The organism is Clostridium sp. AF28-12, from assembly GCF_003435225.1.
GTDB lineage: Bacteria > Bacillota > Clostridia > Lachnospirales > Lachnospiraceae > Pilosibacter > Pilosibacter fragilis.
The window spans coordinates 1-115,343 of the sequence record NZ_QWGJ01000004.1 but is presented as its reverse complement, the minus strand read 5'-3'; the positions used below and the strand labels follow the sequence as shown (position 1 = coordinate 115,343).

The 115,343-nt window shown below is 49.7% G+C and carries 94 protein-coding genes, 1 tRNA gene, 1 other RNA gene, 1 pseudogene and 1 riboswitch (1 of these 98 running past the window's edge); of the genes and pseudogenes, 11 read left to right on the top strand and 86 right to left on the bottom strand.

What is annotated here, in order from left to right; translation table 11 throughout:
• From tig to DWY93_RS05180, 3 genes are all read right to left on the bottom strand, one after another.
• A protein-coding gene (gene tig / locus DWY93_RS05190) for a trigger factor (protein ID WP_117471852.1) crosses the window boundary here: on the bottom strand, nucleotides 1-567 show its start. The gene continues 723 nt to the left of window position 1, outside the view; 567 of the gene's 1,290 nt are visible here — the first part of the coding sequence; the start codon lies at nucleotides 565-567; the stop codon falls past the left edge of the window.
• Between the two features lie 395 nt (nucleotides 568-962).
• Nucleotides 963-1,511, bottom strand: coding sequence for a DJ-1 family glyoxalase III (locus DWY93_RS05185; RefSeq protein WP_117471851.1), 549 nt, complete (start codon nucleotides 1,509-1,511; stop codon nucleotides 963-965).
• A 52-nt stretch (nucleotides 1,512-1,563) separates the two neighbouring features.
• Nucleotides 1,564-2,856: a DUF975 family protein gene (locus DWY93_RS05180; protein WP_117471850.1), complete on the bottom strand. Its 1,293-nt coding sequence runs from the start codon at nucleotides 2,854-2,856 to the stop codon at nucleotides 1,564-1,566.
• Between the two features lie 239 nt (nucleotides 2,857-3,095).
• Here DWY93_RS05180 and DWY93_RS05175 point away from each other — a divergent pair, with 239 nt between their 5' ends.
• Entirely contained in the window at nucleotides 3,096-3,548 is a 453-nt protein-coding gene (locus DWY93_RS05175) for a CYTH domain-containing protein (RefSeq protein WP_117471849.1), read from the top strand.
• Between the two features lie 119 nt (nucleotides 3,549-3,667).
• On the opposite strand, the gene groL is transcribed toward DWY93_RS05175, so the two are convergent.
• Together groL and DWY93_RS05165 are read right to left on the bottom strand one after the other, a co-directional pair.
• Nucleotides 3,668-5,293: a chaperonin GroEL gene (gene groL / locus DWY93_RS05170; RefSeq protein WP_117471848.1), complete on the bottom strand. Its 1,626-nt coding sequence runs from the start codon at nucleotides 5,291-5,293 to the stop codon at nucleotides 3,668-3,670.
• A gap of 119 nt (nucleotides 5,294-5,412) precedes the next feature.
• Nucleotides 5,413-5,697 carry a co-chaperone GroES gene (locus DWY93_RS05165; protein WP_015554836.1) on the bottom strand — a complete coding sequence of 95 codons (285 nt, stop codon included), beginning with the start codon at nucleotides 5,695-5,697 and terminating at the stop codon, nucleotides 5,413-5,415.
• 414 nt (nucleotides 5,698-6,111) lie between these two features.
• Between DWY93_RS05165 and DWY93_RS05160 the strand changes: the two genes are divergently transcribed.
• Complete coding sequence (locus DWY93_RS05160; protein ID WP_117471847.1) at nucleotides 6,112-6,504, top strand: hypothetical protein; 393 nt, start codon at nucleotides 6,112-6,114, stop codon at nucleotides 6,502-6,504.
• Entirely contained in the window at nucleotides 6,501-7,268 is a 768-nt protein-coding gene (locus DWY93_RS05155) for an IclR family transcriptional regulator (RefSeq protein WP_015554838.1), read from the top strand. Before DWY93_RS05160 ends, DWY93_RS05155 begins: the two co-directional genes overlap by 4 nt.
• Nucleotides 7,269-7,475: 207 nt before the next feature.
• On the opposite strand, the gene DWY93_RS05150 is transcribed toward DWY93_RS05155, so the two are convergent.
• On the bottom strand, nucleotides 7,476-8,876 hold the full coding sequence (locus DWY93_RS05150; RefSeq protein WP_343220980.1) for a PLP-dependent aminotransferase family protein: 1,401 nt from the start codon (nucleotides 8,874-8,876) through the stop codon (nucleotides 7,476-7,478).
• A 48-nt stretch (nucleotides 8,877-8,924) separates the two neighbouring features.
• On the bottom strand, nucleotides 8,925-10,613 hold the full coding sequence (locus DWY93_RS05145; protein ID WP_117469837.1) for a glutamine--tRNA ligase/YqeY domain fusion protein: 1,689 nt from the start codon (nucleotides 10,611-10,613) through the stop codon (nucleotides 8,925-8,927).
• 341 nt (nucleotides 10,614-10,954) lie between these two features.
• Between DWY93_RS05145 and DWY93_RS05140 the strand changes: the two genes are divergently transcribed.
• Nucleotides 10,955-11,977 (top strand): sugar kinase, encoded by a 1,023-nt coding sequence (locus tag DWY93_RS05140; protein ID WP_015554840.1) that lies wholly within the window; start codon nucleotides 10,955-10,957, stop codon nucleotides 11,975-11,977.
• 215 nt (nucleotides 11,978-12,192) lie between these two features.
• Here the strand turns inward: DWY93_RS05140 and DWY93_RS05135 are convergent, their stop codons facing one another.
• The 12 genes from DWY93_RS05135 to DWY93_RS17100 all read right to left on the bottom strand — a co-directional run bounded on the left by DWY93_RS05135 (nucleotide 12,193) and on the right by DWY93_RS17100 (nucleotide 28,275).
• Nucleotides 12,193-14,055 (bottom strand): cadherin-like beta sandwich domain-containing protein, encoded by a 1,863-nt coding sequence (locus DWY93_RS05135; protein ID WP_117469838.1) that lies wholly within the window; start codon nucleotides 14,053-14,055, stop codon nucleotides 12,193-12,195.
• Between the two features lie 124 nt (nucleotides 14,056-14,179).
• Nucleotides 14,180-16,381, bottom strand: a complete 2,202-nt coding sequence (locus DWY93_RS05130) for an SH3 domain-containing protein (protein WP_181968495.1) — start codon at nucleotides 16,379-16,381, stop codon at nucleotides 14,180-14,182.
• A 289-nt stretch (nucleotides 16,382-16,670) separates the two neighbouring features.
• Entirely contained in the window at nucleotides 16,671-18,083 is a 1,413-nt protein-coding gene (locus DWY93_RS05125) for an oxaloacetate decarboxylase subunit alpha (protein ID WP_117469840.1), read from the bottom strand.
• 66 nt (nucleotides 18,084-18,149) lie between these two features.
• On the bottom strand, nucleotides 18,150-19,298 hold the full coding sequence (locus DWY93_RS05120) for a sodium ion-translocating decarboxylase subunit beta (RefSeq protein WP_117469841.1): 1,149 nt from the start codon (nucleotides 19,296-19,298) through the stop codon (nucleotides 18,150-18,152).
• A 38-nt stretch (nucleotides 19,299-19,336) separates the two neighbouring features.
• Nucleotides 19,337-19,738 (bottom strand): biotin/lipoyl-containing protein, encoded by a 402-nt coding sequence (locus DWY93_RS05115; RefSeq protein ID WP_117469842.1) that lies wholly within the window; start codon nucleotides 19,736-19,738, stop codon nucleotides 19,337-19,339.
• Between the two features lie 21 nt (nucleotides 19,739-19,759).
• Complete coding sequence (locus DWY93_RS05110) at nucleotides 19,760-20,554, bottom strand: OadG family transporter subunit (RefSeq protein WP_117469843.1); 795 nt, start codon at nucleotides 20,552-20,554, stop codon at nucleotides 19,760-19,762.
• Between the two features lie 17 nt (nucleotides 20,555-20,571).
• Nucleotides 20,572-22,002, bottom strand: coding sequence for a carboxyl transferase domain-containing protein (locus DWY93_RS05105; RefSeq protein WP_242990531.1), 1,431 nt, complete (start codon nucleotides 22,000-22,002; stop codon nucleotides 20,572-20,574).
• A 175-nt stretch (nucleotides 22,003-22,177) separates the two neighbouring features.
• Entirely contained in the window at nucleotides 22,178-23,080 is a 903-nt protein-coding gene (locus DWY93_RS05100; protein WP_117469845.1) for a YitT family protein, read from the bottom strand.
• Nucleotides 23,081-23,258: 178 nt separating this feature from the next.
• Entirely contained in the window at nucleotides 23,259-23,912 is a 654-nt protein-coding gene (gene fsa / locus DWY93_RS05095) for a fructose-6-phosphate aldolase (protein WP_117469846.1), read from the bottom strand.
• Nucleotides 23,913-24,129: 217 nt separating this feature from the next.
• Nucleotides 24,130-25,773, bottom strand: coding sequence for a DUF3298 and DUF4163 domain-containing protein (locus tag DWY93_RS05090; protein ID WP_117469847.1), 1,644 nt, complete (start codon nucleotides 25,771-25,773; stop codon nucleotides 24,130-24,132).
• A gap of 338 nt (nucleotides 25,774-26,111) precedes the next feature.
• Nucleotides 26,112-28,082 carry an oleate hydratase gene (locus tag DWY93_RS05085; protein ID WP_117469848.1) on the bottom strand — a complete coding sequence of 657 codons (1,971 nt, stop codon included), beginning with the start codon at nucleotides 28,080-28,082 and terminating at the stop codon, nucleotides 26,112-26,114.
• 22 nt (nucleotides 28,083-28,104) lie between these two features.
• Nucleotides 28,105-28,275 carry a hypothetical protein gene (locus tag DWY93_RS17100; protein ID WP_181968494.1) on the bottom strand — a complete coding sequence of 57 codons (171 nt, stop codon included), beginning with the start codon at nucleotides 28,273-28,275 and terminating at the stop codon, nucleotides 28,105-28,107.
• Nucleotides 28,276-28,472: 197 nt separating this feature from the next.
• Here DWY93_RS17100 and DWY93_RS05080 point away from each other — a divergent pair, with 197 nt between their 5' ends.
• A complete protein-coding gene (locus DWY93_RS05080) occupies nucleotides 28,473-29,687 on the top strand; it encodes a 6-phosphofructokinase (protein WP_252196285.1) in 1,215 nt (404 codons plus the stop codon).
• A 227-nt stretch (nucleotides 29,688-29,914) separates the two neighbouring features.
• Here DWY93_RS05080 and DWY93_RS05075 read toward each other — a convergent pair whose 3' ends face one another.
• The 10 genes from DWY93_RS05075 to recQ form a co-directional block, all read right to left on the bottom strand.
• Nucleotides 29,915-32,215: a SpoIID/LytB domain-containing protein gene (locus DWY93_RS05075; RefSeq protein WP_117469849.1), complete on the bottom strand. Its 2,301-nt coding sequence runs from the start codon at nucleotides 32,213-32,215 to the stop codon at nucleotides 29,915-29,917.
• Nucleotides 32,216-32,239: 24 nt separating this feature from the next.
• The gene (locus DWY93_RS05070; RefSeq protein ID WP_117469850.1) at nucleotides 32,240-33,559 is read right to left on the bottom strand and encodes an AI-2E family transporter; all 1,320 of its coding nucleotides are present in this window, start codon (nucleotides 33,557-33,559) and stop codon (nucleotides 32,240-32,242) included.
• Nucleotides 33,560-33,784: 225 nt separating this feature from the next.
• A non-coding RNA gene (gene ssrS, locus DWY93_RS05065) (6S RNA) lies at nucleotides 33,785-33,962 on the bottom strand.
• 195 nt (nucleotides 33,963-34,157) lie between these two features.
• Nucleotides 34,158-34,820, bottom strand: a complete 663-nt coding sequence (locus DWY93_RS05060; protein ID WP_117469851.1) for an HAD family hydrolase — start codon at nucleotides 34,818-34,820, stop codon at nucleotides 34,158-34,160.
• A gap of 269 nt (nucleotides 34,821-35,089) precedes the next feature.
• Nucleotides 35,090-36,031: a cell wall hydrolase gene (locus DWY93_RS05055; protein WP_117469852.1), complete on the bottom strand. Its 942-nt coding sequence runs from the start codon at nucleotides 36,029-36,031 to the stop codon at nucleotides 35,090-35,092.
• Between the two features lie 301 nt (nucleotides 36,032-36,332).
• Entirely contained in the window at nucleotides 36,333-36,833 is a 501-nt protein-coding gene (gene ybaK, locus DWY93_RS05050) for a Cys-tRNA(Pro) deacylase (protein ID WP_021906009.1), read from the bottom strand.
• 339 nt (nucleotides 36,834-37,172) lie between these two features.
• Nucleotides 37,173-37,967 carry an ABC transporter ATP-binding protein gene (locus tag DWY93_RS05045; RefSeq protein WP_117469853.1) on the bottom strand — a complete coding sequence of 265 codons (795 nt, stop codon included), beginning with the start codon at nucleotides 37,965-37,967 and terminating at the stop codon, nucleotides 37,173-37,175.
• Nucleotides 37,960-38,889: an ABC transporter permease gene (locus tag DWY93_RS05040; protein WP_117469854.1), complete on the bottom strand. Its 930-nt coding sequence runs from the start codon at nucleotides 38,887-38,889 to the stop codon at nucleotides 37,960-37,962. The genes DWY93_RS05045 and DWY93_RS05040 overlap by 8 nt, the downstream gene beginning before the upstream one ends.
• Nucleotides 38,890-38,981: 92 nt before the next feature.
• The gene (locus tag DWY93_RS05035) at nucleotides 38,982-40,019 is read right to left on the bottom strand and encodes an ABC transporter substrate-binding protein (RefSeq protein ID WP_117469855.1); all 1,038 of its coding nucleotides are present in this window, start codon (nucleotides 40,017-40,019) and stop codon (nucleotides 38,982-38,984) included.
• A gap of 216 nt (nucleotides 40,020-40,235) precedes the next feature.
• Nucleotides 40,236-42,104: a DNA helicase RecQ gene (recQ, locus tag DWY93_RS05030; protein ID WP_117469856.1), complete on the bottom strand. Its 1,869-nt coding sequence runs from the start codon at nucleotides 42,102-42,104 to the stop codon at nucleotides 40,236-40,238.
• Between the two features lie 480 nt (nucleotides 42,105-42,584).
• Here recQ and DWY93_RS05025 point away from each other — a divergent pair, with 480 nt between their 5' ends.
• Entirely contained in the window at nucleotides 42,585-43,169 is a 585-nt protein-coding gene (locus DWY93_RS05025) for a xanthine phosphoribosyltransferase (RefSeq protein WP_015554861.1), read from the top strand.
• A gap of 71 nt (nucleotides 43,170-43,240) precedes the next feature.
• On the opposite strand, the gene DWY93_RS05020 is transcribed toward DWY93_RS05025, so the two are convergent.
• From DWY93_RS05020 to DWY93_RS04960, 13 genes are all read right to left on the bottom strand, one after another.
• The gene (locus tag DWY93_RS05020) at nucleotides 43,241-44,587 is read right to left on the bottom strand and encodes a hemolysin family protein (RefSeq protein ID WP_117469857.1); all 1,347 of its coding nucleotides are present in this window, start codon (nucleotides 44,585-44,587) and stop codon (nucleotides 43,241-43,243) included.
• Between the two features lie 266 nt (nucleotides 44,588-44,853).
• On the bottom strand, nucleotides 44,854-45,204 hold the full coding sequence (locus DWY93_RS05015) for a type II toxin-antitoxin system PemK/MazF family toxin (protein ID WP_117469858.1): 351 nt from the start codon (nucleotides 45,202-45,204) through the stop codon (nucleotides 44,854-44,856).
• Nucleotides 45,205-45,380: 176 nt separating this feature from the next.
• Nucleotides 45,381-46,556 (bottom strand): alanine racemase, encoded by a 1,176-nt coding sequence (gene alr / locus DWY93_RS05010; protein ID WP_117469859.1) that lies wholly within the window; start codon nucleotides 46,554-46,556, stop codon nucleotides 45,381-45,383.
• Nucleotides 46,546-48,129, bottom strand: a complete 1,584-nt coding sequence (locus tag DWY93_RS05005) for an NAD(P)H-hydrate dehydratase (protein ID WP_117469860.1) — start codon at nucleotides 48,127-48,129, stop codon at nucleotides 46,546-46,548. Before DWY93_RS05005 ends, alr begins: the two co-directional genes overlap by 11 nt.
• On the bottom strand, nucleotides 48,126-48,494 hold the full coding sequence (acpS, locus tag DWY93_RS05000; protein WP_015554865.1) for a holo-ACP synthase: 369 nt from the start codon (nucleotides 48,492-48,494) through the stop codon (nucleotides 48,126-48,128). Before acpS ends, DWY93_RS05005 begins: the two co-directional genes overlap by 4 nt.
• Nucleotides 48,488-49,180, bottom strand: coding sequence for a redox-sensing transcriptional repressor Rex (locus DWY93_RS04995; protein WP_015554866.1), 693 nt, complete (start codon nucleotides 49,178-49,180; stop codon nucleotides 48,488-48,490). Before DWY93_RS04995 ends, acpS begins: the two co-directional genes overlap by 7 nt.
• Before the next feature lie 276 nt (nucleotides 49,181-49,456).
• A complete protein-coding gene (locus DWY93_RS04990; RefSeq protein ID WP_117469861.1) occupies nucleotides 49,457-51,436 on the bottom strand; it encodes an ABC-F family ATP-binding cassette domain-containing protein in 1,980 nt (659 codons plus the stop codon).
• Nucleotides 51,437-51,869: 433 nt separating this feature from the next.
• Nucleotides 51,870-53,240, bottom strand: coding sequence for an MATE family efflux transporter (locus DWY93_RS04985; RefSeq protein WP_242990530.1), 1,371 nt, complete (start codon nucleotides 53,238-53,240; stop codon nucleotides 51,870-51,872).
• Between the two features lie 398 nt (nucleotides 53,241-53,638).
• Nucleotides 53,639-54,532, bottom strand: coding sequence for a MetQ/NlpA family ABC transporter substrate-binding protein (locus DWY93_RS04980; protein WP_117469862.1), 894 nt, complete (start codon nucleotides 54,530-54,532; stop codon nucleotides 53,639-53,641).
• Between the two features lie 179 nt (nucleotides 54,533-54,711).
• Nucleotides 54,712-55,392, bottom strand: a complete 681-nt coding sequence (locus DWY93_RS04975) for a methionine ABC transporter permease (RefSeq protein WP_015554874.1) — start codon at nucleotides 55,390-55,392, stop codon at nucleotides 54,712-54,714.
• Complete coding sequence (locus tag DWY93_RS04970) at nucleotides 55,385-56,419, bottom strand: ATP-binding cassette domain-containing protein (RefSeq protein ID WP_117469863.1); 1,035 nt, start codon at nucleotides 56,417-56,419, stop codon at nucleotides 55,385-55,387. The genes DWY93_RS04975 and DWY93_RS04970 overlap by 8 nt, the downstream gene beginning before the upstream one ends.
• A gap of 328 nt (nucleotides 56,420-56,747) precedes the next feature.
• Nucleotides 56,748-57,593 (bottom strand): Mrp/NBP35 family ATP-binding protein, encoded by an 846-nt coding sequence (locus DWY93_RS04965; RefSeq protein ID WP_117469864.1) that lies wholly within the window; start codon nucleotides 57,591-57,593, stop codon nucleotides 56,748-56,750.
• A 114-nt stretch (nucleotides 57,594-57,707) separates the two neighbouring features.
• A complete protein-coding gene (locus tag DWY93_RS04960) occupies nucleotides 57,708-57,971 on the bottom strand; it encodes an HPr family phosphocarrier protein (RefSeq protein ID WP_015554876.1) in 264 nt (87 codons plus the stop codon).
• A 298-nt stretch (nucleotides 57,972-58,269) separates the two neighbouring features.
• Between DWY93_RS04960 and DWY93_RS04955 the strand changes: the two genes are divergently transcribed.
• Nucleotides 58,270-59,274: an MBL fold metallo-hydrolase gene (locus DWY93_RS04955; RefSeq protein ID WP_117469865.1), complete on the top strand. Its 1,005-nt coding sequence runs from the start codon at nucleotides 58,270-58,272 to the stop codon at nucleotides 59,272-59,274.
• Here DWY93_RS04955 and DWY93_RS04950 read toward each other — a convergent pair.
• The 11 genes from DWY93_RS04950 to DWY93_RS04900 form a co-directional block, all read right to left on the bottom strand.
• The gene (locus DWY93_RS04950; protein ID WP_015554877.1) at nucleotides 59,254-59,916 is read right to left on the bottom strand and encodes an epoxyqueuosine reductase QueH; all 663 of its coding nucleotides are present in this window, start codon (nucleotides 59,914-59,916) and stop codon (nucleotides 59,254-59,256) included. The two genes, DWY93_RS04955 and DWY93_RS04950, sit on opposite strands and share 21 nt — an antisense overlap.
• A gap of 230 nt (nucleotides 59,917-60,146) precedes the next feature.
• Nucleotides 60,147-61,271, bottom strand: a complete 1,125-nt coding sequence (gene rpoD, locus DWY93_RS04945) for an RNA polymerase sigma factor RpoD (RefSeq protein ID WP_021905985.1) — start codon at nucleotides 61,269-61,271, stop codon at nucleotides 60,147-60,149.
• A 168-nt stretch (nucleotides 61,272-61,439) separates the two neighbouring features.
• A complete protein-coding gene (locus DWY93_RS04940) occupies nucleotides 61,440-62,375 on the bottom strand; it encodes a YegS/Rv2252/BmrU family lipid kinase (RefSeq protein WP_343220730.1) in 936 nt (311 codons plus the stop codon).
• A 346-nt stretch (nucleotides 62,376-62,721) separates the two neighbouring features.
• Nucleotides 62,722-63,858, bottom strand: coding sequence for an A/G-specific adenine glycosylase (gene mutY / locus DWY93_RS04935; protein WP_242990529.1), 1,137 nt, complete (start codon nucleotides 63,856-63,858; stop codon nucleotides 62,722-62,724).
• Nucleotides 63,851-64,831 carry a biotin--[acetyl-CoA-carboxylase] ligase gene (locus tag DWY93_RS04930; protein WP_117469866.1) on the bottom strand — a complete coding sequence of 327 codons (981 nt, stop codon included), beginning with the start codon at nucleotides 64,829-64,831 and terminating at the stop codon, nucleotides 63,851-63,853. Before DWY93_RS04930 ends, mutY begins: the two co-directional genes overlap by 8 nt.
• A 4-nt stretch (nucleotides 64,832-64,835) precedes the next feature.
• Entirely contained in the window at nucleotides 64,836-65,144 is a 309-nt protein-coding gene (locus DWY93_RS04925) for a DUF6637 family protein (protein ID WP_015554881.1), read from the bottom strand.
• Between the two features lie 104 nt (nucleotides 65,145-65,248).
• Nucleotides 65,249-66,394: a patatin-like phospholipase family protein gene (locus DWY93_RS04920; RefSeq protein ID WP_117469867.1), complete on the bottom strand. Its 1,146-nt coding sequence runs from the start codon at nucleotides 66,392-66,394 to the stop codon at nucleotides 65,249-65,251.
• The gene (locus tag DWY93_RS04915) at nucleotides 66,378-67,313 is read right to left on the bottom strand and encodes an SPFH domain-containing protein (RefSeq protein ID WP_117469868.1); all 936 of its coding nucleotides are present in this window, start codon (nucleotides 67,311-67,313) and stop codon (nucleotides 66,378-66,380) included. The genes DWY93_RS04920 and DWY93_RS04915 overlap by 17 nt, the downstream gene beginning before the upstream one ends.
• 160 nt (nucleotides 67,314-67,473) lie before the next feature.
• Nucleotides 67,474-67,917: an NfeD family protein gene (locus DWY93_RS04910; RefSeq protein WP_117469869.1), complete on the bottom strand. Its 444-nt coding sequence runs from the start codon at nucleotides 67,915-67,917 to the stop codon at nucleotides 67,474-67,476.
• A 12-nt stretch (nucleotides 67,918-67,929) separates the two neighbouring features.
• Complete coding sequence (locus DWY93_RS04905; protein ID WP_015554884.1) at nucleotides 67,930-68,712, bottom strand: RNA methyltransferase; 783 nt, start codon at nucleotides 68,710-68,712, stop codon at nucleotides 67,930-67,932.
• Nucleotides 68,709-70,640 (bottom strand): NAD(+) synthase, encoded by a 1,932-nt coding sequence (locus DWY93_RS04900; protein WP_117469870.1) that lies wholly within the window; start codon nucleotides 70,638-70,640, stop codon nucleotides 68,709-68,711. Before DWY93_RS04900 ends, DWY93_RS04905 begins: the two co-directional genes overlap by 4 nt.
• Nucleotides 70,641-71,490: 850 nt before the next feature.
• Here DWY93_RS04900 and DWY93_RS04895 point away from each other — a divergent pair.
• Complete coding sequence (locus DWY93_RS04895; protein ID WP_117469871.1) at nucleotides 71,491-72,906, top strand: spore germination protein; 1,416 nt, start codon at nucleotides 71,491-71,493, stop codon at nucleotides 72,904-72,906.
• A 101-nt stretch (nucleotides 72,907-73,007) separates the two neighbouring features.
• On the opposite strand, the gene DWY93_RS04890 is transcribed toward DWY93_RS04895, so the two are convergent.
• The 17 genes from DWY93_RS04890 to DWY93_RS04810 form a co-directional block, all read right to left on the bottom strand.
• Nucleotides 73,008-74,561 (bottom strand): ABC-F family ATP-binding cassette domain-containing protein, encoded by a 1,554-nt coding sequence (locus DWY93_RS04890; RefSeq protein WP_117469872.1) that lies wholly within the window; start codon nucleotides 74,559-74,561, stop codon nucleotides 73,008-73,010.
• Nucleotides 74,562-74,762: 201 nt separating this feature from the next.
• On the bottom strand, nucleotides 74,763-75,662 hold the full coding sequence (locus DWY93_RS04885; protein ID WP_015554888.1) for an AEC family transporter: 900 nt from the start codon (nucleotides 75,660-75,662) through the stop codon (nucleotides 74,763-74,765).
• A gap of 114 nt (nucleotides 75,663-75,776) precedes the next feature.
• A complete protein-coding gene (guaB, locus tag DWY93_RS04880) occupies nucleotides 75,777-77,231 on the bottom strand; it encodes an IMP dehydrogenase (RefSeq protein WP_117469874.1) in 1,455 nt (484 codons plus the stop codon).
• Nucleotides 77,232-77,487: 256 nt separating this feature from the next.
• Entirely contained in the window at nucleotides 77,488-78,579 is a 1,092-nt protein-coding gene (locus tag DWY93_RS04875) for a histidinol-phosphate transaminase (RefSeq protein ID WP_117469875.1), read from the bottom strand.
• Nucleotides 78,576-79,811 (bottom strand): bifunctional adenosylcobinamide kinase/adenosylcobinamide-phosphate guanylyltransferase, encoded by a 1,236-nt coding sequence (locus tag DWY93_RS17095; protein WP_147325212.1) that lies wholly within the window; start codon nucleotides 79,809-79,811, stop codon nucleotides 78,576-78,578. The genes DWY93_RS04875 and DWY93_RS17095 overlap by 4 nt, the downstream gene beginning before the upstream one ends.
• Nucleotides 79,812-79,823: 12 nt before the next feature.
• Nucleotides 79,824-81,065: a cobalt-precorrin 5A hydrolase gene (locus DWY93_RS04865; protein WP_181968493.1), complete on the bottom strand. Its 1,242-nt coding sequence runs from the start codon at nucleotides 81,063-81,065 to the stop codon at nucleotides 79,824-79,826.
• Nucleotides 81,066-81,120: 55 nt separating this feature from the next.
• The gene (locus tag DWY93_RS04860) at nucleotides 81,121-81,351 is read right to left on the bottom strand and encodes a small, acid-soluble spore protein, alpha/beta type (RefSeq protein ID WP_021905969.1); all 231 of its coding nucleotides are present in this window, start codon (nucleotides 81,349-81,351) and stop codon (nucleotides 81,121-81,123) included.
• An 82-nt stretch (nucleotides 81,352-81,433) separates the two neighbouring features.
• On the bottom strand, nucleotides 81,434-82,183 hold the full coding sequence (locus DWY93_RS04855; RefSeq protein ID WP_117469878.1) for a hypothetical protein: 750 nt from the start codon (nucleotides 82,181-82,183) through the stop codon (nucleotides 81,434-81,436).
• A 450-nt stretch (nucleotides 82,184-82,633) separates the two neighbouring features.
• Nucleotides 82,634-83,713 (bottom strand): 30S ribosomal protein S1, encoded by a 1,080-nt coding sequence (gene rpsA / locus DWY93_RS04850; protein ID WP_117469879.1) that lies wholly within the window; start codon nucleotides 83,711-83,713, stop codon nucleotides 82,634-82,636.
• Nucleotides 83,701-84,546, bottom strand: a complete 846-nt coding sequence (gene ispH, locus DWY93_RS04845) for a 4-hydroxy-3-methylbut-2-enyl diphosphate reductase (protein WP_117469880.1) — start codon at nucleotides 84,544-84,546, stop codon at nucleotides 83,701-83,703. Before ispH ends, rpsA begins: the two co-directional genes overlap by 13 nt.
• Nucleotide 84,547: 1 nt before the next feature.
• Nucleotides 84,548-85,219 carry a (d)CMP kinase gene (cmk, locus tag DWY93_RS04840; RefSeq protein ID WP_117469881.1) on the bottom strand — a complete coding sequence of 224 codons (672 nt, stop codon included), beginning with the start codon at nucleotides 85,217-85,219 and terminating at the stop codon, nucleotides 84,548-84,550.
• Between the two features lie 102 nt (nucleotides 85,220-85,321).
• Complete coding sequence (locus DWY93_RS04835) at nucleotides 85,322-86,551, bottom strand: NAD(P)/FAD-dependent oxidoreductase (protein ID WP_117469882.1); 1,230 nt, start codon at nucleotides 86,549-86,551, stop codon at nucleotides 85,322-85,324.
• Nucleotides 86,548-88,029 (bottom strand): polyphosphate:AMP phosphotransferase, encoded by a 1,482-nt coding sequence (pap, locus tag DWY93_RS04830; protein WP_117469883.1) that lies wholly within the window; start codon nucleotides 88,027-88,029, stop codon nucleotides 86,548-86,550. The genes DWY93_RS04835 and pap overlap by 4 nt, the downstream gene beginning before the upstream one ends.
• Before the next feature lie 76 nt (nucleotides 88,030-88,105).
• On the bottom strand, nucleotides 88,106-88,480 hold the full coding sequence (locus tag DWY93_RS04825; protein ID WP_117469921.1) for a DUF3783 domain-containing protein: 375 nt from the start codon (nucleotides 88,478-88,480) through the stop codon (nucleotides 88,106-88,108).
• Nucleotides 88,481-88,639: 159 nt separating this feature from the next.
• Nucleotides 88,640-88,713 (bottom strand) — tRNA-Pro (locus DWY93_RS04820).
• Between the two features lie 145 nt (nucleotides 88,714-88,858).
• Nucleotides 88,859-90,475 (bottom strand): Na+/H+ antiporter NhaC family protein, encoded by a 1,617-nt coding sequence (locus DWY93_RS04815; protein WP_117469922.1) that lies wholly within the window; start codon nucleotides 90,473-90,475, stop codon nucleotides 88,859-88,861.
• Nucleotides 90,476-90,610: 135 nt separating this feature from the next.
• Nucleotides 90,611-91,339, bottom strand: coding sequence for a YebC/PmpR family DNA-binding transcriptional regulator (locus tag DWY93_RS04810; RefSeq protein ID WP_015554900.1), 729 nt, complete (start codon nucleotides 91,337-91,339; stop codon nucleotides 90,611-90,613).
• 377 nt (nucleotides 91,340-91,716) lie between these two features.
• Between DWY93_RS04810 and DWY93_RS17395 the strand changes: the two genes are divergently transcribed.
• Entirely contained in the window at nucleotides 91,717-93,645 is a 1,929-nt protein-coding gene (locus DWY93_RS17395; RefSeq protein WP_242990528.1) for a S9 family peptidase, read from the top strand.
• Between the two features lie 89 nt (nucleotides 93,646-93,734).
• Here the strand turns inward: DWY93_RS17395 and DWY93_RS04800 are convergent, their stop codons facing one another.
• From DWY93_RS04800 to DWY93_RS17380, 8 genes are all read right to left on the bottom strand, one after another.
• Nucleotides 93,735-94,505: a TraX family protein gene (locus DWY93_RS04800; protein ID WP_117469884.1), complete on the bottom strand. Its 771-nt coding sequence runs from the start codon at nucleotides 94,503-94,505 to the stop codon at nucleotides 93,735-93,737.
• Between the two features lie 149 nt (nucleotides 94,506-94,654).
• Nucleotides 94,655-95,653: a nucleotidyl transferase AbiEii/AbiGii toxin family protein gene (locus DWY93_RS04795; RefSeq protein WP_117469885.1), complete on the bottom strand. Its 999-nt coding sequence runs from the start codon at nucleotides 95,651-95,653 to the stop codon at nucleotides 94,655-94,657.
• On the bottom strand, nucleotides 95,650-96,264 hold the full coding sequence (locus DWY93_RS04790) for a DUF6088 family protein (protein WP_117469886.1): 615 nt from the start codon (nucleotides 96,262-96,264) through the stop codon (nucleotides 95,650-95,652). Before DWY93_RS04790 ends, DWY93_RS04795 begins: the two co-directional genes overlap by 4 nt.
• Before the next feature lie 299 nt (nucleotides 96,265-96,563).
• Nucleotides 96,564-97,430 carry a Sir2 silent information regulator family NAD-dependent deacetylase gene (locus DWY93_RS04785; protein ID WP_117469887.1) on the bottom strand — a complete coding sequence of 289 codons (867 nt, stop codon included), beginning with the start codon at nucleotides 97,428-97,430 and terminating at the stop codon, nucleotides 96,564-96,566.
• On the bottom strand, nucleotides 97,375-98,154 hold the full coding sequence (locus tag DWY93_RS04780) for a protein-ADP-ribose hydrolase (protein ID WP_117469888.1): 780 nt from the start codon (nucleotides 98,152-98,154) through the stop codon (nucleotides 97,375-97,377). The genes DWY93_RS04785 and DWY93_RS04780 overlap by 56 nt, the downstream gene beginning before the upstream one ends.
• Nucleotides 98,155-98,299: 145 nt before the next feature.
• The gene (locus DWY93_RS17385) at nucleotides 98,300-98,443 is read right to left on the bottom strand and encodes a hypothetical protein (RefSeq protein ID WP_242990526.1); all 144 of its coding nucleotides are present in this window, start codon (nucleotides 98,441-98,443) and stop codon (nucleotides 98,300-98,302) included.
• A gap of 69 nt (nucleotides 98,444-98,512) precedes the next feature.
• A riboswitch (FMN riboswitch) is annotated at nucleotides 98,513-98,628 on the bottom strand.
• An 18-nt stretch (nucleotides 98,629-98,646) separates the two neighbouring features.
• Complete coding sequence (locus DWY93_RS04770; protein ID WP_117469889.1) at nucleotides 98,647-99,042, bottom strand: pyridoxamine 5'-phosphate oxidase family protein; 396 nt, start codon at nucleotides 99,040-99,042, stop codon at nucleotides 98,647-98,649.
• A 112-nt stretch (nucleotides 99,043-99,154) separates the two neighbouring features.
• Complete coding sequence (locus tag DWY93_RS17380) at nucleotides 99,155-99,532, bottom strand: hypothetical protein (RefSeq protein WP_242990525.1); 378 nt, start codon at nucleotides 99,530-99,532, stop codon at nucleotides 99,155-99,157.
• Nucleotides 99,533-99,739: 207 nt separating this feature from the next.
• Between DWY93_RS17380 and DWY93_RS04760 the strand changes: the two genes are divergently transcribed.
• Both DWY93_RS04760 and DWY93_RS04755 read left to right on the top strand, forming a co-directional pair.
• Nucleotides 99,740-100,072 (top strand): helix-turn-helix domain-containing protein, encoded by a 333-nt coding sequence (locus DWY93_RS04760; protein ID WP_117469890.1) that lies wholly within the window; start codon nucleotides 99,740-99,742, stop codon nucleotides 100,070-100,072.
• A 30-nt stretch (nucleotides 100,073-100,102) separates the two neighbouring features.
• A pseudogene (locus DWY93_RS04755) lies at nucleotides 100,103-100,210 on the top strand (transposase); the annotation flags it as partial.
• 268 nt (nucleotides 100,211-100,478) lie between these two features.
• Here the strand turns inward: DWY93_RS04755 and DWY93_RS04750 are convergent.
• The 8 genes from DWY93_RS04750 to DWY93_RS04715 all read right to left on the bottom strand — a co-directional run bounded on the left by DWY93_RS04750 (nucleotide 100,479) and on the right by DWY93_RS04715 (nucleotide 115,056).
• On the bottom strand, nucleotides 100,479-100,676 hold the full coding sequence (locus DWY93_RS04750) for a hypothetical protein (protein WP_015554916.1): 198 nt from the start codon (nucleotides 100,674-100,676) through the stop codon (nucleotides 100,479-100,481).
• A 14-nt stretch (nucleotides 100,677-100,690) separates the two neighbouring features.
• Nucleotides 100,691-109,492, bottom strand: coding sequence for a hypothetical protein (locus tag DWY93_RS04745; RefSeq protein WP_117471846.1), 8,802 nt, complete (start codon nucleotides 109,490-109,492; stop codon nucleotides 100,691-100,693).
• Nucleotides 109,493-109,536: 44 nt separating this feature from the next.
• The gene (locus tag DWY93_RS17090) at nucleotides 109,537-109,695 is read right to left on the bottom strand and encodes a hypothetical protein (protein ID WP_181968492.1); all 159 of its coding nucleotides are present in this window, start codon (nucleotides 109,693-109,695) and stop codon (nucleotides 109,537-109,539) included.
• Between the two features lie 23 nt (nucleotides 109,696-109,718).
• Entirely contained in the window at nucleotides 109,719-110,507 is a 789-nt protein-coding gene (locus DWY93_RS04740; protein WP_181968491.1) for an EAL domain-containing protein, read from the bottom strand.
• Nucleotides 110,508-110,576: 69 nt separating this feature from the next.
• Entirely contained in the window at nucleotides 110,577-111,125 is a 549-nt protein-coding gene (gene lepB / locus DWY93_RS04735) for a signal peptidase I (protein ID WP_117469893.1), read from the bottom strand.
• Nucleotides 111,118-111,822, bottom strand: coding sequence for a hypothetical protein (locus DWY93_RS04730; protein ID WP_117469894.1), 705 nt, complete (start codon nucleotides 111,820-111,822; stop codon nucleotides 111,118-111,120). The genes lepB and DWY93_RS04730 overlap by 8 nt, the downstream gene beginning before the upstream one ends.
• Nucleotides 111,823-112,733: 911 nt before the next feature.
• On the bottom strand, nucleotides 112,734-113,573 hold the full coding sequence (locus tag DWY93_RS04720) for a tyrosine-type recombinase/integrase (protein WP_181968490.1): 840 nt from the start codon (nucleotides 113,571-113,573) through the stop codon (nucleotides 112,734-112,736).
• 202 nt (nucleotides 113,574-113,775) lie between these two features.
• Complete coding sequence (locus DWY93_RS04715) at nucleotides 113,776-115,056, bottom strand: glycosyl hydrolase family 65 protein (RefSeq protein ID WP_278286471.1); 1,281 nt, start codon at nucleotides 115,054-115,056, stop codon at nucleotides 113,776-113,778.
• Between the last annotated feature and the right edge of the window lie 287 nt (nucleotides 115,057-115,343).

Sequence of the window (115,343 nt, the reverse complement as noted above, 5' to 3'; positions counted from 1 at the left end):
AAGCGGATAGTCCTCAGCCTTGCCGCCCTCGAATCTCTTTCCGTCTACGGAACCGTCGAAGTCGATCGTTACCTGATCTCCATCCTCGATACCTCTGTCCTCAACAGTGATAAGGCGGGAGTTTTTCTCTCTTGCGCGCTTGATCTCTGTCTCGATATCTTCCTCTGTAACCTCAGATTTTGTCTTCTGGACTTCTACGCCCTTGTACTCGCCAAGAGTAACTTCCGGCTTAACAGCTACAACTGCTGTGTAAACGAAAGCTTTGCCTTCCTCGATCTCCTCAATGGAAATAGACGGACGGGAAACGATCTCAAGACCGCTCTCTTTTGCAGCGTCCGGATAGCTTGCGTCGATCACTTCATCAACAGCATCCTCGTAGAATACGCCAACGCCGTACATTTTTTTGATCATGTTGAACGGAGCTTTTCCTTTTCTGAAGCCCGGGATATTGAATTTACCCTTATTCTTATTATAGGAGTGCTGTACAGCCTCCTCAAACTTTTCTGCCGGCACTTCAATTGTAAGTTTTGCCGTATTCTTCTCTAAATTCTCCACCTGTACGCTCATTTTATGAGTTCCTCCTTAAATATATCGATAGCGGGGAATAGAAATTTCCCGCCCGTATAATCTCGTAACTGCCGCTTTTTGGCGTTACACGTTTTCCGGCATTATGACCGCCGCTCAGCGAAAAATCCGCCCGCAGGCATCACTTCTCCGTCACGCGCACATAGCACCGCTTGGAATTATAACATAAGACGTTTGAAAAGACCAGACCTAAATTGTAAAAATTCCAGAAAAACACAGGGGTTTTACGGTTTTCCTTAATTTTTTCCAGGCGCAGACTGCCGTATCTGCTGTTCCTGACATTCTTTCAGCGGCCTGCCGCGCCAAAAAGGAATGCCCTGGTGCACCGGGCATTCCAAAACTTTCTGATGAATACCTGTATTTACACAAACATACGGCTATTTTATGTATTGGATCGCTACCTTGATCCTTTCAGCCTCTTCTTCGCTGACCAGGAGTTTGATAAGCTCTAAACCAAGGTCGATTGCCCAGCCCATACCGCGCCCGGTGCTGATCAGGCGGTCTGTGATGATGCCGTCACCTCTGCAGTCCGCGCCCTCCATCTTCGTCTCAAAGCCCGGATAGCATGTGGCGCGGTGGCCTTTCACGAGGCCAAGCTCCCCTAAGATACTCGGTGCCGCGCAGATCGCAGCCAGGCGTTTTCCTGCTGTCGCATGGGCTTTTAACATCTCTGCAAGTCCCTCATGCGCCTTCAGATTGTTCGTTCCGGCAAGTCCGCCCGGAAGGAACAATACGTCAGCATCGTCCGTGATTTCCTCGAACAGGCTGTCCGCCTCGATCTTAAATCCATGGGAACCTGTCACCATCTTTCTTCCCATGATGGATACAAGCTTCACATCCACCTTTGCTCTTCTCAAGCAATCACACACAGCCAGGCACTCTACCTCTTCCATGCCGTCTGCCACAAACGCGTATACTTTTGCCATTTAAAACTTCTCACCTTTCTTTGCCAATCTGCCTCCGGAAGTTTTCCAGAGGTTACTGCTCGCTTTTCTCATCATCCGTATACGAATAAAATTTTCCATTCAGATAATATCCGCGTCCCGGTCCACCTTCCGATTTTTTCACATCCGTTCCGCGGTCATTTGCAGCGGCCTGCCCTGAAACAGACGGATTGATGGTCTGCTCCGGTCCGTTGTACTTATATGTCTCCTTCGGCACATCACTCCAGCTGTCCGGAGCGCTGTTCTGGTTCTGTCCATTTCCATTTCCATAGAAACCATAACCACCGTAATTTCCACTTTCACCGACATCTCTCACACTGTCCGGCTCCACATACTGACCACCGTAACGCGCGTTATTCTGTACAAACGGTTCCCCTCCGAATCCATTCAGGCGTCCCGAATATGGTCCGCGAAGCACTGCGTAAAGCTCCGCAAAGGTTGCATCCACATATGGCTGAACGAAGAAGGTTCCGATACCGCAGAGCAGGGTTCCTAAAAGCTGCCATCCCAGGAAGGAAAGGCCGAGTACAAAGGCGTTCCATTTCTGTCCATCCATCATCTCTTTCGAGAGTCTTAAAACTTCCATCGTCTTCATATCCGGGTTTTCAGCAAGAATATATGGAACCATCAGATAGCAGTACTGGAAATAAACAGAAACAAAAGCTCCTATCGTAGCGCATATCATTACTGCCCAAAATACACTACCGATCCATTCAACACCATTAAACAAGATCACAAGAAATCCCAACAGACTGGCCAGGATCACAACACTCTCTGTGATCAGTCCCCGAAGGAACTGGGTCCCCACAAGCTTTAAATATCCGTTGGAAAATCCCCAGAAAAGTTTTCCAATGCCCGCCGACTGTCCCGTCACGCGGCTCTCCATATAAAATCTGTTTCGTCCGATCTCAAACAATGGCTGTACAAAAATTCCGATCACGACGGAAATGATCACAATAACGATCACAGCCCCCGCAAAAAGCCGGTAAAACAGGTTGCTCGCAACCATAGATCCGGCATTTCCGGCTCCCGGTCCGTAGGCATCACCAAGTCCCGGGACAAGCTCGATCCCGCTGGCAAGACCACTCCCAGTATTTCCGCTAAGACTTCCATCTCCTCCCAGTTCGCCAGGGATGAGACTACTCTGATCGGTCTGACTGTTTCCTGATTCATTCTGCTCCAGATAACTTGTAATCCTCTGGGTATTCGCGTTCGATCCGCCAAATCCACTGAGGATCGCAAAGATCAGGCTCACAAGAAACGCCGCCCAGTAATAACGGCTCAGACACATTTTCGCTCTGTCTTTTAATTCTGCCCTTGTCCACATACGCTGTTCCTCCTTCTGTTTTCATCATCAAAGTATGACCAGTTGCCAGATATTTTTCTTTTTCCTGTTGCTGTTCGGGGATTTTTCATTCATAAACAGCAACTTTTCTTACAATGATTGTACCATATTTGCAAATAAAAGACCTTACTTTTTCCTTGCAATATGGTATGATTTATTACAATATGTTACTGTTCCCGCCTTGCGCAGGCAGCAGCCGAAAATCCAGAAAGGACATAATTATGGAAATCGAACGCAAATTTCTTGTCATGACCCCGCCTGAAAACTATGAGTCTTTCCCCTGTCATGAAATCGAACAGGCCTACCTCTGCACAGAGCCGGTAATCCGGGTACGTAAGGAGGATGATACCTGCTACCTCACCTACAAATCCAAAGGACTTCTCGCCAGAGAGGAATATAATCTCCCACTGACAAAAGAAGCCTACACCCATCTTCTCACAAAAGCTGACGGAAATATTCTCACAAAAAAGCGCTACCTGATCCCGGTTCCGGGTCGTGAGGATCTCACTGTGGAATTCGATGTCTTCGAGGGAAAATTCGCCGGTCTCATGCTTGCGGAGATCGAGTTTACCTGCGAGGAGGATGCCAGAGAATTCCCGCCTCTCTCCTGGTTCGACCGGGATGTAACCTGGTCCGGGGAATACCAGAACAGCAGGCTCTCAAAAATGCCCTGAACTGTTCGTATTTTTATATGACAGGGAATTTCCTGTTACATGAAAAAGGCCACCGACGGCTCACAGAACCGCCGATGGCTTTATTAATTTTCCTAAAATTTTGCAGTTTCGGAGATGGATTACATCATTCCGCCCATTCCGCCTGCACCTGCCGGCATTGCCGGAGTCTCTTCTTTGATGTTTGCAACAACAGACTCTGTTGTAAGAAGTGTGGAAGCAACGCTTGTTGCGTTCTGTAATGCACTTCTTGTAACCTTAGCCGGATCAAGGATACCCGCTTTGATCATATCAACAAAAATCTCATTGTAAGCATCGAAGCCCTGGCCAACCGAGAGCTCTTTAACTTTGTTAACGATCACAGCGCCCTCAAGGCCTGCGTTGGATACGATATGGAATAACGGAGCTTCAAGAGCCTTTAAGATGATCTTTCCGCCTGTCTTCTCGTCGCCTTCCATCTCATTTACAACGGCTGCAACCTTCTCTGCTGCGTGAACATAAGCAGAACCGCCGCCTGCGATGATACCTTCCTCGACAGCTGCCTTCGTAGCTGCAAGAGCATCTTCCATACGGAGCTTTGCTTCCTTCATCTCTGTTTCAGTAGCAGCACCTACGCGGATAACTGCAACGCCGCCAGCGAGTTTCGCAAGTCTCTCCTGAAGTTTCTCTCTGTCGAAATCGGACTTTGTCTCTTCGATCTGGCCCTTGATCTGGGCAACTCTGTCAGCGATCTCTTTCTTGTCGCCGAGACCGTCAACGATGATGGTGTTCTCTTTCTGAACCTTAACGGATTTTGCACGGCCAAGCTGCTCCATTGTAGCATCCTTGAGGTCAAGACCAAGCTCATCGGAGATCACAGTACCGCCTGTTAAGATCGCGATATCCTTTAACATCTCTTTTCTTCTGTCGCCGTAGCCCGGTGCCTTAACACCTACAACGCTGAATGTACCTCTTAACTTGTTGACGATAAGAGTTGTGAGAGCCTCACCCTCGATATCTTCAGCGATGATAAGAAGCTTTGCGCCTGTCTTTACGATCTGCTCAAGGAGCGGAAGGATATCGTTGATGTTAGCGATCTTCTTGTCTGTGATCAGGATATACGGATCGTCAAGAGTTGCCTCCATCTTCTCCATATCTGTGCACATATATGCGGAAATGTATCCACGGTCGAACTGCATACCTTCTACAAGGTCAAGCTCTGTCTTCATTGTCTTGGACTCTTCGATGGTGATAACGCCGTCGTTTGTAACCTTCTCCATTGCGTCTGCAACCATCTCACCGACCTCATCGCTTGCTGCAGAGATTGCTGCAACTCTTGCGATCTGGTCTTTGCTGCTGATCGGCTCGCTCATCTCTGCGATTGCTTTGACAGCCTCGTCTGTGGCTTTCTTCATACCCTTTCTTAATACGATCGGGTTAGCGCCTGCAGCCAGGTTCTTCATACCTTCGTTTACCATCGCCTGTGCGAGAACGGTAGCTGTTGTTGTACCATCACCGGCAACATCGTTTGTCTTTGTGGCAACCTCTTTTAAGAGCTGTGCGCCCATGTTCTCAAACGGGTCTTCTAACTCGATCTCTTTCGCGATGGTAACACCATCGTTTGTGATCAGCGGAGCGCCGAAGGATTTATCGAGAACAACGTTTCTTCCTTTCGGTCCGATCGTTACGCGGACAGTATCAGCAAGTTTATTTACACCAGCTTCAAGAGCTTTTCTGGCTTCAACGCCATATTTAATTTCCTTAGCCATGTTAAAATTCCTCCAATCAAGATTTCCTGTAACCATTTTCCGGTTACTTCGTTCTGAATTCTGAATTTCAGACCGCCCTGAGCGCTTCGCACACGCGGTCCCGGATATAATTTCTCCGATTATTCGATCACTGCAAGGATATCATTCTGCTTAACGATGATATAATCCTCTTCCTCTACCTTTACTTCTGTTCCGGAGTACTTGGAGTAGATTACCTTATCGCCCGGTTTTACCTGCATCTTGATCTCTTTGCCGTCAACAACTCCACCAGGACCAACAGCGATCACTTCTGCCTGCTGCGGTTTTTCCTTTGCCTGACCCGGAAGAACGATACCGGATTTTGTGGTCTCTTCTGCAACTAACTGTTTTAAAACAACTCTGTCAAATAATGGTACTAATTTCATTACTGACTCCTCCTTGTCATTTTACAAGCTCTTGCGACTATCCTGTAATTTCAGTCACAATTCTTTTTCATTTTTATCTTCTTCAGTCTGACTCAGGTCTTTTCCCTGACCCCTCGTCACAAGTCATGTTATAGCACATGTTGTTAGCACTGTCAAGTCACGAGTGCTAATTATTTTATAAAAAATTTGTGAACCTCTCTGCGGGTCTGCATGCCGCTGTGCTGTCTAGTTCCCGTTTTCTGGTGAAATCCGGCAATTTACTTGAATAATTTATACATTTTTTTAACTTTTTTCATAATTATGTCTTTCATTTTCCCTGGAATTCGATTATGATTATAAATAGCAGACTGGCGGCTGCAGGCGGAATCCTCAGATTTTCGGAACCGCGTAATGCAGCGGAAAGGAGAATAAACCATGTCAAAAAAGAAATCAGGCCTTCTTATCGCATTTGGCGCGATGCTCGGCGGCGCAGTTGCGGCCGGTATCTCCTACTATCTGAAATTAAAATCCTTCAACGATGAGCTGGACCAGGATTTTCATGAATACGAGGAAGAGGAGACCCCTTCTGAGGAAACAGAAGAAAAGACGGAACCTGCTCCAGAGAGAACTTATATTACAATCAATTCCGGAAAAGACACAAACGCTGCGGATGATTCCGTAAAAAAAGAAGAGACTAAAGATTCCGAAGAGACGGCATGTCCGGAACCCACAGACGAAAAAGACTCTGCAAAAGAGGAAAACGTACCGGAAGAAAAAACATCCTCCGTTGTAGTTGAGGACGATACGGAGGAAGGAAAAACCGAATGATACAAAGTCTTCTCCGCTCCATGGAGCTATTGGAAGTCCTGAAAGAAAAAAACCGCAATTTCTCAATCGCGGAACTGGCGGAGGCGATGGATCTGCCCCCGAGCACGGTTCACCGGATTCTGCAGACATTCTGTGAGAAGAAATATGTGATCCGCGACGACAGATCCCACACCTACCGTCTTGGCCCGGCGCTGATTCCTCTGGGAAAAGCCGCTGCAAGAGGGATCCGTCTCCAGGATGCCGCCCACGGTATCCTGGCACAGCTGGCAAAACAGACAAAAGAAGACGCATACCTCGTAATTCCAGTGGGAAATAAGGGACTTGTGATTGAAAAGGTAGATGGTCCGAGCCACTTAAAAGTTGTTGAAGAGTTCGGATATGAGATGTATATGCACTGCGGCGCGATCCGCAAGGTCCTCCTCGCATGGCAGACACCGGCCTTCATCGACGAATACTTCAAAAACATTATTCTCCACGATCAGGCTTTCCCTCATGTCCGCCCGGATGACCTGCGCGAGGAATTAAAAAAGATCCGCCAGGATGGCTACGCCATCACTCACGGAGAGTATGTCACCGACGCCCTTGGAATCGGGGCACCGGTCTTCAACTCCGACGGTGAACTCGCCGGTTCCATTGGAATCATCGCCCCGGAGATCCGGGTCGATACTCCGGAGTTTCTTGACACCCAGAAAGATCTCGTACAGTTCTACGCATCATCCCTCTCCGCTGATCTCGGATATGAGAAGCATGATGTGTTCCAGTAAACGGAATCAATCCTTGGGATACGCATTTTCGGATGCGTATCCCGTTTTTTTGCGCTTTGTTCCCATGCACGCCTGGTCACAAGCATATGCCCTGTCCCAATCTCTCCCCAGTGCAGCTGTCTGTAAAACCTAATCTTGACTTAAGTCCGAAAAAAGCTGGCGCGCGTCTTTGCATACCAGCTTTCTTCTATCCAATCCGCTTATTCTTTACTCAAGAGCTTTCCGTAAAAGGTCTACTCCTTTTCGGATTTCCTCCTCCGTGAGTCCTGCATATCCGAGAACGATCGTACTCATCTCCTTCGCCTGCGCTCTCTCCATATAGAACCCGGAAAGTCCGTAGACGCGGACCTTTTTTTCTGCTGCTTTTTCTAAAAGCTGCTGTTCCGGCTCCTTCTTCCTGTCTTTTAAGAGCACATGAAGTCCCGCGAATTCTCCTGTGATCTCAAACCGCTTTTCCAGCGGCTTTAATTCCCCTAAAAGCACGTCATGTTTTCCCTTATAGATCTCGCGCATCCTGTTCAGATGGCGCTCAAAATATCCGCCGGAAATAAATTTCGCCAGGATCCTCTGGTCGACCCTGGACACGGTGGAGGAATAAAATCTTCCTTTCGCCAGGTATACCGACAGCAGCGCCTCCGGCAGCACCATATATCCCACACGGATTGCCGGAGCAATGGCCTTCGAGAATGTTCCCATGTAAATGACACATCCGTTCTGGTCCATCCCCTGAAGTGCCGGGATCGGTTTTCCCTTGTAACGGAATTCACTGTCATAGTCATCCTCGATCAGGTATCTTCCGGGCTGCTCTCCCGCCCAGAAAAGGAGCTCCTGTCTTCTTCTCACCGGCATTACGGTTCCTGTCGGGAACTGGTGGGACGGCATCACATAGGCTGCCTGTACATCCTGCCCCTCAAGTTCCTTCACGCAGAATCCATTCTTATCGATCCCCACCGGCAGTACCTTATGTCCCACACCGGATAGCACCCGGTATGCCTGGCGGTAGGTGGGATTCTCCATGGCGATCACCGCGTCCCTTCCGATGATCTGGGAAAGCAGCATCAGAAGATATTCGTTTCCCGCGCCAATGATGATCTGGGAAACATCGCAGTTTACGCCGCGGGCTGCATGGAGATACTCCCGGATCGCCTCCCTGAGGATCAGATCTCCCTGGGGCTCTCCCTTCAAAAACAGCTCCCGGTCCTCTTCTTTTAAGACCGAGCGGCTGATCTTTCTCCAGGTCGCATAGGGAAATCCTTCCAGATCGATGCCTCTGGGAGAAAAATCGACTTCAAATTTTTCACGAAAAAGCTGCCCCCGGACACTTTCCTTTTCCATGCCCAAAGACAGCTCTTTTTTCTGATCCGGCCGGGCAGCAACAGACTGCGCCACCGGCGGAAAGATTCCGTCCAGTGACGCCGCAAAATAGCCTTTTCTCGGAACCGCCTCAAGGTAGCCCTCGGACACCAGCTGCTCGTAGGCGAGCTGCGTTGTGCTCCGGCTGACCTTCAGGCTCTTCGCAAGCTCCCTGGATGAAGGGAGCTGCTTTTCCGGCCTGATATTGCCCTTTCGGATCTCATCTTTGATATACTGATAGATCTGTTCGTACAAGGGTCTCCCCCCCTGTACGTTTAACGGTACGATCAATTCCATAAATCTTTATTTCGGAAGCTTGAAGGAGCTCTTTAAGGAAACGATACGGTTGTATACCGGCTGTCCTTCCTTGCTGTCCTTGCAGTCTACGCAGTAGTAACCGTTTCTCATGAACTGGAAGCTGTCGTATGGCTTAGCTGCCATGAGTTTTGGCTCTACATAGGCAGTTGTGATTGTCTTGGAGTTCGGATTTAAGTTCAAGGTTCCGTCAGCGTTCAGCTTGCCTTTTTCCTCATCAACGATATTCTCGTAGAGACGGCACTCTACTTTTCCGGCTGTCGGAGCGGATACCCAGTGGATCGTTCCTTTTACCTTTCTGCCGGTAAAGCCGGAACCGCTCTTTGTCTCCGGATCGTATGTGCAGTGGATCTCTGTCACATTTCCGTTCTCGTCCTTCTCGAAGCCTGTACATGTCACGAAGTATGCGCCCATGAGACGTACTTCGTTGCCCGGGAAGAGGCGGAAATACTTCTTCGGCGGATTCTCCATGAAGTCCTCACGCTCGATATAGAGTTCTCTGGAGAACGGAACCTCACGCTCGCCCATCTCCGGATTCTCAAGGTTATTCGGGATGCTCAACATCTCTGTCTGTCCTTCCGGATAGTTGTCAATGATCAGCTTTACCGGATCAAGGACAGCCATCATTCTCGGACGTTTTAACTTCAGATCCTCACGGATACAGTACTCCAGCATCGCGTAGTCTACGGAGCTGTTTGCCTTGGAAACGCCCACGAGTTCTACGAACATTCTCAGAGCTTCCGGTGTGTATCCTCTTCTTCTGAGGGCTGCGATCGTTACAAGACGCGGGTCATCCCAGCCGTCTACGATTCCATCCTCAACGAGCTTCTTAATATAACGCTTACCCGTTACCACGTTTGTCAGGTACATCTTCGCAAACTCGATCTGGCGCGGCGGGTTCTCGAACTCGCACTCTCTTACGACCCAGTCGTAGAGCGGTCTGTGATCCTCAAACTCCAGTGTACAGATCGAATGGGTAATGCGCTCAACCGCATCCTCGATCGGATGAGCGAAGTCGTACATCGGGTAGATGCACCACTTGTCACCGGTATTGTGGTGTGTCATGTGAGCAACACGGTAGATAACCGGATCACGCATGTTGATATTCGGAGATGCCATATCGATCTTCGCGCGGAGAACCTTCTCTCCGTCCTTGTACATGCCGTTCTTCATGTTCTCAAATAACTGGAGGTTTTCCTCGACAGAACGGTCACGGTACGGGCTGTTCTTACCAGGTGTTGTGAAGTCACCACGGTATTCCTTGATCTGATCAGCAGAGAGATCACAGACGAAAGCTTTTCCCTTTTTAATTAACTTTACAGCGCACTCGTACATCGTATCGAAGTAGTCGGAAGCAAAGAACAGTCTGTCCTCAAAGTCAGCTCCGAGCCACTTTACATCCTCCGTGATGGAGTGCACGAACTCCGTCTTCTCCTTCGTCGGGTTCGTATCATCAAAACGAAGATTGAACTTTCCGCCGTACTCTTTTGCGAGACCGGAGTTCAAGATGATCGATTTTGCATGTCCGATATGAAGGTAGCCGTTTGGCTCCGGTGGAAACCGGGTCTGGACATGGTCATATACTCCTTCCGCAAGATCTTTATCGATTTCCTGCTCGATAAAGTTTTTGGAAACTACTTCTTTTGTTTCCTCAGCCGGTGTCATATTCTCAGCCATATCAATTCCTCCATTTCGTTTTTCAATAACATGCCCGTACATCTTTCTTCTATTATTTTAACTCCTGCCATTTTCCAGCAGGACCAGATATCGAACTGTTATATATAATATTTAATACTATCACACTTTTCCGAAGAATTAAAGGGGAAATTTCACATGTTTTTCTCATGTTTCCATCAAATTGATTCCTGCATCTGCATTCCGGTCGGTTCTTTCAGTTTTCTTGAAAATTATAGGCAAAAAACACTGAAAATCCTTTGACGAATTCCGTTTCTGGGATTATACTGTGAATATAGTATGCTAAAAATTTCACAAAACATATAGAACCCGGAGGAAATGATATGGATAAGAATTCTTTCGATCTGATCACATTTGGCGAGATTATGCTGCGTCTCTCCCCGCCGCGTCATGCCCGCATCGTCGATGGCGATATTTTTGAAAAACGTGCCGGCGGAGCAGAACTCAACGTTGCTTCCGGCGTTGCCCTTTTGGGACTTCGTACCGGTATCGTTTCCAAGCTTCCGCAGAATGAGCTCGGAACTTTTATCAAGAACAGGATCCGTTTTGTCGGAGTATCCGATGACTATCTGGTCTACGATGATACGCCGGACGCAAGACTCGGTCTCTACTACTACGAGATGGGCGCCGCTCCGAGAAAGCCTACGATCGTGTATGACCGCCACCAGGCTTCCGTCACAAGGATCAAGATGAGCGAAATCCCGGAGGACATCTACCACTCCGCGAGAATGTTCCACACAAGCGGAATCTCTCTGGCTCTCTGCCAGAACATGCAGAATGTCGCTGTGGAGCTGATCCGAAGGTTCAAATCTGCCGGAGCTACGATCTCCTTCGACGTAAACTACCGTGCGAACTTATGGGGTGAGGAGGAAGCGAGAAAAACCATCGAGGAGATCCTTCCGTTAGTCGATGTTCTCTTCGTATCTGAGGAGACAAGCCGCCGCATGTTCAAGAAGACCGGTGACCTGAAGGATATCATGAAGAGCTATGCCACTGATTACGGCGTAAAGATCGTTGCCACCACCCAGCGCACGGTCATCAGTCCAAGAAAACACAACTTCACCTCCATCGTCTACGATGCCCGCTCCGATAAATTTTACACGGAAGCGCCGTACAACGATATCGATGTGATCGACCGCATCGGTTCCGGTGATGCCTATGTCGCCGGTGTTCTCTTCGGTCTCTTAAAATATGGAGATCCGGAAAAGGCCATGCAGTTCGGAAACGCCACATCCAGCGTCAAGAACACCGTTCCGGGCGACCTCCCGTCCTCTGACTTCAAGGAAATCGACCGGATCATCCATGAGCATCATTCCACAGGACCTGTCAGTGAGATGAACCGGTAATTACAAATTTGCTCCGTATGAGAGAAAAGGTCTGAGTTTCAGCAGAAATCAGACCTTTTTCTTTTTCATCCAAATTTTTCTTTTTAAATCGATCTGATATACCGTTCTGATGCCGCCGAAAAATTGTTGCCAATAGTTTGTTTCGAGTACGCGACAACCGAAAAATGCCGTGAGAAGATTGCTTTTACCTCTCACGGCATTTTTATTATACTCTTTTACAGATCCAGATCGATAAACTCGAAGTCATCGTCATCCTCGTTCCTCTTCTCAGCCGGTGCCGCTTTCGGCGCTGCCTTCGCGGCCTCCTTCGCGAGGTTCTTTGACAGATCTTTTTCCATATCCGCCACATTCTTTCTCACCGGTCTCTCCGGAGTGTCTGTTCTCTCTGGAACATTCTCTGTCCTCACAGCTTCCCGTCTCTTCGCTGCCGGCCGGCATGTCTCGGCTGCCTCCGGTCTTCTTCGCGGGATCTGGATTTCTTCCTCTTCCTCATCGAAAAGTTCTTCCCGGCGGGCAGCCGGTCTGGACGCAGTTCTTCTCTCCGGCGCTTTCGCGGACTTTCCAGTCTTCTGAGCCTTTTTCGGCTCAGACTTTCTGTTTTTCCGTCCACCCTCGTAGTCACCGTAATCGTCATCATATCCGTCACGGTCCGGATTCTTCGGTGCCTTCGGCTTTCTGAGTAAGAGAACGATAATGATGATCACTAAGAGAATACTGAGTGCAAAAAGTCCGATCACGAACATTCCGCGGATCTCGTAATCCTTAAGCAGACTGTTGTAATCCTCAGCAACCTTTAAGTACTTGCTTCGGGCATCCGCTGCGTCCGTATCCTGGAAATAACGCTGAAGTGTCATCTCTTTCTGATCGTATCGGTAGAAACCTTCCTCACCATTCTCGTTGCGTCCGTAAACGACACAGTACTCCGGTGCAGAATCTCCGCTGTCTTTCCAGATCCAGCCGTGGACTGTGTGATCTCCAATATCGATGGTGCACTCAGCAAAACCGTCCGGGAGCGCTGTTCCCTCCGGGATGCACTCAGGCGGAAGCACTACGACTGTCTTCTCTGCCATCTTCACGACTACATAAGCGGATAAAGCACCGGTCTCGCTGTTGTATACAAAGAAGTCCCCGTTGCCGGAATCATCTGTCATGTAAAGCAAGGTCATTCCAGAGTCATCTGTAGCTGCCTTTACAGTTCTGCCCTCATACTCGATCTCCGTCGCTGTAAATCCAGACGGAAGTTCAGAATCATCAAAGGTATCCGCAACAGTCCAGTTGCCGTCCTCACCGACGACTCCTGCGTTCGTCTCTGCGGAATCCGAGTCTGTCTCACCGGCGGAAGCTGCCGCGTCGTCAGACTTTGTGACAACAATGGTGTAGGTCTTTGTTGTCTCCCCATCCTCCGCTGTTACGGTACAGGTGATAGTGTTCTCTCCGTCCTGGAGATCATCATTTCCGCTGACAGCCACCTTCGCGCCGCCGTCCTTTGCCGGCGCACTGACCGTGATGGATGTCACATCACTGGGAACTGCAGCGGTATACTCGGTCACATCCGCGGCGAACGCAGGTTTTAAAGTACCCGGTGAGATCGTGAGGGACGCTAAGGACGCGTCCTTGGAAGAAGTATCCGCCGCATTGATCTTTACGGAAGAGCTTCCAATATGGTCGAGAGTCACTGCTTTGGAGTCGGCATCGTAAACTTCCTGGGATTTCACCGTGATAGAGGAAGTTCCAGCCTTTAAGGCATTAAATTTTAATGTAAAGCTGAACGTCTTCTGGTCCGCAGCCTCCGCAGAACCGATGACGCGGACAGATCCTGCTCCGCCATTGGAGTTCGTACCGCTGACAAATTCAAGGGCATCCGCATCATACTGAAGCATCACATCGGAGGAACCGAGTGCTGCGTCCGCGGCAATCTTCATCGTGACGGATATCTGGTCTCCCACCGAAGCGGTCGGGTCGGAAAACGAAAGTTTTCCGCTGGCCGCAAATGAAACCACCACGCCAGCCGGTAGCAGCATGACCATCAGCGCGAACGCCAACAGCCCCGCCGCCAGTTTTTTCATGTATTTATTCATATTTCTTTATCTCCTATTCCAGCTTTTTCCAGGCTGGGCATTATCTTGTTTTCATAATTTCCGCCTGTACTTCTAAGCATAGTCTTTCCAGAAATGGATCTTATTATGACCAGATATTCCCATATCAGTTACCGATCACAAGTTTTCCGCTGCCGGTCGCGCCCTCCGGATAAGAACCACTCGTTCCCGTCGATGACGTCACGAGCTTTCCAGACCCGGATGCGCCTTCCGGATAAGAGCTCTGTGATCCGGAATTTGTACTTCCAGGGCCGGTGGTTCCGGAACTGCTTCCGCTGTTCGATGTTCCGGTCGATCCGCCAGGTCCTACTGTAGATCCGGTCGTCGTAGAGCCCGAGGTCGAAGAACCTGTGGAGCTTCCTGTCGACGGGGAAACTACGGTGGTGCTGCCGTTTCCGTTTCTTTTCGCAATGGAAACCTGGTATGTGCGGACATCACCGTTCTCTGCCTTCACCTGAATCTTCACAATCGTCGTTCCGCTTCCAAGGCTGATCGATCCCGCTCCGCTGACTGCTGCCTTGGAGTCGATTGCCGTTGCACGGATATTTACAGAGGAAACAGAAGAGTCCACAACGAGATCATACTTCTCCGTATCTTTATTGAAGGTTGGTGTCAGGGAATATCCGTCGATGGTGATTCCTGACAGCTTGTTGTTCGGGCTTCCCGTTACGGTCGGCTTTGCGCAGGCAGTTTCCGGCATATTGTTGAATACCGGGATCTTGAACACGAGCGCCTGTTTCTTCATCTCATCCGTATAGGCTCTCGCGAGCTTCGCGCCCTCCCCGGCCGCGCCTTCCACGTTTGTCATATACTGATGCTTGTAAGGGCTGCTGCCCTGCACATTAAACTTCTTTAAATAGAAGGTATCCTGTCCATTTTTCAGGAAATTCTCACTGTAGTAGGTCGCGCCGCCGATGATGGACTTCTCGATAGAATTCCACGGTCTTCCGTAGCTTCCAGACTGGGACGCGTACCAGAGACCTCTCGTGATGGCTGACATGGAGCCGGAGGCGAAAGCGCCGATATTAAAGAAATTATAGTAACCTTCATAGCCTGAGGTCTTTCCTGAAATACTTCCAGATTTACCTATCCCCTGCTCCTGAAGGATCATAGCGCCAAGGACATACGGGTTGACGCCAGTCTGGGCCGCCGCCTTCATAATAATATCCACATAAGTCTGTCCCGTCGGTACCGGTGAAGTGTTTGACGCGCCGGTATTGTCATCGGTGATGGCAGACGCGTCCATTCCTGGACCATACTCTACCTCCGGGAGTGCCGTTGTATACATCTTTCTCTGGCTGATCGTGGAGCTCACCGTAGAACCCGGCCCCTCAAGGCTCACACCCTGATTTTCGCTGCCGGAGCTTATGTTGCCGCTTCCATAAGGACTTCCGCCGGACGTTCCAGAACTCATTCCCGGTCCGTAGTTTTCCCCCTGCTGCAGGGAGCCGGAAGCTTCAGTATTCGTTTTACTGTTTATGACTGCCGCTGTACCGGACCCCGAAGTCTCCTGGATACTCTGGGCTGCCGTCGTCTCCTCCGGCGTCTTTTCCAGAAATGTTCCCGTGATCAGGCTCGTAAGTCCCGCTCTCGTCTGGGTATTGCTGTCGAAGGCGTGATGCAGAAACTGGAATACATAGGTATCGTTTAGGAAATTTCTCGGATCCATATAGTAGGCGACAATGTCCTTGGATGCCGCCACCCAGGAAGAACCGTCGAATCCGGTCCAGGTGCTTGTATTCCAGTCGTAAGCGCCGTAGTCTGTGGATTTCCAGGATGAAATGCTCGCCTTCGATACCAGATTCGTTCCGACTGCTCCTTCCGCCTCCATCACATCGCCCCAGTTAAGCCCCGTCTTCTGGGCCTGGAAGACCCAGGTCGGATGTTCCGTGTGAAGGGTCCGCAGAGACGTCTTGTAGCTTTCCGGGAATCCCTGGCTGTTTAAATAGCTCTCAAAGTTCGCGTCATAGCTGTAGGATACCGGGAATTTGATATAGTCTGAACGGACATAGCCTCCCTGTGTCCCTGAACTGGAGGAAAACTGGATCTTATACCAGATCTTCCCGTCGGATCCCGTTGTCTCGGAAACCACTGTCACAGCAGCTCCGTAGGCAAGTTTTTTTACGATAGATCCCGTCGTCCCCGGTGTACTCCGCACATTCAGAGTCGTGGCATTTACTGTCGCCGAGCCTGTCGCCGCGTATACGGAAGACAGCCCGGATATCATCGTTCCGGTGTGAGCCGCACAATCTCCCAAAAGGACCGCCCCCAGCATCAGCGCCAGAAATCTTTTTTGTCTCTTTGTCATGTTTTTCTTCTCTCCCACTGCCGGTTTCGTGAAATTTTGCATAAAATCGACATCATATCCATTATAATGATAAAGGCACTTTTCTGTCAACCGCGCAGGAGAAACTTCACACAAATTCCAAATATTGCCGCATTTTCTTAATAAAAACTTAAAAAAGAAACTATAACCTGTAGAAGCTTCCACCGCCAGTTTCTTTCGAATGCATGACAGCACAAAAGCCCGGCATCTCCTCATGGAAACGCCGAGCCTCATGTTTTTTCGTCAATTACACTTCAGATTTACTGCAAAATTATACCGGGTAAGCTTTATTTGCTTTGTCTGCAGTCTTCTGGTCAACCTTCGTCTGCTGGGCTTCACGGTACTCGAAGAAGTCTTTTGCTACAGCCGGGAACAGAGCATAGGATAATACATCCTCATCCTGCTGCTTCCACTGTGCGCATTCCTTCTCGAATTTCGGTAACTGCGGCTCGATCAGATCTGCTGGACGACAGGTGATCGGAGTCGCATCGCCGATGATCTTCTTCTGGACTTCTTTGTTGAACGGTTTCACCGTCTTACCAAATTCACCCATCATGATCTTCTTGGACTCCTTCGGAACCATCTTATATCTCTCGCCGGCAAGAACGTTCATGACAGCCTGTGTGCCAACGATCTGGGAGGACGGAGTTACAAGCGGCGGCTCACCGAAGTCTTTTCTTACTCTCGGGATCTCCTCAAGCACTGCGCGGTACTTGTCTTCCTGGCCAGCTTCCTTTAACTGGGAAACAAGGTTGGAAAGCATTCCGCCCGGTACCTGATACTGGAGCGTCTTGATGTTTACACCGAGAACCTTCGGGTTCAGAAGGCCGCTCTTTAAAGCTTCCTCACGGATCGGTGTGAAGTAATCGGTGATCTCTGCAAGCAGATTCTGGTCATAGCCAGTATCATACTTGGTGCCGCGGAATGTCTCAACCATAACTTCAGTTGCCGGCTGGGATGTACCGAGAGCCAGCGGAGACATTGCGCAGTCAATGATATCGCAGCCTGCTTCCACAGCCTTTAAATATGTCATGGAAGCAACACCGGAGGTATAGTGCGTGTGCAGGTCGATCGGCAGCTTTGTACCCTGTTTTAATGCCGTAACAAGCTCAGTAGCCGCATACGGAGTTAACAGACCTGCCATATCCTTGATGCAGAGGGAATCAGCGCCCATGCTCTCGATCTCGGAAGCGATATTCTTCCAGTAATCAAGTGTATACGCATCGCCTAATGTATAGCAAAGGGCGATCTGGGCATGTCCGCCTTCCTTTTTTGTTGCCTTAACGGCAGTCTCAAGGTTTCTGATATCATTCAGGCAGTCAAAAATACGGATAATATCAATACCATTTGCGATGGATTTCTGTACAAAGTACTCAACCACATCATCTGCATAATGATTGTATCCAAGGATATTCTGACCACGGAACAGCATCTGGAGCTTCGTGTTCTTGAATCCAGCTCTCAGTTTTCTGAGTCTCTCCCACGGATCTTCCTTCAGGAAACGCAGGCAGGCATCAAAAGTAGCGCCGCCCCAGCATTCTACTGCGTGGTAGCCAACTTTATCCATTTTGTCAACGATCGGAAGCATCTGATCAGTCGTCATTCTTGTTGCAAGGAGAGACTGATGCGCATCACGAAGAACGGTCTCAACGATCTTAACCGGCTTTTTCTGAACTTCTGCCATTTTATTATCCTCCTACCGGGAGATCTGCCCGGGCAGACCTCCCTATATTAAAAGTTTCGGTTCCAATTAAACTCCGAAGATAGCCATGAAGGTACCTGCAGCAACTGCTGTACCGATAACGCCGGCTACGTTCGGTCCCATTGCGTGCATAAGAAGGAAGTTTGTCGGATCTGCCTCAGAACCAACCTTCTGGGATACACGGGCTGCCATCGGAACTGCGGATACTCCGGCAGAACCGATTAACGGATTAACCTTACCACCAGTTACCTTGCACATGAGCTTACCAAAGATAACGCCGGCTGCTGTACCGAACGCGAACGCGATAAGTCCAAGGATAACGATCTTGATAGTTGTAACTTTTAAGAATCTCTCAGCACTTGTTGTAGCGCCAACGGAAAGACCGAGAACGATTACAACGATGTACATAAGAGCGTTGGAAGCTGTCTCCTGTAACTGTTTAACAACGCCGGACTCACGGAAGAGGTTACCAACCATAAGCATACCAACGAGCGGAGCTGTTGTCGGAAGGATCATACAAACTACGATCGTAACGATAACCGGGAAGAGGATCTTCTCAAGTTTGGATACCGGACGAAGCTGTTCCATCTTGATCTTTCTCTCTTCTTCCGTTGTTAAGAGTTTCATGATCGGCGGCTGAATGATCGGAACGAGAGCCATGTAGGAGTAAGCTGCTACGGCGATCGGTCCCATGAACTCAGTCTGTCCAAGCGTACCTGCAAGAAAGATGGATGTTGGGCCATCAGCACCACCGATGATGGAGATCGCTGCGGCTGCCTTGTCATTGAAGCCCATGAAAATAGCCATAAAGTAAGCGGCGTAGATACCGAACTGTGCGGCAGCGCCTAAAAGGAAGCTCTTCGGGTTAGCGATCAGCGGACCGAAGTCTGTCATCGCGCCTACACCCATGAAGATCAGGGACGGAAGAATACTCCACTCATCCAGTAAATAGAAGTAGTGAAGAAGTCCTCCAACTCCGTTAGAAGAATCTTCAATGCTCAGCATAATATCCGGGTAGATATTTACAAGCAGCATACCAAAGGAAATCGGTACAAGAAGAAGCGGCTCAAATCCTTTTCCGATCGCAAGGTAAAGGAAGATACACGCAACTAAGATCATGATCAGGTTTCCTACGCTTAAATTCAGGAATGCTGTCTGCTGAAGAAGATTCAAAAGTGTATTTTGAATGTATTCCATGTTAATCCCTCCATGTGGAATCTGCAGTCAGCAGAAAATTAGTTTAATGTAGCGAGTGTAGCACCCGGCTCTACGGAATCACCAACAGCAACATTGATTGTTGCAACAGTGCCGTCCTGCGGCGCAACGATCTCGTTCTCCATCTTCATAGCTTCAAGGATCAGGAGAACCTGGCCTCTCTTAACAGCCTGACCTGCAGATGCCTTAACGCCAAGGATCTTACCCGGCATCGGAGCTGTAACTGCTACTGCGCCTGCTGCGCCAGCCGGAGCTGCCGGAGCTGCAGCCGGTGCCGGTGCTGCCTTCGGAGCTGCTGCCGGTGCCGGTGCTGCCTTCGGTGCCGGTGCTGCTGCCTTCGGTGTGGAAGCTGCGCCTGTGAAGCCCTCTTCTACTGTTACTTCATATACATTACCGTTTACTGTGATTGTATAATTTTTCATTGTGATTTCCTCCTGATAATATTAATTCCAGTTTCTGTTAGAAACACGTTTGATGGAGCGGACTACAAGTCCGTTGTCAACAGTCTCTTTTCCCTCGTAAGCTGCAATCGCTGCTGTAATCACGGAAACGAGCTCTGTGTCGTCGGTGAGGTTCTCCTCCTCAGCCGGTGCTGCTGCCGGTGCCGGAGCCGGAGCTGCCGGTGCTGCCTGCGGTGCTGCCGCCGGTGCCGGTGCTGCTGCAGCCTTCTTTGCCTTCATCTTTGCCTCAAATACGTTGATGTATTTGAACATGCTGATCAGCCAGCTGATGAAGATCAGGACTGCGAATACAACGCCCATACCCATTAAGGTATTCATTCCGGCTTTCGCCATCTTCTCGCCTGTTGTGTAAACCGGAGAGAAGGAAATTGTCTCAACCTTGTTGAGGTCCTCGTCTGCGATCAGAGTGAATTCCATCGCTCTCTTCTCGTAAACAGTGTTCATTCTTGCGACATAGCCGTCATCACTTTTTGTAACGACTGCTGTCTCGCTGGAAACGAACGCGCCAAGGTCATCCTTAATGGAATCCCAGGATTTTAACGCATTCTCCATAACAGTATCTTTGTTCTTTACGCTTGTTGCAAGGGCCTGTTCGATGGAAGCGTCATCCATCTGGTTGAACAGATCCAGGTACTGCTGGGAGCCGGACTGCATCGCCATTTCGATCTGCGGATCGATCGTTTCAGCGGTGTCAACGGCTGCAGAGCATCCTGCAAGCGCGAAGAGGCAAACTGCCATGCAGAGTGCAAGCCAGATTCTTCTAATTCTCTGTTTCATATTTCAGCCACCTCATATTAGATCGTTCCGTGCTTTTTGGACGGACGATCCTCTCTTTTTGTGAACAGCATCTCAAATGCAGCAGCTACACGCTGTCTTGTCTCGGAAGCCTCGATGATATCGTCTACATATCCTCTCTTTGCTGCCGCAAGTGCGCTTGCCTGCATCTCATTATACTGTGCTGCTTTTTCATTGATCAGGGCTGCCGCATTGTCAGCCTTTGTGATCTCGTCAGCATACATGATCTTCACAGCCGGTACTGCTTCCATGACACCGATCTTCGCGTTCTTCCATGCGTATACAATGTCAGAACCGATGGACTTGCTGTTCATGGTAAGACCTGCTGTTCCGTTTGCCTTGCCGACAACGACAGTTACCTTCGGAACGTCAGCGTTTGCGAATGCGTAGGTCAGGCGTGCTGCCGCCTTCGCGATCTTCTTCTCGTTGCATTTGCAGTTCTTGTAACCATCTACATTGACGAGTGTAAGTACCGGGATCTCGAAAGCGTTGCAGAAGTTTACAAATGCTACTGCTTTCTCACATCCTGCTGCGGTAAGGGCTGCGTCATAAGTAGCAGTCTTCTCGCCGTCTGTATAAACTTCGCTGCGATTTGCAACACAGCCAACGGTAGCTCCGTTTAAGCGGATAAATGCCGTTACCATCTCCGGTGCGTAGTCCTTCTTCATTTCCATGTAGAAGCTGTCATCAGAGATCATGGACAGTGCGATGGATGTATCGCCTGCGCAGTTCTCGATATCTGTGCAGATTCTGTTTAAGTCATCCTCACATTCGCTGTAAGACATGTCATCCTCGTTGTTAGCCGGAAGGATGGAAACAAGGTTTCTGATCTCTGTGAAAATTTCTTTCTCGGAGCCAGTCGCGCATACGTTTCCTGTCTCTTTTGCCTGATACTCAGCGCTGGAATTATCAGCATCGTTCTCAGCGATTACAAACGGAGCATTCACAAACATTTTTGCGTCCTGTTCCATAAATGTGAAATCAGCCATTTCAGATGCCACAGCCATTCCGCCGCCGCAGTTTCCAAACACAGCCTGGATCTGCGGGATCACACCGGATGCCATTGCCTGGCAGACATAAAGTTTGCCGAAGCCGTCCAGGGCATCCATGCTTTCCTGGAGTCTGAATCCTGCACAGTCAACCAGACCAACAATGGGTGCGCCCATTTTCATAGCCATACTATAGAGCTTCTCGATCTTCTCTGCGTGCATTTCGCCGATGGATCCGCCCATTACGGACGCGTCCTGGCTGTACACATAGACGAGAGCGCCATTGATAGTACCATAACCGGTAACAACACCATCTGCAGGGGTTTCCTGAGACTGCATGTTGTAATCAGTGCTTCTGGCAGTAATATAAGCACCAACCTCAACAAAGCTGTTGTCATCAAGCAATTCATGAATTCTGTTGATTGCCGACGTTTTTGTCATTTTGCTGTCCTCCATTATTCCTTAAATTGACGAAAATCAAATTTCTGCCTAGTGTAATAATAAACGGATTTGATGCAAAATTCAAGGAGTTTTTCCCCGCCTTAGCAACATTTTTATCCCTTTTCGTCAGAAAAATTTAAGAAACTTTTTTTCTAATGCCTGTCTCGTGATGCAGTTAATTTTTTAAACCTTCTGCTTGCAGATGACGTTTCATCTCAGTAAAGCCCCGCCCGCGGACTTCTCCGACCTGGTGAACCACCATGAATGCTTCCGGATCGATGTCCATCACGATGCGGTTTAATTTCTGAAGTTCCCTGCCGGAAACTACGGTGACGACGGCCATGGACGTCTTTCTTAAGTGCCCGCCCTCGATCTGGAATAATGTGGTTCCACGGTCAAGCTGTTCCTGCACTGCGATATTGATCTCCTCGTATTTCTCGCTGATGATCTTCGCCTGTACCTGCTTTTTGCCCATCATGAGCATCTTGTCCAAGATCACGGTGTAGACCATGACCATGATAATCCCGTAGAGGATCTTTTCCCGGTCGCGGAACAAAAGCTGGGATAAGAGGATCGCCACATCGAAAACGTACATGGACACAGATACCGGAACCTTAAAGCGTTTCTGCAGGACAAGCGGAGGGATGTCCATGCCGCCGGTGGAGGCACCGGAGCGGATCACGAACCCCAGAGCGAATCCGATCATGATCCCAGCAAAGATGGCACAGAGCATGGGATCCGTTGTGAATACGAAGTCTCCCGCCAGGGCGGTCAGGCGGTCAAGGATGAACGGGTAATAAAATGTCGCAAGCAGGGTCGTCGCCGCAAATTTTTTCCCCAACTCCAGCCAGCCGAGACCGAACATGGCGATATTGAAGACCGCCACGAAGCCGGAAAGAGGGATCCCGAAGAAATGCTGTGCCATAAGACCAAGTCCTGTGGTTCCCGCGGCGATCATGTCCAACGGCAGAATGAAGAGGACGACTCCCGCAGCGTAGACCGTGAGACCAAACAGGATAACCGCAGTCTGGATAACGACAGATGCCGCCTTGTTCTGTTTTGTTTCTGATGTTTCCATTTTTTTTTGTTTCCTTTCTCTTTATATTCTGTTTATTGTTGTTTGTATTGTTTATATATTTTATATTATTTAATTTTTTCCTTTGCAATTTTCCACGTTTTCTATTCTTTTCACTACCTCTTTATCACAGAAAAGCGCGCAAAAAAAGGACGCCCGGAGGCGTCCTCATGAATTTCCCTTATTTGCCGAAAACTGCTTCATAGTCTTTACGGAATTTCTCAATTCCCTGGTCAGTTAACGGGTGATGTGTCATCTGCTCGATTACTTTATACGGAACCGTCGCGATATCAGCGCCTGCAAGTGCACACTCTGTTACATGCATGGTGTGTCGTACGCTTGCCGCGATGATCTCTGTCTCGATATCATGGAGAGCGAAGATCTCTGCAACAGTGTCGATGAGATCGATACCTGGCTGGGAGATATCATCGAGACGTCCTACGAACGGGGACACATAAGCTGCGCCTGCTCTGGCTGCAAGAAGTGCCTGGTTGGCGGAGAAGATCAGGGTCACATTCACCTTGATGCCTTCGGAAGAAAGCACTTTTGTCGCCTTTAAGCCTTCCACCGTCATCGGGATCTTAACGACCATATTCGGGTGGATCTTCGCGATCTCGCGGCCCTCCGCGATCATTCCCTCCGCGTCAGTTGTTGTTGCCTTTACCTCACCGCTGATCGGTCCGTCTACGATAGAAGCGATCTCTTTTAAAGTCTCAACATAATCTTTTCCTTCTTTTGCGATCAGGGACGGATTTGTTGTAACTCCGCAGATCACTCCCATGTCATTTGCTTTGCGGATTTCATCCACATTGGCTGTATCAATGAAAAACTTCATTGGTTCCCCCTCCTGTATTTCAAATAATCGTAACTGCCTGGTATTTTCACAGCTACAAATCGTCATATAAGTCCATTTTAACATGAGGATATGTTTTGTCAATGCATTTCGACGTTTTTCCCGGATTCCGCCCATTCCTGAATGCGTGTTCGCGAAAAGTTGCAGATTACAGCAGGCGAGCGCGTTCGGTGTGGAAATTCACCATGACACATTCTTTTTATCCAGCATACGGGATAAATTCAAAACAATCCTCTTCATACACCCCGTCGATCTCGAATCCCCAGCCTTTATCCGACTTTCCCACCGCCAGACGGCATCTGCGTCCATCGGAAAGCTCCATGTCCACAAAACTTTCCAGATCCGTTGCCCGGACATAATACTTTGTTCCGGCAGGAAGCTTTTCCTCTTTCCCGCTGCCATCCGCGTCGAAGACTGTCACCGGAAGCTCCCTCGTGGATACCAGCGCCGCCTCATCCTCCTTTGAATCGCAGACATTGACTTTTGTATACACATCATTCTCTGCCACCGGCATCCCGCTCTCACCCACATGGAATTTCCGGTAAGCGTCATATGTTCCCAGGGCATCCACTCTGCGGGTAAGGTAAAATCCATCCGGATCATTTAACAGGGCGCCATGAGGACTGTCATTCGATGTACCAACATGGCAGATCTCTTCTCCCTTCAGGTCAAAGACTTCCATGGTCCTCCAGTCATTCTCACTCTGGATCTCCGTGTAGAGATATGGGTGCCCGTCATCTGTCATGACGATCCAGCCGTACTGGGGCTGTCCATAGAGTTCCATCGTGAATTCTTTCTTCTTTCCACCCTGTTCCCGCTCGATCGTGATATTTCTCGCGTCATACCCGTCTGCGGCATCATCAAAATGATAACTCACAGAAGTATCGTTTTCCTCGTGCTCATACGTCACAGTCTCCCATGGACTGATCTTTTCTGCCCAGCCTTCTGAAGCTTTCCCTATATAGTCTGTCTGGAACATCGCTTCATTTCCGGCAAACGGAACCTCCACTTCAACAGCTCCTGCCGCATATGAGGCGATAACATACTGATCAAAATGAATGCACACACCTGTTTTTGTGATGCACCATCCCAGTGGCCCATATCCATCCGTCCCCGCAAACAGACTGTCCACAGTCATTTCATAATCTTCGAATAATTCCTTCTCCTCCTTCTGGTCAGAAAGCTCCTCCTCCACATATTTCCGGAATCCCGGAAGATCTTTTACTACATCGCAAAGTTCCAGCTCTTTTCCTGTCTGCGTATCGAAATTGTGGTATTCCGTCACAGAGCTTGGATGCGCGCCTCCCAGATCATAATATTTCAGCCAGTACATACTGACGACCGTATGGTCGAAGCGGACCGGATTAAATTCATAATTGCAGACATATGACTGCTTCATATCCGGGTAATTGTTCCGCATATCCTCAGCTTCTTTTTTATAGGAGGCATACTCCTCTTTATTCTGGCTGACCAGGTTTTTATTCAGGAAAATGAGCGACTGCTTCAGCGCATCATATCCGTCCCCCTGTACATAGACCTTGTCGCAGCGCGATGTGATGATTGGAGTCTGGTCTGTGTCATCCCATTCCCCGTCATATTCCCCGCTTACCGCGATAGGGATCAGGGTGAAGCGGTCCGTCTGGGCATCCGCGCCCGTATTCCCATTTTGATCAGTGCCCGATATGCTCTCCACCGCACTCTCCGGCTCACGTTCCGCTGTGGATCCAGTCTCACCGCTCTCCTGTGTCGTCTCCGCCGCTGTATCCACCGTCACTATATCTTTTTTCTGACAGCCGGTCATGAGACTCATTGCGATCAGGAGATATAGACCATATTTTCTCATACTGTTTCCTCCCTTTATCAATTTTTATAACCATTCGATTTTATTTGCCGATGACATGCAGCATTCACATTCTGTTTCCCTTTGCAGCCGAAATTTTCCTGTATCAGGATTATTCCTTTTTATAGCCTTATCTTATCGCACATGCTCCGGGGAATCCATTTCTTTTCCCTTACGAATTCTTAAAACAAAGCGGAAGAAAACAGAACGTACAGCGGATCTCCCCCTCTTGCAAAAAATTTCGGCATATTTGGGCATAAAAATACCGGAAACAGGCAGTTCCCCATTTCCGGCATTTTCATCATATTCTCATATATCTATTTTATCTGCGCGCCGCGTCTCTACAGCATCCAATCCTTCAAAACATCGTGATCACGCAGAAGTTTTCCAACGATCGTCTTATCGATCTTTCTGAGCAGCGGCTTTTTCAACATTTCAAACGGCATCGGAAGCTTCATCTCAAGCGGGGACTTTCCGTCCATGAGCTTCACCGTGCTGTCTAAGAGCTCTCTCACATCATAGACACTGCCCCATACCTCCGGCACACCGCGGTCCACTCCACAGAGTCCGTATACTGCCTCCATGGCGGTACGGACAGAATACTCTGTGGTAAAGATCGTATCTCTCGGAGTCTCTGCAAACTGTCCGAGGAAGGCGGCGTTTACAGATCCGTCCGGAATTACATCCGGGCGGTCTCCGGCAGCTCTCGGCATAAAGAACGCTGTGATATATGGCATCATGGTCGGCGTGCAGTTGCACTCTTCTCCTGCCAGTCTCCCGATGTCCTCCACCGGGATTCCGAGATGATACAGCCACTCGGCGGTGATCTCCTTACCGGTACACTCCTTCATGGGTTTCTTCACATAGTCGCCCGGGACATCGGTGAACAGGCTGTATACCCATACACACACCTCGTCCTTCTTCTGATTCTTGAACTGTCCCTGGCGGTTGATGGTCCAGCTCAAAAGCCACTTGGAATCGCGGCAGCTCACGATACCGCCGGTAACAACTTTGCCTGTCCTCGGGTCGCGCTTGCAGATTTTCTTGATCTGGTCGATGATCTCTTCATTTGCGGTGGTGACCGTCGCAGACTCCCAGTTCGTCTTCTCGATATCGGAGCAGAATTTTTCCGGATGACCGAAGGACGGATCCTGGGCTGCAATTTTCTTCCAGAGGCTCCAGCAGCCGCTGCTTCTCACTTCCGCGTCACCCACCGGCGCATGGTTCTGGTCACCGTAGATCGTCCCTTCTGTACAGCTTCCGTTTGTGATAAACACAAGGTCCTTTTCCGTCAGCGGGATCTCCGTGTCCCCGTTCTTCGTGCGGCACTCGATAGCGCGGGCCGTCTTCTTTCCGTCCGTGATCTCAAAGCGGACGTTTGTGACCTCTGTGCCGAACCGAAACTCCACGCCTGCCGCCTCCAGGTATTTCTGCATCGGCAGAATCAGGGATTCGTACTGGTTGTAGCGGGTGAATTTCAGAGCGGAGAAGTCCGGAAGGCCGCCGATATGGTGGATAAATCTCTGGAAGTACCGCTTCATCTCCAGGGCGCTGTGCCAGTTTTCAAAGGCGAACATGGTTCTCCAGTAAAGCCAGAATTGGGAGCCGAATACCTCATCATCGAACACATCCTCGATGGTTTTGTCATAGAGATCCTCATCCTTCGTGAAGAAGAGCTTCATGATCTCCATACTGCCCTTCTGGCTCAGACCAAACTTTCCGTCCGTATGGGCATCCTCGCCGCGGCGCTCTGTGGCACGACAGAGAGAATAGTTCGGGTCATGCTTGTTTAACCAGTAATACTCATCGAGAACGGACGCGCCTGGAACCTCCAGGGACGGGATGCTGTGGAACAGATCCCAGAGGCACTCGAAATGATCCTCCATTTCGCGGCCGCCGCGCATCACATATCCTCTTGTCGGATCATCGATTCCGTCGCAGGCACCTCCGGCGATATCCATGGCCTCTAAGATGTGGATGTTCTTTCCCGGCATCTGGGCATCGCGGACGAGAAAGCATGCCGCTGCCAGGGATGCGAGACCGCTTCCCACAAGGTACGCGGACTTCTCCTCGATTCCCGCCGGCTTCTCCGGGCGGGCGAACGCTTCGTAGTTTCCGTTTGTGTAGTAGATTCCCTTGCTGTTCTTATCATGTTTTCCGAGTTCTGTGTTGCGGTAATCGGATCTGCTTCCATGGGAAGTCTTTTTCATCTTATCCATTTCCATGTTTCCGCGCTTCTTCGCCGCGAGTACCGCTGTGATTCCAGCTCCGGCTGCCAGAACTGCTCCGGCTTTCCATCCTTTTTTGCTCATCGTTTCTGGTTTCCTTTCCTGTTTATTTCGTTTCTACATTCCGTATCATGTAGTTTTCATAACTATATTGCTGCTTTTGATAGTAATCCTTTCCGCGGGCTTTGTCAAGCTTTCCATTCAAATATTTTGAACGCAAAAGTTTTTTCTGCGCTTCCCGCCTTTTATCTTCTCCTTTTTTCTGATTTTCATTCAAAAAGTACCCCGCCCGCTGTCTCTATAGGGGCAGCGAACAGGGTACTAAAAAGGGGAGGATAAGTATTAATCTTTTTCTTTTGTACTGGTCATAGGATTGCCCGTTTTTCCGTTTTTATACATTCATCATTGATTTTCCATACACATTTTTTTATAATAAGCTTACGGAATACATTCAGATTGGAGAATACAGAAATCATGAAAAATCTTGTAATCGGACAGTCCGGCGGACCTACCGCCGTCATCAACGCGAGCCTTTATGGTGCGGTAAAAGCATTCAGGGAATCCGGCGCGGACGGACATGTTCTCGGAATGATCAACGGAATCGAGGGATTCCTCGCTGACCATGTGATGGACCTTTCCACGGACCTCTCTGACAAGGAACTTGAGCTCTTAAAGCTCACTCCGGCCGCATACCTTGGTTCCTGCCGTTATAAACTTCCGGCAGATTTAGACAGTGAAGTTTACCCTGCGATCTTCGATAACTTCCGTGAGATGAACATCGGATACTTCCTCTATGTGGGCGGAAACGACTCCATGGATACCGTGGACAAGCTCTCCCGCTATGCGGAGAAGATTGGAAGCGATGTGAAATTCATCGGAATCCCGAAGACCATCGACAACGATCTTGTCCTCACCGACCACACACCGGGCTTCGGAAGCGCCGCAAAGTATGTTGCCTCCACCGTCCGCGAGATCGTCCTCGACGCCTCCGTCTATCAGCAGAGATCCGTCACCATCGTCGAGATCATGGGACGCCACGCAGGATGGCTCACCGCTGCTTCCAGGCTTGCAAGAAAATATGAGGGCGACAACCCATGCCTTATCTACCTCCCGGAGACTCCGTTCTCCTTAGAGCAGTTCTATAATGACCTGGACGCTGCATTCAAGAAATCCCCGAACCTCGTTGTCTGCGTCTCCGAGGGAATTGCCGATGAGGGCGGCACCTTTGTCTGCGAGTACTCCGACGCAGCGAAGCTCGATTCCTTCGGTCACAAGATGCTCACCGGCTGCGGTGAGGTTTTGGAAAGCTTTGTCCGCGACAAGTTCGGCGTGAAAGTCCGCTCCATCGAGTTAAATGTCAACCAGCGCTGCAGCGGCATGATGGTATCTGAGACGGATATCGAGGAAGCTGCCATGGCAGGCGCTGCCGGTGTGAAGGCAGTTCTCGCCGGGGAGACAAAGAAGATGATCGCCTTCAAGCGTGACTCCGACATGCCGTACAAGATGCACTGCACACCGGAGGATGTAAGCCTCATCTGCAATCAGGAAAAGAAATTCCCAAAGGAATGGATCAACGCGGCAGGAAACGATATCACCGATGACTTCTCAGCTTACGCTCTCCCGCTGATCCAGGGCGAGCCGAAGCGCGTGATGGAGAACGGGGTGCCGAAATACCTGTACAGAAAGTAAGTTTGGTATTATCACCCATAACCGCGAATTTTAACAAAACTCTTCAACAAAAGCAAAAGCCCGTGAAAACATGCTTCCACGGGCTTTTTCCTTTTCTTTCCTTGGTAAGAACTCTCCCACTTCCTGTCCCAGACTTATTCAAGATCGAAACAGCCCTGCACCGCTGCCAAACGAAATCCACTTTTCCATTTAACTGCTGCACAGAGCTGTTTATTTTTCATATTCCATTAATTCACTTCACTAATATCCATCAGCCCGCACCCGTCATAGAAGAACTTTAAAATCTCCTGGCAGGTCTTTCCCTGCTTTGCCATGCCCTGGGCACCGTTCTGGCTCATGCCGACACCGTGTCCGAAGCCGCCTCCGTAGATTGTGAAGGTCGTCACCTGATTTTCATCGGTTCCGTTGTTCTCGATATAGATGAAACCGCTGGGAAGCGTATCCCATCCCGTAGATGTGGAACCGTCTTTCCTGTTGTATACAAGTGATACATTTCCGAGAATGCTGCGGATCCTGCTCTGCCCGGAAAATGTCTTGGAACCTTCCGTTCCAACGACCTTCAGGGTCTTCGCGTATCCACCCGCTCCCCTGGATGTGATCGTAAGTCCCGTGATCCTGCCGACCCCGCCGATCTTTTCGTCCAGGATCGTGCTGGTGGTCTTCGTGTTCCAACGGAACATCGGGAAGTCAGAGTCGTAGGCATCTGTGTTCTCGTCCTTGATAAAGCTCTCAAAGGCCTCGTTGGATGTCAGATCCAGCTTCTTCGCCTTGTTGTTGATCGTGACTGCCCTGAGGTACGGCGTGTTGGACGCATCCGCTCCCCACACACTTCCGTCGGTTCCATGCCCGTCAGATGTGGAGTAATAGAACGCCTCGATGGGATCCCCGTTGTATTCCAGAAGCTGACCAAAGGTCTCATTCACAGCGGTATCCGTGGAATCGAAGGTCAGCGTGTTGTTGTACACCTGGAAATTCGTGCTGTCATCCACATGGGCACCATAGGTCGAGTAGGCATTGCCCTGAATCTGCCTCCATGCGTAGGTTCTCGCACAGACCGCCTGGGCCTTCAGCGCCTCCAGCTCATAAGTCGGCGGCATCTCGCTCGGTGTCACCCGCTTTAAATATTCCTCGAGATCCACCTCGTTTAAGAGAAGCAGGCCGTCGCTCTCCTCCGTGATCTCCATATGTCCCGGATAGACGGGCATTCCCTGAGCGCGCTCCAGACTGTGTACCGTGATCATTCCGCCTTCATTTGCGGAACGGAATGTGAGACGCCCACTTGCGACCCTTGAATCTCCCGGTTTTATCGTCACCGTCTCCCCTGCTGCGATGGACTCCGTCTTTGCATCCTTCTCATCTCCGTACTCCAACACTGCCATGGAGTCGCAGGAAAGTGTGATCGTATCATGGAACAGTGACTTAAATCCGTTCGTCATGATAAGCACGCGGATCATGTCGATATCCGGTTTCTCCGTCGTCAGGGCCGCACAGATCTTTCCATCCGCCACCACAAATTCCTGCATGTGGTAGCCGACGAGAATATCCTTCTTCTGCTGTTCCCTGAGAACACCGTAGGTCCGATAGATCTTAAACTGATCCGCCAGCGGCACGCTGCCGTAGCCGTCGATCTCAATCTCTGTGTCGCGGACCGCAAGGACCGTTCCGGTGATCTTCTCTTTCTTCAGCACCAGTCGTTTTGGGGTTCCGCCCTTTAAGTACAGATCTCCGATCTGACCGGAGATCTCGCTCTCATCCTTTAAAACTCCCTTTACCGGAAATTCCCTCTGGATATTTCCGATAAAGACCGTCACTGTCTTTCCGGAGAATCCCGAGATCCAGGCATTCTCGTAGACGATCTCGTCCGAGACCATCTCCTCCACCTTTAAGATCTCATCGTCTCTCGCCAGAAACCGGATCTTCTGGTCAATATATCCGTCGAGGTAAAGTCCCTCAAACTGAAAAATACCGTCCCTCGTGTAGGCTGTCCATGCAGGCGCACCATCCACATTGTCCGGTGTTCCGTAAAGGTCCGTCTCCACCTCGGCCACAGCTCTGTCCGGATCCACCGCCGCGCGGAACGCGTCATAGAACTTCCAGAAATTCTCACTGGAGACCGCCTTTTTCGCCCGGTCACCGGAATCCACATAAGAAAGGAGCGCATCTGTTTCCCCTTTTCCCTCTTCCGATGCCTTTTTTGCCCAGTCCGAAAGAACCGCGTATGTAACTGCGGACGTAGCGCTCCGCTCGTCCGCTTTGACCGATCCGCTGTCAATATATCCCTGACCATAGAGGTAGTCCATATATTTCACATACCACTGGTCCGATAGATCTTCATCAAAATTCGACGTCTCCGGCGCATTTTCAAGAATTCCATTCCCCGACTCCAGTGTCAGTGCCACCGTCCGGGATGCCGCTGCCAGGGAGACTCCATCCTCTTCCCTGTCCAGAAGTACGATCACGATCAGCAGAACCACGATGAACGTCGTGACTCCCGCCATCCAGTTTATCAGTTTCCTTCTCTCGTTCATAATTCCTTTCCCGACCAGAACCAGCTACTGTTCGTCACCGTGTTTTTTATACTCGCCGTTCTGTTCGTCGATCCGCTTCAGATTTACATAGTCCTCTTCTTTTATGCTCAGACTCTTCTTTGAAAGGAGATATTCCTGAATCTGATTATAAATATGAATGATGACTGCCATCAACGGAACCGCAATGATCATTCCCACAAATCCGCACAATCCGCCGAACAGCAGGATCGAAAACAGTACACCAAAGCTGGAAACACCTGTGGAATTTCCCAGGATCTTCGGTCCTAAAATATTTCCGTCAAACTGCTGAAGCACAAGGATCAGCCCAATAAAGTACAGACACTGTTTCGGACTGATGAGGAATACGAGGATCGCGCACGGAGCTGCTCCAATAAATGGTCCGAAGAACGGTATCACATTCGTCACTCCGATGATCACGCTGATCAGCAGCTCATACGGCAGCTTAAACAGATGCATCAGGATAAAGCAGAGAATTCCGATGATCAGGGAATCGATCAGTTTTCCGATAATAAAGCCGGAAAACGCTTTTTTAATAAACTGGAATTCAGCCACAACGATATTGGCCGCTTTCAGTGGAAGAACGGAATAAATAAATTTTTTTCCCTGCGCTGATAGGGATTCCTTGATATTTAACAGATAGATCATAACGATCAATCCGATCAGCATGTTTTTTGTCAGCGTGATCACATTCATGACTCCGCTGGATACGCCGCCGACAATCTTCTCAATATTCTGGAAGTTCTGGAAATTGGAGAGATTCGACATTAAGTCCGTCTCCATCCAGCTCTGAAAATACTGGGCTGACTGCTCGTAAATATTTAAGATTGCCTGCTCCACCGGCGGGTTGTTCACGAAGAATTCCGTCAGCCAGTCATACACGTTCTGGAAATAAACCGGCATCATGTTGATGATCCCCACGATACTGGAATAGAGCTGCGGGATGATCATGCTGGAAAGGCTTACGACCACCACGATCAGAAACGCAAGGCTTATCACTGTTCCAACGGCTTTTCCAAGGAAATTGCCGAAGGATTCACTCTTGAACCGTTTCTTTGGCGCGATCTTCTTTTCCTCGTCCTCTTTTTTCTTGTCGTCATCGTGCACATACACGACTGTATTGTAGCACCGGTTATAGACCGGAGACATTAAAAAAGCAAGTACAGCGCCGTAGATCACCGGTGCCAGGACAAACCGTACTTTTCCCAGAAAGGCAAACACTGCATTCCTCTCCAGAAACAGAAAGACGACAAACACCGCTGCGATCAGTACCAGGATTGCCGTCACCCCCATGTAAATGTATCGTTCGAACCGTTCATTTTTCATAAAAAAGTTTCTCCTTTGCAGTTGTTTCTTCCATTCATATCATATGTATCGAAACCTGTTTGCACCCATAATATCATACTTCCCATGTTTAGAAAAGAGCATTTGCGAAATCTAAACCCCCGTCATGCGCGGAAATCATGCGTCGTTCATCCATGTAAAATAACGCCATGTTATATCCCACTATATGAAAAGAAGCAGCGATCTCTCGCTGCTTTTTTATCTTTCGCAATCCCAAAATGCCGTTTCCTGAATAATTGACGCCTAGCAATGCTAGGTGGGCATCCGCACTTAAACATCTGCCTTCCACTCTTTGGAGGCCTGACATCCGTTCAAAAATATAGGAATCCCGTATGTCAAAATGTAGGTTCAAAATAGACAGGAGTGTCGAACATCCCAGGAATCACATTCCCTTTAACTGAGAACTATTATAGCGCATCACGGATCATTTTTCAAGTTCCATTTCCTGGTGTCATGTATTTTTCTGCGACTCATAATTACAACTCCCGACATAGCTGTAAACCGGATCTTCGATCCCTGCTGTACTGTCTGTCTTGTCTTTAACACAGACAAAGCATCCCAAATATCGGCTGATCTTTTTTTACATCATACCTTTTAAGAGCTTTGCTGTCTCCTCCGGTGTCTCACAGAGGTAATCTGTCCCGGCGCTCTGGAGTTCTTCACGGCTTCCATATCCGTAAAGCACGCCGATCACGGAAAGTCCCGTTTTCTTCGCACCGTATACATCATGTTCCCGGTCACCCACCATGATCACGGAAGGCTTCTCCTCCTCGCTGATGCAGTTTTCTTCCAGGACATAGCGGATCACATCGTCCTTATTCACACGCGCTTCATCCATGGACGCGCCGCCGATAAATTTAAAATACTCTGTCAGTTGGAAATATTCCAGGACTTTCTTTGCGGTCTCCTCCGGCTTCGATGTTGCCACATAGAGTTCGAGGCCAGCCTCCTTTAAGGTCTTTAACATATCTTCCACGCCATCGAACGGCGCATTATCCATCCAGCCTTTCACATCGTAGTATTCCCGGAACACATAGATCGCATCATTTGCGTCCTTATCTGAAAAATTATAATATCTCTTAAAGCTGTCGAAGAGCGGCGGTCCCACAAACGGTTTCAAGACCGAAAGGTCATCCACATGGATGCCGTAATGTTTCAGCGCATACTGAACACCCCTCGTGATCCCTGGCATGGAATCCGTCAGTGTGCCGTCAAGATCAAAAAATACTCTTTTTAACTTCATCATTTTTCCTCTTTCACGTATTTCCAATTTCATGAGTTTTATTATCCCATGCCCCCATTTAAATGTCAATTATAAAATCCTGTACTGCCCTTCCGCCAACCTCCACTATTTTCCATGGCTATCGACTTTTCGTTTTCAAACCGACAGAATATATCACCTGTATTCTATTTCAGATCTGCAGCTGCAAAAAAGCGGCACCCACCAGAACCGCTTTTTTACGGTTCTGGCACATGCCGCCTTTCCCTTATCCTTTTTATCTGACCCGGAGTTTACCGGAAAAACTCGTGATTTCCATGTTTAAACAGGAATTCCAGATGTCTGTCAAACCAGCTGGCGTTCTTTTTTGATGACGCATGCCGGTTCATAAAATACAGGGCACCGTCCGTCAGATCTTCACCTGAGAGCGCCCGCCCTACGGCCTCCACCGTCTCGGCTGTGACCCTGCATCTCTTGATGGAGCCGTTGGACACCGGTGAAAACTGGTGTTTCTGGTAGACAACTTTCGTGATCGTGTTCGGGAATGAGTCATTCTCCACACGGTTTAAGATCACGTTCGCCACCATGACACGGCCTTCCATGTCACAGTTTCCAGCTTCCGCCTGCACGATCCGTAGAAGAACATCGTAGTCGCTGTCAGAGTAGCCGGTGAAAACTTCCCTTGCAGGCTCCTCCGCCGCAGTCTCTTCCGCTTCCGCCTGTACCTCTGTCACAGGTGAGCCTTCTGCTTCCGCCTCAACCTGCACAGCTCCGGTCTCTGCGTTTCCCGCAGTTTCCACTTCCGGCCCCGCAGACTCATCCTGAGCCCCATTGCTCTCGTCTGCTTTTTCCGAAGCTCCTGCGTCCTCGGCGCTGTTCTTATCATTCGTCTCTGTATTTTCAGTTTCTCTCTCGATATCTGCTTCCGTCTCCGCGGATGATGCTTCATCCGCCGTCGTCTCATCCTCTAAAACATTTCCGTCTGTTTCCGGAAGAGCAGTATCTTCTGTCTCCTCCAGACTGTCTTCATCCGAACCTCCCTGCGTCTCTGCAAACGCTACGATCGCGTTTTTGCCTCCGCCCTGGAAGTCCACCGCTGTAAATGGAATCACTGCAATCAGTGTTGCGCCCATCGTGAGAATTGCCGCATTCCGGTGCATCTTCTTTGTCACACCGGTGAAGAGTGATTTCACAAACTGAAAGACTGTCTGAAGAAATGAGTTCCATGGATTCATTTTTGAATACCCTCTTTCTCCGTCCTGTCGCCGGTTGTTCATTCCGACCGTTTTCCGGCCGGTGTCTGTGATTATAGGAGAATGAGAGGGCAAATGTCAATAAGCCATGGCCAACTTTGTTACATTTTACAGCCCGTTTTTTAATGATTGTTACATTTTATTAATATCTTTTCCAAATATTATCGGCATAAAACCTAAATTTTTGGTGGTATTGGCAAGTATAAAATATTGCAAATGTTACAATTTTGTTAAATATTGATTCCCCACTTTCAGGTGGTTTCCGATAACTTTTTCATTTATGTTAACCATTTTGCTGCAAATCCAGCAGTTTTGCTCCCACATAGTCCGCGAGAGTCTGCGGGGAAAGCAGTACCTGGAATCCCCTCTGGCCCGCGCTGACAGCGATCGTTTCGTATTTTAACGCCGCCTCATCAATAAAAGTCGGGAACTTTTTCTTCATTCCGATAGGAGAACAGCCACCGCGGATGTACCCCGTTGTGGCTAAAAGATCCTTCATCGGAAGCATCTCCACCTTCTTATCTCCCGCCGCTTTCGCCGCCTTTTTTAAATCTACTTCACCGTCCACAGGAATACAGCAGACGAGAAATCCGGTGCGTTCTCCCTTCAGTACAAGGGTCTTAAACACGCTTCCATGATCCACACCCAGCATGTCCGCCGCATGGCTTCCGGAGAGATCGTTCTCATCCACCGGGTACTCCTTCGCCTCGTAAGGGATTTTCGCGGCATCTAAAAGCCGCATCACATTTGTCTTTGTTTTATCATTTTTTGCAGATCTGCTCATAAATATTTCCTCCTGAACACAGCCTTTTCCCTGCGCCGCATCTGCCCGCAGTCCGGTATTTAATCCTTTTAGGCTGCACATCATTTATACAACGGAATACGCAAAAAAGCAATAATAAAGAATGTGCCTTGGCACATTTTCGCGCCTCGCGCGGTCGCTTGCGACAATCTACATCTTCGCGCGAGTGCGCATCATTGGCACATGAGTGCCTTTTATGTAATAGAGAATTCCTCGGAATTTCCTATTACACAAAAAACGGCAGCAAACTCTGTAATCTGCTTACAGATATCCGCTGCCGTTTATCTACTTTTCGACCTGTTTCTTCTATATATATGGCCCCTACGACAGGATCATACGGTCGTTCGCAAGTTCGCCGCCTGCAGCTTCCTCAAACTTCGCAAGAAGATCCTGGACTGTCAGGTGTTTCTTCTCCTCTCCGGCCACATCATAGATCACGTGGCCTGCGTTCATCATGATCAGACGGTTCCCGTGGGCGATCGCATCGCGCATGTTGTGAGTGATCATGAGTGTTGTCAGATGCTCACTGTTTACGATCTTGTCGGTTGTCTCAAGAACCTTCGCTGCCGTCTTCGGGTCGAGGGCTGCCGTGTGCTCGTCTAAAAGGAGAAGTCTCGGCTTCTTTAAGGTTGCCATGAGAAGGGTCAGCGCCTGTCTCTGTCCGCCGGAGAGAAGTCCGACTTTTGATGTGAGGCGGTCCTCAAGACCAAGGCCTAAGATCTTTAACTGCCCCCTGTAGAACTCACGCTCTTTTGCGGTGATTCCGGCCTTCAGAGAACGTGTCATTCCTCTTCTTGCTGCTAATGCCATGTTCTCCTCGATCTGCATGGTGGCAGCCGTTCCTGTCATCGGATCCTGGAATACACGTCCGAGATACTTCGCACGCTTGTGCTCCGGGAGCTTTGTCACGTCGATATCATCGATGGTGATTTTTCCCTCATCCACAAACCACGTTCCTGCGACCGCATTTAACATGGTAGATTTTCCAGCTCCGTTTCCACCGATGACGGTGACAAAATCGCCTTCGTTTAAATGAAGATTTAATCCGTTTAACGCAGTCTTTTCATTGACGGTTCCCGCGTTGAAGGTTTTATAAATACTGTGAAGATCAAGCACGAGGTGCACCTCCTCTTTTTACCGGTTTAGAGAAATATTTGCCTTTCATGTACGGGATCGCAAGGAATACCGCAACGACAAGAGCTGACAGGAGTTTTAAATCGTTGGAATTTAATCCCATCCAGAGTACGACCTGAAGGACCAGATAGTAAATGATCGCGCCGAAGGCAACGGAGAACAGCTTGAAGCCGAAGTTCTGGCTGATCTTTCCGAATACGACCTCACCGATGATAACGGCTGCGAGACCGATCACGATGGCGCCACGGCCTGCATTGACATCTGCAAAGCCCTGATACTGGGCATATAAGCCGCTCGCAAAGGCAACGATCCCGTTGGAGATCATAAGACCTAAGATCTTTGTGAAATCGGTATTGATACCCTGGGCACGTGACATATTCTGGTTGGAACCCGTAGCACGGATGGAGCATCCGATCTCCGTTCCGAAGAACCAGTAGAGGACTCCGATCAGGATCACAATGATTAATGCTGTCACGAAGATCGTGTTCTTATAAAAAGCGACTCCCTTTACATAACGGAGAGACACTAAAAGATCATACTTATCCACGCTGATGGCCTGATTTGCCTTACCACCCATAATGCGAAGGTTGATGGAGTAGAGACCAAGCTGAGTCAGGATTCCCGCGAGGATCGCCGGGATCCCCATCGCCGTGTGAAAGATTCCGGTCACCAGACCCGCGATCATTCCCGCGATAAAGGCTGCAAACAGGGACACTCCCACAGAATGTCCGTTTAACATGAAAATGATGCAGACAGCACCTCCCGTACACATGGTTCCGTCCACGGTAAGGTCTGCAAGATCGAGGATCTTATATGTAATATAAACGCCGATCGCCATGATGCCCCAGATGAGTCCCTGTGCACAGGCACCCGGCAATGCATTAAACAATGTTGCAAAATTCACGTTTCTTTCCTCCTATGGCTGATGATAACAAACAGGGTGACAAAATTTTTTGCTGTTTGCCACCCTGATGTCCTCATAATTTCAAGTCGTTATTATTCTTCGATCACAACGTAGTCATCCGGAACCGTGATTCCAAGTGCCTCACAGTTTGCCTTATTGTATTTCTTTGTTACCTCCGGCGCAAACTCGATCGGCATTTCCTTTACGTCCTTGCCGTCCATCAGGATCTCTGCGCCCATCTCACCGGCTTTGTATCCGATGTCGTAGTAGTCGATGGAAAGAGTTGCAACGCCGCATCCGGAGCAGATTCCTTCTTCACCTGCAATTACCGGAACTTTCGCCGGAAGGCAGATATTGTTTATGATCTCTGCATTGGAAGCAGCCGTATTGTCGGTCGGGACATAGAGAACATCGTTCTCTCCCGCTGCTGTTGTTGTTACGGAAGCGATATCGTTGGAGTCTGCGAAGGTGTATTCCTTACAGGTGTATCCAAGATCCTCCAGAGATCCTTTTACGGTTGTTGCCTGATATTTGGAGTTCGGTTCTGCGGAGCAATATAATAAGCCGACATTCTTTGCGTCCGGGAACAGCTCGTTGAGCATCGCAGCCTGCTGGTCAAGCGGTGCGAGATCGGAGGTTCCGGAAATGTTAAGACCTGTCGTACCGGTCCAGTTATCGATGTCAAGAGCAGTCGCATAGTCTGTGATGGAAGTTCCGAGGATCGGGATCTCGCTGGTTCCTGCCGCTGCGGCCTGAAGAGCTGCAGTCGCGTTTGCAAGGATCAGATCTACGTCGTTGGAAACGAACTGGTTGATGATCGTCGCGCATGTTGCAGAATCACCGGATGCGTTCTGAAGATCAAATTTAACATTGTCACCGAGCTTATCTTTTAATGCAGCCTCAAAGCCTTCTGTCGCCGCATCAAGAGCCGGATGCTGGACTAACTGGCAGATACCTACGTTATAAGTCTTGCCGTCCTCTTTTGCCGCCTCAGTGGAATCTGCTGCCGCAGCTTCTGTTTTTGCCTCTGTGGCTGCTGCTGTTGTCTCTGCTGTGGAGCTGGATCCACAGCCTGTCAGTGCGGAAGCAGCGACAACGGCTGCCATTGCAAATGCTGTTACTTTTTTCATAATATCGATCTCCCCTCAATTTTTCTCTTTTCGGAATCCTTTCCTTCATGCGGCATTCCGTTCTTAAATGCGTTGTTGCGTTACGCTTTAACGCGTGTGAGTGAAACTGTCATTATCATACACCCGTTTCTGTGATTCGTCAAGTCGATTTCCTATTTTTATCTATGCAAAAAGCGCATAAATTTCGATATTTCGAAACTTTCTGCGCTTTTAAATTTATAATTCCCCACTCAAAGAATCCCTGATTTTATCCAGGAACCTCTCCCCGTACTTCTCAAACTTAAACTCTCCAACGCCGGAAACCTTCAGCATTTCCCCCTTATTTTTCGGTTTTATAAGGCACATATGTACCAGCGTCTTGTCGGAGAATACGATGTAAGGCGGGACTTTTTCTTCCTTTGCGATCTCCCTGCGAAGTTCCTTTAAGAGGTCGAAAAGCGTCGTCTCCTTCTCTGTAAAGTTCTCGCTTCCGGCCGTCATCTTTGTCTTCTTCGCACCGGAAGTCTTTCCAGTCTTCACTCTCTCCTGCTCCTTCGGGAGCTTCATCGTGACTTTCTCATCATCACTGTTTAAGAGGGCCGCCGCGTTCTTTCCGAGTTTTACGATGGCGTACTCGTCGGAGGTCACCACAAGATATTCTTTCACCTGGAGGAAATTTAAGATCTGGCGCAATCTGTATGTAGGAACCTTCGATGACTCTCCGTAATGGGAATTCTCATCCATGTGGTAATTTCGGATCTTCACCGTCGCTGCCCCGTGGACAGTATCCAGGATCACCGTGGTTCCATACCGCTCCCGGCACTCTGCGACGCAGCCCACGATAGCCTTCGCAATCTCCGTCACATCCATCTCCTCAAACTGTGTCTTGCAGTTCGAGCAGTTCCCGCAGTATCCGCTTCCATACTCCCCGAAATACCGCAGGATATACTCTCTCAGGCAGTCGTTCGTAAAGCAGTAGAACGTCATCTTTTTCAAGCGATCCCGGTCTCTCTCCGCAACGATCGCTCTCGTCACATCGTCAAGCTCCTCATTATCCCGGTTGTTGTCGATAAACATCTGGTTTGTCACCACATCTCGGCCGCCGTAGAGCAGCAGGCAGTCCGCCGGTTCCCCGTCACGCCCCGCGCGGCCGGCTTCCTGATAATAGCTCTCCATGTTCTTCGGCATATTGTAGTGGATCACAAAGCGGACGTTCGACTTGTCAATTCCCATGCCGAAGGCATTGGTCGCCACCATGATCTGCGCCCGGTCGAAGATGAAATCCTCCTGATTCTGTTTTCTCTCGCTGTCGGACAGTCCCGCGTGGTATCTCGTCACGGAAAAGCCGTCCTTCATCAGCTTCTCCGTCACCTCCTCCACGAGTTTTCTCGTCAGGCAGTAAACGATGCCGCACTGACCGGCGTGTTCTTCGATATATGTCTTTACCGCCGCATACTTGTCCTTCGGGCTCTGGACCTCGAAATAGAGGTTTGGACGGTCGAATCCTGTTGTCGTCACCACCGGATCCTGGAGTTTCAGGAGATCGATAATATCATCCCGAACCTCCGCCGTCGCCGTTGCCGTGAAGGCGCTGACTACCGGACGTTTCGGGAGTGTACACAAAAATTCTTCTATTTTTAGGTAACCGGGCCTGAAATCCTGCCCCCACTGGGAGACACAATGGGCCTCGTCCACCGCCACCATAGCGATCTTCGCGTGGACGGCAAAATCGAGAAATTCCGGTGTCAGAAGGCGCTCCGGCGCGACGTAGATGATCGGATATCGACCCTCGCGGGCATATCCCAGCGCTTTATAATACTGCCCTGGCGTCAGGGAACTGTTTAAATAGGCCGCATGGACTCCCGCCTGGTTCAGCGCGCTGACCTGGTCCTTCATTAAGGAAATTAACGGTGAGATCACAAGCGTAATTCCCCCGTTCTCCCCTGCCATCAGCGCCGGGATCTGGTAACAGAGCGACTTTCCCGCACCCGTCGGCATGATTCCAAGTACGTCCCTGCCGGAGGTGATCGCGTCGATCATCTTTTCCTGTCCGTCCCGGAAAGCGTCATAGCCGAAATACTGTTTTAATACCTCATATTTATCCATAAAAGCATAATACCTTTCCAAATCTGATAAAGTATCGAGCAAAGTCTGCTATTGAAGCATTATTCAAATGGAACATAAAGAAAAACGATGCCGCAGCGCAGCTAAGAGCATATCGAATATCAGATCATTCAGAATCAAGAATTTATTGTTGTTCCATAATATCACGCTCCTGCTCTCCGTGCAAGCCCGCAGTCCATAAACTTTTATAAAAGATGTCGCTTTTCCATCCCTGTGCCCATTCATTTTCCCGTTACTGTTCACGCTTTGCGCAAACAGTAACTGATTTTGCCGATGCTTCGCATTCCGAATCGGCAAAATCCACTACCACCACTGTATTGTACGGAATTTTCAGTTCAGAAAATTCCTACCCGTGTACAGTAATATTTTCCCCGGCTTTTCATCTTGTAATCTCCCCCCAATATTGCTATAATTGGATACAATACAGATACACCCGAAAAGGGGAATTACGGAGGAAAGAACATGAACTTTTTAGAAGAGCGTATCGCGAAAGACGGTGTTGTAAAAGAGGGAAACGTATTAAAAGTCGACAGCTTTTTAAACCATCAGATGGATATCGAACTTTTTGACGAGATGGGCGCGGAGTTCAAGCGCCGTTTTGCCAATGAAAATATCAACAAGATCCTGACCATCGAGGCATCCGGCATCGGTATCGCCTGTATCGCGGCAATGCATTTCCATGTGCCGGTCGTTTTCGCGAAGAAATCCCAGAGCGTAAACCTTGACGGCGAAATGTATGTTGCTGAGGTAGAATCTTTCACCCATAAATGTAAAAATCAGGTCATCGTTTCCAAGAAATTCCTTTCCCCGGATGACCATGTTTTAATTATCGATGACTTCCTTGCGAACGGTTATGCCCTTCAGGGACTGATCTCCATTGTCCATGAGGCGGGCGCTACAGTTGAAGGAATCGGCATCGTGGTAGAAAAAGGATTCCAGATCGGCGGACAGGTCATCAGAAATCTGGGCTACCACTTAGAGTCCTTAGCCATCGTTGAGTCCATGGACCCGGCTGCCGGCACTGTAAAATTCCGCGAACAGGACTAATGTAAAAACGGATACTTTCGCTTCCGGCAGGAATGCCGGAGTGCAGAGTATCCGTTTTCTATTTCTTCTTTCTATTTCTTCTCTTCTTTCGGTAACGGAATCGCAAGAACCGTCTGGATCACCTTGTTCTCCACTTTCATGATCTTTAACAGATAGTCCCCGATCCGGACACTCCCCTTCTCTCCCGCTTTCGGGATATGCCCAAGCCTGGACACCATGAAACCGTTCAACGTGTCAAAGTTATCCTTATCTTCCTTATCAAATTCCACCCCAAGAGTCTCCTCCACATCATCTAAGAGTGTGAGACCGGTAAGCTCATATGTACCATTCTTTCTGGAAACGATATCTGGCTCTTCCTTATCATACTCGTCCAGAATATTTCCGACGATCTCCTCTAAGATATCCTCCATCGTAACGATACCCGCAAGCTGACCATACTCATCCACGACCAGCTCGATATGGATCTTCTGGGACTGCATCTCCTTAAAGAGAGAGTTGATATTCTTCGTCTCCGGAATAAAGTGTGGACTTCTGAGCAGACCCTTGATCTTTTTGATCGGCGTATTTAAATGTTCTTTCGAGTCTGTATAATGAAGCATGTCCCGCATGTGGAGAATACCGATGATATTGTCGATATCTTCCTCATAAACCGGGAATCTCGAGTAGTTTGCTTCCTTCACAACGAAATCCAGCGCTTCCTTAAGCGTGATCTCCCCGTCCAACGCAAGGACAGCCGTGCGGTGCGTCATGATATCCGCCGCCACTTTATCATCGAACTCGAAGATATTCGTGATCATCTCCGCCTCACTGGCCTCTAAGACCCCCTGCTCATGACCTTCATTGACCATATACATGATGTCTTCCTCGGTCACATTGTCATCTTTTTCGCGGATATTGATGCCCACCGCCTTCAGGGAGATATAGGCGAACTGATCCATCAGCCACGCGAACGGAAACAGAAATTTCGCCACAAGCTCCACCAGTGGAAGCACCTTATAGCAGAACCGGATCGGACTTTTCGCAGCGATGCGCTTCGGGATCACGATCCCCAGTCCCGTGAGCAGAAATGCGATTCCCACAAGTCCCGCGACATATGAAATTCCAACGGCTGCCAGATGCGGCAGCTTTGTGCGCACTCCGAGCAGTGCCGTCAGATTTCGTACCACAAACAGCAGGGAAGACGCTCCCATTGCCAGTGTCAGGATACTCGTTGCCAGCTGGTTTGTGCGGATAAAGAGATACGGATCCTCCTGGATCTTCAGAAGCTTTTCCGCCCTCTTATTCCCCTCGTCGCGCTCATCCTCCAGTGCACTGGTGTTCAGCGCCTGAACCGCCGCACCGAATCCGTACATCACCGCAAACAGGATCACCGATGCGGCAAATAAAACAATTCCTATCCACGAATTGCCATCGTCCATGAGAATTACCTACACTCCTTTATCATTTTCAGTACTGCATCCAGCCGTTTCCAGATCCATGGCTGAATTGTTTCAAAGATCCATTCCAAATCGGCTGTGCCGATAGGATTTTTGCCTTCTATTCTAAGTTTTCTTACGGTCAGCGCAGTAAATGCGCAGACCTACTGAACAGTTACTATTTGTCCACTATAGCATTAAATCCATGCCCCGTCAAGGAATACACCCGCGATTATGTAACAGGTTCCGCCCCTTTCACAGGCATTTTCCTAATAGCCTCCAAGCTCCAGGCTGACCTTCAGCGCCTCGTCCACCCGGCCTAACAGCTCCCCGTCGATATGGCAGATCTTTTCCCTGAGCCTCTGCTTGTCGATGGTCCGAAGCTGTTCTAAAAGGATCACAGAGTCCTTCACCATGTCACAGTCTCTGGCGGAAAGCTCCACATGGGTCGGAAGTTTTGCCTTATTCATCCTTGATGTGATCGCCGCGCAGATCACCGTGGGGCTGTGCTTGTTCCCCACATCGTTCTGGATCACGAGCACAGGCCGCACGCCTCCCTGCTCCGAACCGACTACCGGTCTCAGATCCGCATAATAGATATCGCCCCGTCTGATAATCACAAGTCTCACACTCCGCCTGAATTTCTATGCGGTCAGCAGATCCGGGGCTGTGCCTGCACCTGTCCCCGGCGGCTGCCGCGCTCCCTCAAGAAGCCTGCAACGCGTGCTTCTTATAGTCCAGAGTATTTCCCACTTATGATATTTTATTCAGACGTACCGGTTTTCGAGCATGACCGTCAGAAGCCTTCGTACTCCTCATCCCTGCACATCATGCCGCCCACTTCTTTTCCATTCTTCACGTACCGCCGCGGCACACGTTTTCCTATCAGGCATGGGATCTCGTAATGGAATCCGCCGGAAATCTCTGCAAGCTCCTCCATAGTGATCTCCTGATTCCCGTCTCTACCCACAAGAGTCACAGAATCTCCCTCTTTGGCCTCCGGGATCCCCGTAAGGTCCGCCATAAACTGATCCATACAGATCCGTCCTAAGATCTTTGCCCGTTTTCCATGGATCAGCACTTCTCCTTTTCCGGAGAGATTTCTCGGATAGCCATCCCCGTAACCTGCAGAGACCGTAGCGATCCGCATCGTCTTCTCCGCCTTAAAGGTTCCGCCGTAGCTGACCTCCGTTCCCGGTCCGATCTCCTTGATGTAAGTGATAAAGCTCTTTAACGCCATCGCCGGTTTCAGAGAAATGATATCCTGTTTTACCTCATCCGACGGGTACAGGCCGTAGATCGTGATTCCCGCACGGACCGCGTCCATGTTAAAATCCGGGAGCTCCACGATTCCTGCGCTGTTGGAACAGTGGCAGACCGGTACTTCCACTCCCGCTGCCTTCCCAGCATCACAGAACGCATGGAACCGTCTGTACTGCTCCCCTGCTTTCGTCTTATCTGCCTCATCCGCCCGGGCGAAATGGGTGAACATACCGGCGATCCTGAGAGCCGGAAGCTCTGCGATCTCCTTTACGGTCTCCACGGATCCCTCATCCGGGAAAAGTCCGATACGGCTCATTCCCGTATCCACCGCGATATGGATCTTCGCGGTCTTTCCCTCTGCCACAGCGGCATCTGATAATTCTTTTGCTCTCCGGTATTCAAACATAGGCAGACTGATGTCGTTTTCAAGACATTCCTGATAGCGGCCGGCTGAAACCGGACCAAGACACAGGATCTCTTTTTCGATTCCATGTCTCCTGAGCTTAAGCCCCTCATCCACCGTTGCCACCGCGTATCCACAGACAAAACGGTCGATGGTCCTCGCCACCGGAACTGCCCCATGTCCGTATGCATCCGTCTTTACCACGCCGTACATCTTCGTTCCCGGACGAAGATGCTCCTTCATGGCCTTCATATTTTCTTCAATACGCCCGAGATCCACCTCTGCGTAGATTCTGTCAAATTCCATCTCTGTATACCTCCGGAAGGCAATCTGCGATCTCCCCTGCTAACACTCCGTGGACTCCAAAATGTTGCTCAGCGGCCTCGCCGGCGAGACCGTGTACATAAACTCCAAGGGCCGCCGCGTCACTCTCCTCCAGTCCCAGCGCTACGAGCCCGGCGATCACGCCCGTAAGCACATCACCGGAACCGCCTTTGGCCATAGCCGGAGTCCCGCTTCCGTTCACGAACGTCTTTCCGTCTCTTCCGGCGATCACCGTCGCCGCGTCCTTTAAGACGCATACTACGCCGTACTGATCCGCGAACTCTCTGGCGGTGCGGACCGGATTCTCCTTCATTTCTTCAATCTGAATTCCTGTAAGCCGCGACATCTCCTTCATATGCGGCGTCACAATAATATTCTCCGTAAAATAACCTGTCAGTTCCCGGTATTCCGCCGCAAGATTCAGGGCATCCGCGTCAAGAATGATCGGAACATAGGCGTCCTTCAGGACATTTTCCACCATGCATCTGGCATAATCCTCCATCCCGATCCCGGGGCCCAGAACGATCACATCGGCCCATTCCGTCTCCCTCGCGATCTTTCGCGCAAAGTTTTCCGGGTCTTTCTCGGCCTCCTTCGTGTCGTAGGTAGCTAAAATGGCCTCTGGAAGCTTTTCCTGTACGATCAGCCGGTTCTCCTCCGGGGTAAAGACCTTTACGAGGCCGGCTCCCATCCGGTATGCCGCTCTGGCGGAAAGCAGGGAAGCCCCCGCCATATTCTTCGCTCCTGCCATCACAAGGACCTTTCCGTATGTTCCCTTGTTGGAATCAGCCATGCGGGCCGGGATCCTCAAAAGATCTTCCCGATCCAGCATCTGGACATGTTTTTCCCGTTCTGCGCTGCTCTCCGGCACAAAGCCCACATCTTTTACGAGAAGATGTCCGCAGAGCTCCCGCCCCGGAAACAACACCTGTCCAAGCTTCTTTTCTCCGAACGTGACCGTCACATCTGCGCGGACTGCATCTCCCATCACGCTTCCGTTATCGGAGCTGATGCCCGATGGGACATCGACAGCAATGACTTTCATGTCTTCCTGTCCATTGATCCACCGGATCAGCTTCCGGTATGCGCCCTCCACATTTCTTGAAAGACCGATCCCGAAGATTGCGTCCAGAATCACGCCCCGGCAGCTTCTTTTTCTCTCCCCGGCCTTTCTAAACGGCTGCACCGGGATCTTCTTTTCCACCGGGTCCGGCAGATCTTCCGCCGTCATCACCGGAATTCCCAGCCGTTTTACGACATTTAGCTGGGCTTCCAGCTCCTCGCTTCCTTTTCCGTCCCGCTGCGGGAAAACGATCTTCACATCGTACCCCTTTAAAAACAGCATTCTGGCGGCGGCAACTCCATCCGCCCCGTTATTTCCAAAGCCGCAGACGGACCAGACGGTCCCTGCCCGTTCTTTCTCCAGTATCTCCTCTGCTTTTTCTGCAACTGCCATCGCTGCCCGTTCCATCAGGACTAAGGATGGAATCCCATACCCTTTGATGGACCTTGCATCGAACTCTTTCATTTCTTTTCCACTGAGAACTGCTTTCATCCGGCCTCCCCCTCTCCGACGGCAAACGCCATCGCATGGTCCTTCGTGTCTGAGATCGACACTTCGATCTTTGTGATCCCGAGATCTTCTGCTGTTTTTGCGGCTCCCTCATGAAGCTCCACATAGGGCTTTCCAAGAGGGTCTCTTAAGACCTCCACATGAATCGGCATAAACTCCCGGAATCCCGTTCCAAACACCTTCGCCACTGCTTCTTTAACGGCAAAAGTGCCGGCAAGGACCCGGGGATCTCCCTTTGCCTGCCGGCGCTCACGCTCGGTATAAATACGCGACAAAAAAGCCTCTTTATCACAGGCTTTTTTTACGCGCTCAATTTCGATCAAATCACAGCCAACTCCAATCAACATGTCTCATTGGTTCCCGTCTGTTCTGCTTTTTCCTTTGCTTTCCGCTCCCGCTCATCCTGCATGCTGCAGACACGATAGGAAAGTCGCATCAGGCTCTCGGAGAGGTGGACATTCTCAACGACCACATCATCCGGAACATTTAGGTCGGTATGGGCAAAGTTCCAGATCGCCTTGATTCCGGCCTTTACCAGGCGCTCTGCGATCTCCGGAGCCTTGGACTTCGGGATCGTGAGGGCTGCGATCTGCACCTCGTTATCGATAATAAACTGTTCAAGGTCATCGATCCCGCGGATTTCCACACCACGGACCACGAGACCGATCAGCCGCGGATTGGTATCGAACATTCCCTTGATCATAAATCCGCGCTTCTCAAAATTTGTGTAATTGGCGATGGCCTGTCCAAGGTTTCCGGCTCCGATGATAATGAGGTTGTGCTGTCTGTCGATTCCTAAAATCCTTGCGATCTCCGTGTAGAGATACTTAACATTATATCCGTATCCCTGCTGGCCGAAGCCGCCGAAATTGTTAAGATCCTGACGGATCTGGGACGCCGTCACCTTCATTCTGGCGCTCAGCTCATTGGAAGAAATCCTTTCGATCCCCTCCTCCATCAGCTCACCCAGATATCTGTAATAGCGCGGAAGTCTGGAAATAACCGCCTTTGAAATCTGTCTTTCGTCTGTCATTTTCTGGTTTCACCTTCTCAAAACTTTCATATAACGATGGAATCTATTATACTCATATCTATATTATTTGTCAAATCCTTGTCAAAGAATTTAGGCGAATTGGGGCTGGAACTGCCCTATCCCATAAAAAAGAAAATGTCCCGCCCATGATCTCCCCGACCGGACGGAACATTTTTCTTTTGAGTATATCTATATCTGTTCAACAGGTTTGCTGCTGTTCACACCCTGCGCAGGCAGCAACGGACCTGAGACTCAGCGGATATTAATGATTGCTGCTTATTCAGCCAGCTCCTCCCACTTTTCATACAGAGTCTCAAGTTTCCCTGCGATCTCCTCTTTTTCTTTATTTAACTCCATGAGCTTCGCCACATCGGAGAAAACACTCTCGTCGCAGAGAAGCCCGTCGATCTCACCGTCTCTCGTCTCGAGTCTGTGGATCTCGTCCTCGACCTTTTTCAAGTCATTCTGACGTTTTCTCTGGCGGGCCTGCTCTTCCTTCTGGGCTTTCCAGTCAAGCTTTCCGCCTGCGTCCGCGCTGCTCTCCGCCGCTTTTCCGGAAGTTTCAGCCGCCGCTCCCGTCTTTGATGCGCCGAATCCGACGATTCCGCCGGTAGGCTCCACATTCTCGGTCCCGAAATGGGCGTTCATCATGGCCTCATGTTTTTCCAGATAATAATCGTAGTTACCGATATAATTCATCATCCGCTTTCCGGTGAGATCCAGGATCCTCGTTGCGGTCTTGTTGATAAAATAACGGTCATGGGAGACGTAGAGCACCGTACCGCCGTAATGGCTTAAGGCATTCTCCAGAATCTCCTTCGAAGTGATATCCAGGTGGTTCGTCGGCTCATCGAGGATCAGGAAGTTCGCCTCCGAAAGCATAAGTTTCGCGAGGGAAACACGTCCTCTCTCACCGCCGCTCAGATCCCCGATCCGCTTAAACACATCGTCCCCGGTAAAGAGGAATGCCGCTAACGTACTTCTGATCTGGGTGTTGGACATTCCCGGGTAGGCGTCGGAGATCTCCTCAAACAACGTCTTCTCCATATGAAGGACCTGATGATCCTGATCATAATATCCGATGTGGACTCTGGAACCAAGAATGATCTCGCCGTCATCCGGCTCCACGAGACCGTTGATGATCTTTAAGATCGTGGTCTTTCCCGTTCCGTTGTCACCGATAATAGCGACCCGTTCCCCGCGCTTTACATCGAAATTCAGGTCTGTAAATAATGTCTGGGAACCAAAGGACTTCGCCAGACCGTTCACCGTCAGCACATCGTTTCCGCTTAAGATATTCGGCTCCAGGCGGATATCCATGGCGTCATTGACCTCCGTCGGCTTCTCAAGGACTTCGATCTTATCTAACATCTTTTCCCGGCTCTCCGCTCTCTTAATGGACTTTTCCCGGTTGAAGGATTTTAACTTTTCGATGACCGCTTCCTGGTGCTTGATCTCCTGCTGCTGGTTTAAGTACGCCTTCATCTGGATCGCGCGCATCTGCGCTCTCTTTTCGCTGTAGGCCGTATAATTTCCGGAGTACACAATGGCATGTCCATTGTCCAGCTCAATGACCTTTGTGACGATCTTATCGAGAAAATACCGGTCATGGGCAACGATGAGAACAGCACCGCGGTAGTTTAAGAGATAAGTCTCCAGCCATGCGATGGAGGACATGTCCAGATGGTTCGTCGGCTCATCAAGAAGAATGATATCCGGGTTTGTGAGAAGAAGCTTGCCCAGAGAAACTCGTGTCTTTTGTCCGCCGGAAAGCGTGGAGATCTGCTTGGAGAACTCCTCCTCCGTAAATCCAAGCCCCTTTAAGACACCTACGATCTCACTCTTCCAGGCATAGCCGTTAATGAGTTCAAACTCATGGCTTAAACGGCTGTACTGATTCATCATGGTCTCCAGCTCTTCCCCGGATGCCGTCTTCATGGAATTTTCCAGATCCCTCAGACGATTTTCCATGGCGATGACAGATTTTTTTGCGTCAAGCATCTCCTCGTAAATGGTCCTGTGGCTCAAAAGATCCTGGTTCTGTGCCAGGTAGCCCAGTGTCTTCCCGCTTCCCAGCACCACCTCACCGGAATCAGGCTGCAGTTCACCTACGATTATTTTTAAGAGCGTCGATTTTCCCGCGCCGTTGATGCCTACGATCGCCGCCTTTTCATGGTCTTCAATATGAAAGGAAGCGTTCTTGATAATATCGTCGCTTCCGAATGATTTGCAGATATTGCTGCAGGATAATATCATAAAATCCTCCTGTTTCTATCACTGTAACAGCTTCACAGCCGCATACTTTTTGTACAGCGCAGTTATTTTTACAACTGCTCTTTTATCTTTCAACCGCAAATACAGACTCTGTATTTGCCGGCATTTACTTTTTTATTTAAGCCCAGGGAAAATACGGCCACACCGACGTTTATGATCGTTCCAAGTCCAAACATTTTGTCCTTACAACCAACCGCTTTTTCAGTCCGGCTGCCTGCCTCTTTTCTCTTGTCAGTGTCATGTCACATCAAATCCGCCTGATATAACACCATATCGTATTCATATAAAACGACATACGCAGTTAAGTATAACACATATCTCCCATCAGCGCAACGAACACAAAATCAAAAATCCGCTGCCGTTTTCCATGACATTCCGTTCATGTTGAACCAGGCAGCGGACATCTTTATTCATTTTATGCTTCTTTCTCCACCTGCTCTTCCCATCTGCTTCTCTTATAGTAAAAGTAGGAGATAACCGCGCACACGATCCACCCAACCGGGTAGCCGAGACCTACGGTGTACTCGTTGAAGGCGATCTTTGTCACAAAGAACAGATAGATCTGCCTGCAGACAACGAAGCTGAAGAGCATGATGCACATCGGACCCTTCGCGTCACCGGAGCCTCTTAAGGAACCAGCCAGGATCTGGTTGAAGGAGCTGCAGAAGCGGAACGGCACGGTCATCAGGATAAACAGAGTTCCGTAATGCAGAACCGACGGATCCCTGTTAAAAAGGGATACCAGAGATCTCGCGGAGAGTGCCATGACGATGGAGATGCAGATCAGTACGCCGACACCCATGAACATCGCCTGTCGGACGCCTTTTCTGGCACGCTTTACGTTCTTCGCGCCGAGGTTCTGTCCCACGAAGGTGGTTGCCGCCTGGCCCATGCTCTGGGCCGGCAGGATCGCGAACTGGTCGATCTTCGAGTGGCAGCTCCAGCCCGCCATAATGACAGAGGAACCAAGACCGTTGACATATGCCTGTACCAGAGCATTGGAAAACGCTGTGAGTCCCTGCTGGACACCGGCCGGAAGTCCGATCCGGAAGATCTCACCGAGACATGTTTTATTGATATGTAAATCTCTTAAGACAAGTTTATGGGCGCCATCTGTTCTTGTGAGCGTCATGCAGGCCAGGAACGCGGAAACTGTCTCCGCCATCACCGTGGCGATCGCCACACCGCTGATCCCCCAGTGGAATACCGCCACAAAAAGGATATCCAGAACAATATTTAAGCAGCTGCTGATGATCAGGAACAGGAGCGGACGTCTCGTATCCCCCACCGCCCTTAAGATCGCACTTCCCATATTGTAGAGGAACAGCACCGGAACTCCGACAAAGTAGATCTTTAAATACTCACCCGCCGGTCCGACTACATCATCCGGCGTGGACATCCACTTTAACATCACCGGTACGACCCCGATAGAGATCAGGGAGACAAAACATCCGACGATCACAGCGAAGAGGATCGTCGTCTCCACCGCCTCGTGAAGCTTCTCGAGGTTTTTCGCGCCGAAACTCGTGCTGATCACCACACCGGCTCCGATGGAGATTCCGTTAAAGAAGTTCACCAGCGTGTTGCAGATCGCCGTGGTGGCTCCCACAGCAGCCAGGGCCGACGTTCCGAGATAATTTCCCACAACGATGCTGTCCACGGTATTGTAGAGCTGTTGGAATACATTTCCCATGATCAGCGGGATTGCAAACAACACCAGCTGTTTCCAGATCACTCCCTCCGTCATATCAATGTTTGTTTTTCGTCCACCTTGAGGTCTCGGCATCCGCATTGCCCCTTTCTGACTGTTATTTCTGTTTTATCTCGTTTTTCATGTAAAATTTACCATTAAAATATAATATCTATGTAAATCATACGGGATTTCGGGAGAAAAAGCAAGCAGTTCCATGGCGTCGCTGTCACAGGAAAACCGTTGTCTGTTTCACAAGAAAATTTTGTGAATTCAAGCAACTATTCACTAAGTCTGCATATTTGCTGCGCTGACCGTAAGGAAGCGTAGACTAGAAGGCAAAAATCCCATCGTCGCAGCCGGTTCGGAATGGATTTTTGCTTGTAATTATGAAGGTACTGAATCGTTACGAATTCACGTAAAAGAAGCAGGAAACCCGCAAGTAAACGGGATATCCTGCCTCTTTGGCCATTCGTACTATTAAATTCTAAAGATTACTCCCATGTTGGAATGTAAGCGCCCTTGTAAGTCTCCTCGATCACTTTCGCAACTTCCGGTGTGCGGAAATAATCTACAACTTTCTTGTAAAGCTCATTGTCCTTGTCCGCTGTTCTCGCAACGATGATGTTTACATACGGGTTGTCGCTTCCCTCTTCAACACTCTCAAGGAAGATCGAATCTTTCTCCGGGTTTAAACCGTTGTCAACCGCATGGCCGCCGTTGATGACTGCCGCTGCGACGTCCGGAAGAAGGCTTGCTGTGTTTGCTGCCTCAACCTCTTTAATGTCAAGGTTTAACGGATTCTCTGTGATGTCCTTCTTCGTCGGTGTGTAACCAGCCTCCGGATCAACCTTGATGAGACCTGCGGACTCTAAGAGCTTTAACGCACGGCCGCCGTTTGTAGCATCGTTCGGGATCGCGATGATATCGCCGTCCTTGATCTCGGAAACGTCTTTGATCTTGTTGGAATAAAGTCCTAACGGAGCGATGATGGTCTCACCGATGATGGAAAGATCATATCCGTTGTTCTTGCAGTCATCCTCAAAATATGCGATATGCTGGAAAGAGTTTAAGTCGATCTCGCCGTCGTTTAATGCACGGTTCGGAAGCGGATAATCCGCGAACTTTACAAGTTCCAGATCAATATTCTCCTCAGCAAGCTTCTCAATGACCGGCTGCCACTGCTCATTGTTCTCGCCGACTACGCCGAGCTTGATCACCGTCTTCTCGCCGGATGCTGCTGTCGTATCTGCTGCTGCCTCAGAACCAGCTGCCGTAGTGTCTGCTGCCGCTGCTGTTGTCTCTTCTGTCTTCTGGCTGCTGCCGCATGCTGTTAAGGATAATGCTAAAACTGCTGCGGTGCTGAGTGCTAAAATTCTTTTCTTCATAATGTGTCTCCTCCTAAACTGATTTGTCGCTGCCCGGTTCTGTCCGCATTCGCTGTACGGACCGGACAGTTCCATTCTATTGATACGGCTCAGAAAATTTCCGCGCCGCTTCAAGCTATATGATCGTTTCTTATGACCGGTATTGAAACATACCGACCGCCCAACAAGGGGATACCCTCTTAATGGGTCGTCTTTTTAATAACATAAGAACCTGTACTCTGAATGAGGCTTACCATAATCAGAATGATGATCACAGTCACATATGTGACGTCTGTCTGTCCTCTGGAATGACCGTAACGGATCGCGAAGTCTCCGAGTCCGCCGCCGCCGACAGCACCTGCCATCGCGGTAAGGCCTACCAGACTGATGAACGTGATCTGCATCGCGCGGACGATTCCCGGTACACTCTCCTTCAGATATACCCGGAAAATGATCTCCCAGGGACTGTTCCCCATGCTTTCCGCCGCCTCGATCAGTCCGTAATCCACTTCAGCGAGCGCACTCTCGATCTGTCTCGTGAAAAACGGGACAGTACCGAAGATCAAAGGTAAGATCGCGCCCTTCGTACCGATGGCGGTTCCCACTACCATACGGGTCAGCGGGATCAGAGCTGTCAGAAGGATCACAAACGGAATCGAACGGAAAATATTTACCAGCTTGTCTAAAATATTGAAAACAACCTTGTTTTTTAAAACACCCTTCGGAGCGGTCGCCGTGAGGACAATTCCGAAGAAAAGTCCGAATACCATGGAGATTGCTCCTGATACGATCACCATGTAGATCGTCTGTCCAAAGCTTTCAAGAAGTTCATCCGGCTTCGACATGACATTTGGGATGATTGCATTTAAAAAATCAGCCATTCTCAATCACCTCCACTCCTACATTCTTTGCTTTCAGATATTCAACTGCACCCTCAATATCCTCTTTCCTGCCGCTGGCGATCGCTACGGTTCCGCCGATCGGCGCGTCCTGAACGATCTCCAGATCCGCAAAGATGATATTTAAGTTGATGTTGAACTTTCTGGAAGTCTCGGAAATCAATGCCTCCGATGTATTTTTCTTAATATAGTTCAACCGAAGGATCTTCTCGCCCGGCTTTAATTCTACAAGCGGTGACTTATCCTCGATCAGTTTTTCGATCTTCTGAAGGTTTGAAGTTGTGCGGATGAAATCTCTCGTGATACCAGCCTTCGGTGCCGCAAAGATCGAGAACACATCGCCTTCCTCAACAACATTTCCGTGCTCCATAACAGCAACCCTGTCACAGATCTCCTTGACAACTGCCATCTCGTGGGTAATGATCACGATAGTGATTCCAAGCTTCTTATTTAAATGCTTTAAGAGCTGTAAGATCGCCCCCGTAGTCTGCGGGTCCAGAGCGCTGGTGGCCTCATCGCAGAGAAGAACCTTCGGGTCATTCGCAAGGGCCCTTGCGATCGCGACTCTCTGTTTCTGTCCGCCGGAAAGCTGGCTCGGATACGCATTTTCCTTCTCTGCGATATCAACGAGCTCCAAAAGCTCCTTCACTTTCGCCTTGATCTGCTGTTTTGTAAGCCCGCTTCCCTTTAACGGGTAAGCGACATTCTCTCCTACCGTTCTGGAACGCATCAGGTTAAAGTGCTGGAAGATCATTCCGATCTTCTTTCTCGCCTCTCTCAATTCCTTTGCTGGAAGATCCGTGAGGACCTTTCCGTCTACGGTGACGGTTCCGCTCGTCGGTCTCTCAAGCAGGTTGATGCATCGCACCAGTGTGGATTTTCCGGCTCCGGAGAATCCGATGATACCGAAGATCTCGCCGCTCTTGATATGGAGCGTTACATCGGAGACCGCGTGGACTTTATCCGCGCCGGTATCAAAGGTCTTTGTAATATGGTCTAACTGAATCAATTTTATCCTCCTATGTACGTACCAGTCGTACATTTTCTAATTTCTGTGTGTGCTAATAAGATATCACGTTTTCACTGATCCGTCCAATACAGATAAGAAATAAGTCGTTATAGGTTTTTTCTATATCAGAGAGTCTTTTATGAATTTTTCCGGCTCTGACATTCATCTGTCTTTCTGTGGTGGTCATTTACCAGATTGAACCCTTTGATTTTCGATTGCATAAAAAGAATGTGCCTTTGGTGTAACAGGGAATTTCCTGTTACACCAAAAATACGGGCAGCTATTGCCTTAGCTGCCCTGTGTATCATACCTTATTTTTTTGCTTTTCCTAAGCTTCCTTCACTGCCTTCACCGCATTGTCTAAGAAGTCTGCTTCTATATACTCTACCGTTCCCTCGTCGACAGCTTTCGCGATCGCCGGACGGATCGGGATCTGAGCGAGAACCGGAATTCCGTATTCCTTTGCGACATCATCAATATGGCTCTCGCCGAATACGGAAATCTTCTTTCCGCAGTCCGGACATTCGAGGTAGCTCATATTCTCAACAAGACCAAGGATCGGAACGTTCATCTTCTTTGCCATGTTAACGGCCTTCTCAACGATCATAGCGACGAGCTCCTGCGGGGAAGTTACGATGATGATTCCGCTTACCGGAAGAGACTGGAATACGGTCAGCGGCACATCGCCGGTTCCCGGAGGCATATCAACAAACATGTAGTCAATATCCTGCCAGAGTGTCTCACTCCAGAACTGTTTTACCGCACCTGCGATCACCGGACCACGCCAGATCACCGGGTCCGTCTCATTTTCCAGGAGCATGTTGGAGGAGATCACCTCAACACCTGTGGAGGAGACTGCCGGGACAAGGAGTTTTCCATCCGGAGTCACGGTCACACCGTCATGGATTCCAAATGCTCTCGGGATCGACGGACCTGTGATATCCGCATCAAGGATTCCTACTCTCGCACCCGTCGCGCGCATGCGGCATGCCATCAGGGATGTCACTAAGGATTTTCCGACACCGCCTTTCCCGCTGACAACGCCGATCACTTTGTTTACAGAGCTCGCCGGATTTAACTTCTCAAGGAAGCTCTGCGGCTCATTTGTTCTGCTTCCGCAGTTTGCAGTACAGCTTCCGCAGTCATGTGTACAATTTTCTGCTGTTTCGCTCATGATTCTCTCACTTTCTATCACTTATTCTCCCACCAGATCCTCTACCTGTGAGTTTGACGGGAGCCATGGCAGCCTGATGCTGCCACGTTGCTTATTTTTCTTTTTACGCTGTTCTTATTCCTTTAAACCTGTCTCGATCAGGTCACATACAGCCTCCAGGGCTTCTTTCTCGTCCGGGCCATCACAATGTACTGTGATCTCATCGCCGCACCGGATCCCGGATGCCATTACGTTTAACACACTCTTCGCATTGATTTCTTTTTCTTTATAAAAAATCATCACTTTAGAATCGAACTTCATGGATGTCTGGCAGAGCAGTCCCGCCGGGCGAAGATGAAGACCTGTCGGGTTTACTACTGTAACTTTTCTTTCTACCATAACCTGTTCCTCCTATTTTGTTTGTAAACATGTAACTATTCAGTACCTTCATAGTCACGAGCAAAAATCCATTCCAGATCAGCTTCGCTGATGGGATTTTTGCTTTCTATCCTATGTGTTCTTACGGTCAGCGCAGCATATGCGCAGACCTACTGAATAGTTACGTAAACATTTTCATTTTATACCACAAACCCCATGATGTCAACGAAACGCTCCGGAATGATTTGACATTTTACAAAGCCCGGGATAAAATCAAAACGATCTACCTTAAAAACCACGTTCAAGGAGTTCCCACGAAATGAAACTACTCGCTCCCAATCTATATAAAGTCATTCTCACCAATAAAGCCATGCGGACCTCATCGAGAAACCTCTATATTATAAAAGGAAATGGCCGCAGCCTCATGATCGACACATCCTGGAAAGTTCCGGAGTGCCTGAATGAGATGGAACATGTCTTAAAAGAGCTTTCCATCGACTATCGGGATCTCGACATCTTTGTGACCCACAATCATGCAGATCACAGCGGATACATCTCCCTTTTCATAGAGCGCGGTGCCCGGGCCTTCATGAACCCCGTGGAGATCTCCGAATGTTCCGACCGCTACCATCGTCTTTATGAGGACAACACCATGCGCCGCTCCTACACCAGAGAATGCGGAGTCACAAAAGAACTGGCTCCCGATGCCTGGCAGGAAATCAACACCGGAGCTGACCAACTTGCAAGGGAAAACAATATTTCTTTTCATTTTCCCTTTACCCCCATTGCGCCGGGGGACACGCTCTCCTGCGGCGGCTATGATTTCGAGATCGTCCCCCTATACGGTCATACAGCCGGTCAGTGTGGGCTCGTGGAGAGGAAGAAAAAGCTTTTCTTCTGCGCTGATCAGGTGATCCTGGGGCTTACTCCCATCGTCATCACATCAGGAAAAGACCAACATCTCCTTGCTGAATACTTTGCATCCCTTAAAGCACTGGCTGCCGATTATGCCGGTTACCGTTTTCTCCCCGGACACTACGGAGAATTCACCGAGATCCGTGAGGAGACCTGCCGCATCATCGACGAATATGAGACACGCTGCACCCAGCTCCGGCTGGCTCTGGCAGAAAGCCGCCGCCCCATGACTCTTTTAGAGCTTGATCAGGCGCTCTATGTCCAGCGCATGCAGACCTACCGCTATTCCTATCTTTTCTCCTATCTCAATACATGGCCGAAACTCTTTTCCTGTCTGGACTGGCTGGCAGAGACAGGGTCGATCACCCGGACAGAGAAGGACGGGGTCTTATTCTGGTCTCTCCGCTGAGCGCGCCTCCGACTCCCTCTTTGAGAACACGCAGCCACAGTAATTCTGACGATAGAGCGCGTGTTCTCTGGAAAGCTCCGTGGATCTTTTATATCCGTTTCTCTTCTTGAAATCTGATGACAGAAACTCCACACCATACTCGCGTCCCATCTCTTCCCCGATCCGGTTTAACCGCTCCGCGTCCTTTAGGGGGCTGATCGTAAGCGTCGTCGTAAAGAAATCGAAGTACCCGGCTTTTGCCTCTCTCGCCGCCTCGGAGAGGCGGAGTTTAAAGCACTCCGTACATCTTGCGCCGCCTTCCGGCTCCTGCTCGAGCCCTTTTGCCGCTGCATAGAAATCGTCGGGCACATAGGTTCCTGCCACAAAATGGATCGGGTGGCGGTCTGTCTCCTGTTCCCACTCTCCATTGAATTCCCGGATCAGACGTTCCTGCTCCGATGTCCGCTCCTCGTACTCTGATGGCGGATAAATATTCGGGTTATAATAAAATACCGTGATCTCAAAATATCTGGAAAGATATTCCAGAACATAACTGCTGCAGGGCGCACAGCAGCTGTGTAGAAATAAAGTGGGAACCTTTCCCTCTTTCTGCAGTTCTTCCAGTTTTTTGTCTAATTCCTTCTGATAATTTCTCTTATTCATATGATCTCCCGGCAGGCTATGCTGCCCCGATGCTTCAATCCCCTGTGTCTCCTTCTGTCTCAGCCTTCTGCCCGGTTGCCGTCACCGGCACTTCACCATTACAGGATACCGGCAAAAAGACCGCAACGGAAAAAGGCAGCCGGATCTTCTCCCGCTGCCTGCATTTCTATTTTCACCGAATCCGTTCAGTCTGCCCCCAACGATCCGCTTCCAATATCCTTTTCCCGGTCTTACAGGAAATCCCGGATCCGTTTGCTGCGGACCGGATTTCTGAGCTTTCTCAATGCTTTCGCCTCGATCTGGCGGATACGCTCTCTCGTTACGTTGAACTCTTTTCCAACTTCTTCCAGAGTTCTCGGATGTCCGTCTTCAAGACCGAATCGAAGAACGATGACCTGACGTTCTCTCTCTTTGAGATCACCAAGTAATGCGTCGATGTGCTCACGTAACATTACGGATTCCACGTTTCCTTCCGGAGTCACCGCGTTGCTGTCCGCAACAAAGTCGCCGAGATTGGAATCGTCCTCCTCACCGATCGGAGTTTCTAAGGATGCAGGCTCTCGCGCGATCTGCATGATCTCCATAACCTTGTCCTCAGACATCTCGAGCGCTTCCGCGAGTTCTGTCACGGACGGCTCATAGCCGAGTTCCAGAGTCAGCTTTCTCTGCATCTTTGACATTTTGTTGATCGTCTCTACCATATGCACCGGAACACGGATCGTTCTCGCCTGATCCGCAAGGGCTCTCGTCACAGACTGACGGATCCACCAAGTCGCATATGTACTTAACTTATATCCTTTTGTATAGTCGAACTTCTCAACGCCCTTGATCAGACCAAGGTTTCCTTCCTGTACAAGATCCAGGAAACTCATTCCACGTCCAGTGTAACGCTTTGCGATACTTACGACGAGACGAAGGTTTGCCTCGATCAGACGCTCTTTTGCAGACTCATCTCCCTCTGCCTTTCTCTTCGCGAGACGAAGCTCCTCATCCGCGGAAAGAAGCGGCACGGTACCGATCTCCTTTAAGTACATGCGGACCGGATCCTCTGTTCCGATACCTTCCAGAAGATCGATGGCGTCTAAGTCAATGTCCTCTCCGTCCTTGTCCTCACGGTAGTCATCATCCAGATCATCCAGAAGCATGGAATCATCCGCAAGCATTGCGTCATCAATTACCGGCACAACGTCGATATTGCTGTGCTCTAAGTAATTATAAATTTCATCCATCTGCTCCGGTCCGAGGTTATCTCCGGCAAAAAAGTCGTTGATCTCCGTCGCGTCAAGTGCGTTCTGTTTTGACTTGCCCAGTGCGACAAGTTTCTTAAGTTTGTCTAAAAATACTTCTTTTTCCACTGAATAACGTCCTTTCAGGTTGGGGCTGCTCAAACTGCTCCACGATAGTTCATTATATACTATCCAGCGACAATTTTCAATGCTTTTCTACGCCTTTTTTGTTGAATTTTAACATTTTATTAGCACTTTTTGTAATTATTCAGCAGGTCTGCGCACTTGCCGCCCCTGTCATCCCGCCGTCTTCTCCTCCTGCTTCTCCGGCTCCGGGCTGCAGCTTAAGGTCACTGCTTCCTTCACATTCTCGATCTTTGCCTCAGTAACCGATCCGCCAAACTCACCGTCGAGGACCCACGGGATCTCTTCCTTGGCGGTGACCGTAAACTTTGAAGATTTCACGCGGATCACGTCCTTATTTTCCTGTTCCGGGAACAGAAGCAGACCACTTATAATATTCGGAAGATCCGCCGGAGTCTTCGGTGTCCGGATAAACACGCCCTCAAACAGGCCGTCATGGAAGGAAACATCCTTCGGCGCAAGTCCTCTGAAGCCTCCGACACTTGTGGTGTTCGTCACCATTCCGAAAACGAACTCTCCATCCGTCTCACCGTCATCCCATGTCAAATGCATCCTGTAGGATTTGAGATTTCCCAGTGCCTTGATGGACTCCAGGATATATGCCTGATGCCCAAGAACGTTCTTGATGTCCTGGGGCGTGCTGTACGACACTTCCGTGAAAGCGCCAAATGCGGCGATATAAACAAAATACCGCTCATCCCCAAATTTTCCGATGTCGACGCCGTAGGACTTTCCGCTCACCACATCCTGCGCCGCCTTCGTGAGATTCGCCGGAATCTTTAAGCTTCTCGCGAAATCATTCGTGGAACCTGCCGGGAGATATCCGATCTCCGGGCGTTTTTCCAGCCTCATGATGCCGGAGATCACGCTGTTCAGCGTTCCATCCCCGCCGCTGCAGACGAAAAGTTCCACATCCTTACCGTATTCCTCGGCAATCTTCGCCGCATCCCCCGGTTCCTGGGTCACATAGACAGAGGGCAGATAGCCTGCTCCACAGAAAATCCCGAGAATATCGGACAACTGGTTCTTGATGGCTTCCTTCCCGGAACGGGGATTAAAAACAAATAACATTTTTTTCATTTTCATCATGAACACGCTCCATAAAAGACGCCCTTATGCGCCATAATACTAACAAATGTCAATACTTTCTATTTCTAATATGGGACACTGACAGATGCATCGGTACTACTGTACGGAATTTTCAGTTCAGAAAATTCCTACCCGTGTACAATAATGATGCATCTTCTGCATTCTGTCCGCCCTGACAAACAATATCTGTGGGTTCAAGAGAATTTACAGCCATTATATCATAGACTCACGACCCCCGCGCTGACGCGCTCTATTGCCTGCTGACGCAGGCGGTTCGTTCGTTAATGGTCCAAGAAAAACAAATGCCACCTGCGGTGCCGCTTGTTTTTCTTTTGGACTCATTATATCATGACTGGCTTTCCAGCAGCTTTCTATACGCCGCAAACGCGTTCGGGATCGGGTACTTCTCCTTCAATTCCCCTCTGTCCGCAAACAGCATTCCCGGGATCTCCTCCCCTGCCTTTACCAGGTACCCGCTCATATGCCACTCCACATGGCTAAAAATGTGCTTTGCCTCCGGCAGTTTTTCCTCCACCGATGCCCCGCCACCGAGGCGTTCCAGTACCTCTTTCTCTGAAAGTTTTCCTTCCAGATTCGGAAATTCATACAGGGATGCCAGCAGTCCGGTGTCATCCCGCTTTCTAATGGCTATTTTATCCCCGTATTTCACTAATAATACGGTCTTTTCCTCAATTTTCCTTTTCTTTTTCGGTGCCTTCACCGGGATCGCAGAGATCAGGTTTCTTTTTCTCGCCTCGCATACCGTATAGAATGGACATGGAAGATCGCAGAGAGGGGCACCATTGGGGACGCAGACGATGGCTCCGGTCTCGATGAGCGCCTGGTTGAAATCTCCTGGCTCATCCTTTTTGAGTGTCTTTAAGACCTCTTCGACCGCAGCTTCTGTCTTCTTCTTTACCGCTTGTTTTAAGATATCTTCGTAGCTTCCGGCAACTCTCGAAAGGACCCGCATGACATTTCCGTCCACCGCTGGGACAGGGAGTCCGAAAGCGATGGATCCAATGGCACCCGCCGTGTAGCTTCCGATTCCCGGAAGCGCAAGAAGCGCTCTGCGATCTGCCGGAAGTTCTCCGCCGTACTGGGAAACGATGATCTTGGCCGCTTTCTTCAGATTTCTGGCCCTGCTGTAATATCCGAGACCTTCCCAATACTTGAAAAGCTCTTCTTCCTCACACTCAGCCAATGCCTGCACCGTCGGAAAACACTCCATAAACCGGGCAAAGTAGGGCTTTACCGCCTCCACTCTCGTCTGCTGCAGCATGATCTCCGAGATCCAGATCCGGTAGGCATCCTGGTTCTCCCGCCAGGGGAGATCTCTTTTATTCCCCCGATACCAGGAAAGGAGCGGTCCTCTTGCGGCTTCCAGACGCTCCGTCAGGGTGAGGTCTTTCTCATCCGGAAAGATTTTCTGGAGACCGGAATAAAGATCCGCCCCCGAAACATTCATTTCTTCCTTATACATATCCATAGACTCCGCGGACGGAAACTTCCCCGGAGATAATCTCCTTTAATGTGCCATCGGAGAGACGGACTAAAAGTGCGCCTTCCTTGTTGATTCCCTCAGAGACACCGCGGTACTCGCCCGCCGGATCCAGAACGCACACCTCGTTGCCGAGATTTACAAGGTTTGCATTGTACTCTTCAATAAGTCCCGACATGTCCTGTGTCTCGATGAAGGTGTCATAATATCCCTCAAATGCCTCCATGATCGCCGCGATGATCTCGCTTCTCTTCTGGATCTTTCCGCTCTCGATCCGCAGGGACGTCGCTGTCGCCTTGATGTCATCCAGAAATTCCGTCTGGTTTACATTGATGCCGGTTCCCGGGATCACGTACTGGATCTCCATGAGTTCCGTGCTCATCTCCGTTAAGATTCCGCAGATCTTCTTCTTATTCAAAACAAGATCGTTCGGCCATTTGATCTCAGGTTTCAGGCCTGTCGCCTTCTCGATTCCCTTTTTCGTGGCCAGCGCCATAACGAGCGTCAGCATGGATGCCGCCATGGGATCGATCTGTGGTCTTAAGAGCATGCTCATCCAGATCCCAACGCCCGCCGGAGATGTCCAGACACGACCTCTTCTGCCCTTTCCGCCGAGCTGGCGTTCCGCGACAGCCAGGGTTCCGTGGGGCGCGCCCTGTTCCGCGAGACGGCGGATCTCATTGTTCGTGGAGTCGGTCTCCTCGAAGAACGCCACCTGCGTTCCTGCCCATTTCGTGTGGATCGTGCTTTCCAGCTCTTCCTTTGAGAGCACATCCGCCGATCCCTTTAAAATATATCCTTTATTCCGGACGGCCTCGATCTCGTAGCCCTCCTCCTTTAACTGGTTGATGACCTTCCAGACCGCCGTTCTCGAGACACCGAACTTCTCGCAAAGCTCCTGACCGGAAATATAGCCATCTGTCTCCTTCAATAATTTCAGGATCTCTCCCTTCATCTCATTACCTCCACCAGATACTCATTGCGCTTAAAAATGTAAAGATCAGCAGAGTCGTTCCGAACACCATCTGGAACACCGCCGCCGTTCTTCTCCGCCTCTCCCGTTTTGCCCGGGACAGCCAGTATTTTCCTGTGACCAGATTTAAAACTGCCGCCAGGAAAAATATCGCCGGAAAGAGGAACATATACCTCTCCGTGTCAAGGAACGAGATAACTGCCATCACCACCACAGCGATGCCGATGATGATGTGCATGGCATCAAGAGCCATGGACTCGCTCCTGACTTTTCTTCTCTTATTGTTTTCCGCCATATTTCAGCGTTCTCCTCATATTTTCTGCCGGATCTGTCGTTTTCCCAGGATCAGCCGTGCTGCCTGGTACTTTTGAAAGACTTCCGATGTGCTGCCACGCTTCCCTATCCTATCGTCAGCCTGTCTGAAAAAAGTTCATGGATCTTCCCCACGATATCGTCCGGCGTGTAAACCTCGTAGACTTCCATCTGCATCTTTTTCGCGAACACTTCCAGGACTGCCCCGTAGAGATCCCTGTAATCCCATTCCGGCTGCAGCCGAAGCTTCCTGGCAAGAAACGGAAATATCTTCTCCGTGTATACACGATAGCCTGTGAGCTTTGCAAACTCATGTTCCTTTACATAAGGTCTCAGCCACTCCTTAAACATGTCAAGTTCCGACATGATCCTGCCAAAATAATACGCCTCGGAATATGGCATGTCAAGATAATATTTCCTTCCGCAGAGTCCGTAGAGGAATCTCAGCCCGTCAAAATAGCCGAGCTTCATGTTTTTCCTCGTTCTCGCACTGTCAAATTCCAGGATCCCGCCGAGATTTCTTCTTGGCGCGATCTCGTGGACCGTCACGTCCTCCGGGATATCCATGAACCTTCGCCGGTCCACGCCGATCCCATAGAGGCGGATCACGATGATATCCTTATATCCCCGGTCCGTCAGGAGATCCACCGGCACATTGTTGACGCTGCCGCCGTCAAGATACGTCTTTCCACCCAGCTTTTCCTGCTTAAATCCTGGGAAATAGGCGCTGGCCATCATTATATCCTTTATGGTCCCCAGAGGTGCTGCCTTTACATCGAAGTCCTCCTCTTTCCGGTCCGTGACTGAAAAGGACGCGGCGCAGAAATCCCGTGGTGAGCGCCTGATCCGCTCCTCATCCACCGTCTCTTCCAGAAGTTTTTTGAGTGGGGCGATATCGAGCCCCCTGTCTGAAAACAGCCGTCTGAATTCTGCCGCCGCGTCGGTCACTTTCATGGATCGCACGCCAAATTTCTTTAATTTTCCGATCATGGAATCGTCCACATTGAACACGGTGGAGTAGGTCATGTTTCCCCAGATCTCCTCCGCCTTCCCGAGATCATCCATGCAGATCAGGGCGCCGTTTAACGCCCCAACGGACGTTCCCGCGACACCCTTTATCTTCATGCCGGCTTCCCGGAGCGCTTTCCAGACACCGATCTGGTATGCGCCCCTGGCACCGCCGCCCTCTAAAACGATTCCATATTCCTTTTCAAGATCAATTCTCAGTTTCACTCTTTTTTGCGATCTCCGTTACACTTGTCACAAGACCTGCGAGGGATTGGATCTCAGACGGGATGATGATCTTTGTTGCCTTGCCGTCTGCCGCCTTCGCGAACGCCTCAAGACTCTTTAACTGCAAAACTGTCTGGTCTGCTCCGGCTTCCTTGATCATGCGGATACCATCGGCGTTCGCCTGCTGGATCTTGATGATCGCCTCCGCCTGGCCTTCTGCCTCGCGGATCCGTTTCTCCTTCTCCGCCTCCGCGTGAAGGATCGCTGCCTGCTTATCTGCCTCCGCGTCGAGGATCGCGGACTGTTTCTTACCCTCTGCCACGAGGATCGTGGACTTCTTCTCACCTTCCGCACGAAGGATCGCCTCACGGCGCTCACGCTCTGCCTTCATCTGTTTCTCCATGGCATCCTGGATCGCTGCCGGCGGAATGATATTCTTTAACTCCACACGGTTTACCTTGATGCCCCACGGGTCCGTGGCAACATCCAGGGCGGAACGCATCTTTGTGTTGATGGTCTCACGGGAAGTTAAGGTCTGGTCGAGCTCCAGGTCACCGATGATGTTTCGAAGCGTGGTGGCTGTCAGATTCTCGATGGCCATGATCGGGTTCTCAACACCGTATGCGTAGAGCTTCGGGTCTGTGATCTGGAAGAACACGACCGTATCGATCTTCATGGTGACGTTATCCTTTGTGATCACCGGCTGCGGAGCGAAGTCAACGACCTGCTCTTTTAAGAGGACCCGCTTTGCAACGCGGTCAATAAACGGAACTTTGAAGTGGATTCCCACATTCCATGTCTCAAGGTACGCGCCGAGTCTCTCCACTACCATCGCCTGTGCCTGGGGCACGATGCGGATGCAGGAAACGAGGATCAGCAGAATGATAAAAATCAGTACTAATATTAAAATTGCTGGCATATTTATGTCCTCCTTTATGTTTTATGGGGAATTATTTTTTCCCTTTTTTCTTCGACCCGTTCATATTCCTATGAGCAAGCCTGAAACTTTTCTTTTGAACAACAGACATGTATTTTTCAGGTCTGTAAACTTCCAAAATGAATCTTCTTCATTTTAGTTTTTACACATCCTTCTCAGAAACCGGCTCCACAATGAGCTTCACGCCCCGGACTTCCTTTATGACCACATGGGTCCCCACCGGGATCGTCACCGCGTCATCCATGGATCTTGCCGTCCACTCCTGACCGTCGACAACGGTGGCACCGGACGGTTCATTGTTGTCGATCTTTGTGATCACTTTTGCCCTCCTTCCGATCAACCCGTCAACGTTCGTCTTCACGGTTTCCCGGTTGACGAACCGCATGGCGAGCGGTCTTGTAAAGAGAAGCAGGATAAACGATACGATCAGGAACACCACAAGCTGCGTCTGTATGGAAAACCCAAGTACCGCAGCAAAGAACGCGAATACGGCCCCACCCGCAAACCAGATCGTCGTGAGCGCCATGGTCGCCGCCTCGATTCCGATCAGAATTACAAAGGCCACAAGCCATCCGATCATATCCATAAAATCACTCCTTTACGCGCGCCGCTGTCTTGCCGTCTCAAACATCAGGATCGATGCTGCGATGGCGGCATTTAAGGACTCCACCTTTCCCTCCATGGGGATCTTCACCCAGGTATCCGCCATGTCGGAAAGCTTTTCTGTCAACCCGTTTCCCTCATTTCCGATCAGGAACGCCGTATTACCAGTATAGTCTTCCTGCTCGTAATTATTCTTTCCTGCGAGATGGGCCGCAAATACCCGGATCCCCCGCGCTTTCAGATCCAGAACGGTCTGCTCCAGATCGTCCGTGTAGAAGAACGGGACGCGGAACACGGATCCCATGGTGGAACGGATCACCTTCGGGTTGTAGATATCCACAGTGTCACGGCTCATAATGAGTCCCGTGATCCCCGCGCCCTCTCCGGCTCTCAGGATCGTTCCCAGGTTTCCTGGATCCTGAAGATTTTCCAGCACCATCAGATGAGCTGGACGGTCACTCTTTAAGAGCTCGTCCATTCCGTAGGAAAACTGTCTGACAAGTGCCAGCACACCCTGGGGCGTCTGCGTGTCGGACATCACCGCAAACACAGAGTCGCTGACAAGTTCGTATCCCGGGTACTCCGCAAGAATTGCGGCATTCTCCGGATTTTTCGCGAAAGTTTCAGAAACATAGATACTTTTAACCTGATCCTTCGGGAGCTCAGCGGCCATCCGCACTCCCTCGACGACGAAAAGTCCCTGCTCATTTCTCGCTCTCGCTTTTTTCTTTAATTCAATGACTGCTTTTACCTGGTCATTTTTTGTGCTTGTGATCATCTCCCTTCCTCCGGGTCAAGTTTCTCCACTTCATCCATCCAGATCCGTCTCGCTGCGTCGCTCGGCATTCTGAGATCACCTCTCGGAGAAACCGCAACAGATCCGACCTTCGGGCCGTCCGGCAGGCAGGAACGCTTGAACTGCTGTGCGAAGAACCGGCGGTAGAAGGTATTTAACCACTTGTAGATCACCTTGTCCTCGTAAACTCCCGCGAAAGCGATCTTCGCCAGGCGGTAGATCTTCGCCGGATGATAACCGTAACGGAGAATATAATAGAGGAAGAAATCGTGAAGCTCGTAAGGTCCGACCAGGTCCTCCGTCTTCTGGGAGATCTTTCCGTCCTCCGGCGGCAGAAGCTCCGGGCTCACCGGGGTATCGAGAACATCGTTGAGTACATCTGCCAGGGCCTTGTCGCCGCAGGTATCCGCGTAGTAGCGGACAAGATGACGGACAAGCGTCTTCGGAACAGACGCGTTCACGCCGTACATGGACATGTGGTCGCCGTTGTAGGTCGCCCAGCCAAGAGCCAGCTCAGACATATCTCCTGTTCCGATGACCATGCCGTTCGTCTTGTTCGCAAGGTCCATGAGGATCAGGGTGCGGTATCTTGCCTGGGAGTTCTCGTAAGTCACATCATGGATCGCCGGATCATGTCCGATATCCTCGAAGTGGGTGGAAACTGCTTTTCTGATATTTACTTCTTTTAACGTCGCGCCCAGCTTCTTTGTGAGTGTGACTGCGTTGTTGTAGGTTCTGTCCGTAGTTCCGAAGCACGGCATCGTGACGGAGAGAATATTTTCTCTCGGAATGCCCAGCATATCGAAGGCTCTCGCTGTGACAAGAAGTGCCAGGGTGGAGTCGAGTCCGCCGGAGATTCCTACAACTGCGCTCTTGGCACCGGTGTGGGCGAGACGTTTCTTTAAGCCCATGGCCTGGATCGTTAAGATCTCCTCACAGCGGGCGGTTCTCTCTTTCTCGTTTGACGGAACGAAAGGTGCCGGATCGACATAGCGTTTTAATGTGAGCTCCGTTTTGTTTAAGGTGAAGTCCATGTAATCATAGTCCTCAGTCTCCGCACCCGGCTGACATGTGGTCATTCTTCTCCTCTCGTTTTTAAGTCTGTAAAGATCGATGTCCGCCGTGATCATGCCGTTTTTGAAACGCTCGGATTCCGCAAGGATATTTCCGTTCTCGGCAATGATATCATGTCCGCCGAAGACGAGGTCCTGGGTGGACTCGCCCTCTCCGGCATTGGCATAGATGTACGCACATACGAGGCGGGCAGACTGTCCGGCGATCAGTGTCTCACGGTATCCCGCTTTTCCTGTGGTCTCATCGCTGGCGGAGCAGTTTGCGATCACGGTAGCTCCGGCTTTCGCGTGGGAGACGCTCGGTGGATCCATCGTCCATACGTCCTCGCAGAGTTCTGCGGCGACTATGAGTTCCGGGATATTCGTGCAGCGGAACAGGATCTTGCTTCCAAACGGGATCAGGCTCTCTCCCCACTCTACCACATCCGGTTTTACCGGACCCGGGTTGAAATGGCGTAGCTCATAGAATTCAGAATAGTTCGGAAGATGTCTCTTCGGAACAAGGCCTAAAAGCTCGCCATCCTTGATGGCAGCCGCTACGTTGTAGAGTTTTCCGTCCTTCATCCACGGAAGTCCGATGAAGGTCAGCATATCCATATCCTTTGATGCGTCTAAGAGCCATAAGAGTTCTTCCTTCGCCTGATCGATCAGGGTGTCCTGCAGAAACAGGTCACTGCAGGTGTATCCGGTGAGACCGAGCTCCGGGAACACCAGGATCTTTACATCCCGGGATGCTGCCTCCTGCATCATCTTCCAGGTCTGTTCCCGGTTAAACACAGGATCTGCAACCTTTAAATCTGGGGTGGCCGCCGCCACCCGGATAAATCCGTCTTTCATTTTGCTCTCCTTATTACATTCCGACTTTGATAGCCGCGCTGCAGCGCAGAATTTCAGTCAGTTTTGGAATATATGCCGTTATACAACAATTCAGTCATAAACGGGCTTTCTATTGTTTTGAAAATTTCCGTATGGCTGAATGATTACTTTTTATTATACACTTTTTTTCTGAAAAGGGCTATGGATTTTCATCTGTTTAAGAAATATTTCATGAATAGTCCGACCATGCGTCAGTCTGGCAAATATGTGTGCGCTGCACTCTTGCCTGCATAAGCACTCACATTCGCTGAACTGCATACGGGCAGCGCTTAAACGGCGAAAGGCTGTGCTCCCCCACTGAGCACAGCCTTTCATTCACGTACAATTTCCTTGCATTATACAGTTCCTCGAAATTGATACCCCTTCAATTTCAATGCTTATGCAGTATAACAAAATATTACCGGAAATGCTATGGTAAATATAGTTAAATTTGCACAATTTTATTGTATATATTTACTATCTTTCGCACAAATGTCCGCTGGGGAAAAGCAGATTCGTTGTTTTTACAAAAAAACAATCTATTCTATGGTGGTTCTGCCCAGTGGAATTGGGACTTTGTATACAGTACGCATTTTCGGCGGTTTGCAGGCCGCAGGTATGTCCCGTATAATTTCATGTTTTTTTGAAATAATATCTGCAAAATATCGTCTGAAGGAATCACTCCCCCTTCACGTGACTCATGACTGCCCCTTTCGATTATTGATCACCGGGTCTGCTTTTTAAAAGAAATGTACCTTGGCACATTCTCGCACCGAGCGCGGTCGCTTGCAACACTCTACATCATCATAACTCTTGAAAGGACATGATATCCATGAACATTTCATCCAATTTCGATCAGAACATCTCCCGCTTTCACGAGATCCTGGATGTCCAAAAAAACTTCGATATCGTCTACCACACTCTCACTATTGCGGACAAAAAAGCCTGCCTGTACTTCATTGACGGCTTCACAAAGGACGAGATCCTTCTGCGCCTGATGCAGGATTTCGCCTCCGTAAAACCGGACTCGTTCCCATCATCTGCCCATGATTTCGCAAAGCAGTACGTCCATTACGGCGAGACCACCGTGGAGACCGATGATAAAAATATCTTTACACAACTCCTCTCCGGCCTCTCCTGTCTTTTAATCGACGGGTATGACCGGGCAATCCTCATCGACTGCCGTACTTACCCGGCCCGCGGGGTCTCGGAGCCCGAAAAAGACAAGGTGCTCCGAGGCTCCCGGGATGGCTTCGTGGAAACCATGATCTTCAATACCGCCCTGATCCGCCGCCGGATCCGGGACGTGAATCTCACGGTGGAGATCATGCAGACCGGAGAAAGCTCCCACACAGACATTGCGATCTGCTACATGAAACGTCGTGTGGACGAGGACCTGCTAAATAAGATCAAGGACCGCATCGAAAATCTGCATGTAGATGCTCTGACTATGAATCAAGAAAGTCTGGCAGAATGTATCTTTCCCCACAAATGGTTCAACCCGTTCCCAAAATTCCGTTTTTCTGAACGTCCGGACACGGCTGCGGCGTCTATTCTGGAGGGAAACATCGTCATCCTTGTTGACAATTCCCCCGCCTGCATGATCCTGCCATCCTCAGTCTTTGACATTATCGAGGAGGCAGATGACTATTACTTCCCGCCGGTGACCGGAACCTACCTGCGTCTTTCCAGAATGACAGTCTCATTTCTCACCCTGTTTCTGACCCCGGTGTGGCTTCTCTTTATGCAGAACCAGAACTGGATCCCAGGCTGGCTGGAGTTTATCAAGCTGGCGGATGACATGTACGTTCCCCTGATCTTCCAGCTTCTGATCCTGGAATTTGCCATCGACGGCCTGCGCCTCGCCGCTGTCAATACGCCCAGCATGCTGACCACACCGTTAAGTGTTATCGCCGGTATTGTTCTCGGCGAATATTCTGTAAAATCCGGCTGGTTCAATTCCGAAACCATGCTCTACATGGCGTTTGTCACCATAGCCAATTACTCTCAGGCAAGCTTCGAGATGGGTTACGCGCTAAAATTCATGCGCGTGATCCTGCTGATCCTGACCTCCCTCTTAAACGTCTGGGGATTCATCCTCGGCACCGCCATCGCCGTCTGTTCCATCGTATTCAACCGTACCATTGCCGGAAAGAGCTACATCTATCCTCTGATCCCGTTTTCCTGGTCGGAGATCAAAAAGAGATTTCTCCGGGGACGGCTGCCACATACAGAGAAAAATAAATGATGACCATTTCCTGGTAAATCCCATATTGATGGCATCTCATTCGCCTGCAGAACCTGCCACCAGCAGGTTCTTCCAGATGCATGGCAGCAGGATCTGTTATATTAAATCTTTAACGACCACTTACTGAGATCCCAAACCTTTGACACCAGTCCGTCATAGAACTCCGGCTCGTGGCAGATGAGGAGGACTGCTCCTTTGTACTCCGAAAGTGCTCTCTTAAGCTCGTCCTTCGCATCCACATCCAGATGGTTCGTCGGCTCGTCGAGAAGCAGAACGTTGGTCTCCCGGTTCATAAGCTTGCAGAGGCGGACCTTCGCCTGCTCACCACCGGAGAGGACGCGGACCTGGCTCTCGATATTCTTTGTAGTCAGGCCGCACTTTGCAAGGGCAGAGCGGACTTCGTACTGGGTGTAGGACGGAAACTCCTTCCAGATCTCCTCGATACAGGTCGTCGTATTTCCCGGTGCCATCTCCTGCTCGAAGTAACCCGGGAACTGATAGTCACCGACCTCAACGGTTCCGGAGATCGCCGGGATCAACCCCTGAATGCTCTTTAAAAAGGTAGTTTTACCGATACCATTCGCACCGATGACCGCGATCTTCTCACCGCGCTCCATGAGGAAATTAAGCGGTTTTGAAAGTGGTTCATCATAACCGATCACAAGATCCTTCGTCTCAAAGATCAGTTTTCCGGTTGCCCTTGCATTCAGGAAATGGAACTCCGGCTTCGGTTTTTCCTTTGCAAGCTCGATGACCTCCATTTTGTCCAGCTTCTTCTGTCTCGACATCGCCATGTTTCTCGTCGCAACACGGGCCTTGTTTCTCGCAACGAAATCCTGAAGCTTCGCGATCTCCGCCTGCTGGCGGTTGTAAGCTGCCTCCAACTGGCTCTTTTTCATCTCGTAGACTTCCATGAACCGGTCATAGTCACCCACATAGCGGTCAAGCTTCTGGTTCTCCATATGGTAGATCAGGTTTACCACGCTGTTTAAAAACGGGATATCGTGGGAGATCAGGATAAAAGCGTTCTCGTAATCCTGAAGATACCGCTTCAGCCACTCGATATGCTGTACATCCAGATAGTTTGTCGGCTCGTCGAGGAGCAGGATATCCGGCTTCTCAAGAAGAAGTTTTCCGAGGAGGACCTTCGTTCTCTGTCCGCCGGAGAGCTCGTCAACGTCCTTGTCAAGACCGATCTCGTCGAGGCCGAAGGCGCGTCCGATCTCCTCCACCTTGGAGTCGATAATGTAGAAATCATGTGCCATCAGAAGATCCTGGATCGTTCCCAGCTCCTCCATCATGGCGTTCATCTCATCCTCGGACGCATCTCCCATCTTCGCGCAGATGTCGTTCATCTTCTCCTCCATCTCAAAGAGGAAGGAAAAGGCACTCTTAAGCACGTCGCGGATCGTCATACCCTTCTCAAGCACGGTATGCTGGTCTAAGTAGCCCACACGGACATTTTTTGACCACTCAACCTTTCCCTCATCCGGCATCATCTTTCCGGTGATGATATTCATAAATGTGGACTTTCCCTCACCGTTTGCTCCGATGAGACCGATATGTTCCCCCTTTAACAGGCGGAAAGAAACGTCCGTAAAGATAGCCCGGTCTCCGAAACCATGGCTCAGGTGTTCTACATTTAAAATACTCATAAAACTTCTTTTATTCCGGCTTTTCCTTAAAATTCAGCCGTTTTCCCTTTCTCCTGGAACCCCAGGTAAACCTATATAAATGATGTTGAGGGCAAAAAGTCTTTTGACCTCCCTGATACCGGATTGCTCCGCACTACGTGCTCCCGCATCTACGCTCCGCTTCGGTCAGTGCTGGACATGTGCCACCGGCACATAGCACCCTCATATAAATAATGTCATGATCGGAATCGTGATCAGAGAGAACAGTGTATTGGTAAGCAGACATTTCGACGCATACACCGGATCCGATCCATATTTCTCCGCCAGAAGCGCCGTCGTGCTTCCCGCAGGCATCGCTGTAAGAATCACCGCGCATCCTGTCATGATCGGATCTGCATTTAACAGGCGCATGATAAAGAGCGCCAGAAATGGCAGTGCCACAAGGCGCATAAACGCCAGGTACACAGTACTCCAGTCCTTAAAGGACGCCAATGTCAGTTCCGTCATCATCGTCCCGATCAGGACCATGGAGAGCGGAGTTGTACAGTTTCCAAGTCCTGTGATAGACTTTGCCAGAAATTCCGGCAGAGTAAAGTCTGTGAAGCTTCTGAAAAGTCCGATAAAGATCACGATCACGCACGGATTCAGCATAACCTTCTTAAACGCCGCCTTTTTATCCGCCTCCGCCGTGAAAATCGATACTCCCGCCGTCCACATAAAAATACGGTTCGGGATAATAAAGATCGACGCCAGGAACATTCCCGCCTCGCCGAGCACCGCCTTCACGATCGGCAGCCCCAAAAACGCCGCGTTATTGACGAGTGTGGCATACTGTAAGACGGATTTTTTCTCCTTCGGATACATGTTGTAGACAACTTTTCCACCGAGCCATGCCGCGAAGCAGATAAAAAACGCCACTCCGAGACACAGGGCCGCCTGTTTTAACATGTCCAATGTGATATGCATGCTGAAGGAGTTAAAGATCATACAGGGCAGCGTGATCCTGAGAACAAAATCCGTGAGCTTTCCCTGCATCTTTTTTTCAATAATTCCACGCTTTCTGCAGTAAAATCCCACCGCCATGTACACGAGCAGGATCGCCTGGGTCGAAAGCATCTTCATAAAATTTTCCATCTGGTCCCTTATTTCTAAATACACACAGTCCGAAAAAAGGCTGTGCAGGGAACAGCGTTTCCGCCGCCTGTACAGCCTTTTGCTGCCCTCTCGGGATTAAAATTATTCGTCTACGCTGTAGTTCGGAGCCTCTTTTGTGATGTGGATATCATGCGGATGGCTCTCACGGAGTGCGGCTGCGGAGATCTTAACAAAATGACTGTTCTCCTGAAGCTCTTTGATATCATGAGCACCGCAATATCCCATACCGGCACGAAGACCGCCCAGCATCTGGAATACGGTATCCTCAACGAATCCCTTGTAAGCAACACGTCCTTCAACGCCTTCCGGAACAAGCTTCTTCGCGTTCGACTGGAAGTAACGGTCCTTACTGCCGTTCTCCATAGCAGAAATAGATCCCATTCCACGGTAAACTTTATATTTTCTTCCCTGATAAAGTTCGAAGTCTCCCGGGCTCTCATCGCAGCCCGCGAACATGGATCCCATCATGCAGACATTACCGCCGGCTGCGAGAGCCTTTGTAACATCTCCGGAATACTTGATACCGCCGTCGGCGATGATCGGAATACCGTACTCCTTCGCAACTGCATAGCAGTCCATAACCGCAGTGATCTGCGGAACACCGATACCTGCAACGACACGTGTCGTACAGATCGATCCCGGTCCGATACCAACCTTGACAGCGTCAACGCCGGCCTCGATCAGGGCTCTTGTAGCCTCACCCGTTGCAACGTTACCGGCGATTACCTGAAGATCCGGGAATTTCTCCTTGATCATCTTTACGCAGTTGATAACGTTCGCAGAGTGTCCGTGCGCAGAGTCGAGAACAACAACATCGACCTTTGCATTTACAAGGGCTTCCGTTCTCTCAAGAACATTTGCTGTGATTCCAATTGCAGCACCGCAGAGAAGTCTTCCGTGGTCATCCTTTGCGGAGTTCGGATACTTGATCTGTTTCTCGATATCTTTGATCGTAATGAGTCCTTTTAAGTTAAAGTTTTCATCTACGATCGGAAGCTTCTCGACTCTTGCCTTTGCAAGAATGCGCTTTGCTTCTTCCATGGTTACGCCTTCTTTAGCTGTAACCAGATGCTCGGAAGTCATGCACTCTTTGATCTTCTTAGAATAATCTTCCTCAAATTTCAGATCACGGTTTGTGATGATTCCGACGAGCTTTTTACCCTCAGTGATCGGAACACCGGAAATGCGGAATTTTGCCATCAGCTCATCTGCATCTTTTAATGTATGTTCCGGGGACAAATAAAATGGGTCTGTGATTACTCCGTTTTCAGAACGTTTTACCTTATCTACCTCTTCAGCCTGCGCCTCGATCGACATGTTTTTGTGAATGATACCGATTCCGCCCTGTCGCGCCATCGCGATCGCCATGCGGTGCTCAGTAACGGTATCCATGCCGGCACTCATAAATGGAATATTGAGTTTGACTTTCTTTGTCAGGTGTGTTGAAACATCAACCTGATTTGGGATTACTTCAGAATATGCAGGTACAAGGAGCACATCATCAAATGTAATACCATCACCAATGATCTTACCCATTTTATGGTTCCCTCTCTTTCTTCTGTTTTATTATGTTTAAAAAAAATATAACTAAAAACCGTCATAACGTCAGTTCCAGTTATTACTGTAGAGTATAACAGCTTTGTCGAATTTTAGCAACAGGCAATTCATATAATTTTTTTGCGATTTTATATTATTTTTGCTTATAAACATACAGAAAATTTCTTTTTCCTTCTGTCATTTTCCAACGTATCTTTCGTTTTCTTCCAACAGCTGCGTTTTCCATCCGGATGATCTACCTGTAGTCCTTTAATATCTCCAGGAATTCCCGGTTTTCTTCATGGGAGCGGACGCAGATCCTGTAAAATCGTCTGTCAAGCAGTCTGTAATTCCTGCATGACCGGATCAGGATCCCCCGTTCCAGAAAATATTCGTACAGCCAGGATTCCTGACCGGTCTTGAAGTCCTTAAACAGGAGGAAATTCGCGTCCGAGTGGAATACCGTGAAGCCTGCTTTCGTCAGTCCGTCAGAAAGATACTGCCGTTCTTTCGCCACCGTCTCCCGCATCTTTTTCAGAAAAGGGATCCGTTCTTCCGAAAGTGCCGCATATCCCGCCTCCTGCGCCGGGATCGAAACACTCCAAGGCTGCCAGTTCTCCTCCATCCGTTCTAAAAGCTCCCTGCTCGTACAGAATCCATACCCCAGCCGCAGTCCCGCCATGGCATATGTCTTTGTGAATGCCCGGAGAAGAAATAAGCTTCCGCCATGTTCCGGTCTTCCGGTCTCCCAGTCGAGAAATTCACGGATACAGCCGCAGCTTCGCTCCTCATCAAGGAATTCCACAAAGCATTCGTCCAGAACCAGCAGGATCCCATGTTTCTTGCAGTAGTCTAAGATTTTTGAAAGATCTGCCTGACGGATCATGGCCCCTGTGGGATTCGCCGGAGTGCATAAAAATATGATCTCCGGCTGCTCTGTTCTCAAAAAATCCAGAAATTCCGATACGTTTAAGAAAAAAGATTCCGCCTCTTTTAAATAGAAAAAAGCGATTTCTGTCCCACAGGATCTCAACGCCGTTTCATACTCCGCGAAAGATGGCGCAGGGATCACTGCCTTTTTCGGCCGTACCTCCTGTACCAGCCGGAAGATCAATTCCGCCGCCCCGTTTCCGAAGATCATCTGATCTTCCGGGACACCGGTAAGCTCTGACAACCGTCCCCGCAGGTTTTCGCAGGAGCTGTCCGGATATCCTGTACAGAAGGCAATGCTCCTCTGGGCTGCCTCCCAGACAAAATTTGGCATTCCCAAGGGATTTACGTTGACCGAGAAATCCAGCTCCACATTCCGGTTCCGGTAGATATCACCGCCGTGTCCGTACTCCATCATGTCTCACCGCCCTTTAAAGCCATCGGGATCCCGCAGACAACGCGGCATACCTTCACCGCCCGCGCCGCCAGATACTGGCAGGCGTCCCCACTCATCTCCCGCCACAGGCGGTCTGTTTTATCGATGGGAACGATTCCGCAGCCGATCTCGTCGCAGGTGATGACTGCGTTGGGATTCTTCTCAAGGATCATATCCAGATACCGGTACATGACCTCTTCGATCCGGATCTCGATACTCTCCGTTTCTTTTCTCTGCTCTCTGACCATCTTTGTTTCTCCGGCAGATGTTCTTTCAGCTGGATCCCTCACAGCTTCAGTTCTCTCATTGATTTCACTGCGGATACTGTCGCAGAACACTCTGTCATCCTCTCTCTTCGCGTCATACTCACCCAGTACTGCGTCTATCAGCCTTCGAATATAGATATGAAGATTCAGAACAGCCTCCGAATCAAACGCGTCTTCCAACGGTGACTGTTCGCCGTCTGCCACAAGAATGAAGCGGTTTTCTTCCGTCACCGCCTCACGCATCGCAAGGTTTGATTTCCCCTGATATGCGCCTCCCACAAAAAGCCTGATCCCTCTCTGACGATCCACAGATCGATCCGTTCTTCTCTCTTCCACTTCCGTATCTTCCCTCTTCTTTTTCTTCACCATCACCGGCTCCCCACAGATCACCTCGTACACTTCATCTGCCTCCCCGGCCAGCGCACAGTTGATTCTGCCCAACAACCTCCGATACTCTTCCGTCTCCTCCGAGTACGGCCCCTGATCCCCGGACACATCATTTGTCACAACCACCAGAAAGTCCGCATTTTTTCTGATCATCCTGATTCCTTCCAATATCCGTTCCATCGCGCCATTCTCCGGATCTTCCATGTCCCGGCGGTACATCTCGTTCGCCGCAAGGTTGGAAACACACTCTAACAGACACCGGCTCCTGGCAGGGACCTCCGCCTTCAAAAGGTCCACAGGGCACTCGATGGTCATAAAATTCTTTTTTTCCCGCATTTTGCGGTGTTTTCGGATCCGCTCCCTGCACTCCTCGTCCCAGGCGATCATGGTTGCAAGGTAACAGGACGGCTGATGGCGCAGATCCGTTTTCCGGGCGCCGCCGAGCATCAATTTTCCGGCAGCTTCCGCCATCACCTCTTCTTTCTTTGCCTGTTCTACGATCAGGGTCTCTGCAAATGCGGACTTTCCGCTGGAGCTTCCCCCATTTATCAGGATCATCATATTCTTTCTACTCTATCCTCTCGATTTTTCTTCCCGATCCGCATTTTCTCCGGACTTTCCGATCATATAATACGCTGCGGCCACTGTCACGCCGTCCTCCGCTTCCTTATGGATCAGGATCCTGCACTCGGAAGCTCTCACGCCCAGCCTGCACGCAGCCACTGCGGACCGCTCGCAGACATTTCCGGTTCCCGTGGTCTTTTGCACAAATTCCGACTCCGGGAAATCCCCCGGCTGTCCATTTAACTCCTCACTGGAAAATGTCAGAAACGGCACCTGAAGTTCCTTTGCGAATTCGATGAGTCCCTGCTCCTGCTTCTTGATGTCGATGCTCGCCGCCGCAAAGACGCTTCGCAGATCGATCCCGTTCCGCTCCATCGCACTTTCCACCGCAGTCCGGATCTTCTCCACAGGTGTCCCGCGTTTACAGCCGATTCCAAGTGCCACACACCGTGGGATCAGGCGCAGGACACGGTTCTCCGGAATCCCTTTCTTTTCTTTTCCAGACACCGTAATCCAGAGATTCCGCTTACAGATCCGATCCTCAAAAAGTCCCTCCGGAATCTTCTTCCACGCTGAAAATCCGAAATCTGAGAACACTCCCACCGGCTCACCCGCAAGAATATCAGCCGAAATCTCCTTCGCAAGTTTCCGGTCCGTGATCACAAATCCATGATCCTTTGCGAACACGTCCACCGCAAATTTCTTCTCCACATCCGTCGCCGTCGTCACCACCGGCACTGCTCCGATCCCGGAAGCCACCATTTCCGCCAGCCGGTTCGCTCCGCCCACATGTCCGGAGAGAAGTGGGATCACAAACTGTCCCGCCTCATCCACACAGACCACCGCAGGGTCCTGAAATTTATCCCGCACATATGGCGCAATGGAGCGCACCGCGATCCCACAGGCACTCACAAAAATAAGAGCATCGTCCCGCAGAAAAGCCTCCTTCGTCCACTCCGAAAGTCCGCCCTCCGGCACTGCCTGATAAGGCACTCCGGCATCCGTTGCCGCAAGCTGGAGCGCGTACCGCCCGGCGATCCACAGAGACTGATACAGAGTACCCCCCTCACAGGATCTGTCCTCGGTCTTTGCGCTCCTATCACGATGTTCCGGACAGGACGCATTCGCGAAAGCTTCAGAAGCTCCGGAAAGGGTGTCGTTGATCCGCTTCATCGTCTCAAATCCGGCTCTCGTAAAACAAATAAGCGATATATTCATAATTGATTCCCTTCCGAGATCTGATTTTTCCATATCGGTGAACTGCTGCATCTCTCTCCCCTAATTATAAAAGAAAACCGCCATTGTTTCAATGGCAGTTTTCCTCTGGATTCTCCTTATCCTGCGTTTTCGCGGACATTTCTCTCTTCTTTTTTGTCACAAGACCGCCGATCCTGCCGCTCTCTTTTGCGGTAAGGCATCGCCAGCCACCGGCGATTACCTTGTCCGCCAGCCCCAGCTCCTTCGCGATCTCGAATTTCATCCGGTCCTCCGGCTTTAAGTGCTCCGGATCCACCGGTTCTCTTTTTTTCTTCGACACAGGCTCACGCTCCTTCCATATGGAGAGTATACCCGCTGTCCAATACTTTCATACAGATCGGTTTCTCTTAAGATCCCATTATTTATTTTGCATATCCGTTCTCACCCTGGAACACGACGATCTTTTCTGCTTTATTTCCGTTCTCCTCGTTCCAGATCAGGATCTCGGTTCCTTCTGTAAGGTCTTCCTCGGAGACAATATTTCTTGTCAGATATGGAAGAAGTCTTGTTTCAGCGGTAATCATGTAATTGATCCCATTCTCGGCTGTGAGGATCCGCTCACCTTCTGTATTTGCAGCCATCAATTCCTTTACCTTCGTGTATCTCGGGAAATCATATCCCTCTGCCTGTACTAAGATCAGCAGACCATTTGTGATCGGCGGAAGGCTCAATGTCATTGCCTCGTCTACATAAGCGCTGATGGTATTTCCTTCTTTCAGATCACCGAGTTCCACCGGATAACCATTCTCTGCATCCAGAACCTTCGTATCCTCTGCGATCGTAATTACAACGTCCTCATCAAATCCATTATCCTGGCGATGCATCGTAAGCTGTCCATCTTCCACAGAAACGATCGTTCCCATCATCGGATCAGACTCACTCGCAGACTCCGTGTCTGCCGCTCCACTTTCCTGACCGGTACCGTCCGGAAGTTTTCCCGCCTCGTTTTCCGTAGTCGCAGATGTCTCCGTTCCTGCAGGAGTCTCAACGGCTGTCGTTTTTGTCTCCTCCTTTGTCTGTCCATCCGCCTTGCCGCATCCGGTGATCCCCATAGATGCAATCATCATGGCCGCACAGGCCAGCGCTGTCATTCTTTTCATATTTTTCGTCATAATAAAATTCCTCCTGTTCTCTTGTATCGGTCTTTGCCGGACTGCATTGTTTTACAGCGTTCTCCTTCAAATACCGATTTGCGGCCGTCCTGATTTTCCAAGGTTACTGTTCACAGTAACTTTTCAGGTTCTTCCGCCGTCTTTTGCTTTTGTACGGTTATCTTAACATACAAACCTTGAGATTACACTATGATTTCAATTACAAATCCCTTACGCATTTTTGTAGTGCGGGCATAATTTGCGGCATTTCTGCGGCAGGCTTCGCGGCCTCTGAAATCCGTTTCGATCGGCATCGAAAAATAACTCCAACGCATGACAATGCCGCAGACCCACGCAGGCATGAAATTTGACTCACTGTTTATAAAAATGAATGTGTCCTGTCACGCAAAAAGGACACCGCCCGTAAAGAACGATGTCCTCGAAAATTCTTATTTAAGAATCACCTTCGGATTACTCCTCTGTCTGCTCCTGTGCGTTGTCAGCCTCAAGAGCCTTCATGCTTAAGCTGATCTTTCTGTCTGCCTCGTTGAAATCAACGATCTTAGCAGTGATCTCCTGACCGATGGAAAGTACATCAGCCGGCTTAGCAACGTGCTCTCTGGAGATCTGGGATACGTGAAGCAGAGCGTCTACGCCCGGCTCAAGCTCAACGAATGCGCCGAAGTCAGTCATACGAGCTACCTTACCTGTAACTACGTTGCCTACTGCGTACTTCTCAGCAGCGTCAGCCCACGGATTTGTCTCCGGGAACTTCATGGAAAGGGCAATCTTCTCACCGTTGATGTCTTTGATGAGAGCTGTTACCTTATCGCCAACCTTGAAGACCTTCTTCGGGTTCTCGATTCTGCCCCAGGACATCTCGGAGATGTGGAGTAAACCGTCAGCGCCGCCGAGATCGATGAATGCACCGAAATCAGTTACGTTCTTAACAGTTCCTTCTACCTTGTCACCTACATGGATCTTCTCGAAGAGAGCTTTCTGCATCTCAGCCTTCTTAGCAACGATAAGCTGCTTGCGGTCGCCGATGACTCTTCTTCTTCTCGGATTGAACTCTGTGATAACGAATTCGATCTCTTTATCAGCATATTTGGATAAATCTTTCTCATATACGTCGGATACAAGACTTGCCGGGATGAAGATTCTAGCTTCGTCCACGATCACACTTAAACCGCCGTCAAGAACCTGGGAAACCTTTGCTGTAAGAACCTCGTGGTTCTCAAATGCCTCCTCAAGTCTCTTATTTCCTCTGTCTGCAGCCAGTCTCTTGTAGGAAAGAGCGACCTGACCCTCACCGTCGTTCACCTTTACGACTTTGGCTTCCATCTCGTCACCAACATGTACAAGATTTCTTAAGTCTACGTTGGACTCGTTTGTGTATTCACTGCGGGTAATGATGCCATCAGACTTGTAACCAATATTTAAAACGATTTCGTCTTCTTTTACGTCAATGACCTTACCGGTGACAACCTCTCCTGTACGTATTGTTTTTAATGATTCTTCTAACATTTGTTCAAAACTTAACTCTGACATTTAGTATGAACCTCCTCGATAATATTGTTTGGGGTTGACGCCCCGGCCGTAATACCTACACTGCGCACAGAACTAATACATTCAGGATTAAAGTCGCCCAGAGTCTGGATGTAATAGGTGTTTTTACATTCCTTCCGGCAGATATCGTATAGCTTCTGGGTATTCGAGCTGTGTTTCCCGCCGATAACCAGCATCACGTCCACCTGTGAGGCTATCCTCATCGCTTCCACTTGTCTTTCCTGTGTTGCATTGCAAATCGTATTTAAAACAGTTATATCATACCTCGTTTTAGAAATTTTTTCAACTATATCTTGAAATTTCTTGTAATTAAATGTCGTCTGGGATACAATACAAAGCTTCTCATTTTCCGGAAGCTGCAGCTTAAGAAAATCATCCATGTCCTCGATGACCACTGTCCGCTCATCTCCCCATCCCTTGATGCCCTGCACCTCCGGATGGTCCTCACTGCCTATGATCAGAACTTTTCTTCCTTCTGCTGACTGTTTTTCGACGATCCGGTGGATCTTTTTCACATAGGGACATGTGGCATCCACGATTTCCACATCGTTTTCCTTTAAGATCTCGTAGACATTTTTTCCGACACCGTGGGAGCGGATCACAACAACAGCGTTCCGGATCGTCTTCAATTCTTCTAAAGAGTCGATGACCTCCACACCCTTTTCCCTGAGATCGCCCACGACCTGCTCATTATGGATAATTGGACCGTAGGTGTAGATCCTTTTTTCCGTCCTGCCGATCTGATCATATACTTTTTCCACGGCACGCTTCACACCAAAGCAGAAGCCTGCTGTCTTTGCAACTGTTACTTCCATCTTACGCACCCTGCTTCTTATCGATCATCGCTGTGATCGTGTCCACGACCTCTTTTAACGTCATGTCGGAGCTGTCAAGGAGTACGGCGTCATCCGCCTGTTTCAACGGGGAATTTTCCCGATGCATATCCCGGTAATCCCGTTCGATGATGTCCTTCTCGATCTCATCGAGATCGCAGGCTGTTCCTTTCTCCTTAAGCTCATGATAGCGGCGTTTCGCCCGGACTGCGGAGCTTGCTGTCAGATATACCTTCACATCGGCATCCGGCAGGACACAGGTTCCGATGTCGCGTCCATCCATGATCACGTCTGCCTTCTTTGCCAGATCTTTCTGGAGTTCCACGAGCTTCTCACGGACCTTCTTGTAGACGGATGTGGCTGAAGCCATGTTTCCGACCTCTTCGGTGCGGATCAGCCCGGATACATTCTCGCCGTTTAAGATCACCTGCTGCGCACCGTTCTCGTAACGGATCGTGATCTCCACCTTGTCAAGTACCGCGTTGATGGCGTTCTCGTCGGTCTTATCGATTCCCTGGCGCAGAAAATATAACGCCATTGCCCGGTACATTGCTCCGGTATCCACATAGATAAAATTCTTCAGAGCTGCCACAGACTTTGCCACGGTGCTCTTTCCGGCTCCTGCCGGTCCGTCTATTGCTACATTAAAAGACATGTTATTCTCCCCTTAGTTTATTCCAAGATTTTTTATTTATTCGTGATGGTTCCATATCTTTACAGCCATACGGGTTCAAAGCTGCTTCTCAGGTCCGGTGCTCTATACGCTTCTGCCTGCCAGCATTCCGGTCGACCAGGCGATCTGCAGGTTAAATCCGCCGGTCACACCGTCCAGATCCAGAACCTCGCCCGCAAAATAGAGGCCCTGCAGCTTCTTCGATTCCATAGTGGATGGATTCACTTCCTTCACATTCACTCCGCCCTGCGTCACGATTGCCTCATTGTACCCGCGGAGTCCTGTGAGCGTCACGGAAAACGCTTTTGTGAGATCCACCAGACGTTTTCTCTCCTCCGCAGTCACCTCATTGACCTGTTTTTCCGGATCGATGCCGCTCCTCTTTATCATCACCGGGATCAGCTTTGCCGGGAAGAGGTGATTTAAGGAGTTCTTAAACTGCTTATTTTTCGCCTCATCGAAATCCCGCAGGATTCTCGCATCCAGCTGCTCTTTTGAGAGTGCCGGTTTCAGGTCGATATCCATTCTGAGCGACGTTTTTTTGATGATCTTCGCCGCATAGCTGCTGGCACTCAAAACGACAGGTCCACTGACGCCAAAATGCGTAAACAGCATCTCGCCGAACTCTTTCCAGAGCACTTTCTTTCCGTTCCAGACAGTCACCTCGATGTTTCTCAAGGAGAGTCCCTGAAGTTCTTTCACATCATCTTCTGCACACACGAACGGAACAAGCGCCGGTGACAAAGGTGTCACCGTGTGACCCGCCTCTTTCGCAAAACGGTACCCGTCCCCCGTGGAACCTGTTGACGGATAGGAAAGTCCGCCTGTGGCGATCACCACTGCATCGGCATCCACACTCTTTCCAGATTTTTCCAGAATGATCCCTGCCGCCCTTTCGTCCCTGATCACGATATCCCTGACCGGTTCATTTAAGAAGATCTTTACGCCAAGAGTTTTCATCTTCCGCTCCAAGGCCCCCGTCACATCGGAAGCATGGTCCGATACCGGGAACATTCTTGCTCCCCGTTCTTCCTTCACCGGGCAGCCGTTTGCCTCCACAAGATCCACGATATCAAAGTTTGTGAATCCATAGATGGCACTGTAGAGGAACTTTCCGTTGGAGACCATATTTCTGAACAGGTCCTCCGTATCGCAGCCGTTCGTCAGATTGCAGCGTCCTTTTCCCGTGATATAGATCTTTTTTCCAAGCTTCTCATTTTTCTCATAAACGGAGACATCATGTCCGCACTCCGCGGCGCCGATGGCAGCAGCCATTCCCGCTGCCCCGCCGCCTATAATCACTACTTTGCTCATCTTTTTCTGTTCTTTTCCACTTCTTTTATCTTTTTTTCCATGGCATCCGCCACAGTTTCAAGGACCTTGATTCGCGCATACCACTTGGAATTTCCTTCCACAACGATCCAGGGGGCATCCTTTGTAGAGGTCTTTTCCAGCATTTCATTTACAGCAAGCACGTAAGCATCCCACTTTTCCCTGTTTCTCCAGTCCTCGTCTGTGATCTTCCACCGTTTTTCCGGGTTCTTCATCCGGTCATTGAACCGCCGCTCCTGCTCGTCCTTGTCGATCTGGAGCCAGAATTTTAAGACAAGAGCCCCGGAGTGCACAAAATGTGCTTCCATCTCGTTGATCTCCCGATATGCATGGTGCCAGTCCTCCTCGGAACAGAAGCCCTCGATCCGCTCCACCATGACTCTTCCGTACCAGGTGCGGTCAAAGATCGCGATGTGTCCTGCCTTCGGAACATGATTCCAGAAGCGCCAGAGATAGTGATGGGATTTTTCCACATCGTTCGGGGATGCTGTCGGGCAGACCTTATATCCGCGGGGATCAAGATGGCTCGTCAGACGTTTGATCGCTCCTCCCTTTCCGGCGGCATCCCAGCCCTCAAAGCCAAGGATCACCGGGATCCGCAGACGGTAGAGTTCTCCGTGGAGCACTTCCAGCCGTTTCTGGAGCTTGTCCAGTTTTTTCCGGTATTCCGCCTCCTCAAGGCGCTTTGTCAGGTCCGCTTTTGCAAGGATCCCTTTTTCATATCTGTCAGGCGGAACCGGTTTCTCAAAGATCTCCGCCTCTTTTCCCGCCCGTTTTTTCTCAAGCGCCTTTTCCAGAACATCTGCCACCGTCTTTATGACCACCAGCGCCGTCCCGCCCTTTTCCTTCGCGTCGATCACGTACCAGGGAGCATAAGGCATATCCGTTCTCCTGATCATCTCATCGCTGAGCTTCTTATATTTTCCGTAATGGGCATTTCTCGCAAGTTCTTTCTCTGTGACGCGCCATGCGGTATCCTTTGATTCCAGAAGTTTTTTAAACCGCTTTTCCTGTTCCTTCTCTGAAATATCCAGAAAAAATTTGATGAGAACGGTTCCGCCGTCCACCAGGCATCTCTCAAACGCGCAGATATCCTCAAACGCGGCATCTGCTTTCTTTTCATTCAGCTTTCCCTCGAACCGGTCCGCCTGAACCCTCCGGTACCAGCTTGTGTCATAGATCGTGATCCGCCCATCCGCCGGGGCATGGACCGCAAACCGCCAGAGGAACGGACGGAGCGCTTCCTCCTCGGTATCCTTATCTCCGGTGTAAACGTCAAAGCCTCTCGGATCCAGTGCCTGCATGAGCCGGCCGATCTGCACGCCCTTTCCGGCACCGTCGTAACCGTCAAAGGTAATATAGACAGGAATCTTTTCCTCTTTGCATTCCCGCTGAAGGTTCCCGAGTCTCAGCATTTCTTCCTTCAGAGCTTCTTTTTGCTGTTTCTTCTCATCTCTCATGGACCGATCCCTCCATTCCATTTTATGGACTGTCAAACAGTCAGGTTCATCGTCAGTCTTTCCGGATTCCGGTGATCTACCGGTTCATTTTCGCGTGTTCCTTCGCAAGCTCCCCGTATAATGTCAGCGCGTTCCAGCTCTGGTTCGTCGGCGTAAGGACTGCCTTGTAGTCAATCCTTCCGGCCCCCGTCTTTCTCAGCGCAAGGATCACCGTGTCCACCTGCTTTGAGGTGAGTCCCGCCATCACCATCATCTCTTTTTCAAAGTCATCTCCTGTATAGACCTTCCCACAGGGCACGAGTTCCTTCACCCCGGCAAGATATCCCACCGGTTCCAGATACTCTTCCTTTTTCACAGCCCGCAGCTTCATTCCAAGCGGGAACAGCGCCCTCTTGATCTTCGCAAGTCTCTCGCCTTCCGGCAGATGGTATAAAAGAATGATTGGTTTCATATATGATCTGACCTTTCCGTTTCTCGTCCCCGACGGATTGGGACCGCAGGGCATTATACTGTTCTCATTATAGCAATTCCCGTTTCTGTTTGCAACTTTTGGCTGTACCGGTAAAGCAAAAGCAGGGGCTGGTTCATTCCAGCTCCTGCTCATCAAAAATCGGGGCAACAGGATTTGAACCTGCGACCTCTCGGCCCCCAGCCGAGCGCGCTACCAAGCTACGCCATACCCCGGGAACAAAAACTATTATACCAGAAACCGGCAAAAAAGCAACCGGAAAATATCGTCAGAAACATACAGAACAGGAAAAGGACCCGCAGATTCCGCAGGTCCTTTCAAAACCGGAGCCATCCGGCACGTTCAGTGGCCACATGGAACTCACGCTTCTTCCTTCATCACTCCATTCACCGCGCGGATCACAAACATTGTGGCCACCATAAGCGCAATGGCGATCGGCAGGGCAATCCATGCGGACTGTACGAAGCCCGCGATAATGTAGGAGACGAAGGACACAACCGCCGCCGTGACCGCATACGGAAGCTGGGTCGTCACATGATTTACATGTTCACACTGGGCTCCGGCGGATGCCATGATCGTCGTGTCGGAGATTGGAGAACAGTGGTCACCGCAGACAGCTCCTGCCATGCAGGCAGAGATGGAGATGATCATAAGATCCGGGTTGCTGTTTTCAAACACAGCAACAACGATCGGGATCAGGATCCCGAAGGTTCCCCAGGATGTTCCCGTCGCGAAAGCCAGAAAGCACCCCACAACGAAGATGATCGCCGGAAGGAAATTTAAGAAGGAACGGGCGCTGGACGCAACCACCGTCGCCACATAGACATCTGCGCCGAGGCTGTCCGTCATCGCCTTCAGTGTCCATGCGAAGGACAGGATCATAATCGCCGGGACCATGGACTTAAAACCTTCCGGAATGCAGGCCATGCACTCAGAGAATTTCAGGACCCGGCGTACCTGATAGAGACCGATGGTGATCAAAAGTCCGAAAAAGCTTCCCATCGTAAGTCCCAGGGACGCGTCACTCTGGGAGAAGGCTGTCACAAAATCCTCTCCTGAGAAAAATCCCCCCGTATAGAGCATGCCGACCATGCAGCAAATGATCAGGGATATGATCGGGATCAGAAGATCCAGAACGGTTCCCCTGACAGAGACCTCCGGCTGTTTCTCCGTGTCATACGGACGTCCCGGCGTGGTATAAAGGTCCCCCTTGAGCGCATTCTTCTCATGAAATTTCATAGAACCGAATTCTGTCCGTAAAAGTACCATTCCGATCATCATCACGATCGTCAGGATCGCGTAAAAGTTGTATGGGATCGCCCGCACGAAGATAGAAAATCCGTCCTCGCCCTCAACAAATCCGGTAACCGCGGCCGCCCAGGAAGAGATCGGTGCGATAATGCAGATCGGAGCTGCCGTCGCGTCAATCAGGTACGCGAGCTTTGCTCTTGAGACTTTAAATTTGTCTGTCACAGGGCGCATCACGCTTCCCACGGTCAGGCAGTTAAAATAATCGTCGATAAAGATCAGACAACCCAGCAGGATCGTCGCAAGCTCCGCGCCCACGCGGCCCTTAATATGATCCGCCGCAAACTGGCCGAATGCTGCCGACCCGCCGGCCCGGTTCATCAGGCACACCATCGTGCCAAGGATCACAAGGAAGATCAGGATTCCCACATTGTAGCTGTCAGAGAGAACGTTTATCATTCCGTCCTCAAAAATATGGGTGATCGTTCCCTCAAAGCTGAAACCGGAATACAGGATTCCACCCATAAGAACACCGATGAACAGGGAACTGTACACCTCTTTTGTGATAAGTGCCAGCCCGATCGCCACGACCGGCGGAACGAGCGCCCAGAACGTCGCATAGACCGCCGGCACATACTCTTCTGTCTGCTCCGCGCCAAATACGGTTATCGCGAACATCAGGACCAGCACCACAGAAAGCACTGCTGTCCTTTTTATATTTTTCTTCATATCCGTCATAACGGACTCCTCCCTCCTGTCTCCGGAGAGTTCCACGCTCTCCGATTTTCCTGTTACATGAAGAAATCCCCTCTCATCAGTACAATTCTGGTGAAAGGGGATCACAACATACACAATCACGATTTTTTATTCATCCCAGTTGTGGTATACAGCCTGTACGTCATCATCCTCGTCAAGGAGATCAAGGATTCTCTGCATCTTCTTGATCGCTTCCTCGTCAGTAAGTTCTACCCAGTTCTGCGGGATCATAGTAATATCAGCCTCTACCATCGGGATTCCGGCTTTCTCGAGAGCCTCGCGGACTGCACTGAAGTTGTCCGGATCTGTGATAACCTCGTAGCTGTCCTCCTCCTCGGAGAAATCCTCAGCGCCTGCATCGAGTGCAGCCATCATGAGTTCGTCGGCATCCATATCACACTCTTCTTTGTCGATCACGATCTGGCCCTTGCGGTCGAACATGAAGGAAACGCTTCCCTGTGCGCCTACGTTTCCGCCGCCCTTTGTGAAGGCGCTTCTTACGTTTGCTGCGGTACGGTTCTTGTTGTCAGTCAGTGTGTCAACGATGATCGCAACACCGCTCGGACCGTATCCCTCATATGTTAAGTTTTCGTAGTTTACGGAGTTTAAGTCACCGGCTGCTTTCTTGATACCGCGGTCGATGGTATCGTTCGGCATGTTGTTTGCTTTCGCTTTTGCAATCACATCACGCAGCTTGCTGTTGTTAGCCGGATCAGCGCCGCCCTCTTTAACTGCGACAGCAATCTCTCTTCCGATTACGGTAAAGATCTTACCCTTTGCTGCGTCATTTTTCTCTTTCTTATGTTTGATGTTGGAAAATTTATTATGTCCTGACATCGGTTCAGCTTCCTTTCTCTTCGCATCTCGCTCTTTTTTATCTCTCGTGCACCAGTCCCAAGGATCTTTTCGTGCGCATTATACATAGTCTAAAATATTCTAACATCATTTTTCTGATATGGCAAGCGCTTTTTCCGGATACCCCTGCTCCACTTTTCCTTGACACATTCCACTCTGAGTATTTATACTCATTTCATAGCGATCCAGTGCCTTCCGGCCTATGATCTTCCGGGGTCAGCCCGGCAGATTCTGTGGATGGATGCATCTGACCTGCATTTTTGCGCAAGTGCGCATCATTGGCACATTAGTGCCTGTTTGTATAATAGGGAATTCCTCGGATTTCCTGTTACAAAATACTAATTATGGAGGACATGACGATGAAGAAGATTGAGATCGACACATTCCTGAAGTTCCGTTTTTTGAGCAACCCACATTTCTCACCCGATGGAACGAAGATCGCCTTCACGGTATCCGTACCGGACCGGGAGACCAATGGCTATCTGTCTGACCTGTACCTGTATGATCTCAGGAAGAAGACTGTCTCCCGTGTCACCTGCAGCGGTGACGCGAAGACCTGGAGCTGGACCGCGGAGAATACCCTGATCTTTACCGCAGCCCGGACTGCCGCCTTAAAAAAAGAAAAGGAGAACGGAACTTCTTTCCTCTATGAGATCTCTCCGTCCGGCGGAGAGGCCCAGTGCATCACGTCCATTCCGGCTACTGTCACAGGGATCCGCCTTCTCCCGGATGGACGTTACCTTCTGACGATCCGTCATGATAATTACAGAGATACGAGAAAGAAATCTTACGAGGTCTTCGACGAGCTTCCGTTCTGGGGCAATGGTCAGGGATACACGAACGCGAAGAGGAACCGTTACGCCATCTATGATATGGGATCCGGTAAACTCACTTACGTGGCGGACGACTGGACCGACTGTTCCCAGTATTCTGTCCTTGGAAATCTCCTGCTCTACAAAGCATATCCGTGGAAACAGGGTGTCATGGGGATTCGTCCGGGCGTTTATCTTTATAACCTCTCCACCGGAGAGACAAAAACCTTGATCGCGCCGGATTCCATGCGCACCGGAGTTGTCTCCCTCTTAGACGAAAAGACTGCACTCATTGCGGCAACGGATGACTCCTATAAGGATACGACGAAATACTGTGACTTCTACCATATGGATCTCGTGGACGGATCCATGAAGCTGATCCATCCTTATGAATCTTCCATCGGCGGCTCCTCCGTGGGCTCCGATTCCAGATTCGGCGCAGGACAGACATTTAAGGCTGTGGGCGGGGAATTTTACTATATTTCCACCGTGGGAGATTTTTCCCATCTCTATAAGATCTCCCGGGGCGGCACCGTCTCCGGGCCGCTGACGGCAGGAAACTCCTGCGACAGCTTCGATGTTGCGGGCGGACACATCGCCTCCATGGAATTCCACGGACTCCACATTGCGGAACTCTTTGTAGACGGCGAGCAGGTGACCCACATGAATGACTGGCTCACCGACGAATATGATGTACAGACACCGGAGGCGTTCTCTTTCACCGCCAGCGACGGCTACGAGATCCACGGATGGGTCTTAAAACCGGCAGGTTTCGAGGAAGGAAAGTCCTATCCCGGCATCTTAACTATCCACGGCGGTCCGAGAACCGTTTATTCAGACGTCTACTATCATGAGATGCAGATGTGGGCAAACCGCGGATATTTCGTGTTCTTCTGCAATCCGAGAGGATCTGACGGACGGGGCACGGATTTTGGAAATATCAACGGAATCTACGGAACTGTGGACTATCAGAACCTGATGGATTTCACGGATGAAGTTCTGAGGCGGTACCCGATGATCGATCCGGAACATCTCGGTGTCGCAGGCGGCTCCTACGGCGGATTCATGACAAACTGGATCATCGGACACACAGACCGTTTCCATGCCGCCGCTTCCCAGCGTTCCATCTCTAACTGGGTATCCTTTGAGCACAACTCCGATATCGGACACACCTTCATCTTAAACAACCAGGGAACCAACACGAGGACCGATGTGGAGCTTCTCTGGAAGCAGTCTCCGCTCCAGTTTGCGCCGAACTGCAAGACACCGACACTCTTTATCCACTCTGATGAGGACTACCGCTGCTATATGGCGGAAGGACTCGCCATGTTCAGCGCCATCAAGCGGAACGGCTGCCCGTCGAAGCTTTGCCTGTTCCATGGAGAAAACCATGAGCTGTCCAGAGGCGGAAAGCCGGAGAACAGGATCGACCGGATGACGGAGATCATTAACTGGATGGATGAATATTTAAAATAAAGGAAACGATCCTACCGCTCTTTTTTATATGTGCCACAAGATTTCAAATGGCTGCAGGGTCGTATTCCCTGCAGCCGCAGTTCTTATCATTATCGATTTACATAATTCAGCACCAATGCAAGAATCAGCATATGGACCGGATAAAACGCATAACAGCTATACTGGAAGACTTTCGTATGGCAGCCCTGCCGTCCACGATACAACCAGATCAGAAGCAGTGAAAGCAATGCAAGTCCCTGCTGGCAGAGTTCAAAGTCCATCCCAAAAAGCCGGATGGGGTACATCAGACCTCCCAGCAGCTCTACATTGACCCAATAGAGCGCCAGAATCTGTCCGGCAAAACACCACCATTTTCTTCCCCGGAAAAAGTAAAAAATAAACAGTGTCAATACACCGGCACCATAGTAATCTGCCATTCCTACCGTCCCAAGTGCACTTCCAACCAGCACGACCAGAACCGCCGTCGGAAGAAAGATCGTAAGCTTCTGTTTTTTTCGAGTTTTTTCCATCAAATGGATTCCGGAGAGTCCTATCAACAGCGTCCAGATCACATTCTGATGAAACGGATAGAACCAGGTTCCGCCATACATCAGATCAAAGGGTATCTCCGACAGCACCGCAAACAGCAGCAGCCGGAGAATGTACTTTTTAAAGCTGTGCGTGTGAAAATATCCTTCCACTGCCATAAATGCAAAGATGGGAAACGCGAGCCTTCCTACGCAGGTCAGCCAGTCCTGCGCCGGAAGAAGCGTAGCCCAGAGATGATCCATCAGCATAAATGTCATGGCAATGATATGAAGCATTGCTGCACTGATGTCAAAGGTTCCTGACTGAGATGAATGTACTTGATTTTTTACCATATTGTCACTCCTGTTGTTTTCTCTCAGTCCAATTATACTTCCTTTTACCGTCTCTGGTCAAATCCTTATCAGTGACAACGTTTCTTCTACCTGCCGGGCTCACGAGTCAAGACCATCGGCTTAGCCGGTGGCTTTATAATATTAGGTTGTTACAGTGCGTTGATTTCTTTTTCTAATTCGCTGACTGCGCTCATGACAGTCTCAAAGGTCGGCACATCACCATAGAGCATATCCTTCATTGCTTCGTAATCTGCGGCCAATGCTGCAAAGCGATACTCCGGGGGAACAAGCTTCAAGGTGCCGGGAATAGCTTCCTGATACTTTGCCCAGGCTCTCGGATAAAACTTCATCTTGAAGTCCACCACTGTCTTCAGCAATTCCACCCGGGCAAAGGCAGCTTCTTTCACAGGTGTCATGGACATACGGTACAGATCATAGTAGTGCCGGGAATAACGCTGCGGCATTTCCGAACTCTCGGGTCTGTTGGCTTCATGGTGCAGAATCGTTGCCTTCTCCCAGAAAGTCCGCTCCGGCGCAACGGTCAGAATAGCCGTATCCTTTTGTGCAAAGACTTTCGGATAATAGATTGCGGCATAGGGCTCGATCCGAGCGATTTTTGCGGGCGTCCAAGCGGCCAGCGCACCGATCTCCAAACGAATAACCTGCAAGGTAGCGGGATTTGTAAACAGGTGCGGATAGGCAAAGGTAACTGTCTGTTTGTCCTTTTCGTCTATGTAAATATTCGCCTCACAGCCAAGCTCCTGAGAAAGTTCTGCCTGAATGGTGGGACAAAACTGCTCCGCAAGAAAAACCTCTGCCCGAGCATTGGCTTCTTTGTTGAACGTATCCTGTTTGGTGTTGGAACGTTTTTCCCATGGCTCGTCCTTACCGTATCCCAGCACCCGCCAATCCAGAATCAGATCAATATCTTCGGAAAAGCGGCTGATCAGATTGAATGCCTTGGAAAGACTGGTGCCGCCTTTGAAGGTAATAGTCTCTTTCCACGGGCAGCGGTGGAACAGATAATCCAGCGTAAAGCATACCCAAAAATCTTTCTCTACGATGGCATCATTCAAACCCATCTTATCGGCTGTATTTCGGAACAGTTCGCGCCGGTCGCTTTCCGGCAATCGTGCTACATTCCTCATTGTGTGTCACCTCCACACATTTTTCGTATCGTATCATAAACCCAATCCGTGGATTCCGTTGCCTCTTTCAGACAGGCTTGCTTTTCAGCCTCGGACAGCTTTTCAGAAAGCGTCTGTATGATCTCCGGCGTCACGTTGGTCCTTCCCAGAGTTTTCAGCGCCTGGATCACCAAACTCGTCATGTAAGACAGACCCGTGATTTCCTTGTTGGTTCTATGCTTAAATTCCAGCTTGGTGGAATTCCACTCATAGGTCTTATACGGACCGTCGCTGATGTAGGACCAGACCGCCGTTACCTGTGTAGAGAGCCCCAGCAGGTTCAGGGCCGTATTTCCGCACGGGGCAATGGTCCAGTGGTAACACCGTGCCAATGCTTTGGCAACTGCATCCGGGTCGGCCGCTACATATTCATCAAGCAGTTTGCTGTACTTTGGCTTTTCGTAAATGCCTCTGATAATTCTGCGGATAATGCCAGATTGGTAAAGCCGCTTCAATCCTTGGCGAATTGTTGCGGTGTCCGCAATATCTGCAAAATCAGGAGCAACAAAAACTGCACCATCCTCAGCAGCAAGAATTCGCGCTCGTATTTCCTGCATATATCCATTGTCCACAGCTGTGCCCTCCTTTCATGATGTCACGAATATTATATACTATTCGTGACATGCTTTCAATACAAACATCGGAATTTTCACTTTATTATTTTCAAAATCTTGATGTTTATTCGGAGAGCGCGATATAGCATAGGATGCATATTCCGCAGGTGATGGTTGCACATGAGGTAAAGTCTTTCGTTTTTTCAACTCTGAATGCAGCCATTACAAGACCTCCTTTCCTTTGAAAATGGGTATGAAAAAAAGGGCATCCACTGGTTAAAGTGAAACGCCCACGTTAAGAACAATATTGACTTTTCTTAAATCTGAGACAGGATTTCTCCAATATCTCCATTGATACAAATGGACTTCTTTCTGATTTCGTCAGGCGCATACGCCTCTCCATAATTGAGACAGGCATAAGTGGCATCTTTCCAGTCATGAGCCATGCGCCAGAAACTGTACTTCACTATGGTTGGGGTGTTGTAGCCGACACCCAGCTCCAGAAAGAGAATTTTCTGCTCACTTCGAGTGCGGAGAAAATTTTCGTACCGCTCCGCTGCCTTGTGCCAGCCTTCGTCCTCCACAAAGGTATCATCGCAGCGGAGATTCATGGTCATGGGCTTGCCGCAGTGAGGGCAGACGGGTAAAAGTTCTGTCGGTACTTTCATATTCTGCTGCCGCTTGACCATTTCACGAATCGCGGCTTCGTTATCAAAGGTTTCCTGACAGCACGGCTCACTGCACTGGAACAGGCCGTAATCGCCCTGCGTGTAAAACAGCCGCTTTTTATCAAAGCCTGCTTTCTGAAAACAGTGATCCACGTTGGTCGTGATAACGAAATAATCCTTGTCAGACACCAGCTTCAAAAGGTCATCGTAGACCGGTTTGGGGGCATCCATATAGCGGTTGATATAGATGTATCGGCTCCAATACGCCCAATGCTCCTCCGGCGTGGCAAAGGGATAGAATCCACCGGAATACATACCCTTGATACCGTACTTTGCCGCAAAGTCGGAAAAGTATTTTTCAAACCGTTCGCCGGTGTAAACAAATCCGGCTGAGGTGGAAAGACCGGCTCCGGCACCGATCACCACGGCGTCACAGTCCTGCAATGCAGCTTTCAATCGCTCAATCTGCTCGGCGCAGCTTTTTGTATATGGCTTTGTCCAAATCCTTGAAAACATTGAAGATCACCTTCTTTACACTGGTATTTCTATTCATAAACTGTTTCACGGTTTCCACGGCGATTTGCGCCGCCTGCTCGTTGGGAAAATGAAACTCTCCTGTAGAAATACAGCAGAACGCCACACTTTCCAGACTACTTTCCGCCGCCAGCTCCAAGCAGGAGCGGTAGCAGGAGGCCAACATCTCCCGGTCACGCCGTGTCACACCCCCTTCAATGATCGGCCCAACCGTGTGCAGGACATATTTGCAGGGCAGATTGAATGCAGGGGTGATCTTTGCCTGTCCGGTGGGCTCGGGATAGCCCTGCTGCCCCATCAGCTCCGCACAGGCAAGCCGCAGCTCCACACCCGCATAGGTATGAATGGCGTTGTCGATGCAGCGGTGGTTCGGGATATAACAGCCGGTCATGCCGGAGTTTGCCGCATTGACGATGGCGTCACACCGAAGCGTTGTAATATCCCCCTGCCAGAAATACAGCCCCGGCTGAACAGGCGTCAGGTCGTCAAGATCGGTAATGCCCTTTGCGGCGGTTTCAGCTTGCAGATATTCGTCCTGAGTTTTCAGAACCTCCGCATCCATACGCCGGGGCGCACGAATATTCATCAGTCCCCGCAAAAGCTGGCGCTGGCTCTCCGGCTCTGTTGGAATCCTCATATCCCGATATTCTGGGCGTTCTTTCAAAAGTGCCTGAATGAGAAACTGTCTTTTTTCCCTATGGTTCATAGTCAAACCCTCTTTTCGATAACCTGTTTGGGGCAAATTTTCGCACATTGCCCGCAATGCAAGCAATGGTGTTGGTCGATAACTACCGGCTTCTTTGTGATGTCGATACACTTCTGGGGACAGACGGAATAGCACAACTGAACCACTATATGCAGCCGATGCAGCCTTCCCCCACATAGTAGCCCGGTGCTTCCTGTGCTTCTCTTCCAATGGTGAAGCTGTCCCGGACGATGTGTGCCGGGTCACTGATGTCAAAATACTCGCCATCCGCTTCATACAGGCAGAACACCTCTAATGCACTGCGGGTATTGCCGGGATCGTGTAATGCCCGATGGCTGTGATAGACTATCGGGCATTCTTCTATCTTCTTTCATCCGGACTATACCGTCGGTTACGGAATCTCACCGTATCATGCCTTTCGGCTTGCGGACTTTACCGCCGGTGGGGAGTTGCCCCCCCGCCTCAAAGATTGCAATATTCTGTCTTATTTCCTTAGAACTCGTAGGGAGGGTTTCCGGAGAAGTCAACGATAACGCCGTGGGCATTATCCAGATAGAACACCTCAAAGATGGGGTTGGCAGCCTCGCCGTACTGACCTTTCACGATGGGGTTCTGGATGCACATTTCCTTGGCAGCCATGTTGTTCTCAAACACAGCCTTGCCGTGCAGGCGGATCCATGCATACTCCGGGCTTGAAACGGAAATCTCGATCTCCGGGTTTGCCTGCATATCCTTGTAGACGTCCTTAGTGTTGTTGGTGCAGAACCACAGCTTGCCGTCCAGTTCGCCGGCGAACATAAACGGGCGGCACTTTGCCTTACCGTCACGACCAACGGTAGCCAGATACTGTACAGGGTTGGCATTCAGAAATTCTACGACTTTATTCATGATAAATACCTCCAAAAATTTGTTGTTTTCTCTTGATGTTTTGATTGTAATGCGATTTGTACGGCTTGTGAAGTACGCACAATATTGTGGTATGGTTACCTCCGGGTAACGATCAGAACTTGCCGTTCTGATTCTGCCAGGTGGACTGATCTGCGATGGTCTCCATCACGTCCCAATGCTCGGCGATCTTGCCATTCTCGTCAAAGCGGAAGATGTCAAAGGCGACCTGCTCACCGGCACCGGTGCCGTATGCCAGATTGTGCTGGATGTAGCCATCAGATAGCAGGCTGCGGGCGGTGTCTGTATCGCCGGTGGCAAAGGTGTTGATAAGCGCCAGCGCCTTTTCAGCCTGGCTCTGTTCCTGCCGGACAGGCGCCGTCTGCTGGGTGCTTTCAGCGGATGTTAGGGATGCGGCGTCCTTGGAGCTGCAGCCGGTGAGGGCCGTGCCGAGCATGGCAAGAGCCAGCGTGAGAGAAAGAAATTTTTTCATTTTGAGTAACCTCCTTGGTAATTGGGCTTGCTTTCGTTTGCCTCTGGCATTATAATAATACCGTAGCTCCAATTCGTGAAGTAAGCACATTATTGTGCTGTAGTTACCAAATAGAAACTAATATGTAGTTACCAAGAAGAAACGATTGCACCATTACTGGGTTTTCCGGCAATTTGGCACTTGAAAAATTTTATGGAGATTTTTTTAATGAACGAAACAAGCGCAAAAAAAGAACTCCCTGCATGTCCCGTGGAGACTACGCTGACCCTCATCGGGGATAAGTGGAAGGTGCTGATCCTGCGTGACCTGATGCCGGGAACAAAGCGGTTCGGCGAACTGAAAAAGTCCGTAGGCAATGTGTCTCAGAAGGTCTTGACCGCCCAGCTCCGGACAATGGAGGAAAGCGGACTTGTAAACCGCAAGGTCTACGCCGAAGTACCGCCGAGAGTGGAGTATTCTCTGACGGAACTCGGAAAAAGTCTGAAACCCATTCTGGATTCCATGCGGGCATGGGGCGAAGCATATAAGGCCAAACAGTAAAAAACCCGAAGCAGTACCTTTACCGTGCTGCTTCGGGTTTTCCTGACCGATGGAGATGTTCCGATGGACAACAATGCATCAGAACGTGCAATCCGCGGATTCTGTGTCGGTAAGAAGAACTGGCAGATGATCGATACCATCAATGGTGTGAGTATATTGGACAAGCAACACTTCACTTTGAACCAAACTTGTCCAATGTCTTAACTCACTTGGATTAGAATGATTGTCGCATGAATTAGCTGGAATGGAAAGACGGTGGGTTATTCAGCGCTTACAAAGGATCTGTCTCAGGACGAACCGGTTCCCGGGATATCCGATGATCCTTTCCGGTCTTTTTAACGCAAGAAAACCAAACAGCCATCACAGCCATTTGGTTTTCTTAAAATTACCTCTTCTTTTTTACTTCTTACATCCTTCTGTTCTCATGGATTCCCAGCACTACTGCACATACTGCTGCGATCACAAGTCCGATCCAGAAGATGAATGCGTCTGCAGCACAGTGCTTTTCCGTGACGAACAGCAGGACACCTATCAGGATATATACTGCAAACAGTATGACTTCCACTACAATGTATAATTTCTTATTCGGTTTCGTGTTTTCCATGTCTGTTTTCCTCCTTAGGCTTCTTCTGACTCATCACGGAGCTTCTTCACACGTACTACGGTATAACCCAGGATTACAAGGAGCCATACAATGGGGATCCAGTGGAAACCACATTCACCAAACGGTATATGGCTGTCACTGTCCGTACCATTCTCAACGCTGTCGCTGTCTGCATGGATGCTCTCCTCTTCCTGTATGCCATCTGCATCACTTCCGTCTGCATCGCTGCCATCTGCATCACCTGTCAGGCTGCTTTCATCCGCAGCATCGTTCAGGCTGTCATCCTCTGCCGGATCCTTCTGCCCGGCATTACTGTTGCCAGTACTGTTTCCTTTATTTCCTTTATGGGCATTATTTCCGGAATCATTGCCGGCTGTATTACCTGCATCTGGTGTATTACCTGTGTTACCTGTACTTCCGGAATTGTTATTCCCATTGGTATTGGAGTTATCACCACCGTTATTGCCGCCGTTGTCTCCGGAGTTATTTCCGGAGTTATTTCCAGAGTTGCCTCCGCCGTTGTTACCGCCGTTTCCTCCATTGCCATTGTTGGAGCCGCCGCCATTTCCACCGGGTCTGTTACCGTTACTGCCGGAACTGCCACCGTTTCCATTGTTTCCGCTGTTGGAGTCTCCGCCGTTTCCGCCGTTTCCTCCATTGCCGTTGTTGGAGTTACCGCCATTTCCGCCGTTTCCTCCGGTGCCGTTGTTGGAGCCACCGCCATTTCCGCCGTTGCCTCCGGTGCTGTTATTGGAGCCACCACCATTTCCACCGTTTCCTCCGGTGCCGCTGTTAGATTCTCCACCGTTTCCGCCGGATCCTCCATTGCCGCTGTTGGAATCTCCGCCATTTCCACCGTTGCCGCCGCTGTTGTTACCGCCGTTGCCTCCGGTTTCGCCTGAGCTTCCTCCATTACCGCCGGAGCCGCCGTTACCCTTGTTTGAGTCTCCGCCATTTCCGCCGTTGCCGCCGCTGCTGGTGCCGCCGTTGTTATTATTTTCCCCTGTGGAGCCGCTGCCGCCGTTTCCTCCGTTTCCACCGTTGCCGTTGTTGGAGTTTCCGCCGTCTCCGCCATTTCCACCCGATGTTGTTCCACCGTTATTATCGGTCTTTCCGGGCTGTGTGGTCTCGGTTCCTGTACCGCCGTTACCGCCGTTGCCACCAGGATTCGTGTTACCTCCTGTTGCGCTTCCGCCGCTTCCTGCATCACCGCCTTTGACGGTTCCACTAGGATTGATGGTGATGGTCTTATCGCCTGCGCTGATTCCGTTTCCACCGTTTCCTCCATTACCAGGAGTACCGGTTGCGGAATCTCCGCCTTTACCGCCGTTGCCGCCGGTTACCGTTCCATTGACCGTCGGAGTGATCTTGCCGTTACCGTCGATACCGGCTCCGCCGTTTCCTCCATCTTTGCCTTCTGTGCCATCTGCACCGTTGCCACCGATCACCTTTGCATCGTTTCCGATGATAAGTCCGGCATCTGCTGCATTACCGGCGGCTCCGATACCGGGTGCTCCATCCGGATGTTTAGCAGAACCGTCTCCACCCTTGATCGTACCGTTGACAATCTCCAGCTTTGTTCCGGGATGTTCATTTATACTTCCATCCTTCACAAAATCAAGTCCGGGCTTCGCTGCATTATTATCATCTGCCTTGTCACCTGTGATGGTATGTCCGCCAAGGTCAATCTTGACCTCACCCCAGGTATCAGGGATTTCAACTGTGTGGTCGATGTCTTTCTTCACAATTACCTTGTAGTTGCCGTCATCATCCACTACAACCTGTACATTGGAGTTTTCTGCTTTTTCCGTTCTGTCCGTAGCATTATTGCCTTTTGTATCACCGGCGCCTCTGTCCTCGAACTGCTTTGCGATATCCTTTGCATCCACGAGGGCTGTTTTGCCGTTGACAGAACCATATTTCTTATGACTGATCTGATATGGTGTTGCTTTCTTCAGACCCGTGATGGTTGCTTTTTCATCTCCATCCGTCAGTATGGTTAATACCTTACCTGTCGGGGTTCCCTGGGCATCCAGCTCCTGATACTCATAAGTCTCATTTGCTCTTCCCTTGAAAGTCAGTGTATGTGCTGTCTTTCCAGTGATCACAGGATTATCATCCGTGATCTCTACTGTAACGCTGACTTTGACACTGCCCGGGATCTCGAAGGTCAGTGCATCCGGATGGATTCCAGCCGTGCTCTGCTGTAAGGCAGAAAGCTTGTCCTGATCTACCGTTACCGTATTAGTGATGTCTGCGCCCTTCTTATCGTATGCCTTGACATTGGCAAGCTTCTTTGCTTCCGTTTCTGTCAGGCTGCCTACTTTCTCAATACGGATGGAGAAATTATCTGCTGCGATGGTATTTCCATCCTGTCCCGGAACAACATTGCTGTCTGCACGGTACACCGGAACCAGTGTCACACTGGCTGTAATCTCCGTCTCTGCGGTATATACCTTATCTGCATGGTTTTCCTCAGTCCATGCAAAGAACTTTTCATCTGCCTTTGCCTGCGCATCGGTCTTTTCCTGCATCTTGCCAAAGTAGTCTTTGGTTATTTTACCATTTGCCGCTACTTTGCAGGGATCTGCTGCATTCAGCGGATTCTTCTTCTGGTCTTTGAAGAGGATCACGAAGAAGATTTTACCATTCTGGCCGTTATTACCATCCTGATTTCCTCCATTGACCGTTCCCTCAGTACCTTTACCACCGGAGCCGCCGTTTCCGTTGCTTCCTCCATTGTTGGAGTTACCGCCGTTTCCTCCGTTTCCTCCGGTCGTTGTTCCGCCATTCGTATTGTTCGTCTCTCCAATGGAGCCGGAACCACCATTTCCTCCGGTTCCTCCATTGCCCTTTTCGGAGCTGCCGCCATTTCCTGCATCTCCACCGGTAATGGTTCCTCTGTTGTTATCGATCTTTCCGCTGCTGCTGTTGACACCGGAGCCGCCATTTCCACCGGAGCCACCGGGATTGGTATTGTTCTCACCGGTTGCATTTCCACCGTTTCCGGCATTTCCACCGGTGATGGTTCCTCCGTTAATGACTACATCTTTATCGGTCTTGATACCGGAACCGCCATTTCCGCCGTTACCCGGAGTACCTGTTGCGGAATCAGAACCCTTACCGCCGTTTCCGCCTGAGACAGAGCCTCCGTTTACGGTCGTGCCGATGGTTCCTTCGATACCGGAACCGCCGTTTCCTCCGTTACTTCCGTTCTCACCATCTGCACCATTGCCGCCCTTGATGACTGCATTTGCGCCTACGGTGATACTACCAGCCTGTGACGGCTTGCTGCCCGCAGCTTCCCCTACACCGGCTGCTCCATCGGGATGTGCCGCTGATCCGCTGCCACCCTGGATCGTACCGTTTACGATCTCCAGATTCGTTCCGGGATGTTCTGTCGCTGTATCATCCTTCTTAAATACCAGTCCGGGCTTTGCTTCATTAGAAGCATCTGCATTGTTTCCGGTGATGGTATGTCCACCCAGGTCGATCTTCACATTCTCCCAGGTATCCGGGATTTCCACGCTGTGGTTGATATCCTTCTTGACAATCACTTTGTAATTGCCATCATCATCTACTACTACCTTGACATTCGGGTTTTCTGCCTTTTCATCTTTGCCCTTTTCCCCATTCGTCTTAGTATCACCCTGTTTATCTTCAAACTGTTTTGCAATGTCTTCTGCATCAACAAGAGCAGTTTTGCCTGTTGTGGAGCCAAGGACATCTCCATCAATCTTATACTCGGTTCCCTTTTCAAGTCCGGTGATCCGGTAGATGCCGTTTGCGGTCTCTTCAATCTTTGCTCCCGCTACCACTGCGCCTGACATGCTATATACTTTGTATTCCGATGCACCGTTCGGCACACCTTCAAAGGTCAGTGTATAGGCTGTCTTTCCGGTCACAACAGGGATCGCATTGGTCACTGTAACATTTACCGTTATGGAAGCATCGCCATACTTGAAAGTCAGCGGGAAGGTTCCTTCTTTCAGCACTGCATCCAATCCTTCCACAGAAATGAGGGTTGTGACATCCTTACCGTTTGCATCATACGCTTCTGCTTTGGCACGCTTGACTGCCTCTGACGTATTAAATGCTCCTTTTTTGATCGAATTCAGATGGATCTTGAAATCGTTTGCTGCAATGATATTTCCATTCTGGGAAATATTGGCCTTCTCCCGGAATACCGCATGCAGTTCTGTAGCCGCACTGATCACAGTCTGGTCGGTATAAACCTTTCCTGCCGTATCCTTCCATGCCATAAACTGGTATCCCGGCAGGACTGCAGCTGCCGCCATTTTCGCATAGGCTGCCTTATCCAGCTTTCCGCCATCCATGACCACCTCAGTGCCGAGCTTCTTTTCCGGGCTGACTTCTTTATTCCAGAATGTCACGGTACACGATGGAACCAGGGTGACATCAATGGTCGTTGCCTCCCCGATCGTACTGCCCGCATCCCCATTCGTATAAGCAATGATCCTGTTATTCTGATCTTTTACTGCTTCCACCATTGAAGTAACGTCTTTTGTGTTCGCAAGAATGCTTTTTAATATATTGCTGCCTTCCACATTGATCTTAAAGTGTACGGTCTGGTCATTTTCCGGTACCACTAACTGGTATTCATGATCAAATCCGGAGGAAGCAGCTGCCTTGGTGATCCAGTTTCTCACAGGCGTTCCGTAGGCTGTATCCAGCGTTCCACCCTTGATACGGATTGTCAGCATCTGACCTGCAACAAAGCTTACGTTCAGATAACTTGGCTGTGTGACCGCCAGTGTACTGCCCTTCCAGCTTCCTGCGTCCTCACTGAAGTTTACTGCTCCCAGATCTGTCGTATTATCATGAGAGAGCCATTTTGCTGTAAATGAAGGATTCTGTAAACTTCCATCCGGTGAAAATTTCAGATTGTCAAGCGTCGTCTGATCCGGGACAATGATACGGATATTGCTCGCACTCTGTGTGTTCGCTTCCCGTCCTGCCGGAATCGTATTAGTATCCATGGAGCCTCCGGAAACATGGATATGCACGACGTGAGACTTTTCATAAGACGCTTCCAGATCGTAAGATGCGGATGTGGAAGTGAACTTATAGGTATAGCTCTTATCCGTCCAATCAAAGCCTGCCTTCAGGTCTGTGGTACTTCCTGTCTCTGCCAGCTTCGTAAGTATATCAAAGGTTTCATCCTCCGTGATGCCTAAATCTGCTTCCGTAGGGTTCGGGTCTGATGGGTTCATGGCAGGGAACTTCAATGTGACTTCCACATTCTTAAATACTTCCACTTTGCCGTTCTGACTGCTTACCGTGATGTCTTTACTCTTCTGTTCGTCAAAATAAGTCGCTGTAAATTCCGGTGTCGTCACAGCGGAGCCAGCCGCTGATGTCACCTGAATGGTTGTCCTGTCATGGGTTACGGTGGAACCGGAACTGCTTCCGCCGTTCACCTTACCAACATAATAGATCAGGTCGCCATTGACCGGCTTCTTAACGGTTACCGTGATGTTGCCGGTACCCTGGTCCTTTGATATATTAAATTCGGAGGCATCCAGCATCTGTGGAGCTCCCTGTGCATCCACGCCCATGGATACCCACACCTTATCTACATCAATGGAATAATCCTCTCTCGGCTTAATGGTCACCGTGTAAGGGGTAAGCTGATGATAGGGATTATTCGGCTGTGTCTGTGGTTTCACCAGTTCAGCCGGAAATTCCGGGGAACCAATTGATGCCAGTGCTGCCACTCCGTTACGTTCCTCCCAGTTTAATACAGCGGAGTATTCGCCAAGGTAAAAGGTCTGGTTATCCTTCGTTGCGGTATAGGTATAGGTTGCACCATTCTTCACAGCAGTGAAGGTATCTCCAACAGCTTTTAATGTGACACTCGCCTGGCTGTCACCTAAGGTGGTATCGTTGCTTGTATCTACCGCCTTGACTGTATAATCTGCTGTGGATGTCAGCACGTAGCCGTCCACCGTGATCTTTCGTTCATTCGCATCCGTGTTGCTTACCGTAACCACACCACTGCGGAGTGTGATCGCACCGGTATCACTTACATCAATGTTCGTACCATTGCTATCTGCATGGACGGTGTTCCCGTTCATTTCCTTAATAGAAGAATTCTTCAGCTTTCCATCTGTGACTTCCGTTACTTTTTCCTTGATGATCTGAACCTCATCACCGGCTTTTGCAAGCTCCAGTGCATCGGCAAGAGGGGCGTATTTCACACCGTTAATGGATGCCTCCGCATCCATCGGTGCTACTACTACGCTGACTTCACCTTTTTTACTGTTATCCGGCTGCCCAGGGTCGGCGCCATCAGCGTAGCCTCCGAATTCGATGAAGAAACCTGTAACTTGAAGTGCTGGAGTATCCGTTCTATTTCCTTCCTTTATATCATTCAGAGTTTGTCGTTCGGCTATCACCATTACACATGATTCATATTCCTGTACATCAGATAAAGTACTATCTATAGGTACCTCTGGAGCTATTGCTTCATTCGGTTCATATAAGTCCCACAAATCGGGCTTCACCGTATTACCAGACTCCGGTCCCGCAGCCCAATAATAATGTGTTTGGGAAACATTTGTATCTGCTGTATGATTTTTATTTCGATAAGTAAATATTCCAGGCACAACCATATCTATTTTATCATTATTAATTAATGATCCATCTATCTTTACTAATCTTGTTCCCGCAGTCCATGTTGGTTTCAAATTTAAAGACAAAAGGTATTCTATTTCTTCTTTACTTGTTATCGTAGCCAGATATCCCTGTTCTCCTCCTAGTTTATAACTCATAGCTTGTTGATATGCTCTCGTCCACGATGTTCCTTGATCAATGTAAAGATAATAATGTCCATTCTCTGACCACTTTGTCAGTTTCATTAAACTAAGATCCGCATCAAATCCTATATTCTCATTTGTGTTTATTGATACATATACATTCATATCATTCACATAATCAAATGTCATAGTCTGGATCTTTTTCTCTATCTCCTGACTGGATTTTCCATCTTTAAAGATCCATGTGGCTGATTTTCCATCACTATCCTTTATGTTTGCATCATTTAAAATATTATCTGGTAGTTTACCATTTGACAACGTGATTGTCATCAAGCTGATATCTTCACCCTCTGTATCAATCTTTACATTTGTAAACTGGAACTTTGAATGCATATCATCTGTCCATACCGGAGTTCCCAGATTTACAATATATTTTCCCTGCACATTTCTATATGTTGATACTCCATAATTTATTGCATATATTTCTGCTTCCCCTTCTTCTACGATTACATTTCTAGTGAAATAGACTGCTTCCTGCGATGCAGTTTTTACTTCAGAAGATTTTTCTTCCGTACTATTTGTAATATCCCCATCTGCAGGATCCACACTCTGTTTTTCATCCGTCAGCTCAAGTGTGGCAGTCTGTGCATTATCCGTATCCTCATTGGAAGCCGTTGTTTCTTCCGTTTTTGAAGTTTGGGTATCTTCTGCTTTTGCAGACTTTCCAAGACGATCAAGGACATAGGTTACTTCATATTCTCCTAAAGTATAAATATCAAAATCTCCAGGATCAGATACCTTTACTTCATAAAGGTCTTTATCATAAATAATGCCTTCCGTCAGATCATAATCTTCCTGACCCCACTCTAAGTAGAGATCCGGTGCTTCATACAAAGCGTTTTCTTCCACGGCTGCTTTCACAGTAACCCTTCTCTGAAATGTGATGACCTGATTTTCCTGCGTGTCATCCTGTCCATTTTCCTGTGTTCCTTCTGTTGTCACAGGCGTAAGGGAATAGGTCACTTCGTAGGAGCCGATCTTGTTAATATCGAAACCACCAAGTTCTACTGCTTCCAGTGTATATTTTACATCATCATAAACAATTTCATCTGTCAGGTCATAGTCTTCCTCTCCCTGTGTCAGCACCAGTTCCCGTGCTACATACACGGGTTCTTTGTCCTCAGAAGCCGCTACTACATGAACCGTTCTTGTAAAGGTGATGACCTGCTTTTCCTGCGTATCAACGGTATTGGTGTCATCCCCTTTTGTTACATCAACGGCTTCCGCACCCACGGGCTCTGACTGATAGCTCATATCTACACCCGTTCTCGGCCTGGATACACCCAGTACACCGGTATCTCCGGTATTCTCCTCACTCTGTACTGCATCCTCTCCGCTGACCGCATCTGCAGTATCTTCTGCATTGCTGCTGTCGGAACTCGTATCTCCCTGTCCGGCATCCGTGCTGTCTCCTGCATTGCTGCTGTCAGAGTTCGTATCTCCCTGTCCGGCATCCATGCTGTCTTCTGCATTGCTGCTGTCAGAACCCGTATCTCCCTGTCCGGCATCCGCACTGTCTCCTCCATTGCTGCTGTCAGAACTGTCGGATCCGTTATCAGAACCCGCATTATCAGAGTTATCGCCGGTCTGGGTGTTATCCCCTCCCTGATTGTCTCCACTGTTCTGGTCTTTGTTTTCATTATCCGAATTGGAAGCATCCCCCGAATCTCCCGGCTCCAACGTTCCATCATCCTTGGAAGTCAGGGAATAGGTTACCTCATAGTCTCCCACGGTATTGACATCAAATCCGCCATCATTCACTACAGCCAGTTCATACATGCTGCTGTCATAGGTAATGTCTTTCATCAGATCATAGTCTGTGGCTCCCTGCGTGATGGTAAGCTCCGGTGCATCATACAGTGCACTTTCCCCATTACTTCCTTCTAAAGCATCCACAAGATTGATGGATCCGATTACCAGCACTGCCGACAGGATTCCGGCAAGCCATCGTTTCGTCTTTCCTTTACGCTTCTTCATACGTTCTCTCCTTTTGCATCGTATTCATTAAAATCTATGTAAAATCAACAGGTACCTTTGCGTACCTGAAAATGTTCCGTCAGTTCTTTTAAGATCTGTGCCTGGTTTGCCAGTTCCGGGGATGCGGCTGCATTCTGCTCGGATACGGCAGAACTGTTCAGTTCCTCCCTGAGGGGTCTTGATCCATTGTTTTCCTTTTTCATCGGTTTCTCCTTCTTATCCTTATTTATTCTTCCAGGAAGTTCCTTTTTCCGTTTTCCTCAAGGAAGGTGAGAAGCTTCCCATAGCTGAGAGGCGGTGCGATGAGATACCCCTGCAGGTAATCACATCCCCAGGATGCCAGGGTTCTCGCCTGGTCCAGTGTCTCAATTCCTTCTGCCGTGACCTGGATGTTATGACGGTGTGCAATACGGATTATCTCTTCGACCAGATCCTCTGCCATCCTGCTTCTCTCCGTTCCCCAGACCAGTTCCTTATCGAGCTTCAGGGTCTGGAACGGGATTTGGGACAGCCGAAGCAGGTTGCTCTCCCCTTTGCCGAAGTCATCTAACGCCAGCCGGATCCCCTGGCTGCTCAGCTGTTCCACCATGCAGCTGAAATTCTCTGCATTCCTGACCTTGCACATCTCGGTGATCTCCATGCAGACCTCACTTCTTGATACTTCATACTTTCTGAGTATCTGCATGATGTTAGGTACGGTCTCCGGAACCTCACAGACCTCCGGGGATAAGTTGATGTTGATCCTCTTAAGTCCGTAGGCTCTCAGCTCCGGGATCCTTCTGCAGGCTTCCCGGAACACCCATCTGTCGATCTCAGCGATCCATCCTTCTTCTTCCGCTTTTGCTGCAAGCTGATCCATGTTGTAGTAATTGCCGTTTTCATCCTTCAGACGGAACAGGGCTTCCGCTCCCCAGATCCTCTTTTTCTCCACGTTGTAAAATGGCTGGAAAAAGCACTCCTTTTCCCCATGGAATGCCTTTTCGCCGATACAGCCATCCTCCTTCAACAGTTCCATGCCGTTCTCCTTATTTCTCATGTTGGTATTTTTCTTTTGTACGAAAGCTCCGGGCAGATTCCCGAATGGTCACTTTACCGATGACAGCCGGAACTGTGCGAGAACCTTCCCGGTAATCTCCCGCCTGCGGAATGCTCCAAGCTCTCTGCTGTCTTCTGACCTCGGGCGGTTATCCCCCAGACAGAAGTAGCATCCTTCCGGTACGGTATAGGGCAAGGTGATCCAGTCATCCCTGTCCTGTTCCCCGAACAGGATTTCCGTTTCCGCTGCCCGTTCCCCATTTCTGGTCAGGTGTCCCAGGTCATCCAGATCGATCACATCTCCCGGCTTGCCTGCAATGCGCTTTACAATGTCCCGTTCCAGATCCTGCCTGTGGATGACCACCACATCTCCATAATCCGGCTCCCGAAAGAGCCGTCTCTGGTACAGAAACAGATCTCCATCCCGGTAAGCGGGGCGCATGGATCTGCCGTGTACCATGCCGATGCCAAACATCCAGTAGAGCAGTACAAGTACCACGCCCAGGTGTGCACCGATGATCAGAAGCTCCATCCTGCGCTGTTTTCGTTTCTGCAGTTTCCGTTTCTTAAACTCCAGTTCAAATTCCAGCTCAGTCATGCGGTACTCCTGCACTTTCCAAAGAGTCTGTCTGCACCCCGTTTTCCGGGTCAAAGTCCAGTATCACATTGATGATCTGCCGGAAGTCCTGTAACTTCCTCCGCAGCTGCTCTGCCCGATTGTTTACCCCTTCCGCTTCCTCTTCTGCCTGCGCAAGGATTTCTGCTTTCTCTGCCTCCAGCCCCTCCTGGAACTCTTTCTTTATCTGCTCCAGCTCCGCTTCTTTCTGCGACTCCATTTTTAACAGGGCAGCTTCCCGTTCCTTCATCTGCTGTTCCCGCAGATGGTAAGCGGAAAGCTCGGTTTCCCGTTCAATGGCATTTTCCGAAATCCTGCTCAGCTTTTCTGCCAGCTCCTCATATTTCTTCTGCATGGTATTCTGCTGTTCCATCATCCGCTGGTTTTCCGATTCCAGGGAGTCCACCTTCATCAGAAGCTCTGCCATCTGCGTGGTCAGTGCTTCCTTTTCTTTCACCAGTCTCTGGTTCTTCTGGAGCAGGACACGGTGTTCTTCCTTCTTCTCTGTCTCCATCGACCGGATGAGCGTCTGCAGCAGTTCGCAGGTAGCTTCCTTGTCATAACCACGGAATGCTGTTTTCATCGAATCCAGCTGATCCATCAGGGTCTTTTCATTCACGGTCTCCACTGCTTCTTCCCCTGCCTGTACTCTGGCAGTCTTTTTGGGTTCCTCACTCATTCTGGTTTCCTTTCCGGTTTATCCTTAAGTATCTATTTTCATTCCTTACAGACAGCGTTCTGTCCTTTTGATAATGTTTCCATTCCTTGCATCCAGGATGATATCGTAAGAAGTCAGGTCGGCATACGCTTTCAGAAGGTACACCGGAATTCCTTCTTCATAGGAAAGAGCAGGAAAAACCCATAAATGGATCTTTTCTACCCGGGGTAACTCTCTGCCGGCAATCTGCATTGCCGTTTCTCTGCTGATCCTGTTCAGATGTTCCTTTCCTTCCATACGCATCATCACGTCTTTCGTTTTGTACTGAATTTCGTTACAAAATGTTTGCCCCCCCCCGAAAAAATCGGGAAGGGGAACATTTTAAAGGAGAATTCTGTTACACAATTCTTTTACACACATTATTCATAACGGAGAGCTGTTACTGTGGACTACCACTGAGCGAACGATCTGCTCCATGCAAAGACAAGCTGCCGAATATTGGGGACAAAATTGTATGTGGGCAATATTTCCGGGCAATACCACATAATCTGCATTATGTGGTAGAAGCAGACAGGGATTGCCTTATGCAAAACGTATTAAAAATATGTTTTATACGCTGATTGTATTGTGAAAATAGACCCTTTACGGATTCTGTATCAGATTCTGCACAATTTTTTGCGAAAAAAGTCGAATTGTATCATTGACATACAAATTTATTTTTGGTATATATGAATTGCGGAGAAAAATTATGGTACTTTTGGACAGTATTTCCAGGTAAGGAAACATACCATTATGTATAGACACCGCTTTTGGATACCATTTCTACCACATAATGCAGATTATGTGGTATTTTTGTTTTTCTGCCCCGATTTTTCTCACATCTGCTCTGATTCTTCTCTTATTCCGCTCTGATTCAGACCTGATCGGTAAGCTTATGTTACTAATCCCAGCACCTGCATCCGTCTTCCATGGTTCTTAACAGTGGTCATGGTATAGATCCTGGTCGTGTTGACATTGCTGTGTCCCAGTATATCCGCCAGGTAAAAAAGATCCTTCCATTTTTCCCAGAACACCCTGGCAAAAAGGTGGCGGAGGTTATGGGGGAATACCTTATCCGGACAGATTCCGGCTGCGGCACCGATGGCTTTCATCTGCGACCAGATATTACTGCGGTCCAGTGGATTCCCGAAGCGGCTGACGAACACACTTCCCTTACAGATCCCTTTTTTTCTGCAGTATTTGAGCAGCTTCTCCCTCAGCTCTTTCACCAGATACACCTGTCTTTTCTTTCCCTTGCAGGAAACCTCTGTTTTCCCGCTTTTCACAGCGGCTACGGTGATATATTTCAATTCACTGATCCGGATCCCGGTCGCTCCGATGGTCTCCATGATGAGTGCGGTCTGCTCCCGTCCCATCCGGTAAGCCTTTTCGATCAGCTTTTTGTATTCTGCCCTGCTTATTTCCTTTTCTGTGGAACGGAACATCTGCTTCTGTACCTTTACCGTCTTCACCCGGCTCTGCGTTTCTCCCATAAAGTCCAGAAATCCATTCAGGGCTACCAGCATGCTGTTTGCACTGCTCGTTTTGTAATGCTCCTGCAGCCATGCCTTGTAGGCGATCACTTTTTCCTTGGTAATGCTCCGGTTTTCTCCCATCCACTGCAGGAAGGTACGGATATCCCGCAGATATTTGTCAATGGTGGCGATGCTTTTTTCCCGATCCGCCAGATATCCCCTGTACTGCTTCAGTGTCTCTTCTCCGATTTCTGTCATTTTCACCAGTCTCCTTCCGTCCGGTTCTACCCGGGTCTTCCTGTCCACATTATGGTATACCGGATGGTGGATTCCTATCCTTTTTCCAGCAATAACGAGTTTGCCTGTGGACTCTTTGCGCATGAGCAGTGTTCAAAGCAAAACAACCTGTACACTCCTTAGAGTGCACAGGTTGTTCCTGTCTGCGTTCTGTCATGCTGTTTTATTCCGGGGAATGGAGCGGGAAGATCCTGCTCACGGTGCCATCCAGACACACCGCTTCCCCACGGAAGCTAAGCGGTACCGGGTGGCTGCTCCTGTTATTGACGGTCAGTGCATTCTTCGTTACCTTGATATCCAGGGTGCTTTTCCGGTAACAGATGCGGAATTTCACGCTTTCCCACTTTTCGGGAAGGCAGGGATCGATCCGCAGGGCATCTTCCTCGATCCGTACCCCGCAGAAGCCCTCTACCACACACTGCCAGATGCCGCCCATGCAGGCTGCATAGATTCCTGCCGGTGCATTCTCCCCATCGGAGCTTAAATCCACATCGCAGCACTGGCGGAACAGCTCATAGGCTTCCTGTGTCCTTCCCAGGGAAGCTGCCATCAGGGAATGGGTGGCAAAGCTGTAGGATGCTTCATGGAGCGTGTGTTTTTCATAAAACTCGTAGTTTTTCTCCCGTACCTGCCTGCGCTGTGTCCCACCGGCTTCTTCCGGAAGTTCCGGGAACAGCTGCAATAGCAGGACGAGGTCTGCCTGTTTATGCACCCGTAAGCTCTCAAGCTCCATAACGGTATGTTCCTTCCGTATTTCGGCGGCTGCGTTTTTTCCAAAGCTCTTGTAGTAGCTAAGATCCATCTCCTGCAGCTTCCCGTAACCGGCAAACTGGGGAAGGATGCCATCCTTTCCCACAGGCGGCAGATATATTCCTTCCGCCGCCCTGCGGATCTTTGGCAGCATCTCACAGATCTCCCAGCGGTTATTCAGCTCTTCCAGATATTCCGGATCCTCTTTTTCCAGTCTTTCTGCGATCTGCACCGCCAGGCGGAGGTTATTCCGTGCCATGTAGTTGGTATAGGTATTGTCCGTCAACCGCTGTTTGTACTCATCCGGTCCGATCACATCACGGATATGGCATACCCTGCCATCCTCGTCCCATTCCACACGGTCTGCCCAGAATACTGCAGTAGCCAGAAGGATCTCATCGCCCCACTGCTTCATGAACTCTTCATCACCGGTAGCCTGATAATATTTCCATACGGCATGGCTGATATCTGCTGAGATATGCAGTTCCTTTTTCCCGGTATAGATGGCGGTTCTCTCCCCTGTCTGCGGATCTGCCATGCCTCTTTCCGGGGTGGTCTCCCCGTACTCCGGTCTGGCAGCCTCCCAGGGATACATGGCTCCCTTATATCCGTTTCGGTATGCCTTGGTCTTCGCTCCCTGTAAGCCCCTGCCACGGTAGATGAGCAGACGCTTTGCCTCCGCAGGTTCTGATATCCTCTCCGGATGAGGCTGCTGGATGCATGGTGTGCCGTCTGTCTCCCGACACGCAGGTAATCACCGACCTGGGTGATGGTCCTTGGGTGGCTCCCTTTTCCTACGGCGGACAAAAACCGCATATCCGAGCTGTTTAAGTCTGCATACCGGTCATTGACCGCAATACGGTCTTCCATCTCGATAAAGTTATAGAATAAATCTGTTAACTGCTCATTGATAATCTTTGTACGCAACTACTTCTCCTGTCTGTCTTAACGGACCTTCTCAGCATCCCACTCCATTACGGA

Coding starts and splice junctions, on each gene's coding strand:
- DWY93_RS05185 (WP_117471851.1), bottom strand. CDS start 1,511: ATGGCAAAAGTATACGCGTTTGTGGCAGACGGCATGGAAGAGGTAGAG.
- DWY93_RS05180 (WP_117471850.1), bottom strand. CDS start 2,856: ATGTGGACAAGGGCAGAATTAAAAGACAGAGCGAAAATGTGTCTGAGC.
- DWY93_RS05175 (WP_117471849.1), top strand. CDS start 3,096: ATGGAAATCGAACGCAAATTTCTTGTCATGACCCCGCCTGAAAACTAT.
- groL (WP_117471848.1), bottom strand. CDS start 5,293: ATGGCTAAGGAAATTAAATATGGCGTTGAAGCCAGAAAAGCTCTTGAA.
- DWY93_RS05165 (WP_015554836.1), bottom strand. CDS start 5,697: ATGAAATTAGTACCATTATTTGACAGAGTTGTTTTAAAACAGTTAGTT.
- DWY93_RS05160 (WP_117471847.1), top strand. CDS start 6,112: ATGTCAAAAAAGAAATCAGGCCTTCTTATCGCATTTGGCGCGATGCTC.
- DWY93_RS05155 (WP_015554838.1), top strand. CDS start 6,501: ATGATACAAAGTCTTCTCCGCTCCATGGAGCTATTGGAAGTCCTGAAA.
- DWY93_RS05145 (WP_117469837.1), bottom strand. CDS start 10,613: ATGGCTGAGAATATGACACCGGCTGAGGAAACAAAAGAAGTAGTTTCC.
- DWY93_RS05140 (WP_015554840.1), top strand. CDS start 10,955: ATGGATAAGAATTCTTTCGATCTGATCACATTTGGCGAGATTATGCTG.
- DWY93_RS05135 (WP_117469838.1), bottom strand. CDS start 14,055: ATGAATAAATACATGAAAAAACTGGCGGCGGGGCTGTTGGCGTTCGCG.
- DWY93_RS05130 (WP_181968495.1), bottom strand. CDS start 16,381: ATGACAAAGAGACAAAAAAGATTTCTGGCGCTGATGCTGGGGGCGGTC.
- DWY93_RS05125 (WP_117469840.1), bottom strand. CDS start 18,083: ATGGCAGAAGTTCAGAAAAAGCCGGTTAAGATCGTTGAGACCGTTCTT.
- DWY93_RS05120 (WP_117469841.1), bottom strand. CDS start 19,298: ATGGAATACATTCAAAATACACTTTTGAATCTTCTTCAGCAGACAGCA.
- DWY93_RS05115 (WP_117469842.1), bottom strand. CDS start 19,738: ATGAAAAATTATACAATCACAGTAAACGGTAATGTATATGAAGTAACA.
- DWY93_RS05110 (WP_117469843.1), bottom strand. CDS start 20,554: ATGAAACAGAGAATTAGAAGAATCTGGCTTGCACTCTGCATGGCAGTT.
- DWY93_RS05105 (WP_242990531.1), bottom strand. CDS start 22,002: ATGACAAAAACGTCGGCAATCAACAGAATTCATGAATTGCTTGATGAC.
- DWY93_RS05100 (WP_117469845.1), bottom strand. CDS start 23,080: ATGGAAACATCAGAAACAAAACAGAACAAGGCGGCATCTGTCGTTATC.
- fsa (WP_117469846.1), bottom strand. CDS start 23,912: ATGAAGTTTTTCATTGATACAGCCAATGTGGATGAAATCCGCAAAGCA.
- DWY93_RS05090 (WP_117469847.1), bottom strand. CDS start 25,773: ATGAGAAAATATGGTCTATATCTCCTGATCGCAATGAGTCTCATGACC.
- DWY93_RS05085 (WP_117469848.1), bottom strand. CDS start 28,082: ATGAGCAAAAAAGGATGGAAAGCCGGAGCAGTTCTGGCAGCCGGAGCT.
- DWY93_RS05080 (WP_252196285.1), top strand. CDS start 28,473: ATGAAAAATCTTGTAATCGGACAGTCCGGCGGACCTACCGCCGTCATC.
- DWY93_RS05075 (WP_117469849.1), bottom strand. CDS start 32,215: ATGAACGAGAGAAGGAAACTGATAAACTGGATGGCGGGAGTCACGACG.
- DWY93_RS05070 (WP_117469850.1), bottom strand. CDS start 33,559: ATGAAAAATGAACGGTTCGAACGATACATTTACATGGGGGTGACGGCA.
- DWY93_RS05060 (WP_117469851.1), bottom strand. CDS start 34,820: ATGAAGTTAAAAAGAGTATTTTTTGATCTTGACGGCACACTGACGGAT.
- DWY93_RS05055 (WP_117469852.1), bottom strand. CDS start 36,031: ATGAATCCATGGAACTCATTTCTTCAGACAGTCTTTCAGTTTGTGAAA.
- ybaK (WP_021906009.1), bottom strand. CDS start 36,833: ATGAGCAGATCTGCAAAAAATGATAAAACAAAGACAAATGTGATGCGG.
- DWY93_RS05035 (WP_117469855.1), bottom strand. CDS start 40,019: ATGAAAAAAGTAACAGCATTTGCAATGGCAGCCGTTGTCGCTGCTTCC.
- recQ (WP_117469856.1), bottom strand. CDS start 42,104: ATGGATAAATATGAGGTATTAAAACAGTATTTCGGCTATGACGCTTTC.
- DWY93_RS05025 (WP_015554861.1), top strand. CDS start 42,585: ATGAACTTTTTAGAAGAGCGTATCGCGAAAGACGGTGTTGTAAAAGAG.
- DWY93_RS05020 (WP_117469857.1), bottom strand. CDS start 44,587: ATGGACGATGGCAATTCGTGGATAGGAATTGTTTTATTTGCCGCATCG.
- alr (WP_117469859.1), bottom strand. CDS start 46,556: ATGGAATTTGACAGAATCTACGCAGAGGTGGATCTCGGGCGTATTGAA.
- DWY93_RS05005 (WP_117469860.1), bottom strand. CDS start 48,129: ATGAAAGCAGTTCTCAGTGGAAAAGAAATGAAAGAGTTCGATGCAAGG.
- acpS (WP_015554865.1), bottom strand. CDS start 48,494: ATGTTGATTGGAGTTGGCTGTGATTTGATCGAAATTGAGCGCGTAAAA.
- DWY93_RS04995 (WP_015554866.1), bottom strand. CDS start 49,180: ATGACAGACGAAAGACAGATTTCAAAGGCGGTTATTTCCAGACTTCCG.
- DWY93_RS04990 (WP_117469861.1), bottom strand. CDS start 51,436: ATGATATTATCCTGCAGCAATATCTGCAAATCATTCGGAAGCGACGAT.
- DWY93_RS04985 (WP_242990530.1), bottom strand. CDS start 53,240: ATGCCGAGACCTCAAGGTGGACGAAAAACAAACATTGATATGACGGAG.
- DWY93_RS04980 (WP_117469862.1), bottom strand. CDS start 54,532: ATGAAGAAAAGAATTTTAGCACTCAGCACCGCAGCAGTTTTAGCATTA.
- DWY93_RS04975 (WP_015554874.1), bottom strand. CDS start 55,392: ATGGCTGATTTTTTAAATGCAATCATCCCAAATGTCATGTCGAAGCCG.
- DWY93_RS04965 (WP_117469864.1), bottom strand. CDS start 57,593: ATGAGCGAAACAGCAGAAAATTGTACACATGACTGCGGAAGCTGTACT.
- DWY93_RS04960 (WP_015554876.1), bottom strand. CDS start 57,971: ATGGTAGAAAGAAAAGTTACAGTAGTAAACCCGACAGGTCTTCATCTT.
- DWY93_RS04955 (WP_117469865.1), top strand. CDS start 58,270: ATGAAACTACTCGCTCCCAATCTATATAAAGTCATTCTCACCAATAAA.
- DWY93_RS04950 (WP_015554877.1), bottom strand. CDS start 59,916: ATGAATAAGAGAAATTATCAGAAGGAATTAGACAAAAAACTGGAAGAA.
- DWY93_RS04940 (WP_343220730.1), bottom strand. CDS start 62,375: ATGATGAAAATGAAAAAAATGTTATTTGTTTTTAATCCCCGTTCCGGG.
- mutY (WP_242990529.1), bottom strand. CDS start 63,858: ATGTATAAGGAAGAAATGAATGTTTCGGGGGCGGATCTTTATTCCGGT.
- DWY93_RS04930 (WP_117469866.1), bottom strand. CDS start 64,831: ATGAAGGGAGAGATCCTGAAATTATTGAAGGAGACAGATGGCTATATT.
- DWY93_RS04925 (WP_015554881.1), bottom strand. CDS start 65,144: ATGGCGGAAAACAATAAGAGAAGAAAAGTCAGGAGCGAGTCCATGGCT.
- DWY93_RS04915 (WP_117469868.1), bottom strand. CDS start 67,313: ATGCCAGCAATTTTAATATTAGTACTGATTTTTATCATTCTGCTGATC.
- DWY93_RS04910 (WP_117469869.1), bottom strand. CDS start 67,917: ATGGATATGATCGGATGGCTTGTGGCCTTTGTAATTCTGATCGGAATC.
- DWY93_RS04905 (WP_015554884.1), bottom strand. CDS start 68,712: ATGATCACAAGCACAAAAAATGACCAGGTAAAAGCAGTCATTGAATTA.
- DWY93_RS04900 (WP_117469870.1), bottom strand. CDS start 70,640: ATGAAAGACGGATTTATCCGGGTGGCGGCGGCCACCCCAGATTTAAAG.
- DWY93_RS04895 (WP_117469871.1), top strand. CDS start 71,491: ATGAACATTTCATCCAATTTCGATCAGAACATCTCCCGCTTTCACGAG.
- DWY93_RS04890 (WP_117469872.1), bottom strand. CDS start 74,561: ATGAGTATTTTAAATGTAGAACACCTGAGCCATGGTTTCGGAGACCGG.
- DWY93_RS04885 (WP_015554888.1), bottom strand. CDS start 75,662: ATGAAGATGCTTTCGACCCAGGCGATCCTGCTCGTGTACATGGCGGTG.
- guaB (WP_117469874.1), bottom strand. CDS start 77,231: ATGGGTAAGATCATTGGTGATGGTATTACATTTGATGATGTGCTCCTT.
- DWY93_RS04875 (WP_117469875.1), bottom strand. CDS start 78,579: ATGATGGAGTACGGACACGGCGGTGATATCTACCGGAACCGGAATGTG.
- DWY93_RS17095 (WP_147325212.1), bottom strand. CDS start 79,811: ATGATGATCCTGATAAATGGGGGAAGCTCCAGCGGAAAGTCCGCATTT.
- DWY93_RS04865 (WP_181968493.1), bottom strand. CDS start 81,065: ATGGAAAAATCAGATCTCGGAAGGGAATCAATTATGAATATATCGCTT.
- DWY93_RS04855 (WP_117469878.1), bottom strand. CDS start 82,183: ATGACGAAAAATATGAAAAGAATGACAGCGCTGGCCTGTGCGGCCATG.
- rpsA (WP_117469879.1), bottom strand. CDS start 83,713: ATGTCAGAGTTAAGTTTTGAACAAATGTTAGAAGAATCATTAAAAACA.
- ispH (WP_117469880.1), bottom strand. CDS start 84,546: ATGGAAGTAACAGTTGCAAAGACAGCAGGCTTCTGCTTTGGTGTGAAG.
- cmk (WP_117469881.1), bottom strand. CDS start 85,219: ATGTCTTTTAATGTAGCAATAGACGGACCGGCAGGAGCCGGAAAGAGC.
- DWY93_RS04835 (WP_117469882.1), bottom strand. CDS start 86,551: ATGAGCAAAGTAGTGATTATAGGCGGCGGGGCAGCGGGAATGGCTGCT.
- pap (WP_117469883.1), bottom strand. CDS start 88,029: ATGAGAGATGAGAAGAAACAGCAAAAAGAAGCTCTGAAGGAAGAAATG.
- DWY93_RS04825 (WP_117469921.1), bottom strand. CDS start 88,480: ATGAAACCAATCATTCTTTTATACCATCTGCCGGAAGGCGAGAGACTT.
- DWY93_RS04815 (WP_117469922.1), bottom strand. CDS start 90,475: ATGAAGAAAAATATAAAAAGGACAGCAGTGCTTTCTGTGGTGCTGGTC.
- DWY93_RS04810 (WP_015554900.1), bottom strand. CDS start 91,339: ATGTCAGGACATAATAAATTTTCCAACATCAAACATAAGAAAGAGAAA.
- DWY93_RS17395 (WP_242990528.1), top strand. CDS start 91,717: ATGAAGAAGATTGAGATCGACACATTCCTGAAGTTCCGTTTTTTGAGC.
- DWY93_RS04800 (WP_117469884.1), bottom strand. CDS start 94,505: ATGGTAAAAAATCAAGTACATTCATCTCAGTCAGGAACCTTTGACATC.
- DWY93_RS04795 (WP_117469885.1), bottom strand. CDS start 95,653: ATGAGGAATGTAGCACGATTGCCGGAAAGCGACCGGCGCGAACTGTTC.
- DWY93_RS04785 (WP_117469887.1), bottom strand. CDS start 97,430: ATGTTTTCAAGGATTTGGACAAAGCCATATACAAAAAGCTGCGCCGAG.
- DWY93_RS04780 (WP_117469888.1), bottom strand. CDS start 98,154: ATGAACCATAGGGAAAAAAGACAGTTTCTCATTCAGGCACTTTTGAAA.
- DWY93_RS04770 (WP_117469889.1), bottom strand. CDS start 99,042: ATGAATAAAGTCGTAGAATTTCTGAATGCCAACCCTGTACAGTATCTG.
- DWY93_RS17380 (WP_242990525.1), bottom strand. CDS start 99,532: ATGAAAAAATTTCTTTCTCTCACGCTGGCTCTTGCCATGCTCGGCACG.
- DWY93_RS04760 (WP_117469890.1), top strand. CDS start 99,740: ATGAACGAAACAAGCGCAAAAAAAGAACTCCCTGCATGTCCCGTGGAG.
- DWY93_RS04750 (WP_015554916.1), bottom strand. CDS start 100,676: ATGGAAAACACGAAACCGAATAAGAAATTATACATTGTAGTGGAAGTC.
- DWY93_RS04745 (WP_117471846.1), bottom strand. CDS start 109,492: ATGAAGAAGCGTAAAGGAAAGACGAAACGATGGCTTGCCGGAATCCTG.
- DWY93_RS17090 (WP_181968492.1), bottom strand. CDS start 109,695: ATGAAAAAGGAAAACAATGGATCAAGACCCCTCAGGGAGGAACTGAAC.
- DWY93_RS04740 (WP_181968491.1), bottom strand. CDS start 110,507: ATGGAACTGTTGAAGGAGGATGGCTGTATCGGCGAAAAGGCATTCCAT.
- lepB (WP_117469893.1), bottom strand. CDS start 111,125: ATGACTGAGCTGGAATTTGAACTGGAGTTTAAGAAACGGAAACTGCAG.
- DWY93_RS04730 (WP_117469894.1), bottom strand. CDS start 111,822: ATGAGTGAGGAACCCAAAAAGACTGCCAGAGTACAGGCAGGGGAAGAA.
- DWY93_RS04720 (WP_181968490.1), bottom strand. CDS start 113,573: ATGACAGAAATCGGAGAAGAGACACTGAAGCAGTACAGGGGATATCTG.